We start from the raw sequence: 108332 nt of genomic DNA on the forward strand, positions 1-108332 counted from the left end.
ATGATCGAGGCCGACGAGGAATTGCGCGTCACTTCCTTGACGAAGGAGCGGTCGATCTTGATCTTGTCGAACGGGAAGCGCTGCAGATATTGCAGCGATGAATAGCCGGTGCCGAAATCGTCGAGCGCGATGTGAATGCCGAGCGCGCGGAGATGGTTCAGCGCCGCGAGCGCGGCGTCATCGTCCGCCATCAGGACGGCTTCCGTGATCTCCAGCTCCAGCCGGCGCGGATCGAGTCCGGTCTCGGCAAGGACAGCGGCGACTTTCACCGACAGCGTTTCCGACCGGAACTGGATCGGCGAAACGTTGACGGCGATTCGGACATGGGCTGGCCAGGCGGCGGCTTCGGCACAGGCGGTGCGCAACACCCACTGCCCGATCTCCTCGATCAGGCCGGTCTCCTCGGCGACCGGCACGAAATCGGCGGGCGAGATCATGCCGCGCACCGGATGCCGCCAGCGCAATAGCGCCTCGCAGCCGGTGACGCAATCGCCGCGCAGATCGACCTGCGGCTGATAGTGCAGTTCGAACCCGCCCTGCACCAGCGCCTCGCGCAAGTCTGCCTCCAGTTCGCGGCGATGATTGGCCTGCTGCTCCATCTCCGGATCGAAGAAGCGATAGGTCCTGCGGCCGGCGGCCTTCGCCGCATACATCGCGAGATCGGCGTTCTTCAGGAGATCGAAAAGGTCCGAGCCGTCGCGCGGGGCAATCGCGATGCCGATGCTCGCATCGCTGGAAAGCTGATGGCCATGGCAGTCGAACGGGGTACGCAGCGCCTGATAGATCCGCGCGACCAGCGCGTGAACGTCCTCGGCGCTCTCGATGCCGTGCTGAAGGATAGCGAATTCATCCCCGCCCAGGCGGGCGATGAAATCCTCAGCGCCGACCGACTGGCGCAACCGCTCCGCCACGCCCTTCAGGAACTCGTCCCCGATCAGATGTCCCAGCGTGTCGTTGATGCGTTTGAACTCGTCGATGTCGATATAGAGGATCGCGAATTCCTGGCCCTCGGTTTCCAGCAGCAGTCCCTCCGCATGGCGCTGGAACAGGGTGCGGTTCGGCAGATTGGTCAGCGCGTCGTAATGGGCGAGATGTTCGATCCTGGCCTGGTCGCGCCGCCCTTCGGTGACGTCTTCCAGCGTCGCGGCCCAGCCGCCGTCCGCCGAGCGCTTGAAGATCAGCCGGATCGTCCGCCCATCCGGCGTCGAGGTCACGGTGTCCTGAACGAGACTGCCGTTGGGATCGAGGAAGCGGTCGCAATAGGCGTCGACGTCGCCGAGAAAGGAGCCGCGTTCCTGACGGTGCCGGATCAGGTCGCGCAGATGACAGCCGGGTTTGACGACTTCCGCCGAGAGCCCGAACATATCGATATAGCGCCGGTTGCAGATCACGAGACGGCCCGAGGAATCGAACAGCAACAGCCCTTGCGTCATGTTGTTGATGGCGGTGTCGAGATGCTGGCTCTTCTCCGAAAGCTTGCGCTGCGCGGCGGCATGCTGGCGGCGGAGCTGACGCACGATCAGGAAGACCATGCCGATCACGACGATGACCGCCAGCGCCGCCGCGAAAAATTGCAGCCTGGTCTGCGCCCGCCAGTCGGCCAACGCAGCCTCCGTTCGGGTGGTCGCCACGATCAGGATCGGGAAGTGCATGAGCGACTTGACCGCGCCGACCTTGTCTTCCGCCAGCCTCGCGCTGGTGAAGCGCCCGGATATGTTGCCATCCACGGCCAGCGCACGTTGAAAGGCTTCGCTCCCGGCGACATTGAAGCCGATCACGCTGTCGTCCTTCGGATAGCGGGCAATGATGGTGCCGTTGCGGTGAATCATCGAGATCGCGGTATCGCTGTTGAGTTCCAGCGATCCGACGAAGGCCTCGAAATGCGACGGTTCGACGCCGCGGCTGGCAAATCCGATGATCTCGCCGTTGCGGCCGACAATCTTGCGCGCAAATAGCGTGGTCCAGTTCCTCGTCACCTTGCTGACGACCGGCTCGACGATCACATCGGTGGTCGGTTTTCCCGACGTGAACTCCTTGAAGTACTGACGGTCCGCGATGCTGAGATCGGGGACCGGCCACATCTCGGAGGAATTGATCAGCCATCCCTTGACGTTCCACAGGTTCAGCGCGCCGACATGGGGCAGCGCCGAAAGCTTGCCGCGCAGCATCTCGTGCGCGCTCAAGGTCGACATCCTCTGTTCGAATTCTTCCGACGTATCGACCCCGTCGGCCCGCATGCCGGATACGACGTCCTCATGCACATGCTGGAGATCGTTCAGTTGCTGGTCGAAATGCCGTGACAGCAAGAGCGCGCTGTTGTTGAGTTCGCGCTCGGCGACTTCCAGCGCCCGCTCGCGGTATTGCATGGCGAAATAGCCGGTTCCGAGCATGATCGCGATCACGATCCCCGCGGCACTCAGGATCAGCCACTGGATCGCGCCCAGCCTGATCCGCCACGGCATGCCGCGACCGAACAGCGGCTGGCTCTCCGCGATGACGTCGTCCGATGGATTATTCAGCATTTTCGCTGCCCCCACAGGCGCTCGTTGTAGGGACCACAAGCCAAGGGGGCGTTAGCAAAATGAGTTATCGGGAGGTTAAAGCGGCCGCGGAATCAGGCGGATTCCGCCATCTCGTCTTCCTTGAGACTGCACTCGATCAGCGCCCCGTCGATCGTGAATTTCGAAAACAGCGAGCCCGGCGTCGACGCCAGCAGCGCCGCAAAGAACTGCGAGTCTCCGGGACTGCGCAGGAAAAACCGGATGTGGCTCGCCGACATCGTATCCCTCGACAGCCATACGATGCCCGAGAACAGCGCCACCATCGTCTGGGCGTACTGACCGGCATCGGCGATGCCGAGTTCGTAAACCGGCGACACCACGATAAAGCGCGCGCGGAGGATGGGATCCGGAAATTTGCTCATCATCAGGCGGCTGACCTGGCAGGCCGCATGGATGCGCTCGCCATCGGACAGGCAGTACAGGCTGGGGTGATCGCCTTCCTTGGTCAACCCGTCATAGGCCGCATAGCTTCCCGTCGAAAAGGTCGAAAAGTCCTCGCCGACGCTTTCGGCGTCCTTCTTCCACTGGCCCTTGATCGACCGCCAGGACCTGTCCGGCTCTTTCATCGGCAGAAGGCGCATGACTAACCGGAGGTTAATGCAGAAGTTGATGCCGGCATTTTACGGGCAGCGGCTAAACGTTTGCTTACGCTGGCGCCCCGCGCGCAAATAATTTGTGCGACCCGCGAAACGACTACCTCGGCGATCGTTTTGCTGCCGTGTTTCCCTACGGTATCGAACTCCGGCGGGAGCCATGAGGCTCTGGTCCGGAAGTCGAAACAGATTGCCAAGGTGCTCACCTGGACGCCGACGACCCCGTCTGCAGCCTACACCCTTCGAGACGCCCGCTCTGCGGGGCCTCAGGATGACGGTTTGAGCAGCTATGACGCGGTAGAACGAGTGGCCCTATGCCGCGGCCTCGTAATTGACCTCGGTCTCCGCGATCTTGGTCAGGGTTTCGTCTGTCTTTTTCTCTTCGGCGAGCGTCTGATCGATCAGCTTCACGGCTTGCGGATTGTTGAGCTTTTGTGCCCAGGCTTTCAGGGTGCCGTAACGAGAAATCTCGTAATGCTCGACCGATTGGGCGGCGGCCAACAGACCGGCATCGAGCGCGGGCGTGTCGGCATACTGCTCCATGATGTCTTTGCCTTCGTCGATGATGCCCTCGATCGCTTCGCACTTCTTGCCGCGCGCCGGCTTGCCGAGAAGCTCGAATATCTCTTCCAGCCTTTCGACATGCGCCTCGGTCTCTTCGTGGTGCTTTTCGAAGGCGGCCCGCAGATTGTCCGAGGTGGCAGCCTTCGCCATTTTCGGCAGCGCCCTCAGGATCTGCTTCTCGGCGTAGTATATGTCCTTCAGCGTATCCAGGAACAATTCATTTAGGTCCTTGTCAGGCATGGCTTCCTCCATTGATGGGTGCGCCAACAACATGAGACCGAATGAAATGGTTCCTAAAGCGCTCGTCGGATGCGCTACCCGTCCCCCGCCGCAAGATCGATGAGGGCAATTCCGAGGTCGGGCCTCTTCTTGCGTCGAAGCGCTGCCGGCGCTTCGGTCAAGATCACTTCGAGCGTCGGCCTGACGGTTGCTGCCAGCAGATGGCCGCCGCGCGTCGAGCCATCGGCAAGGCCGAGCACGACGTGAACGTGCAGGCTGGGCTTGCCGTCGTCGCCGGCGGCAACATCGCCGATCGCGCTGAGGACTTCGCACTGTTCGTCGACCGCGATCTTCCGGTAGTTCTTTGCGGCGACGTCGAACCAGCCGACCGTCGCCCGTTCGAAGGCGCCGATCGCGGTCAGCGAGGCCGCGAAGACCCCGGATTCGGCTGCGAACCGGGTGAGCGCGGCAAACGCCTCCTCGCCGGTGTCCAGAATGACGACGTGAACCTGCGCCTTGTCGTCGGCGCCGATACGCTTGCTCTTCATGGCGACCTCGCAAATGGCGGTCAGGCTGCGCTGCCGGCTTTTTTCAGCCGATCACGCGGCACTTCGAGTTCCGACTGTTCAAAGCCGTGCGTTACCAGAATTGCGATTTTCTTTCCGTCGAGATCCATCGGGTGCTCCCTGGGAGTGAGCCGTCCCGGTCAATCGGCACTACAGGGCATCGTTCCCGTCGATCCGAATCCGGCGCCTCTGGCCCGAGAAGCGAGCCGGCGCGGGAACTCGCTATTCCCCGAAAAGTTCGCTCGACTGGCGCTGATCCAATCAAGCCAGACGCCGAAGCTTTGACCGGAAGCGCGTCGCGATCGCCTGACTAGATTCTAGATTGACCGACGAACCAGCTCGTACACGGATTGTAATTTCAACTCTTCGGAGCTGCGTGATCAGGCTCGCTATTGCGGTTGTGCCCCAGCAATCGATCGTAATTGTTACGAACTGTCTCATAGCACTCGCAGGCGCTTTCCCGTAGCGCTTCGACGTTTGTGATCTCGATCTTGCCTCGCCGGTATCGGATCATTCCTGCAGCTTGCAGCGTATGCGCCACCGGGGAAACGGTGGTTCGCCGGACACCCAGCATCTCCGCGAGAAACTCCTGCGTGAAAGGGAGCGTATCGTTTCCTGAGAGGTCGCGCGCACGCAGCAGCCAACGGCACAGCCGCGCCGTCGAATCGTGGAGGATGTTGCAGGCGGCGGACTGCTGCGCCTGGCCATAAACCGTCTGCTCGTGACTGATAATCATCGAAAGCATGCCCGGGCGGTCGAGCGCCACGCGCTTGAATGCGTCGGGCTCACACACTACTCCATGTCCGCCGATTTGAACGATCGCGCGATTCAGGGCCAGCTTGCCGTCCAAAGCCGCCGAAGCGCCGACGACACCATCGCGGCCAACCATGGCGGCTTCAACGGTTTCTCCGCCCTCAAGCAGCACCACGAGCGAAATCACCGCATCGAATGGAAAGTAGACCCCGCTAATCTTCTCCCCGGCTTCATGCAGGATCTTGGTGTGCTCCAGCACGACAGGCCTGAGGTGGGGCCGCAATGCCTCGACATCCGGCGGGGCGAAACACGACAGCAGCAGATTACTCGAAAACGACTGCATGAGAACTCCCGGATTGGCGGGAGCACTTGCGTCTCTCAGTCACGCGGCCGCCGGAGGGTTACCGCTGATTTTAAACGCTATCCTTTTCTCGGGAACGGCGTCTGTCCGGCACCCGACATTGCAAGTCGCTCCATGCTGAACCGCAAGGGCCAATCCGATCGTTGCACGCTGGAGAAGGGCCCGACGCAGTCGGCGCGCGGGGGATCATTGAGGATTGTCGTCTCCGGGATCGCCCAGCTCATGACCGCGAGCATTGATGGATTCAGTGCGCGAAAAATGCCCGGCTACCCCGACTGTGAAACCATGGTGCGTTTTGCTGATTGAGCGCCTTGGCAAAACTGGAACTGAAACCTCACATCCGTTTGAAGCGAACCGATCACGATATCGGAACGGTCATAGGCGCCCCCGGTTGGCCCACTGTTGGTACAACGGAGGCAACTCATGAACTTGAAGCTCCTCGCCGCAGCGGCGGTTCTTTCAAGTGCGGTCGCAGCGCCGGCACTGGCGCAGGATGCTCACGGACGGTCGGATGCCATCCGTAAACCGCAGACTCAGGACCGGATCTATCATCGTCACGGCGGATTCTGGCCAGGTGAAATAGCCGCCGGCGTGGTTGGCGGCGCGATCGGCACGGCCGGCGCGATTGCGACGGCGCCGTTCCGAAACGACGTCTACGCCTACAATTATGGCTACGGGCCGCGCTACTACAATAGCGGCTTCGTCTGTCAGCCCGGAACGACATTCATCGGTGCGGACGGCCGGCGCCATATCTGTCAGTAGCTGACAACGGGCATTGGAGAAGAGTCGGTCCAACACCGCCTCTTCTCTTGTTTAGCGATTGCCTGAAGGCTTCTTCCCAGGCGGATCGCCGCCGCGGTCGACCCGGCTCACGCGCTGGGCCCGCTCCTTGTCTTTGGGTTGCTCCTGTCCCCGTTGATCACGGACGATGCCCTGATCATCGCTGCCATCGGATGATCCAGGATCAGCCGGTTCGGGCGCTGTCGCCTGCCGATGTTGCTCCTTACCTTCCCGGACCAGCAGGTCGTCGCCGAGCATTTGCCCGATGATCTGTTTGGTCTGAGCCTCGACCTTCTCATGAAACTTGCTCATGGCGGGCCTCCTTCCATCGAAGAACGATGTCAGGCTGCAATGTTTCCATGTGTTTCCAGGCAGGATTTTGCCCGCCCCGGCCAATGCTCTCCGGCACTGAGGCCGGTTCCGCACAAATGTAAAATCGTGTCGCAGAGCAAAACTAAACGGGACCCCGCCGCATGTTTATCTGGCTACCCGATGAGCCAATGACCCTTGTGGATATCGAACTTCACCAGACCTTCGTCGCGCATCTTCAGAAGCAGCGATTGGCAGGCTTCCTCATTGGGGAGATTGGCACGCCGCATGAGTTGGTAGGCCTTGAGCGGCTTCTCGCGAAGCGCATTCAGGATGTTCTCGCGATCTTTCAGCATGACTGGTCCTGTAGTAATCCAAAATTGACGTTGATCATGAACTGCTCAGGCAGCCATGACGAGTTTGATCTGGCCGTCTTCAAGATTTCCAGCCGCGAGCGCATCGCGCGCCATCTTTTCGATAACAGGCCAATTTGCGAGAAGAAATTTTTGCGCCAGCGCCTTCGTCGGCAACTCGGTTTGCAGAATGCAGCGCTGCCGCGCAGTTCCGTTCGCGATCTGAAAAGACACCGCTTGCGGCCCCTCGATGATCTCTTGTTCGGTGGGCTTGGCAGCTATCCGCATCCGTTATTCCTTTTTGAGCGTCCGATTAGGTCAGGCTATCGGGATCGATAGTAGCCACCGCGCCTAGTGTGTTTCTTGGCTATTGCGAATGAGCGGCTAGCTAGGACTGATCGTCCTCCGCCTCCGGGGCGCGTTTCGGCTTGTGATCCGCGATTGGCTGCGTATTGCGCACTGCCTCGGTCAGCATCAGGCGCAACTCATCCTTTGTCATCGGTGGTTGCCGCGTGGTTGACGATTTCCATTGTGCCATTGAGTTCATATGGGGTGCCCGAGCGAGAATTAAACCCTCGTGACTCGCTGAATCCGCGGACAATGCGGCCAGGACCGGGCGACCCAGTATTCCAGTGATTGAACCGATAGGCCGCGGCGTACTGGATCCCCCGCATGCGCAGAGGATGACACCAGAGGACCGACGCAGGATTTCAAAACAAAAACGGCGGGTACTACCCCGCCGCCTTGAAACCGATGATCGCCAAATGAACCTACAGCAGCCCCATATCCAGCATGCCCGGCAGTTGCGCGAGCGGCAGCGCGGCGGCGCCGACCAGGGTCGCGACCAGCGCGGCAAGCCGACGATTGCTATGGCGCTTGCCACGCATCTGGCTGGCGATCCATTCCAGCACCTTGGTGTCGATGTTGGCGGCCTTCACCGGCGCCCAGCTCTCGATCGGCGTATCCGGCGACAGCGCCACCGTGCGCGGCGGCACCGGCAGGCCGGACTCGGAAGCGGCATGGTGGGCGACCGCCTTGGCCAGCAAATCGTCGAAACGTCCGTCGTCGGTGCGTTCCGCAGCCGCATCGCTGATTTCGAACAACGCTTCGATTTCGGCGCGGCTCACCGGCTCATGCTCAACGGCGCTCACGGTGAGGATGCGTGCGCACCAGGCGGCGTCATCGGCATCGAGCGCGCGGGAGAAATGGATACGGCCCTTGGTCGTCGGGCCCTCGCCGGTGATCACACCGTCGCGCACGATGGTGAGCGCATCAGCGGCGGTCTTGCGGCAGGATGGTTGGAGCGATATTTCAGCAGTCGGGGCAGACATAGTTGCACTTCTCAATTTCAATTCCAGTTAGCATTTCCATACGGGCCATGAACGAGCGGTTAACGATTCGAAACCCGCATTTCGAGATTTTTACATGGTTGCCAATTGGTCGCTGTGAGGTCGGTCACGGTTCAGATCAATGCATTCCCGGGTGCAAAGCGGCCGGCGTGATGCGGGCCATAAAAGGCAATATCGGGGCAGCGACGGCAAGAAAGTGGAACGGTTGTGAAAACAAAAGGATGGCTCCCAAATCTGGCTTCCGCCATCGAATGCAGGCCCGCCGGTTCTTTTCGTCGCAGAGGCGCGGACCAAGAGAAGATGCTAGGAGTTCCGGGCTCGCGGAGAAGGATCTCACCTTTTTCGCTAACCGGTTCACTTAACCGCTTCAGACTCCTATAATGTTAAAGGCAAATTTCCCTGTAACTTGAACAACATGAGGTAAAACCATGGCACTTCCGATAGGCGCTGTCGCCCCCGATTTCGAAGCCGAAACCACTGAGGGAAAAATTAAATTCCACGACTGGATCGGAAATAGCTGGGCGATGCTGTTCTCGCACCCCAAGGATTTCACCCCGGTCTGCACCACCGAGCTCGGCTTGCTCGCCAAGCTGAAACCGGAATTCGACAAGCGCGGCGTCAAGCTGATTGGCCTGAGCGTCGATCCTGTCGAGCGCCATTCCAAATGGTCGGAGGACATCAAGGAGACGCAGGGTGCTGCGCCGAACTATCCGATGATCGGCGATACCGACTACAACGTCTCCAAGCTTTACGAGATGCTGCCGGCTTCGACCTCGGGCGATCCCCTCACCCGCACGCCTGCGGACAACCAGACCGTCCGCAACGCGATCGTGATCGGCCCCGACAAGAAGATCAAGCTGACGATCGTCTATCCGATGACCACCGGCCGCAACTTCCAGGAGATCCTGCGCGCGATCGACTCGCTGCAGCTGACCGCAAAGCATCGCGTCGCCACGCCGGCCGACTGGAAACAGGGCGAAGACGTCATCATCGCGGGCTCGGTGTCTGACGACGAGGCGAAGACGATCTATCCGGCCGGCTGGAAGGCGCCGAAGCCCTATATCCGGATCGTGCCGCAGCCGAAGTGACCCGCAGCGGTCATCCCGGAATGGTTCGAAGGACCATATCCGGGATCTCGAGATTCTCTGGTGCGCAATTGCGCACCAGAGTCTGGTGCTAACGCACCATCCCGGAATGACAAACTAAGTTTTCGGCACCGGCTTCCGGTTTCGCGGGCGGCGTGATGCACCGCCGTGACTGCCTCGTCAGGCGGCGCGGACGCGGTCGAGGAATTTTTCGACCTCGGCCTTCAGGTGCAGGCTTTCGCTCGACAGATTCTGCGCAGAGGCAAACATCCGGCTCGAGGTCTCGCCGGTCTCGTCGGCGCCCTGTGCGGCGTTGCGGATGTTGGCGGCAACATCGGCCGTGCCGCTCGCCGCCGCGCGCACGCTCTGCGCGATGTTCTGGGTCGCGCCACGCTGCTGCTCGACCGCCGCCGAGATCGAGGTGGCGATATCGCTGATGCGCTCGATGGTCTGACCGATCGCCTTGATCGCGCTGACCGACTCTTCGGTCGCAAGCTGCATGCTGCCGATCTGGCTGGAAATCTCTTCCGTCGCCTTCGCGGTCTGGCCGGCGAGGCTCTTGACCTCCTGCGCCACCACGGCAAAGCCGCGGCCGGCATCGCCTGCCCGCGCTGCCTCGATGGTCGCGTTGAGCGCCAAGAGGTTGGTCTGCTCGGCGATCGAGGTGATCAGCTTCACCACGTCGCCGATCCGGGCGCCGGCTTCCGACAATTCGTTGATGCGCTGGTCGGTGGCGGCGGCCTGCTTGACGGCGTCGGCCGCGATGCCGTTCGATTCCTGGACGCGGCGGGTGATTTCGGCGATCGAGCTGGAGAGCTCGTCGGAGGCGGCCGCCGCGGTGCGGACATGCTCGGAGGCGGTCTCAGAAGCGCCGGCCGACTTACCGGACAGGCTTGCGGTAGTCCGCGCGGTGTCGGTGAGCTGCCGCGCGACACGCTCGAACTCGCCGGAGGAGTTCAGCACCTTATCGAGGATGCCGCCGATGCTGGTCTTGAACTCGTCGACGAAGCCGCGCAATTCCGACTTGCGCTGCTCGGCAGCGGCCGCGGCAGCCGCGGTCTGCTCGTCGCGCAAGCGTCGCCGTTCGACCGAATTGTTCTTGAACACCGCAAGCGTACGCGCAATCTCGCCGATCTCATCCGTCCGGTCGTCGCAGTCGATTTCGACGTCGGCGTTGCCGTTGGCGATGGCGGTAAGCGAGGCCGTGACCGACGTCAGCGGCTTGGTCACCTGGCGCACGATCAGCATCGTCAGCATCATCACCAGAAGGGCGGCAATGCCGGCTGCGATCGCCATGTTCTGAATGGCATGCGACAGCATGCTCTCGTAGTGAGCCATGGGAATGCCGACATACAGCAGCCCGATCACCTTGCCGGCCGGATTCAGGATCGGGTAGTAGGCCGTCATGAATGTCTTTCCGAACAGCGTCGCCGGGCCCCGATAGGCCTCTCCGCGCCGCACCACCGCCTGTCCGGGGTGATCGGCCGCGAGCTGGGTGCCGACGGCGCGGTCGCCGTTCTCCTTCTTCACATTGGTGGTGCGGCGGACGTACTGGTTGCTGGCGTCGTCATAGACGAAAAGCGTCGCGTTGCCGCCGGCATAGCCCACCGCGCGATCGACGATCGCGTGGTCCTTGAACTCGGGCATCTTCGGAATTTCGGCCCGGGCGACCGCCCCATCCTTGAGTGTGATCTTGGCGTCGCTGTAGGTCTCGGCAAATGCCAGACCCAGCGTGCGCAGGTTGACCTCGATGTCCCGCAGCGCCCGGTCGCCGAATTCGGAGGTCAGCGACCAATGGGCCGCCCCGACCACCAGCGCGGTATTCACCGCGATCAGGAGGATCGCACAGATGACAGCCTTGGTACCGAGGCGCAGCTTGAGCGCCGGCAGGAACTTTCCAGTGGATTGCGTGGTCATGACGAGAAATTCCCCCAAAATCGCACCCAATCTGACCCGTTTTGCTTACGATCGCCTTAATGGGCACAACCCAGGGAAAATACTGATATGCTTCATGAAATTTATGCGTGCAGGAAAGGCAAACGCTCTACTTCAAACTGAGCGGCGGTTGACCACCAGCACGGCCGCCGCGCAGGCGGCCATGCCGGCGATCGAGACCGCGTCCAGCCGCTCGCCGAACAGCACGTAGGCCATCAGCGACGTCACCGCGGGCACCAGATAGAACAGGCTCGCTACCGACGTCGCGGCCGAGCGCCGGATCAGCCAATAGAGCAGCCCGATCGATCCGATCGACAGCACGACCGCAAGCCAGGCCAGCGCCAGGATGAACTCGGTGGTCCAATGCACCACATTGGTCTCGAACAGCCATGCGCCGAGACCGAACAAGATCGTCACCGCGACGTATTGCACGAGATTGCCGGACCGCCAATCGATCGCGCTGCAGTAGCGGCGCTGGTAAAGTGTGCCGAGCGTGATGCTGATTAGCGAGACAGCCGAGGCGAGCCACCCCCAACCCGCCTCTCCGCTCATCGGCCTGTCGTGCAGGATCAGCACGACGCCGGCGAGCCCGAGCAGCAACCCGCTCCATTGCAGCGGCGTGACGCGCTCGCCGAGCCAGCGGCTCGCAAGCGTCGAGGTGAGGATCGGCTGCAAGCCCGGAATCAAAGCCGAGAGCCCCGCCGGGATCGAGTGCGCAATCGCGATCGCCGTGCCGCCGAGATAGATGCCGTGCACCAGAATGCCGGCGACGGCGCTGTGTGCGATGCCGATGCGATCCGGCCAGCGCGGCCGCGCGACTACGACGATGATCGCCATCAGTCCCACCACGAACGCCATTCGGATCGCGAGATAGGTCAGCGGCTCGGCACTGTTCAAGACATATTTAGTGCCGATGAAGCCCGTGCTCCAGAGCACGACGAAGATCGCGGGCGCCGCGCGCGCGGCAATTTTTTCGAAGTCGCCAGTCATTTGCCGCCCGTGTTGCCCTATCGCATGTTGTGCGGCAAGGTTGGTCACGCGGGACCGCCGGCGCGACTTCAGATATCGAAGAAGGAATTGTAAAGCGCAGCGACCTTATCGCGGCATAGCCACGTTCTAGGGGCTTGCGAAATTGGTAAGGGGGCGATCACCACTCTTCCGGACAGGGATCGACGATCCTCCAGAGCTCGCGGCCGTTCCTGATCTTCTTCATCTCGGTGGTGAGCCCGCCGTTGCGGCGGATCCAGTCCTTCACCGTTTCCGGATAATAGGACATCAGGTCCGACGTCCCTTCAGCACTCGTGACCTTGATGCCGAAAGTGAAGGCCTTGTCGTAATAGGCCTGGTGGAAACCAACGCTCGCCTTCGGCGTGACGCAGATCTTGTTCATCGGCACGATGCCGAATACCAGCGTGCAGGCCGAGTTGCAGATGCCGTCGATGATGACCCGCTCCTTGCGGTCGCGGATGCGCTTGTACTTGGCCTTGTACTCCTCGACATAACCGCCGTGGTCGCGCGTGATATGCAAGTCGGCGCGCGCCGGGCTCGCGACCAGGACCGAGAGGGACAGCAAGGCAAGAGACGTGATGCGCATGGGTCGATCGGGAACCGGATAGCCTTTATTAGACGCGGATTGGTCGGCCCTTGAAGTCGGACCGGACAGAACTCTGGCCGGACTGTGTTGGGAATTCGTTAAGCATCCCTTGAGGCCAAAAATGGGCGCGTTAGGATGGCTTTCCGCAGCATTTCTGCCCGATTCTCCTAGAATGGGACGTTGGATCCGCCAAAATGGGAGGGGTTACGGGCTTCGATCGAATCATAGCTTGGGCTTCTATCTTCTTGTTTTAACGCGCTTTCTTCGCACGAATTTCTGCCCGTTCAGATCGAATCACGACAGTTTCAGTGGGACCTCCGGAGAATCGAAATGACCAAAGCAAAGTTTATCGTTGCCGCCGCCCTCCTCTCCACCGCGGCCCTCGCCCCAAACTTGGCGGACGCCCGCCATAATCGGCACCTGCACAATTGGGGCCTGCCTTACGCCATCAGCTTCCTGCACAATTACGGGCCCGGCCCGCAGCCCGGCACCTTCGCCTATTATGACGGTCCCTCCACCATCCTCTGCCGCCAGGGCGCGGCCGCCTATATCGGCCAGGACCGCCGGCGGCATCCCTGCAACTAACCTCCGCTACTGGCTCTGTCAGGCCAAGTCTGATACGAGCCACCGCAGGCGCTCGTAGCTCAGCTGGATAGAGCATCGGATTTCGATTCCGAGGGTCGGGAGTTCGAATCTCTCCGAGCGCGCCATTTCGGGTACAGAACTGGGCACGCCAAAGCCAGCCGTTTTTGCGCTTGGGGCGGCGACGAGCGTACGCAGAAGTACGCTTTTCGATCCCATGATGCGCAGCTCCTTCTGATCGACTTCGACGCGCTGGGCGAGCACGCGGAGATGATCACGACGATAGCCGCCGTTCTCGGTCCGCATGCGCTTGCGCGCTGTCCTGGCAAACGTCTTAAGGGTCTGCGGCGTGATGGTGGGGCCCGCGCGATCAATCGCGTTCTCGGCCCGCTCTGCGTCAAGGCGGGCCTGGTCGCGCGTGGCCTTGAGCTCGGCGACACGGTCCTTCAGTTGGGGATCAGAAAGATCGGCGACACCATTCTCGATGGCGTCATAAAGCCGCCTGAGTTTGGCATCTGCCTCGGCCGCCCGTTTGCGTAAGTCGGCGACATGCGACTTTCGGCGTTCGGCGCGCTCGGTGCGGCGATCGAGCACGTGTGACAAAAGTCGCTCAAGACGGCTCGGCTGTAACAGACGCTGTTCGATGTACTCCGCAACGAGATTGTCCAGCTTTTCCATGGGAACAGTGCGGCCTTTGCAGCCGGTCTCGCCCTGGGCCTTGGTGCAACAGGTGTAGTAGCGATAACGGCCGCTCTTGCCCGTGCGCAGCGTCATCGCTCCACCGCAAGCAGCACAGAAGCAGATTGGGGCGCGCCGAAGATACGCGAGCGGCTGGCCCGGCTTTATCCGGATGTCCACACCCCGGCGACCCGATGCCGGCGCTCCCCAGCGGCCCAGGCCCGCGCCCGACGCCCACGCCAGCCTGCTGAAGCTGCCACCCCCTCAAATTATTTTATGTGCCGCGACCCCGGCGCCGGGTTTGCGCCCTCTTGTCTGGGTGAATGCGCCATAGCGGCGCGTCACGAACCGGAGCACAGAACCATGTGGTATAGGAAGAACGTTGGCGGGTGGGAGCGCGCGGCCAGGGTGATCGGCGGGGGCTTGATGCTCATCTGCGGCGTGGTTGCGCTGCACGCTTCGCCGCTCGGGCTGCTGCTCAGCGGCGCGGGTGTCGTGACGCTGGTCACCGGCGTGTTCGGCTATTGCCCTGCCTGCGCCATCGCCGGGCGCGAGCCACTGAAAGGGTGACTGCCTTGGCGCGCGTATCAGACGATCTCTTGCTCGCGGCACGGTCGGGTGACCGGCACGCGCTGACACAGCTATTGGTGGCGCTGCAGCCGGACATTCGACGCTACGCCCGGCGCCTTTGCTACCGCACCTCGGTTATCGAAGATGTGGTGCAAGAAGCACTCATCGTCGTGTACCGGCGCGTGGGCACGATCCGCAGTCCAGCCGCACTCGCCGGCTGGCTGCTGACCGTCATCGCGCGCCTTTGCATGCTGCCGGCGCTGATGCTGATGCGCGGAGTCGAGGAGCTGGCCAGCCTGGAAGAGTCACGCGAGCTCGCAAAGGTCCCGCCGGACGAGTTGCGCATAGACTTGGTCAATGCGATCGAGTCGCTTTCGCCGTCCCATCGCGAAGTGCTGCTGCTGCGAGATCTCGAAGATCTGACGATTTGGGAAATCGCCGGGCGGCTCGGCGTGACGCGCGAAGCGGCCAAAAGCCGCCTGCGCCGCGCCCGCACACTGGTGCGCGAATACCTGCTCGGCACAAAGGACAGCGGACGAGAGAGCACATGAATTACTTTCGTGGAGTCGGCATGTTCGGGAGCGCCTTCCTGGGCGCACACCTGATGCGCGGCGCAGTTGCGGCGGCGCTACTCGCTTGGGCCATCGTCCACCAGACCGCGCACCCTTGGCTATCCTTGGGCGCGGGCGTTGCCGCCCTCGTCGCGCTACGCGGATGCCCGATGTGCTGGACAGTGGGTCTGGTCGAGACGCTTTCGCAAGGCCGTCGCGATTCAACCGCTGAACGCGCTGACCGGACATGGCTGCATTAACATTGCGACAGGACGGGAAGGAGGTGCCGTGCGGAAAACGATCGCGGTATTGGGCTCTGCCCTCTTCTTTGCGGTTGCGCCCAGCTCGGTGGCGGGGCTCGTTCCCTGGTGGATTACGCGTTGGGAGTTTCGGCCGCCCTTCTTCGATCTCGACGCGACGCGCGCCGTCGGGATCCTGTTGATCGTCGCCGGTCTACCCGGGCTTGTCGACTCGTTTGCACGCTTTGCGCTGCAAGGATTGGGCACGCCGGCGCCGATCGCACCGACGCAGAACCTCGTGGTGACGGGTCTCTATCGCTATGTGCGCAATCCTATTTGCTAAGCTATTCTTGTCGGGTCGTGGGAGCACGCAATGTCGAAAGCAATTGCCGTCTTGGGCTCCGCTCTGTTCTTCGTCATTGCGCCGTTGGTGCTGGCAGGCTTCGTGCCCTGGTGGGTCACGCAGTGGGAATTTCGGCCAGCTTTTTTCGGCGTCGATCTAACCCGCATCCTCGGCGGTATATTGATCATCGTCGGAGTGCCCGGACTTGTGGATTCATTTGCCCGTTTTGCGCTGGAGGGGCTCGGGACGCCCGCCCCGATCGCGCCGACACAAAAGCTCGTAGTGACTGGCCTTTATCGCTACGTGCGAAATCCGATCTACATCGCGGTCGTCGCAGTCATTTTTGGTCAGGCCCTTTTGTTTGGTGACTGGCGTCTCCTCTGGTACGGCGCGCTACTCTGGCTTTTTTTTCATGTCTTTGTGGTGATGTACGAAGAACCGACGCTCAAGCAAACATTCGGCACGGAGTACGAGAGCTTTCGGACTAATGTGCCGCGCTGGATTCCGCGGTTGACGCCATGGCGAGCCGCATAAAGGAATCGCTGCAAACGGCTCGATGCCGGCTGCAACAAACAGTGCGAGACGGCGAAGCGTAGCAAGCGCGCCTAGCGGCTTCGCCCCGGAGGGCCCACTACCTTAGCCGCCAGGTCGAAATAACGCATGGGCCGGGGCAACTGCTCCGCACGCCGTGTCTTTCCGATCCCGGCCGTCTGCGCCTGCGCATTATGAGGACCGAATCTGGCCTATAGGAGAAGAATCCTGATCGTGGCAAATAGGGCTGCTTATTGGGGTACTTCCGCCATCGCCGTGGGCGCGGGCCCGTGATCGCAGATGCGGCACACCGTGACTGCGTGTGGAGGCCGCAATCGCGGTGATGAAGCGTAGCGCTTAATCGTAGGCCTTCGCTTTTTCAGCTAGGGCGGCGTGTCGTAGGCTCCCACATCATAGCGCGATCGCGAAGGAGTAGTGCCCATCTTCATCGACCGTGGCGCGCCACTCCGATACACGCTATCGCCGCCAACTTCGGCCGGGCCTTCGATTGACTTTGTCAAGTTGTCGAGTTGAGTGCACTGTCACCACCACCGACGCCGATCAACCGCTTGTCCCGCGCAGGACGATGCCGACAACGGCGCCGACGAACAGCAAGGCGCATGCGGTCGATTGGATGAAGAACCCGGGCAGACGCTTCTCCACAGCTTTGATGTAGCCAATGAAGTACAATACACGTCCGCCAATCCAGACGAGTCCGAGCATCGCGGCCGCGATGTCGTTCAGATAAATCGCGCAAAGCCACAGCGGCAACAGGAAGGTCGGCATCCATTCGAGCGTGTTCATGTGCACGCGAAACACGCGCTCGAAGTCGGCATTACCGGTCGTTGCCGGAAGCTTCACGTTGAACTTTCCATGTGCCGCCGCGACGCGCGTGGCCAGGAAGAAATGGAACGCCACAGTGAGCAACGAGACGATCGCAGCGTAGTATGGCATAGCAAATCCTATGCTGAAGCTCCGCCCGGCGACCGCTCGCCGTCGTCGGGCCGGTTCACGGTCCCCGCTCCGAGCCGGTTGACATGCGGCCGTCAGGCCTTGCGGGCCAACAGGTCGGCATACCGCTTGAGGTACAGCGGCCAACCCTGATCGCCGGCAACTCCGTCGCGCTCGCTTTCCCAGCCTTCGCCGTGGCGCTCCAGATTCCGGTGCTCGATCTCGACGCGGGTGCGGTCAGCCGTCTCGGCGGTGAAGCGCACTTCCCACTCGCTGGTCCTGTCCGGATCGGTCTCGATCTGCCATTGCGGGCTGATGTCCCAGCTCAGGAGCACCCGGTCGGGCGGCTCGTAGGCCAGCACGCGCGCCCAGCGGCACTCGCTGCCGTCGACGCCACGATCATAGAGGTAGCCGCCGACCCGAGGCTCGAACACCGTCTCGGCAATCGGGACAGCGAGCATGTTGTGCTCGGGCGGTTTGAAACTGCCGAAGTCCTCGGTGAAGACCTTGAATGCGCGCTCGATCGGCGCCTCGACCACGACGGACTGTTTCACGGACGCAACTGATATATGCGCGTTCATTGTGACTCCTCTGGTGGTTGCTCGACGGCGACCTTGTAGGCCGCCAGCGTTTTGCTCCAAAACCGGTCGAGCCAAGCACGCATCTGGCCAAGCCCGTGTGGATCGATGTGGTAGACGTTGCTCGCACCCTTCGGCTCGGAACGAACCAGGCGCGATTCGCGCAGTACCTTGAGGTGCTGGGAAACAGCCGACTGCGAGACCGAAACCTGCCGGGTAATCTCCGCGACTGAGCGTGGGTGCTCTGCGATTAGCTCGAATATCGCGCGGCGGGTCGGGTCGCCAAGGGAGGCTAACTGGGCATTATCAACAGTCATAGCTTATGATTAGTATAAACTGATGATATTGTCAATCGGAGCCGCTCGCAGCGTGCCGGGGCGCGACGCGCTGGAGCAAACCGCCTCTTGGCGCGGCGGCGTCGGCTAAGGACTGGTTTCGCAGCCGTGCATCGACTTGCGCTGGATCAGGTCCCAACGGTTGCCACAGAGATCCTCGAAAACCGCGACGACTCCATAGGCATCATGCCGTGGCTCCTCAACGAACCGCACGCCGGCTGCGATCATGCGCGCATGATCGCGATCGAAATCATCCGTCTCCAGGAACAAGAAGACTCGCCCTCCGGTCTGGTCACCAATGCGCGCCAGTTGGGCCGGACCGTCAGCCCGCGCCAATAGCAGGCCGGAGCCGGGACCGCCCGGTGGGCGCACGACCACCCAACGCTTGCCGCCGCCGAGCGGCGTGTCCTCACACAGCTCGAAATCCAGGGCGCCGGTGAAGAAGGCGATCGCCTCGTCATAGTCCGCGACCACGAGGCTGACGAGGGAAAGATGCCGATTCATCGCTCATACCAAGCGAGTTCATCGACCGTGGCGCGCCACTTCGAGCCTGACGGGGCACGCCAAGCCCCGCCTGCCCGAACCTCGAAGCCAAGCAACATTCCACGATCAGGAACAGATCCAGATGATCGCAACCGCGATCGGAATACCCAAACCAAGTGCGCCGAAAATCGCCGGGACGAAATCGGACAGCAGGCGTACGCCAGATGATGACATGACGTTGCTCCTTGGAGCCCCGCGAGCCTCTGCTCGCCCCCAAGATGAACGGTCAATCGCGCCCTCGAACTACGGTCGGTGGCGACTCCTTATGGGCGGCAATGTTGGGGCGTTATGGTTAACAAGGGGTTAATTCGGATAAGCGCGCGCGAGTGCTGCTCATCTCGTTCGATCGAAGTTCCGAAAAGCGCGTCGTGCCGTCATCATCAGCCTCGCGCCTCCCGGTTCGGCCCGCCCGCCTTCAGGAGTGGCGCCCATTCGACGCCACTCCCTTCAGCGGCGCAGGCGCCGATCAGAACGAGCAGCCATAGGCCGTGAGCGATGCCTTCGTCGCGTCCAGGGTCTGCTTGCAGGTCGCTTCCATGGTCGCTTTCGTCGACGGATTCTTGGCCATGTCGACCCATGCCTTGCGCGTCTGGTCGATCTGCGTCTTGTACATCGCGCGCTGTGCCTCGGGGACCTTGGAGACGACGCAGGCGTCATACTTGGTCAGGAAGTCGTCGCAGGAGGCGATGCCCGTGCTCTGCGCATGAGCGGTAGTGACGCCCGCGAGCAAGGCGACGCCCGCCGCGAGTGATAGCACCTGTCGATGGTTCGCGCGCGAACCTGCCGCGGCCTTGGATGTTGCTTGACGCATGATTTTTATTCCTCTGTAACAACTGAACAATCTGGATCGCCGGCAAACGCCCGCCGTCGCCCAGATCTCCCCGATCGACTCGCAAAGCATCGCGCGCCGACAACCGGTCGGCGGTGCGGACGTTGAGCAATCAAGCGTTGAGCAGTTCGAGGCGAGACCGGGCACCACCGTGCCGGCACGAATAATTGTTCCGTCAATTTGGCGAGATTATGGGTGACGACACCGTGACGTTGTGATGACCGCTTGTCGGCGATGGACGGGCGCCATCATGTTGCCGTGCGATGCCGTTGCGCCGAAGGCGAGCTCACGCGGCTGAGGTATCGATCGAGCGGCGTATCACCTTCCGTACCTCGGCATTGGATAGAAACAGATCGTGGTTGATGATGCCCCAGCCTGAATCGGACGCATCGATGACGCGCACGCCGAGCTGCTCGATAGTGGCCTTCTCGGCGGCGCCGACCCGCGTCATCCCGCCTGCCAATCGTCCCGACAACGCAAGTGCGCGATCATTCGTCGAGGCGACGACGGTGATCTTGCGGGTGAGCGGTCCGATATTCTGGGTCGCCGAAGAGAACACATCCATATCGATGTCCGGTGAGGCGAACACCACGGCCCCGATCTTGCCGGCAACGCTGTCGCCATATCGCGCATAGAGCTGGCGCAGCCCTTCGAGGGTCAGCATGGTGCCCATGCTGTGCGCGACGATGTGAACGCGGCCGACGCTCGGGGCAGTCGCGAGGGAATGCAGCACGCGCTCGAAGGCATCGCGGGAGTACATCGCACTGTCGCGGTCATAGGCGTAATCGAACAGTCCCGCCTTGGACGGCCAGGAGAACACCATCGTCTGGCCGCGGAATCTGATGCCGTCGGCGAGGTGCGCGGCATCGAGCGCCGCCGTCTCGAACGTCTGCTTGAAACCGTGCACGTAAATCAGCACGTCCGAGCCGCCGCTGGCTTGCCCGAGAAGATCACCGACCTCTCCCGATACTGGCTCGACCGTATCGAGACGCCAATCGCCAAGTCCCGCTGCGGCGAGCGAGAAACGATTCTCGTCGGGCGGCACCAGTTTCGCCCGTGCCACGATCATCTTCGAAGCCCGCTCCGGCCCGAACCACGGTTTCGCACGCCCGCCGCTCACCGGCTTGCGCGTGGTTGCGATGAGCAATGTCGGCTCCACCGAGAGCGACGAAGCGTCGTAACGCGCACCCGTCGCGCCGAGGCTGGCGCATCCGCCGAGCGCAAGCGCGCTGGCCGAAGACACAATTCCGCGCAGGAACGCGCGGCGCGACCTAAGAGTCTCGTTTTGCTGCAAATGTCGGATGATCACGTAGGACCTTTGGGAACATTGCCCCGTAGCACCGCCCCGCACGTCTCCTGAATTAGGATGGCGAGAAAAGGGCGGGCCGATCGCTGACACGGTTTGTTTTAGATGGTTCCGGTTCCGTCGCAATTCTGTGATCGCGAGCCGGCGCGACGAAACCATTCTGCTCCGCCGCGAAGCGCTCCGGAAACAAAGTGCCGCTAGGGTCCCACGATCAAACCAGGGGTTAGATCATGTTGGTATCGGTCCTGAACCTCATCTACCGCGAATTTCTCAAGCGCGCCCTTCTCGGCATGGCAATACAGGGAGGAAGGCTATGACCGAGGTCGTGGCGGCATTCCTCATCTTCGTCAGCATAGGCATATTCCTGGCCCACGCATTTGACGCCTATCGCCTGCGTTAGATCTGCGCCTAACCCCCACTGATGCAATTGCTTGCGAGATCAGGCGACGTTCTCAAGGACGCAAAGGGCGCGCTCGTCCACGGGCCCATCCTTTGCGGCGATAACCACGTCGCGGTCGGGGGAATTTTCCGAATAGTTCCGCCGGCGGCCGAAATTCGTGGCGAGGACATCCTTGGGATTTGCCGCGATCCATTGCGACAGATGGTCTCGTGGATGCCGGATTGAATCCGATCAGGATGCGCGCCGGTCCGCTGCCGACATTCTCGATCGAATGGGCCCACAGCTTGCGGAATGTTGCCGACGTCGCCCTTCTGCGATCGCTCGGTCCGGCAGCCTCGCCATGGACAGCGCCAATGCAGCGTCCGCAGCGCGCGTGCAACACGGATGTCAGTGCCCGGCTGCCCCCTCCAGACCGTCGCAGGCTCAGTTGAATGGCTATTAAATCAACGGGTTAGACAGACGCTCGGGGATGATGCTAGAGAACACAGGCGCCCAGCGGGATTTTCGATTCCGAGGGTCGGGAGTTGTGGTTCTCGCAGCGGCGCTGGTTCAGCTTACGGCTATTCGGACATTTCATATGAGAAAGATCATCCTGACGCTGGCGATCCTGTATCCGGCGGCGGCGCTGGCTCAGGGAACGAGTACCCCGGCCGCCCCGGCCAATCCTCCCACCATCGGCGGCAAACCGCTGGTTGTGGTCGGGTCGAAGAATCCGACAGCGGGCAAGAAAGAAAAACCTTTGTCGGTCGCCCAAAAGTTGCAGGCCTGCCAGGACATCGACGATGCGACCAAGGAACGCCTGAATTGCTACGACGCCATTTATGCGCCACAGCCCAAACCAAAGGCGCCGGCGGCGAAGGGCGTCAATGACTGCCGCTTCGTCAAGGAGGAAGACGAACGGTTGACCTGCTATAATGGTTTTGCGGACAAGATTCCGAAGCTACCGCGCTAAATCAGGCGGGGCGCTTACCAGGTGTTCCAGCTCGGGCCACCGAAGAAGCCAAACTGTGACTGCTGCGCGACCCGCACTTGCGGCGGCTGCGCGAATTGCATCGGCGGCGCCTGACGGCTTCTTGCCACCTTGCGCTTGCGCTGGATCGGCGGCTCCGGCTTCTTCGCCTCCGCCGGGACGTATTGGGCAAACGCCTGAGCGGCGGTGTCGGCCGAGGCAGGGGCTGCGGCAGGCGCGGACGGCGCAACCGCTTGGGCGGTCACGGACGGCGGCGGAACAATGATCGGAAGGTTGGTGTCAAAGACCACCCGCTCCGGCAGCTTCTGGTCGGAACGAATGCGCACCACAGTTTTGTCGACCGAAGAAACGGCCTGGCTGGCCACGACCGCCTGTTCTGGGACAAACGCATCGATCGCCAACAACAGCGCGAGCAGCACTCCGCCGACAAACAGGAAATAACGCGCCACGGGCATTGGTCTTGCTCCCCCGCGCGAACGCGCGGTTTAATCGCCCAACGGGCCATATAGCGTTTAGTTCCTGCTCAACTTGCAAGGTTCAAAGGCGCAGGTCACATTTTGGAGATGAAACGTGAGTTCGGCCGCACAGGGTTAAACGCGGTTGGCTGTCACCAGTGAACATTTTGCCTTATTCGCGTTGACGTTGACGAACCCGACCAGCACTCGTGCGTATCGCTTCCGGCTCTTCATGTTCACGGTATCGGGAATGATCCGCCTGCGTGCGGTCAGATGGCTGCCGTCCCGGCGGATGAAATTGCAGGCGATCTCGATATCCCTCACCGCGTAGTCATTGGTATTGCGAAGCGTGAACGTCACCAGCGCTTTCGAGCCGAGCCCGCCCCTTCGCCATGACTGCGAGACGATTTTCAGGCCGTCGAGCGGCGAATTGGCAGGGGCAATCGTCTCTGGCAGCACGATGTCGAAAGGTACCGTCTGGTTGGGATTGGTAGAAACTGCTGACGGACCCGGACTCGGCGAGGTCGCCTGAGTCGCGGCCGGATCATCCGTGCGGGATATGCCTTGCGTGACGCCGGCAACTTCAGACGGCGTCGCTGCCGAATGGCTTTCGGCATCGCTCGCTTGCGGGAGCATCAACCATATGGCGCATCCAACGATAGCGATGGCCGGCAGCACGGCAAGCCGCGCTTCGAATTTTCCGAACGACCACCCGGCGATTCTCATACCCTCGCCCTCACCCGGCAGCGTCGGCAATTGCCGTGCCGCGCAAGAAAAAAGCCATACGGGCGTTTTCCCGTACGGCTTCTCTCACGACCGCCGCTGTACGGATCCCGCCGCCGTCAACAATCATCCAGGGCAGCAATGGTTTCATGCCACCTCGACAATATTGCGGCGGCGGTGCAAGGCTTGCAGGATAAGGCTTGCAGGATAGAGTTGTGCATTGGCTGGCGGCTTCATTGCCGTCGCGGCGCAACCGACCTTCAGCGCCGCAACAACAATGCCGCAACAACAATAATGGGAGACCGATCGAGATGCCGACCGTTACCTGGGACCATGTGCATTTGCGCAGCCCCGATCCCGAAGCGACTGCCGCCTGGCTGGAAGACATTCTGGGCGGCGAGATCGTCCGCGCCCCGGGGCGGATCGACGTCAAACTCGGCGGCGCCAACGTGTTCATCGCACCGGTTACCGCCGGCGACGGCGTCAGTGCGCCGCCCGTGACGCCTTATCAGGGGCTCGACCATTTCGGCCTGACGGTGAAAGACATCGACGCGGTCGCCGCCGAGATCAAGGCAAAGGGCGTCGAGTTCACGAAGGAACCGACCACCATACGTCCGGGCGTTCGCATCTGCTTCATCCGTGGCCCGCAGGGCATCTCAATCGAACTGCTCGAACGCGACAAGAAATATGCCTGACGCGCCGGTGAGCATGTCTTTCTGAAATTGTCGTCACCCGGCGCCGGGTCTCGCCTTCGGCGAGCCCGATGACAGGCTCCAGCGGGTGACCCAGTATTCCAGGGGCACCAAACAAAACCGAGAGGCCGCAGCGTACTGGATACTCCGCCTTCGCGGAATATGACAGTCGTGGGTCGGGCCAGTGCTCGCGCGTTACGTCATGCTGCCCGGCATGAAGCAGCGAATGCTCAATCCCTGATAGCCGTGGATCGGCCAGACCATGGCTCGCCCTACCCGGTTCGGCTCGGTGATGACGGCATCTTCAGGCACGTCGTGCCACTCGCCGTCGATGCGAACGCGGTAGTGCCCGCCTTTTGATTCCCAATCCACGTCGCTGACGGCGCTGCCGTCTGCGTCGGAACAACACGGTCCCTTTCCGCTCCTTAGACTGTCGAACCACTGCTTCAGCGGTGAGTTGGCATAACGGCCGTCAGGATCGCGGGCTTCGCCCGGAGCCGAGGCCAGCGGCAACATCAGCAACACGCTGCCGATGATCAGCGGCTCTCTCCAGCGGCCCACACGATGGCGGGCCGTAGTTTCACGGGAGTTTTTCTCTGTGCGTCGGCGCGCAACGTGGCCGCCGGAATTGATCCAGTTGGTCACCTGTTTCTCTGCTCCTGCACCCACCGGCCGGTGCCGGAGAGCACTATGCATTTCACGGGCCAACTTGATTCGGTTCACCGCCCGTCACCCTCACGTCACGCCGGGACGGTACGCTCCGTGTTTGCTTCCTGTACGGGAATCGGCAGGCAACCTGACGCGTTGACGCTATGGGCCACGCTTTGGCATAAATGATAACCAGCTTCCGTGGGCGCGGACGCCGGCATCTGGGACGCCATGAAGAACGGGCTCTATTCGATCCACGTCACCCTGCTGGATGGGCGCACCGGCAAGGGCAGCGGCGTTATTCTGTTCCGGGACGGCCAGATTCTCGGCGGCGACGCCTATCTGTTTTATACCGGCAGCTACACCGTGAAGGGCGACACCTTCAAGGGCGAGGTCCTGGTTCAGCGTCACACCACCCCGCGCGACAACGATAATCCGCTGTTCGGCGGCCCCGCCCCGGTCGGCATCGGCGTATCCGGAACCTTCACCGACACCCGCGGCAGCATGAATGGAACCGCGCTCGTCGGCAAAGCGAGCCAAATCTTCGGCGCCACATTGCACAAATTGGCTGATATCAACTAGCGGCCGGGCGCGCCCCTATTCCGCCGCCTGCTCCAGCGGCGCCGTGCGCGGCAGGATCATTTGAATGCGCGTGCCGCCGCCCGGCTCGGAATCAAGGTCGAGCCGGCCGCCGAGGCGGGTCGTCACGATGCTGTAGACGATGTGCAGGCCGAGCCCGGTGCCGCCCTGATCGCGCCGCGTGGTGAAGAACGGATCGAAGGCGCGGCGGCGGACATCGAGGCTCATGCCGATGCCGTTGTCTGAAAAGATGATCTCGACATTGTCCTTGCCGGACTCCCGCACCTGGATATCGACCGTGCCCGGCTTGCCGTCCGGGAAGGCATGCGCCACCGAATTGAGGAACAGGTTGGTAAGCACCTGTCCGTACGGCCCGGGATAGCTGTTCATCATCAGGTTGGGCTGGCACTCGACATTGAGCGTCAGATTGTGCTTGCGCAGGCCCGGCCGCAACGACATCACCACCTGCTCGGTGAGATCGCCGAGGTCGAAGGTGCGCTGGTCCGAGTAATTGCGATCAGCGGCGACCTGCTTGAACGACTGGATCAGCTCGGCGGCGCGGTTGAGATTGGCGACGAGCTGCGAAGACGCCGAGCGGCTTGTATCGAGAAAATCGTTCAGGCTGGAGCGGCGCAACTCGCCGCGGGCGACCTCCGCTGCAAAGTTCGACGTCTTTCGCTCCAACGCGGACGCCACCGTCAGGCTGATGCCGACGGGATTGTTGACCTCGTGGGCTACGCCGGCCACCAGCCGTCCCAACGCGGCGAGCTTTTCCGCCTCGATCAGCGAATTCTGCGTCTCGCGCAGGTTCCGTAGCGCTCCCTCCGCCGCATCCTTGGCCTTGCGCATCTCGGATTCGACGCGCTTGCGCTCCCCGATGTCGAGCGCAACCGTCACGATGTTCTCGATCTCGCCGGCCGCATCCAGGATCGGCAGCTTGTTGACCAGCCATTGCCGCATATGGCCGGACGCGTCCTTGTACTCTTCCTCGTAGAAGCCGAGTTCCTTGCCGACCGCCAGCACCCGCTTGTCGGGCTCGTCGGTCTTTTCCGCGCCGTAGCGCGACATCAACTCGGCGGTGGTGCGGCCGATCGCATATCCCGGCTCGACCCCGAAAATTCCGGCCATATAGCGGTTCATCAGGACGTAGCGGAGCTGCTTATCCTTGACGTTGATGACCGCAGGCACGGTGTCGATCACCATTTGCAGCAGGCGGCGGCCTTCGGCGATCGCATCCTCGGCCCGCTTCTGGTCGGTGATGTCGCGCACCGTTCCTTCGTAGCGGACGACAATGCCGGCCTCGTTGTGCACGGCGCTCGCGCTGTCGGACAGCCACAGCACCGAGCCGTTGCGCGTGCGAACCTGGTACTCGTATTCGCGCACCATGCCGTCGCGCTGCATGAGCCGCTCGTATTCCGCCCGCGCCTCGGGGTGGACGTAAACGGTATCCGCGATGTCGCCGATGCCGTTGATCAGACCCTGCGGCGTGGCATAGCCCATCATCCGCGCCAGCGCCGGGTTGGCGTTCAGCAGCGCGCCGCCGGGCGTCGTGACGTAAATTCCGTCGACCGAGGACTCGAACAGCTTACGGTAACTTTCCTCCGCAAGCCGCTGTTCGGCGAGCGCACGCACCGCCGCCTCGCGTGCGGTGTCGGCATCGACCAGCGTTTGCCGGAATACTTCGGCCGCGCGGGCGATGTCGCCGATCTCGTTGTCCACGTCAGTCGCCGGGATCGAGGCGTTCTTCTCGCCGCCGGCTACCGCGCGGATCGAGCCTGCGATCGCGGCAAGCGGACGCACGGTGCGCCGAACCACCAGCAGCGACGCAAACAGTCCGATCAGGACGCCGGCAGTGCCGAGAACGATGCTCTGCCATTTCGCCTCCGTCAGGGTCCTCGCAAATTCACGCGAGAGGACGCGCCCCCGCCGCTCGCTGACGTCGCGCAACAATTCGGTGACGCGCTGGATCAGGCGACCCTCCGCACCGAGCACTTCCCTGTCTATGTCGGATATCTGCCGTTCGCGGATCGATATGTTGACAATCGCCAGCGCATAATCGTCGACGATCGCGCGCAGCTTTGAGTCCGCGATCGTCATCGAGCGCATGCTTTCCGCAGCCTGTTCGGCTGCCGAAGGGTTATGCGCAAGCAACGCCGAAGCGATCCGGCTCTGGGTCTGAGCCAGGGCCATCGCAAGGTTGGGATCGGATGCCTCGGCGATCGCCGTATCGAATTGCTCGCGCAAGGGCGGCAACGCGACGATCATCTCGGCGCGGCGGTTGATCAGGGCGGAAATCCGCTCGATGCCGGTGCGGTAGGTTGCCAGGCGCTCGGTGACGCCGTCAATCATGTCCTGCTGCTCCGGCGCGAGCTCAAGCCGCGTCTTCTTCAGGATCTCGCCGAGCGCGTTGGCGGCTTCGCCAACCTGAAGCGACTGGTTGCCGCGATCGGTGACGAAATCCCGCGCCGCCAGCCGCAATTCGTTCATGCGGCGATCGATATCCTCGGCCAGATCGCCGACGCTCTGTAGCCGCTGCAACTCGGCAAAGGTCGAATCGATGTGGCGGATGGCGATGACGCTGGCGGTCGAGGTGATGATGATCACCGCCAGCACCAGCATGAAACTGCCGAATGTCAGTTGGCCGATCGAAAGCGAGAACGATCGCGGCGGCGAATTCGGCGGCGTTTCAGCGGTCATGTGGGTCGGGGCCGGGCTCCAATCGGGCGCAATATACGATGTATTTCGGGCCGTAGGGAACATGCCGGAATCGGCCGGATTAGCCATCCGGACCCAAAAGAGGCGGGCCAGCCAAGGCGAATGGCTGTTAACCTTTCCCGATGGGGATGGCCGGCAGGACCGCCCGCGGATACCGAGGCGATTTGGGACCGTCAGCCGACCGAGCCGACCTCGAACACCTCGCCGTCATAGCCGGCCTCGGGGGGAATGCGGAGCTGCCGGCCGCCATTGTTCCGGGTCATCACGGGTGTCACGGTGACGACCGATTTGCCTCTGGAGTCGTCGAGCGCAGCCTTCACGCTGGCCTGCTTGCCGAGCTTGATCAGGTTGCGGGTGGTCGGGAACGGCAGCTTGAAGCGCCCGCTCTCACCGCCCTCCAGCGCCTCGCGCGGCGATACCCAGATCGAGTCGATGGATTCCCGGCCGTCATGGGCGCCGACCTGTTCCGGCGGCGCGGCGGCAAGGAAGAACCAGGTGTCGAACCGCTTGGGCATGCCCTCCGGCGTGATCCAGTGCGCGTAAGGAACGAGTTCGTCGAGCGCCAGCACCATGCGGTTGTCGGCCAGCACCTGGAGGAAACTGATCTTGCTGTCGCACAGGTCGGCGCGATGCGCGGCCTCGATCTCGCTGGCGCGCTTGGCATCCACCAGCGCCGTCGCCCCCTTCGGCCGCACCAGCAGGATGCCGCTTTCCTCAAACGTTTCGCGGATCGCGGCGATGCGGAAACTCAGCGTTGCTTCGTCGAGCCCCTCGCCTCCCGAATAGAGTTCGGGCCGCGCGATGATCTCCTTGTCACCCTTGTCGACACTGCCGCCGGGAAACACCAGCGCGCCGGAATTGAAATCGATCTCATAATGGCGAACCATCATGAAGACCTCGATTTCCTTGGCGTCTGCGCTGTCGCGCAGCAGCAGGATCGTGGATGCAGGACGCGGGGCGACGGCTTCGGCCATATGACTAGCCCGCCGCGCTGGACTGCGGTTGCAGATTGGCGCGGCGGTCGACGCGCGCCACCCGCGACAACAGATAATCGACTTCGGCCTTTGCCGTCGCCGTAATCGTCGCACCGGGCTTGCGTTGCGCGCTGGAGGAGATGATGCCACGCTTCTGCAGCACGTATTTGCGCACCGACAGGCCCGCGCCTGGCTGCTGCTCGTAGCGGATCAGCGGCAGGTGCGCATCGAACAGATCGTGAGCGGCGTCGCGCTTGCCGGCTTTCGACAGCTTCACGACGTCGATCAACAGTTCCGGAAAAGCGTAGCCGGTCATGGCGCCGTCGGCGCCGCGCTCCATTTCGAAGTCGAGGAACAGTCCGCCATTGCCGACCAGGATCGACAGCGGCCGCAGCGAGCCGTCCTTCTGGAAATTACGCAGCGTCGTGATCTTCTCCAGGCCCGGCCAGTCCTCGTGCTTGAGCATCACGCAGGACGGCGAATCCATCACGATCTTGCGGATCACGGCGGGCGTGAAGACGACGTTGAGCGTCAGCGGATAGTCCTGCAGTACCCAGGGAATGTCGTCGCCGATCGCTTCCTGCGCCTGCTTGAAATAGCCCGTGATCTGATCGTCGGTGCGCAGATGCGGCGGCGGCGCGATCATCACGCCGGCTGCTCCCGCATCCATCGACGCCTTCGCCAGCGAACGCATCGAAGCGAAGCCCGGCGCCGAGACGCCGACGATGATCTGCATGTTCTTGGCGCGCTTGACGAAGCGAACCGCCACCTGCTCGGCCTCAGCAGCATCGAGCTTCGGTGCCTCGCCCAAGATGCCGAGCACGGTGACGCCGTCGCAGCCGACTTCGGCGTAGAAGTCGGTCAGGCGATCGATCGATTTCTCGTCGATGCGGCCGTCGTCGTGGAACGGCGTCGGCGCGATTGCGAACGTGCCTGCGGCCTGGGCGGTGAGCTTCATGATTACCTTCTTTGGCAGGGGCTGGACGGAATATTTCTGATCATGGATAGCACCACCGACCTGCCCCTCAAAGCGCCAGATTAAGCCTCGGAATGAGCCTGCCCGGGATCGAGCCCGATGGAACAAGCCCGTCATCGATCGCCCCCATGCAGCGGTAAAATTCGGCCGCATCGGGGTCGGCTTCGATGATGAGTGCGGTGGCGCCAGCCGCGCGGGCGATGGTTTTGGCCCAATCGAGCAGCTTTCGACCTGTTCCGGTCCGCAGCATGGTCGGCTCGATGAACAGCTTTTCGAGCTGCGCCGTATCGCCACTGCATTTCACTTCGGCAAGCCCTACGAGGCGGCCGTCGAGCTCGGCGACCTGCACCTGGGACGCCAGGATGCTCGTCGGCGTCAGCGTAAGCTCCTTGCGGCAGGCCGCCATGAAGGCGTCGTCATACCCCCAGACCGCCTTTGAGCGCAGGCACAGCTCGGTGAGAGCTGCACCTTCCTCCGGACGCGCGGGCCGCAACGCTAGCATGGCACCTCCATCACACCGAAATCAGAACCGTCGCGCGCCCATCTTGATCTGCTCTTCGGAGAAAAAGATCTCCTTGGCGTGGGTCACGATGTCCTCGGCCTTCCAGCCCGTGAACGGCGGCTTCCAGCCTTCCATTTCCATCATCCGCATCTCCCGCACCCCGCGCGGGCCGGAGACGCCGAGCACCTTGCCGGTCTGGTCGCCCGACAAATCGCTGACCATGTATAGCACGGCCGGCGCGATGCCGTCCGGGCCGAGCGCGGCGCCAGGGTTCTCTCTATAGCGCGGCAGATCTGCGGTCATGCGGGTCAACGCGCCCGGCGCCAGGGTCCAGACCCGGATGTTGTACTTGCGGCCCTCGATCGCCAGCACGTTTGACAGTCCCCAGATACCGCCCTTGGCGGCGCCATAGTTGGTCTGGCCGAAATTGCCGATCAGGCCCGAGGTTGAGGAGGTATTGACGATGACGCCGCCGCCATTCTCGCGCATCCATTTGAACACCGGCTGGGTGCAGCAGAAGGTGCCTTTGAGGTGCACCCTGATCACCTTGTCCCAATTGGCCTCCTTGGCCTTGGCGAAGGTTTCGTCGAGCAGGATGCCGGCATTGTTCACCAGGATATCGGCGCGGCCGAAATTCTTGATGGCGTCGTCGAACACCGATTGCCCGCCGGCCATGGTCGAGATGTCGGCGCCATTAGCGACGGCGCGGCCGCCCTCTTCCTTGATGGCGTTGACGACCTTCTGCGCCATGGAGACGTCGGCGCCGGAGCCGTCGCGGGGACCGCCGAGGTCGTTGACCACGACGGCCGCCCCCTCGCGCGCGAACAGTTTGGCATAGGCCTCACCGAGCCCGCCGCCTGCACCGGTGATGATGGCAACTTTGCCGTCGAGCAATCCCATGGTGTTTCTCCCGCCTTGTTTTCCGTTCTCGTGTCCCGGACGCGATGCAGCGTGAAAGGCTGCGTCGCAGAGCCGGGACCCATCGTGGCTCCGTCATGGGCCCCGGCTCAGCAGCGCATCACTACGTGCTGCGCTGCGTCCGGGGAACGAGATCTAACCCAGCACCGTCTTGCCGCTCTTGATCACCGTGACGCCGCGCGACTTCACCTTGGCTTCGAACGAGACGATGTTGCCGTCCTTCCACATCTCCATCGTTACGGTCTCGCCGGGATAGACCGGCGAGGAAAAGCGGGCAACGTGCTGCTTGAAGGCCGATGGATCGTAATCGGCGTAGGTCTGCAGCACGCCGCGGCAGGTGATGCCGTAGGTGCACATGCCGTGCAGGATCGGCCGCGGAAAGCCAGCCTTCTTCGCAAACTCGGGATCTGAGTGCAGCGGATTGCGGTCGCCGCAGAGCCGGTAGACCAGCGCCTGGTCCGGGCGCGTCGTGATATCGACGATCTTGTCGGGCGCGCGGTTCGGAACCTTGTGCGGCTCGGGCTGGCCTTCGGATGGGCCGCCAAAACCGCCGTCGCCGCGGGCGAAACGCGAAGCGACGAGCGTGGCCAGCTTGTCGCCGTTCTCGTCCTTCAACACGGTCTGGTGCCGGATGACGGCGCCCTTGTCCTTGCCCTTGTCGAAGACGTCGAGCACGGTCGAGTCGGCCGTGATCTTGGCCGCGCTCGGCAGCGGCTTGTGGAAGGTGATGTCGCGCTCGCCGTCGACCACCATGACACGGTTGAGGTTCATTTCGCCGGGGCTTGAGCCCCAGGCCGCCACCGAGGCGAAGGTCGGCACGACCTTCAGGGGACGCGGAGTTAAAGTGCCCTCGTTGACGAAGGCGAGTTCGCTCTCGTCCATCGGATCGGCGCCCATGCCGATGCCATAAGCGTAGAGCATCACCTCGCGATCGGTATAGGCGTATTTCTGGCCGAGATTTTTCAGGGCCATGAGCTGTTCGTAGTTGATCGGCATTTCGTTTTCTCCCCGAACCTCCTTTGCCGGCGCCCGTTACAGCGCCCTCTCCCCTTGCGGGAGAGGGCTACACCGGCGTCGAACACAAACTCGCTTGGGAGAGGGGTTGCCTCGGCAAATACATCTCTCTCGTGGAGAGACACCCCTCTTCCGGCAGCTTCGCTGCCACCTTCCCCCGCAAGGGGGGAAGGTACTTTCTAGGGCTAGGCCGCGGTGAAGAACGGCAGTGGGGCGCCGTCGGTTGGCTTCCACACCAGCTTCACCTTCTGGCCGATCTTCAGGCTCGTTAGATCGCAGTCGACGATGTTGGTCTGCAGCGACGGTCCTTCCTTCAGCGTCACATAAGCGATCGCATATGGACCAGTCGGCGACTTCCGCATCAGGCTGTAGGTGTAGACCGTCGCCTCGCCGGAAGCTTCCTCCCACACCGTCTTGTCCGAAAAACAGAACGGGCAGATCGAGCGTGGGAAGTAGTGCGCCTCGCCGCAAGCCGTGCAGCGCTTGATCATGAACTTGCCGGCCTTGGCGGCTTCCCAGAACGGGGCAGTTTCGGGATTGGTCACCGGGGCCGGATATTTCTTTGCTTCAGCCATCACACGCGCTCCAGAATGCAGGTTGAGGCGGCGTGACGCACGCCGAGAAGACCGCCGGTGCCATGGGCGATCGCGAGGTCGCAATTCTTGACCTGCACCTTCGGGTGCGCTTCGCCGCGCAACTGGCGGACGGCCTCGAGGATTTTCGTCATGCCGCCGCGGTTGACCGGGTGATTGCTGCAGAGGCCGCCGCCGTCGGTGTTGAACGGCAGCTTGCCAACGCCCGAAATGAGATTGCCGTCGGCGACGAACTTGCCGCCCTCGCCTTTCTTGCAGAAGCCGAGGTCTTCGAGCTGCATCAGCACCGTGATGGTGAAGCTGTCGTAGATCGAGGCGTACTTGATGTCCTTTGGCGTCACGCCCGCTTCCTCGAAGGCGCGCGGGCCGGACCAGACGCCGGCGGAATACGTAAGATCGAGATCCTTGCCGCCGCGCGGACCCTTCATCGCCTCGCCATGGCCGATCAGCCGCACCAGCGGCTTCTTCAGGCTCTTGGCGATCTCCGGCGTGGTCACGATCATCGCGCCGCCGCCATCGGTGACGACGCAGCAGTCCATGCGGTGCAGCGGGTCCGAAATCATCGGCGAGTTGATGACGTCCTCGACGGTGACGACTTCCTTCAGCATGGCGTGCGGGTTGTACTGGGCGTGATGAGATGCCGCGACCTTGATCCAGGCGAGCTGCTCACTGGTGGTGCCGTAGTCGTGCATGTGGCGCATGGCACACATGCCATAGGCATTGTGGGTGGTGGCGCCATAGGCCGCCTCGAAATCAGCCTCCGCGCCCGCTGCGCGCGGCGGCATCGGGCCCGTGCGCGGCTTGCCCGCGAGCGTAACCAGCGCGATCGAGCATTTGCCCGCCGCGATTGCTTCGGCCGCATGGCCGAGATGGATCAAATAGGAACAGCCGCCGGTCTCGGTGGAATCGACGTGGCGCACCTTCAATCCGAGGTAATCGACCATCGGCCAGGCGCCGCCGGGAGCGTCACCGGCGCAGAAATAGCCATCGATATCGGCTTTGGTGAGCCCGGCATCCTCGATCGCGCCCTTGGCGACCTCGGCGTGCAACTGTGCCGTTGATTTATCGGGTGCGTGCCGGGTGGGATGCTCGTAGATCCCGGCAATGTAGGCTTTGCCTTTGATGGTCAAATCGTTCTCCGTTGGCGTTTCTTCTTTCCGAAAGTTTTTCTGGCCTGTCGCCGCCCCCTTGGCAAGCGCGGAAATATTCCGCCGGGCGAGAGCGTAGCGACTAGACTCAAGTCGGGATGATTATCGGCGACAATCTTATCAGGCCGGAACGCGCGCCCGCCGTTCGGCTCCACGTTTCACAGCGCCGCGTTCTCGCGGCGCGGCGCCCTCATTGATGAGAGGGCGCAGGGAATGCCGGGTGACGGCAGCGGGCTTGTGGATGGTTTTGGATGCGTGCCGCACGGCGGCGCCCGCTGGTTTGCCGACGGGCCAATCAGCAAGCGTCAGCCGGTATTCCTGACCGCATCGACCAGCATCGCGTAGAGCTGGCGCTTGGTGAATTCCTTGGGCTGCGTTGCCGCCGGCTTGCGCTGGGACACGACCTTGTCGGCCGGGCGGGCACAGGCCGACTGCGCTACCTTTCGCTTCGGCACCGACACGATCCTGGGGTTCGCGGTTGGCGGCTTGCGACCGCGCTTCTGGCCCATGCGCTGCAACTTGGCGCTCACGGCATTACGGCTCAGGCCTAGCCGACTTGCGATCTGACCGGCGCTGTGGCCATCGGCCCAGAGCTTTTTGAGCAGTGCTACGTCTTTCGCATCCCAACCCATGGAGATGATTATACATCGACTGCGAGCGACAGGCTAGTCGTTGCTCACGTTGCTTGAGCGAGGAGATGGTCTCGTCGTTAATGCCGCGTCGTTGAGGACCGATACCCCTACTCGGCTTTCCACTTCACTGCCATCTGCCGCGCGGAGACGACCCACTCCTTGATTGCCCAGCAGGCAATCAGTTGTAGCGATCGCGCACGCCGGACCAATTACCGGCGGTCAAATCAGGCTGAGCCTCTCGAAAATCCGCCGACGATCCCGCTGTCCACGGAAACTCTCCGCCTCGATCCGGGAATACCAGTTGGAGACATTCGAAGCTGTCATTTCCATAAAACCATCTGCACCATCCGAGGTGAGATTGATACTGCGCGCGCGACACTGGCAGAAGCACGGCCGCGGCATTGTCGAAGATCTGACCGGTTGGCTCACCAACCGGAAAACGTCGCCCGGCTTCGAGTTCGCGATAGATGTGCCAGAACGTATCCTGGGCGTTCTCCTTCGACATCGAGAACAACAACACCTCTGGAAACCTGAACTTCAGCCAGAAGCCGGTTGTGTAGGAGAAACCAGGCCCTTTATCGTCTGGCATGACGTGCATGCCAAACCAGCCATGTTCGCGAATCCGCCGAACGAAGTTCTGCTCGTGTTGGTCAAGCCGTTCAGGGTCGGCATCAACGGCAGTGAACATGCATGCACATCGGGTGTGATAGGCGTACGGTGGGTTACGCTTCGCTAACCCACCGTACGCAGCCACATCTACATACCTCATCCTGAGGAGACTGCGAAGCGGTCGTCTCGAAGGATTGCCGCAGGTGGGATCGGGGCCGCATGGTTCGAGACGCTCGAAGACGCGCTCCTCACCATGAGGGTTTAGGCTTTGCAAGGCGGGCACGGCGCTTTGCGCCTTTGCCCACCCCACCCGGCTCTCGTGCACCGGACGCAGCGCAGCGCGCTAGCGGTGCGCTGCTGAGCCGGGGCCTATGCGGTGAGATGGGTCCCGGCTCTGCGGCGCAACGCACCGGACGATGCTTCGCATCGCCGGGAGCGTTGCGCCGCGTCCGGGACACGGGGCTTACTCCGCCGCCAACTGCCGCGGCGCGGGGGGCGGGCTGGCGAGATCGGCGGTGAGTTGGGCGTGGCGGGCTTTGGCGTCGTGCACCGCCTTCTCCTTGATCGGGCCGTAGCCGCGGATGCGGTCGGGCAGCGCGAGAATTTCGACCGCGGTGTCGTGGGTGACCGGCGACAACAGGCCGAGCACGGTTTCGACATCCCTCTCGTAAGCCACGATCAGGTCGCGCTCGAGCTTGCGGTCGGCGCTGTAGCCGAAAATGTCGAGCGGCGTGCCGCGCAGGAAGCGCAGCCTTGCCAATGTTCGGAACACCGGCATCATCCACGCGCCGAAGGCGCGCTTCTTCGGCCGCCCCAGCGCATCGAGGCCACCGCCGAGGATCGGCGGCGCCAGATTGAAATTGAACTTGAACTCGCCTTCGAACTGGTCGCGGAGCTGCTTTTCGAAGCGGCCATCGGTGAACAGCCGCGCGACTTCGTACTCGTCCTTGTAGGCGAGCAGCTTGGCGTAGTTGATCGCGACCGCCCGCGGCAAGGCCTCGCCATAGCCGCCGTCGATTGCCGCATCACGGACTCGCTTCACGAGAGCCCGATAACGCTCGGCGAGCGCGGTATTTTGGTAGTCGGCGAGGTGCGCGCTGCGATGGACGATGATCTCGTCCAGCGTCATCACCTCCAGCGTCTTCGCCACCACTGGCTCGTCCTGGCCCTTCATCATGGCGTCGAGCCGCGCCGGATCGGCCGCGGCGAGACGGCCGAGCTGGAAGGCCTGCGTGTTCATCTTGATCGAAACGCCGTTGACCTCGATCGCCTGCAGAATCGCCTTTGCCGACAGCGGCAGCAGGCCCTTCTGATAGGCATAGCCCAGCATCATGATGTTGGTGGCGATGGAGTCGCCAAGCAGCGCTTCGGCAGGCTTGGTGAAATCGTAGAACCACGAATCCTTGCGCAGCTCGGTCTCCAGCACGTGGTTGACCTTGCGGCTCTGGAAATTGAAATCGCGGTTGAGGATGAAGTCGGCAGTCGGGATCACGTGGGTATTGATGACGCCAACGGTACGGCTGGCTTCACAAAGCGTGATGGTATCCTTGGCAGCGGCGACCACCTCGTCGGCGGCCATCACGAGATCGGCGGTACCGGTGACGATCCGCGAACAGGTGACGTCGGCGGTGTGTTCGGAAAGCCGGACGTGGCTCAGCACCGCGCCGCCCTTCTGCGCCAGGCCGGACATGTCGAGGATCATGCTGGCCTTGCCCTCGATATGGGCGGCCATGCCGAGCAGCGCACCGATGGTCAAGACGCCGGTGCCGCCGACGCCGCCGACCGCGATGTTGTAGGGCCGTTCCAACGACGGGAGTGAGGCCGGCTCCGGCAAATCGTCGATATCACCAAGGCTGGCCGGGGCGCGGCGGCGCGGCTTGCCGCCGTCGATGGTGACGAAGGACGGGCAAAAGCCCTTCAGACAGGAGTAATCCTTGTTGCAGGTCGACTGGTTGATGGTGCGCTTGCGGCCCATCTCGGTTTCCAGCGGCTCCACCGAGATGCAGTTCGACTGCACCGAGCAATCGCCGCAGCCTTCGCACACGGCCGGATTGATCATGACGCGGCGCGCCGGGTCTTCCATCAGGCCGCGCTTGCGGCGGCGGCGCTTTTCGGCGGCGCAGGTCTGCACGAACACGATGGCCGAAGTTCCCTTCAGCGTGCGACAGATCTTCATGACGTCCTGAAGCTCGTCGCGATGCGCGGTCTTGACGCCGGGCGCTATCTCGGACGCCGGATAGGCGTCGGGATTTTCCGAGACGAGGTAGATGTTGCGGATGCCTTCCGAATGAAGCTGGAAGGTGATCTGCTGCGGCGACAATTCGCCGTCGACATGCTGGCCGCCGGTCATCGCGGTCGCGTCGTTATAAAGGATCTTGTAGGTGATATTGGCGCCCGAGGCGATCGCCTGGCGGATCGCAAGGCTGCCGGAGTGGAAGTAGGTGCCGTCGCCGAGATTGGCGAACACGTGCTCTTCCTTGGTGAAGGGTGCGACGCCGACCCACGGCACGCCCTCGCCTCCCATATGGGTGTAGGTCTCGGTGTTGCGGTCCATCCACAGCGCCATGAAGTGGCAGCCGATGCCGGCGAAGGCCCGGCTGCCTTCCGGCACCTTGGTCGAGGTGTTGTGCGGGCAGCCCGAGCAGAAATACGGCGTGCGGGTGATGGGTGCCACCGCCTGCATCTGGGTCGCCTGTCGGCCATTGAACCAGTCGGCCTTGGCGCGCAGCATCGCGGCGATTTCGGGGTTGAGATTAAGTCGAAGCAGGCGTTCGGTCAGCGAGCTCGCAAGAGACGCAACGCTGAGCTCAGCGGCGAAGGTGAGAAACCGTTTGTCGTGGTCGTCCATCTTGCCGACGATGCGCGGACGGACGTCGTCGCGCCAGTTGAACAGCTCCTGCTTGACCTGGTTCTCGACGATCTCGCGGCGCTCCTCGACGATGAAGATTTCCTCGAGGCCGATAGCGAAATTGCGCACGCCTTCCGGCTCCAGCGGCCAGGGCATGCCGATCTTGTAAAGCCGCAAGCCGATCTTGGCGGCGACCTCCTCGGTGATCCCGAGCTCGCGCAGCGCCTGACGGATGTCCTCGTAGCTCTTGCCGGATGCCATGATGCCATAGCGGGCATTCGGCGAATCCATGGTGATGCGGTTGATCTTGTTGGCGCGCGCAAACGCGATCGCGGCATAGCCCTTGTAGTCCTGCAGGCGCAGGTCCTGCGCATAGCGGTCGTCGGGCCAGCGCAGGTTGAGGCCGCCCGGCGGCATCTCGAAATCGGTCGGGATCGCGAACGGCGTCATCTCGTCGGTGAGGTCGATCTCGGCGGTGGTTTCCACCGTCTCGGTGATCACCTTCATGCCGACCCAGCAGCCGGAGTAGCGCGACATCGCGATACCCAACAGACCCATCTCGATCATTTCATGGATGCTGGAGGGATAGAGGTACGGCATCAGCGCGGAGATGAAGGCGTGGTCGGACTGATGCGGGACGGTAGAGGATTTGGCGCCGTGATCGTCGCCGGCGAGACACAGCACGCCGCCATGTTTAGCCGAGCCGGCCGTGTTGCCGTGGCGGAACACGTCGCCGCAGCGGTCGACGCCGGGGCCTTTGCCGTACCAGATGCCGACCACGCCGTCGTACGTGGCACCGGGCGAGAGATTGAGCTGCTGCGAGCCCCAGATCGCGGTGGCCGCGAGATCCTCGTTCACGCCGGGCTGGAACTTGATGTTGTACTGTTCGAGATGTTTGCGGGCTGCGAAGAGCTGCTGGTCATAACCGCCCAAGGGGGAGCCGCGGTAACCGGAGATGAAGCCCGCGGTGTTGAGCCCTGCGGCGCGGTCGCGGCGAATTTGCGCCATCGGCAGGCGGACCAGCGCCTGGATGCCGGTCAGGAAGATGTGGCCGGACCCTTGCGTGTACTTCTGATCGAGACTGATCGGACCCTGGTTAATTCCCATTGCAGCCCTCTTTGGCGGTAAGCCTTGATCGTGACGACGCTTTTTTAGCTAAGCATCTGAATTCGTTAGAACCAGTCTATGTCGGTTTTTCCGGGCCGCGCACCACAAATCTCGGCAAGAAAGCCGCGCCCTCAAACTTCGCAATATCGTGCCGGGAAAATCGACGCGGCATTTCGGTTTGTGTCGTCCGGAAGCCTCGGCGCGAAACGGCATGGCGCCCCCGCTGTGCGCACTTTCGCGCCATAACGCTCCAGAAGGTCAATCGGTGCAGGGACGACCATGCCGGCGATTCTCGCGGCGCTGCTTTTGTGCACTGCGTTCATAGCCGGCGAAGGTCATGAACGCCGGCGAACTGATGTCGGAGGTCGTGATCAACTCGACCTCGCAGATGAGCGATGCGGATGTCAGGGCAATCGCGGTTTACCTGCCCGGCAACGCCAATTTGCAATCGGCCGATCCCTCGTTCGAGGGAATCACCGGTTCCAACATTACGGGGTTGCAACATTGGCGCGGAACATCCGCGCACGCCAGCCATTGTCTCCACGCTTACTTGGGATGCCTAACGGAGGAACCCATTCATGGCACACCAACCCGATCCGAACGATCCTTACCGCGCCGGCCTGAGCGATGAAGAAGTCCGCCGTCAGGCCCGCTTCAACAGTCTCGACAATGAGCTGCAGCCCGATCCCGCGCTGTCCGAAGGTCCGCCGAGTGGCGCCAAGGTTGCGATGTTCGCCGTTGCCATCGCGCTCGTACTCGGCGCGCTGTTCTATGGCCTGAACAACACCACCGTGCAGCAGGCCGGTACCTCGTCGACCAACACCGCGCAGCAGACGCAGCCGGCCAACCCGTCGGCGCCTCCGGGCATGCGTGACGTAACGCCGCGCAGCAACACCGATCCTGGCACGACCACCGGCGCCGCGACCAATCGCCCGACGCCGCTATCGCAGGAACCGACCGGCACCGAGGTCGATCGCTCCAAGCAGTAGCCGTTGATCAATCCCAAACGACGTACAGCGGGCAAAATGGCCCGCTGTTTTTTTTGCGTTGTCCAGGCTCAGAACCGATTGATCAAAGCCAGAGGATAACGATCGCGCGATGCACACTGGCCAACCCTGGCCTCGCCCCTCGCGGGCGAGGTCTATCGGCTCTTGAAACGTGCCTCGCCCTCCCTCCACTACGGAGACAAACGTGGCGCAGAATATCTACGACAATCCCGATTTCTTCGCCGGCTACAGCCGATTACCTCGCCAGGTGCAGGGGCTGGACGGCGCGCCGGAATGGCCGGCTGTCCGGGCTATGCTGCCTGCGCTAACCGGCAAGCGCGTGGCCGATCTGGGTTGCGGCTTCGGCTGGGCCTCGCGCTGGATGCGCGCGCAAGGCGCGGTCTCGGTGCTGGGCCTCGATCTGTCGCAGAACATGATCGCACGCGCCAAGGTCGATACCTCGGACCCGGCCATTGAATATCTGCTCGCCGATCTCGAGACATTGGAGTTGCCCGAAGCGGCTTTCGACCTCATCCACAGCGCCCTGACCTTCCACTATGTCGAGGATTTCCGGCGCCTCGCGCGCATGATCCACAAGGCGCTGGTCGGCGGCGGAGATCTGGTCTTCACGATAGAGCATCCGATCTTCATGGCTGCGGCGCATCCGCATTGGATCGCCGATGAAGACGGCCGCAAGACCTGGCCGGTCAACGGCTACTCGGTCGAGGGCGAGCGCCGCGCGGACTGGTTCGCCAAGGGCGTGCTGAAGTATCACCGGACCCTCGGCACGACGCTCAACACGCTGATTGATACGGGCTTCGAGTTGCGCCGGGTCGAGGAATTCGCCCCGACGCACGAACAGATCGAGCGCTTGCCCGAACTGGCCGAAGAGCTGGAGCGGCCGATGATGCTCCTGGTCTCAGCGCGAAAGACAGAAACGCGTTGAGAGTCGAGCCGCCCGCGCCGCATGACACGGGCGGCTCGCGATTGACCACCGCCTTAAAGATCGATGGCCGCTATCCGGGAGAAGCAGCAGTCATCTGACGCCTTCGGCCATTGGGACCTAGCTGAACATCTTGTTGATCTCGCCGCCGGGATAGCCGTTGGCGAATTCGCCGAAGGTGCCCTTCTCCGCCATCTCCTTTGACGCCTTCATGAAGCCGGCCCAGGCCATCCGCGCCAGCGAAGCGCCGACGCTGATGCGGCGCACGCCGAGATCGGAGGCCGCCTGCAGCGATGGGCCGGCCGCGCCGACCAGGAGATTGACCGGCTTTGGATGCACCGCTTTCACGACCGCCGAAATCTCTTCCGGCGTCGCGATGCCGGGCGCATAGAGGCAATCGGCGCCGGCTTCGGCATAGGCGGTGAGCCGGTCGATCACGAGCTTCAAATCCTTCTGCCCGCGCAGGAACGCCTCGCAGCGGCCGGTGAGCAGCACGCCGCTATTGTCGGCATCGATCGCCTGGCGCGCCGCTTTGATGCGATCGACGGCGAGCGCGCGATCGAACAGCGGCTTTGCGTTGTCGCCGGTAAAATCCTCGATCGACAGGCCGGCCACGCCGGTCTTAACCGCCCGCGCGACATTGGCGCCGACCTTGTCCGGCTCGTGCGCAAAGCCGTCCTCGAAATCGGCGTTGACCGGAATATCGACCGCCGCGCAGATCGCTGTGAGATGGGCGCAGACGTCGTCGACGGTGACGTGGTTGTCGGCCTTGCCCAGCGTCCAGGCAAAGCCGGCGCTGGTGGACGCCAGCGCCTTGAAGCCGAGATGCTGCAACGCCTTCGCGCTGCCGACGTCAAACGGATTGGGGATGATGAAGCATCCGCTCTCGTGCAACTTCCTGAATGCGGCGCGTTTGTCAGCAGATGTCAGCATGGGTCGCTCCCCTCGGTTTGTTGGCGCCGCCTACATAGTAACGCTGCATCTTCTCCGCCAGACGTCTCACGCCACGACCTTGCGCAGAAACGTCCGCTCCTCCGCGAGGATGAACTTGTTCTCCTCGGCGAAATCAAAATTGGCCTTGCCTTCGCTGTCCGCGCGCAGCCGTGCGCGGTAGCTTTCGTAAGACGCAAGGCTGTCGAACGAGATCAGCGCGAATGCGATGTTGTTGGTGCCCTCGTGCGGCATCCAGTAGCCGATCAGGTCGCCGCCGCATTTCGGAATGATGGTGAGCCAGTTTTTGGAGTATTCTTCGAACAAGGCGCGCTTGAACGGGTCGAGTTGATAGCGGATGAAGACGGTGACGGTCATGATGCTCTCCAATGTTTCCCCGTCATTGCGAGCCACCCGGTCGGCGCAAAGCGCCGCCGGATGACAGGCTCCGCGAAGCAATCCATAGCTCCACAAGCGGAGGAATGGATTGCTTCCGCCTTCGCTAAAGCTACGGCGGACAAGTCGTCGCTGCGCTCCCTTGCGCAAACGCTTCGCGTTTGTCGCAGGCAATGACGTTCGAGGCGAGACTACCCGCTTGCCCTACCGCGATGCTTCGGCTATCATCGAACTATGAAAGCAGGTCCTGATATCGCCATGGTCGCCTCCCTGGTCGGCGATCCCGCCCGCGCCAACATGCTGACCGCGCTGATGGACGGCCGCGCGCTGACCGCGAGCGAGCTGGCGCACCAGGCCGGCATCACGCCGCAGACCGCCAGTTCGCATCTTTCCAAGCTCGAGACCGGCGGCCTGATCGAGCCGGAGAAGCAGGGCCGTCATCGCTATTACCGTCTCACCGGCCCCGATGTTGCGGGCGTGCTCGAAGGGCTGGCGGGCCTTGCCGAACGCGCCGGGCACACGCGCGTGCGCACCGGGCCGAAGGAGCCGGCGCTGCGCCGCGCCCGGATCTGCTACGATCATCTGGCCGGCGATCTCGGCGTGCAGATGCTCGACAGCATGCGAAAGCAAAAGCTGGTCCGGCAAACCAAACAGGCGATCGAACTCACCGGCGAGGGCAAGCGCTTCATCGCCGAGGCGCTGCAGATCGACGCAGATATGCTCGCCCATCCGCGGCGGCCCGTGTGCAAGGCCTGTCTCGACTGGAGCGAACGGCGGCACCATCTCGCCGGCACGCTGGGCGCTGCAGTAATGAACCGCTTCACCGAATTGAACTGGGCGGCGCGCGATCCCGCGCCCGGCAGCCGCGTCGTGAACTTCACCCGCACCGGCGAAAAGCGGTTCGCAGCGCTGTTTGGGAGCAGCGAAGCTCATTCGTGATGGCTCTTGCGCGCCTTCTCACCATGAGGGTTAATCAACTCGCGCTCTCGCCAAAACGTGAAATGCAAAGTCTTTACACCGCGCGACATCGGCACCAATACGCTCCTGTCTTGGGAACAGGAGTTCTGGGATGCGAGGGATGTGCGTCGGCGCGTTAGCAGCCGCATTGGCCGCGATGCCGTTGTTGTCTGCGGCCGCGGCGGAAACCGAACGACCGGCCACGCGCGAACCCTACGGCATTGCGCTCGAAGGTTTTGCCTATCCCTACCCGGTCCATCTGCTGCCGCTGGTCAACGACGGCGAGCCGGTGCGGATGGCCTATATGGACATAGCTCCCGCGCAGCCGAATGGACGCAGCGTGGTGCTGCTGCACGGCCGCAATTTTCCATCGAGCTACTGGGCGCCGGTCATCAAGACCTTGAGCGATGCGGGGTACCGCGTGGTGGTGCCGGACCAGATCGGCTTTGGAAAATCATCGAAGCCGCAAGGCGATTTGCATTTCGATACGCTGGCGCGCAACACGATCGCGCTGCTCGATCATCTGCAAATCGCCAAGGCCGACATCGTGGCGCATTCGCTCGGCAGCATGCTCGGGGTGCGGATCGCACGCGCCTACCCTGACCGGATCGCGCATCTGGTGCTGACCGCTCCGATCGGACTGGAGGATTACCGGCTCTACGTCCCGCCGACGCCGACCGAAAAGATTTTGGAGAACGAAGATAAACTCACAGCGGACGGCTATCGCAAGCAGCTCGAGACCAATTACGCGCTAAAGCTGCCGCCCGAACAAATCACGCCGTTCATCGATGCGCGTTTCAACATCAAGGGCAGCGCCGAATATTCGCGCTGGCTGCGCGCGTTCGTCAGTTCCGCACAGATGATCTATCGCGAGCCTGTCGTGCACGAGATCCCGCTGATCACGCAGCCGACGCTGTTCGTGATGGCGCCGACGATTACAACGCGCCGGGAAGAGCCAGCGCGCCGGAAGCGCTGCGCGCGAAAATGGGGCAGAACGCCGAGCTGGCCAAAGCGCTCGCCGCCAAGATGGCCCGCGGCAGAGCCGAGGTGATTCCGAACACCGGACACCTGGTCTTTCTGGAAGCGCCGGCGAAATACGGCGAGCTGGTGCTTGGATTTTTGGCCGCCCCATAGCATCAGGGAACATTCATGTTCCATTCAGGTCTCGTGACTAAGTTCCGTTGCGTGCCGCCTTGCGGCCAAGAACGGGAGAAAACATGAAGTACCTTTTCGCAGCAGTTTTGGCCCTGGGCACCATTGCCAGCTTTAGCGCGGCGGAAGCTGCGGGCGGATGCGGCCCCGGCTGGCATCGCGGCCCCTATGGCGGCTGCCAACCCAATCGCCGGGTCGTTGTTCGGCCGGCGGCACCGGTCGTCGTGGTGCGTCCTGCAGCTCCGGCCGTCGTGGTGCGGCCCGGCCGCGTGTGCCCCTACGGCACCGTGTGGCGCTATGGACGCTGCCGCGCTTACTGAGAATTCGCAAGCATGACAAAAGCCCCGCTCGCGCGGGGCTTTTTTTATTACTTCTCCAAACAATCGACGGCGAAGTTTTACCAGTAGCGACGGCGCCAGTAGCGGCGGCGCCAGCGACGGCGGCGATACCAGCCCCAGTGCCGGCGGCGCCAACGGCGGCGGCGCCAGCCCCAGTGCCTTCGGCCCCAACCGCGACGTCGGCCGCGGCCCCATCGTACTTCTTCAGGCGCGAGGCGATCGACCTCGGCGCCGGACGTGACAGCAGGTTGAGCATCCTTGTTGGCGGGCAGCTTCGCGTCATCGGCGAGCGGTGCCGGCATCAGCGGCGCGGCCTCCGCGCTCGCTGCGAGCGCGACACCGCCCGCGGCAAATCCAAAGGCGAGCTTCAGAAAGTGGCGGCGTTCCATCACATCCCTTCCTCCGTTTGCTGTGTGCAAGAAAGAGAGTTTCGATGTGCCGAGATGAACGCGCGGTGAACTGCGTGTTCAGCTTTGCTGCGAACGGAGTCGATCGAGAATTATTTTCACGCGCTGTTTTTTGCAGCGGAACTTTTTGTCGTCTTCGCGGTATTTCTGCGTCGCGCGCATGTGTGACGACGCGTCTTCTCTACGGCGGACACGTCGTCTCGCGTCTTACGCCACGCGCTCCTCGGCAAGCACCAGCACCTCGCGCGTCCGCGTCACGTCCGGCCAGTCGCGGTTGAAGTCTGCGACCAGGCGTTTCATCTCCGGTCCCTCGATCGCGCGATCGAGCGCAGCCTGGTCCGTGAACTGGTACATCGCCTCGTGCAGCGATGGATCGGTCGCACTCCAGTAGCGCCACGCCTTCACCGCGCCGAACGATTTCATCGCATCCGGCAGATGCTCGCGCGAGTACCAGGCGTCGAAGGCCTGACGCCTGGTGGGATCGGACACAGTGGCGCGGACGACGAAAAAGGCTGCGGGCATTTCATTCTCCCTGCTTCGGCTCTACGAAACCTCTTCAACACGCAACTGTCACATGCTCCGTGATATCAAGGCTGCGCGCAATGCGTTATCCGAGGTGCCACCCATGCCCGTCCGCCATCGCTCCGCCCTCCTCTCAGCGCTCTGGCTGTTGACCGCAATCCCTCCCGCCGCGGCCGAGGACATCCCGCTGCCGCGCGAGCCACAGATTGGCCCGCGGCCGTTCTATCTCGTCGACAAGATGAAAGACGGGCCGCTGAAGCAACAACTCAGCCAGTGCACCGGGCCGTTCCGCAAGACCGATTTTTCCATCGGCCACCGCGGCGCCGCGCTGGAATTTCCCGAGCATACCAGGGAGTCCTATATTGCCGCCGCCCGGATGGGCGCCGGCATCATCGAATGCGACGTGACGTTTACGAAAGACCGCCAACTCGTGTGCCGCCATTCGCAGTGCGACCTGCACACCACCACCAACATTCTGGCCGTGCCGGAGCTTGCCGCAAAATGCACGCAAGCCTTCAGCCCGGCAGATTCCGCGACGGGCAAGAAAGCCTCCGCAAAGTGCTGCACGTCAGACATCACGCTCGCCGAATTCCGGCGGCTGCGCGCGAAGATGGACGGCTTCAATCCCGACGCGAAGACGCCTGAGGAATATCAGAACGGCACGCCGCGCTGGCGCACCGACCTCTACGCCAATTCCGGCACACTGATGACGCATGACGAGAGCATCGCGCTGATCAAAAGTCTCGGCGCCAAGTTCACGCCTGAACTCAAGGCGCCCGAGGTGGCGATGCCGTTCGACGGCGATTACACGCAGGAGAAATACGCATCGCAGATGCTGGACGCTTACAAAAAGGCCGGCATTCCGCCGAGCGATGTCTTCGCGCAAAGCTTTAATCTCGCCGACGTGCTCTATTGGGTGAAGACCGAACCGGAATTCGCGAAACAGGCGGTCTATCTCGAAGAGCGCTACGAAAAGCAGGGTCTCGATCCCAACAAGCCGGAGACGTGGAAACCGTCGATGGCGGAATTGAAGTCGCAAGGCGTCGCGATCCTCGGCCCACCGATCTGGACCATGCTGACGCTGAACGACAGACGAGAAATCGTCCCGTCCGAATACGCCAAGGCTGCGAAGGCCGCCGGCCTCGACCTGATCGGCTGGTCGCTGGAACGCGACGGCCCGCTCAACGAGGGCGGCGGCTTCTATCACAAGTCGATCAGGAGCGCGATCGACCACGACGGCGATGCGCTGACGGTGCTGGATATTTTGGTCAAGCAGGTCGGCATCCGCGGCATGTTCTCGGATTGGCCCGCGACGACGACGTTTTATGCGAGCTGCACGGGGATGAAGTGAGAGGCTTGTAGGGTAGAGCGGAGCGAAACCCATGGCGTCTAATTGGCCACTGCTTGCAATGCTGTGAGGGACGCACCAGCGGCAGGGTTCCCTCCCCCCTTGCGGGGGAGGGTTAGGGAGAGGGGTGCCGCACGACGTGCTCTCTCGATGTGGGCGTCACAACGGGCGACCGAGATTGAATTGAGGAGGCGGTGCGCACATCGACTCATCTCGCCCGCGGCTTACCCCTCTCCCCAACCCTCCCCCGCAAGGGGGAGGGAGCCTGACCGATGTGCTCACCTCACACAGGCCCGTAGGCTAACTACCCCTACTTACGCTACGCCGGCTCCAGGCCGAGGGCCTGCGCGGTCTCGATCCAGGTCGGCAATTCGCGCTGATATAGAGCATTGCTTTCCTTGAAGCCGATTGCCGGCTCGAGCACGAACGTCGCGAGAACTTCCTTCACTTTCGGATCGTTGTTGGCGGCCACGCAGAGTTCCGAAAGCCGATCGACGATCGGCTGCGGCGTCGCCTTCGGCAATGCCCAGCCTGTGAAGCCGCTGATGGTGAAGAACTTCGATGTCGCGCCTTGTTCGGGAAGGGTCTTGACGTTCGGGATCGCGGCGACCTTCTTCGAATGCACCGCGAACACCACGCCGTGGTTGCCTTGCAGGACGGGTTGAGCGGCCGTGTAGCTGCCCATCGCGACGTCAAGCGTGCCGTCCATCAGGCCCGTCCACATCGGCGCTTCGCCCCGGTAGTGGATCGGTTCTATTTTGAGGCCGTACTGCTTGTTGAGTTCGTTGATCGTCATGTGCGGGGCGGAGCCCGCGCTATAGGTGCCGAAATTCACCTGGCCCTTCTTGCGCGCGAACGCGACGAAATCGTCCAGCGTTTTGACGCCGGATGCCAGGCTCGCGACCAGCAGCAGCCCGGCACCCGGAATGATGCTGACGAGCGTCAGGTCTCTGTCCATGTCGTAGCCGGGGTTCTTCATCATCACCCGATTCATCACATAGGTGGTCGAAATCGAGCACAGGATGGTGTGGCCATCGGGCGCGGCGCGTGCAACTTCGGCCGCGCCGATCGAGCCGGAAGCGCCCGCCTTGTTTTCGATGACGACGTTCTGCCCCACCTGCCTGGAGATGAAATCGCCGAAGGCGCGCGCGAGCAGATCCGTCTGCCCGCCCGCCGGGTAGCTGCAGACCATGCGGATATTCCGCGACGGCCACGCGGCTTGCGCGGAGGCGCCACGCGACAGCAAGGGCATCGCGGCAGCGGCGGTACCAGCAGCGATGAAATGACGGCGGCTGAATTTTAAGGGCATCTTTTTTCCTCCTTGATTTTTCAAGGAGGGTATCCCATCGCCCGGCTTCTGCCATAACAGAAAGCCGGGACAGATTAGCGCAGTTAACAAAATCCGGATCTTTCGCCACAACTCGCGGGCGTGTTAGCTCGATGATAGCATCTGCAACTGCAATTTTCCGAGAGCTGGAAAATGTGGTGCGGTGATGCTCGGTTGAGGCAACTTGAGCGTTCAGGATGCCGGCCGCAGCATCGGCGTCACCACTGGCGAAGAGCCGCTTTGGATTCTGCCGGTGATCTTGAAGCCGTGGCGTTCATAGAGCGAAATGTTACGCGGGTTCGAGCTTTCGAGGTAGGCCGCGATGCCCTCCTCGTCGCATCGTCGAAGCGCGTGTTTCATCAGCAACGAGCCAAGCCCCTGCCCGATCCATCTCGGATCGGCGGCGATAAGAGGCAGATACCAATGCGGCTCATGCGGATGATGTTCGGCCATTCCTTTCATGATGGCCCCGATATCCCCTGATATCTCCGGGCGCAGGGACTCCTCCATGATTGCGTTCATTTCTGCTTCGTCCGGCTCGACGCCTGGTGGTAGCCATAGAGCGGCAGCGCGAGCCCCTTCGGTGATGTAGGCTGTGCCATGCTCGAAAGCACCGCCGCCGAAAGCATTGACCATCCGCGGCATTATTCCGAGGTATACGGACGGATCGGGCCAAGCAAAACGCGCCATCGGGTCAGCCGCAAAGCCGAGCACAATGGTGCTGATCGCGCTTGCCCGATTGTTCGCGTCTGCGGATATGACTTCCGGCACCGCCGACATCGTGTCGCTCCCTCGGTCACTCACCGTCCATCCAAGGGTCAATCGTACTTTACCTTGGGGAAAAAGTCCCCACGCCCCTCGGGGGTCATGTCGAGCAGACCCCACAAGGGGTCGACCAGATCCCCGGCGCGATGATGTTGATTGGGCTCGGTTGGTGCGAAGCTCATCTCCGATCCCCAGAAGTGACGGATTGCTCCGCCGCTTTTCTTGAACACGTTGAAGATCGTTTCGTCCCAGTTCTCGCCGTCCGGAACGCGATGCTGTGCACGCACGCCCTTGGGAAACTTCGACGTGTCACCAAAATAATCCGCGTCGTAGCTATTGCCCGCCGTAGACACCAGCGGCAGATGGTCCCAGCCGCGCTCGTGAGCCCACGCGGCAAGACGTGCGATTGGGGATTTCGCAACGATGTAAAGTGCAGCTCGCTGGCCGATGTGCCTTGCCGCGCCGTCGATCCCATCGAGCAGGTGCGTGCAGCCTGGACAGGGCAGCTCCCGCTCGGGTCCATACATGAAGCTGTACAGAATGAGCGTGTCATGCGGACCGAACAGCTCGGACATCCTGACCTTCTCCGGCGCGGCATTCTTGCCGATCCGCTCGAATACATAGTCTTCCGGTACTTTGCCGCCGAGCGGCAAGGCGCGGCGCTTCGCTGCAACAGCTTCAATGTGGGCACGAAGCGCGATCTCTTCGTCCAGAAGCGCGTTTCTGGCAGCACGATACTCGGCGGTTTCGTTCGGGTAGCGGAGATGCTCCATGGCTTCCCTCCGGATTGAAGGTCTGTGAACCCATAAACTCATCCGTGAGTAGCGAGTTCCCTATTGCACCCGCTTGCCGCAACACACCCAACGCGCTGCACAAATTTGACCTTCGAAGTCAGTTATCTTTGCGTCACCCCTGATCAATGAATGGCAGCCGTTGGCGTGGCCACTGGCGAAGGCTCTGCCTTTTCGAGAGTGCTGGTAACGTCCTTCGCTCCTGCGACCGGGCGGCTGATGGGAGGTGGCGGCCCGCCGTCCAGCGCCGGCAGGCTAATGGTCGCCTGCAGCCCCTTCTGCTTGTTGGTCAAGACGATATCGCCGCCGTGGTGGCGGACAATGGTCCGGGCAATGGAAAGGCCGAGACCTACGCCTCCTGTTTCGCGGTTCCGCGAATTCTCCATCCGGAAAAACGGCGTAAAAACCTGCTCTTTGGCACTGTCTGGAATACCTGGGCCATCGTCCGAGACGGTGATTTCGACACTATCGGCTTGCCTTTCCACGCTGACGCGCGCTCGCTCGCCATACCGGATGGCGTTTTCGACGAGGTTGCGGCACGCGCGGCGCAGCGCGTCTGGCCGGCAGCTATAGCTGATCTTCTGTCCTTCAGAAAAAGAGATGTCATAGCCGAGTTCAGCGAGATCATCGCAGAGACTTTCCACGAGAGCCGAGAGGTCCACGGTCCGCGTGCTTTCTGCGGTTGCGTCTTCGCGAGCGAATGCGAGAGTCGCCTCCGTCATCGTCTGGATCTCGGAAATGGTGGAGAGCATTTTCTCGCGAACGTCTCCGTCGGGCACGAATTCTGCTCGCAAGCGGAGCGAGGTCAAAGGTGTACGCAGATCATGACCGATGGCGGCCAGCATTCTGGTGCGGTCGTCGACGAAACGATGCAGGCGCGCTTGCATGCGATTGAATGCCTCGGCGGTGCGCCGGATATCGTCGGGGCCGGTTTCCGGCAGCGGCACGATCTCCTGGCCACGGCCGAGGGCCTCGGCCGCTACGGCGAGGCGGCGCAATGGTTGCGCGATGCCGCGTGCGGCGAATACGGCAATGATCGACAACGACAACGCGGAGAGGCCGAGTGCCAAGGTGGATTTGGAGGTCCAGAAGCCATCTTGCGCGGGCTTGGCAAATGCAGTGTTCAGCCATGCTCCGTTAGCCAACTGAACGGCCAATCCCATGCCGGTGGCATCATCGAGATAAAGAAATTTCGCTGGTCGGGACAGCGGCCAAGCTTCCGGCCTTAGGTCGACCCATTGCGAGGAGGCGCCACTGCTGCTGGCAGTGTTTCGGGCGAAATCCGGTCTCACCTCGGCGGGCACGCTGTGGCCGGCAAAGGACATGCGCGGCAATGGCTGCGCCAGGCGCTCCCATGCCTCCTCTCGCCACGCGGAGGCATCCTTCAGTCCGTTGGTCGATATCCAATATCTCGCTGAACTGGTGTTGCTGGCATTAAGGATATCGGTCTGCAGCGACGGAGGCGTCGCCTCCAAAACCCGGGCGAGCGAGGCGCTCCGGCTGAATATCTCGCCCTTGGCGGCCTTCCGAATCGCCTGCCCGTGCTCATCCCAGGAAATGAAGAACACGATGGCTTGCGACAGCATGAGCGACAGCAGCGTGAAACAGATGAAGCGGGCCGCAAGGCTGCGCGTCCACAAGCTCATCATGGTTGCTCGACCTCTGCGACGAGGCTGTATCCACCGCCCCAGTGAGTCTTGATCAAGGCTGGTACTTTCGGGTCGGCCTCGATTTTCTTCCGCAAGCGACTGACCTGATTGTCGATGCTCCGGTCGAACGGATCGGCATCTCGGCCGACCGTCAGGTCGAGGAGCTGATTGCGGCTGAGTACCAGGCCGGGATGGTCGAGAAATGCACACAACAGGCGGAACTCCGCCGTGCTGAGCGGCACAGCAACGCCGTCGTCTCCCGTCAACTCGCGCCGGTTGACGTCAAAGGTCCATCGATCAAAACGTACAACCTTGGTCGCAAGCCGGCCCTTCTGCGGCGGCAGGCTTTGGACTCGCCGAAGCACTGCTTTGATGCGGGCGAGAAGTTCGCGGGGATTGAATGGCTTGCTCACATAGTCATCGGCACCTACTTCCAGGCCGACGATTCGATCGGTCTCCTCAGCCATCGCAGTCAACAGGATAACGGGAAGGTCCGTGGTGCTGCGCAGATGGCGGCAGAGAGACAATCCGTCCTCGCCTGGCATCATGATGTCAAGAACCACCAGGTCCGGAGCATTTCGTTCGAGCAAACGGCGGAATGCAACGGCGTTCTCCGCAAGACTGATGCGGTAGCCATGCTGCATCAAGTATTTGCCGACCAGATCGCGAATATCGCGATGATCATCCACGACGGCGATGTGAGGTGCCGAGTCCATCTAGTTTGCTCCGTCCCGGATCATACTGAAGTCCTGCACCCACCCCATCGAAAAACTGTAACAGAATGTATCGGCCGCGTATGATCGATCGAAATCAAATGCTTGTGGCTGGCTTCACTGACAGCGCCGCGGCATCGGGATCGCAGGATCCCGATGCCGGCCGATCCGAGCGGGAACCGGCCTCAGGTGCATGATTCCCCGATCTGGCTGAAGCAATCTAGGCACAAGCTGTCGCAGAACGTTGTCCTGGTGAGCCATCTTTGTCGCAATTTGTCGCAAACCCGTATGCCTGTTCAGACTTGATACAACTTAAGAAACCGCATTGAGAGCAAGGTCATTCAAGAGCGGATGACAGGAGCGGCCATCACCGATGGCCGCAACTGTCGCGAACTATCCAATGCAGCATTCCTGAGACAGATCGCGACAATTTCCGGCGGTCGTCGGCAAAGTTCTGCGACATCCGGACCCCATCGTGCGCACGCTCAACCAAGCAGGAGCGTTACATGTACGATGCGATGCACGCCGTTTTCCGAGGGGCCGTACCGGAAATCTCGAAAGGCTCATCGGCGGAGAGCGATGAAGACCACACTACACCGAAGGGACTGCTTCTTCGTAGAGCCGCAGTGCGGATAGGTTGGCTGCTCGTTTTCGTGTTGCGGAATACCTCGGCCTCCACCACCCCACCTGATTTGATGTACTGCGGAGATCGTATGGCTGTTTCGCGCCTCGTGACGGAGGACGACTGTTTGACGTCCGAGCAGAATCCTAAGTTCGTGTGCAGAGTGCCCGACTCTACTTCTTACGGGCCACGTCTCCGTATCAGTCACGAAAGCTCATCCTCTGGTCCGATCGGCCTGACTGCCGTCGCATGCAAACAAGATAACGTCTTGCCCGAGCCGGTTTGAAGTCGCGATGCGCCGCATCGTCGCTTCGCCGATACGGCGCCGCTGCTGGGCAGACGCAACGGCCCAGAACCTCCGGAAGCTCGCAAAGCTGATCCCGATCCCTGCGCTCCAGCCCGCTTAGACGCAATCAAGCACCGTGCGCCGGTCGCATTGTCCGATCCCAAATTGCCGGGTTCGCGGACTTCTTCAACACAATCAGCGCAAAGCGGACCTTCGGCGTGTATCGGGTGTCGGAGAAAGGCCAGAGGACTAAACCGCTCGCGCGGTAGGGCGCTGCAGCAGGCAGGGCAGCCAACAGGATAGCGCAACAGGGCGTCCTGTCTTGAGATGAGGGGTTCGCAACCTTCACCCAAGACAGGAGCATTCCCATGACCGACGAGGCAATGAGCCCGTTGCGCCGGCGCATGATCGAAGACATGACGATCCGCAAGTTCGCGCCGAAGACCCAATATGACTACGTGCAAAGGGTCAAGAACTTCGCAGCATTTCTTGGGCGATCACCCGATACGGCCTCCTCTTTCACCAGCATCTCGAGGCGCGCGGTTTTGCAGGCCTCGGGCGAAACGATCGGCGGTGTTTTCATCGGAGTCACCTCCTGCGCGATGTCGCTTTCACTGCATGAAGCCTTCGGCGAGGACCTTCCCGGTCGCCAGGCTCGCGGTCCCCACACCCCAGATCTGCCGCTCATTGACCCAGCCATATTCTTTGGACGCGGTGGAGAGGCGGACGTTTGCGAAGATGTCGAGCACCGGCTCGCCGGGTCGCGGCGCCGCTTGGCCGTCGCCAGACAACGCGATCCGGTGGCCGTCCTCGGTCTCGATGATCAAGTGCAGGTCGAGCTCCATGCGACCATCAGCGCGGACCCGCACATAGTCGACGCCGTGCGCACGGCCCGCGAGGCGTCCCTCGTACCGCCCAGCGACCGCAAGGTCGAATTGGGCTCCGTGTAGCGGAATCGCTTCCTGACCGGAAAGGATGGCGTTCAAGCTCACGCCGTAGTCGGTGACTCCCGTGAGATCGAGTTCCATGTCGTAAATCTTCTCGCCCCTCATCGCAGTATTTCCAGTCATCTTGCTTCTCCTGCTGTAAGGCTTCCTTGTGAGAACTTCGAGAGGGCCAAAACTGAGCATCGATTTATTCTTTTTGCTCTGCGACTTTTGTCAATGAGGTACACCGGTGTTCCTCATTGTGCTTTTGCCGACCGCCGTTGAAAATGACCGGGGCGCTTGCTGATTGAATTGCGTCGGCAATCGAATGGATTAAGAAATCCGCCAAGCACCGATGAATTTCAGTGGTTGCGCCGGTCTCACACACCGGGCTGGGCCGGCTGACGTTGCCGTCTTCCGGATCACGACGCGAGGGCATTCAAAAAAGGATAGCCGGGGAGCTGAGGCAAAATGAAAGACAGATTTGACGTGCATCTGCGTGTCACCCCTACGCTTTTCATCGGCAAATGGACAGTCAGGATCCTTTTCTTGTTGGAGGGGCGGCCCTACCACCATGGGGAGCTGCGGCGCCGCTTGGGAGCCATCTCACAGCGGATGCTGACCCATACGCTTCGCAACCTTGAAACGACCGGGCTTATCTCCAGAGAGGTCACGCGATCAAGATCCCCAAGAGTCAAGTACTCGCTGACCAAGTTGGGCAGAAGCTTCATGGTTCCGCTAAACAGTGTCTGCCGTTGGATTGATCGCAATCGCACGGGCTTAAGCGCGACAATCGATCTTTCAAAGTAGCCGCGCGCGCCCGTCTCTACCGATGCCCACATTAGACGCCGGATGTCCGCAAGGGGTCATAACGCGACCTCACCAAATCGGCGCTATTGGCGCAAAGCGGACGTTCGCCGAAAACACGAGGTGCGATCAGTGCCAACAATGGACTCGCGCACCGCAGCAAATGGCAATTGTTCGACACAGCCTTGCCACCAACTCCCGTTGGCGCGTCGATCAGCCTTACGGATCGATGAGCACTCCAGGGTTGAGCATGCCTTGCGGATCGAGCTCTCTTTTTGCGGCCCGAAGCGCGGCCGCGAAAAGCTCCGGGCGCTGACGATCGTACCAGGGACGATGATCACGGCCAACGGCGTGATGATGCGTGATCGTCCCGCCCGCCTCGATCAGCGCATCGCTGGCCGCATTCTTGATCGCCTGCCACTGTTCCAGAAGCGCACCATGGCGGCCGAGTGCATGGAAAGAAAAATATGGCGCGGGCCCGTCAGGATAGACATGGGTGAAGCGGCATGTGACCTCGCCTTTTACGCCAGTCGTCGCGAGAATCGCACGCTCCGTTGCCGCCTTCACTTTGTCGTGGAAGCTGTCGAACCGATCCCAGGTGATAGCGGTCTCGAAGGTGTCGTTGATGATGCCGGCCGGGGTCAGAAACTCGCGCGCATAGGGCATACGAATGAATGCGTTGCGCCAGATTCCTGCCGCGCCTTCGAGATGTGCATCGCCGGCCTTTGCCGCCTCCGGTATCCCGCCGTGGTCGGCGCAGCATTCGAGCGCGCGTGCCATCCAGGCATCCGGCGAATGGTCGCCCGATTCAAAACCGAGCACCATAATCGCGACGCTGCCGTCGGCAGCCCCGGTGTTGAATGCCTCTTGCGCGTCAAGGATGCGGCAGTTCGACGGATAGAGACCGGCCTGTGCGATCGCGCGCAGCGCGCGCGCCGCACCGAAGAACGAGTCGAAACGAACCGATGCGCCAGAACGGAATTTCGGGCGTGGCTGCAATCGCATCCAGGCGCGCGAAATCACCCCGAGCGTTCCTTCGGAGCCTATGAACATGCGGTCGGGGCTCGGCCCAGCACCCGATCCCGGCAAGCGACGTGTTTCCATTATGCCGCGCGGCGTCACGACGCGCAGGCTTTCGACAAAGTCGTCGATATGCGTGTAGAGACTGGCGAAATGACCGCCCGACCGCGTCGCGATCCAGCCGCCAAGGGTTGAATACTCGAAACTCTGCGGAAAATGACGCAACGTGACGCCATATGGCTTAAGCTGGTTCTCCAGAGATGGACCAAAGGCACCACCCTCGATCAGTGCGGCGCGCGATATCTGATCCACCTCGACCACCTTGCCGAGATTGCGTAAGTCCAGCGTGACGGCCGCCTTGTAGCTGATACCGTCAACGCGCGGTTCGACACCGCCGCAGACGCTCGACCCGCCTCCGAACGGCGTAAGCGAGGCACTGACACCACCGGCCCAGTCCATGACAGCGGCAATCTCTGCTTCGTTTCTTGGATAGGCGACCACGTCGGGCGCGCAATCGTAATCGCCGAGCATGGCTCGCACGTAGTCTGGATAGGATTTGCCGTAGGCGTGCGCGACGCGGTCGTATCGGTCGCTCGTGCAAAAAGCGGCAAGTGAGGCCGGTGGCACCACGCGCGGCGCGCGCAATGCCAGGTCCTCGAGGCGCGGGACAACTTTTGTCTCAAACGCATCGCGTGCAAATTTTTCGCGGTAACGGCCGAGCACAAAGGCCTGCTCCTCAGCAGTCATGCCTTCGTCTTCGCGGCCCCAACCGTAATGTTTTAGCCTTGCACCGCTCACGACCGCCTCCCTGCTTTTTCCATCTGAGCCGCCGCACCGGCTCTTAATCTTTTGAACGCGTAAAGGGCACAAAGCGCACCGGGGCAACGGCCCGCGTCGTCGTCTTGTCGGGAGCCACTTTCTCGACGACCGTAAGTTGCTGACTGGCATAGGCGGATCCCACCGGCATCACGAGCCGGCCACCCACTTTAAGCTGCTCGATCAGCGGCGGCGGCACTTCGCCAAGTGCCGCGGTGACGACGATGCCATCAAATGGACCGCATTCGGGCCAGCCAGCATAGCCATCGCCATGCCTGACGCCCACATTGTCATATGCGAGCTCTTTGAGTGTTCTCGCGGCGGCCTCGGCCAATGACGGGACGATCTCGATGGTGCAGACCTTGCGCGCCAGATGCGCAAGGACGGCGGCCTGATAGCCCGACCCCGTACCGACCTCGAGCACGACATGATCCGGCGTGACCCCGGCCAACTCTGTCATCAAGGCCACGATGAACGGCTGCGATATGGTCTGGCCGTGGCCGATCGAAGCCGGCCTGTCCGCGTATGCGATGGCGCAGGACCGCTCAGGGATGAACAGATGGCGTTTCGTTCGCCCCATGGCCTCGAGAACTCTCTCGGAGAGGCCCTGTTGTCCCAAAACACTGGCGTGGGAACGACGAGCGTAGGCTCTGATAGATTCAACCATGGCCGCGCGTTCGCGGTCGCATTGCACTTCCTGTGCCGCCGCCTCCTGTGCGACGACAACCATGGACAGAACGAGCAGCAGCAAGATCTTCATGATCATGCGGCCATCCAAAATCGAAGGCTCCGTCCGCTATCTAGGATCGAAGCCCCGTGGAACAAGTTGTCTTGTCCCTGGGCAGAGTGAACTTACTCTGCCCGAGTTCCAACTGTCGTTTGTCCCCATCTGGCGGCGGGAGGACAAGCCTTCGGCCAGCGCGGCGAAAACTACTGTTGTCCGGACTGCAACTGCACCGGCGCTCGCGCTTGCACTCTGGTTTGCGTCGGCGGAGGCGTCGACACGGGCTTACGCGAAGAGCCGGCAATTGGCGGTGGCGGATTGGCTGATGTCGTCGCTGGTGCTTTGGGCCGCGGCTGTTGCGCGGAGGCGTTCGCGATCACCTGCGCCATTTGATCCTGGTTTGCCTTGAGCTGCTGGGCGGTGTTGGCATTTTCGCGGACCAATTCTTCCTGGCCAGCCTTGAGCTGCTCGATCTCCTGCTGCACGTTGGCGAGATCACGCGCCATCGTTTGAAGCAACTGTGTCACCTCGGGAGAGACCGGGGCGGCCGCTGCGTCTTGCGGTGCGGTCTGAGCCGGAGGTGGCAATTGCGAAACTGAAGCATCCGCCGCAGCTACCTGAACCATAGGCTCGCTCTGCTGGGCGGCGAGCCTCGGTGTTTCCGATGGCAACGACGAAGCCGGAGCCAGTTGCGGTACCCACGGGGCGATCATCAGCCTCGCCGCCTCGCCATAAGATTGCGAAGCGAAAGCAGCGATACAGATGCCCGCGGTCAACAGCAGGCCGACCAAGCCGCGCAGCGCCGGCCTGCCCCGCGACGACTGAGGAAGCCTGTTAACGGGCTTTTTCTCCAGCCTGGCAATCTGTTCATTGACAAGCGCGAGCTGTTCATCCGCGCGCGCAATCTTTTCATAAGCATGCGCGAGCCGTTCATCGGCGCGCGCCACCAGTTCGATGTCTTGCGTGGACAGTCCCGGATTAACGTCGCGTGGATCGGTTTGCCTGGTATTTACCGCGGTATCCATGAGCGCCTCCTGCCCGGTTTGCGATCACCTGAATGGACGGTAGTCGGATTTTAGACACTTCCCACCGCCGTTTTGACCAAAGCAAGGCTGGAGGATGGAAAGTATAGGACCGATTTTGGGCATTAGACCTTCAGGCACCGCCCGGGTGCTTGGACGATGGACCTGTTGAAGTCGCATCGCGGCGGTCTACCACCTTGAGGCGATATGGCTCTCTTATGACGGCTCAGTTGGCCTTGCTGCCCAGGAAAGCCGGGATATCCAGAACCTTTTCCTCGATCGGAGTGCGTGCGGGAGAGGCGCGACCGTAGGGATCGAGGCGCTGCGATGCCGCATGCCGCGCCTGTTCGGCGATCGGCGGCCGTGCTTCGAGGTGGCGCGGCGGCGGGATCAGCGACGGCGGGCTGGCGAATTGCGGCGACGATACGCCACGCTCGGCGATGCGACGCCGGTCGTTGCTCAGCCTGCCAGCGAGGTCCGTGAGCAGGCCTTCCGCGGCTTTCGTCTGGCCGGTCGCGTCGAGATTGTCGATGCCGGTGGCCACGACCGAAACGCGGACGATGCCTTCCAGGGTGGCATCGAAGGTCGCGCCGACGATGATGTTGGCGTCCGGATCGGCCTCGTCGCGAATGCGCGTGGCGGCTTCGTCCACCTCGAACAGCGTCAGATCCCTGCCGCCGGTGATGGAAACGATCAGGCCGCTGGCGCGCTTGATCGAGGGATTCTCGATCAACGGGTTGGAAATCGCGGCTACCGCAGCGTTGAGCACGCGCTTGTCACCGGAAGCCTCGCCCCTGCCCATCATCGCCTTGCCCTTCTCGCGCATGACCGAGAGGACGTCGGCGAAATCGAGATTGATCAGGCCTTCCTTGACGATGAGGTCGCTGATGCAGGCCACGCCCGAATAAAGCACCTGGTCGGCCATCGCGAAGGCATCGGCAAAGGAGGTCTTCTCGTTGGCCACCCGGAACAGGTTCTGATTCGGGATGATCAGAAGGGTATCCACCGCCTTCAAGAGTTCCGCGATGCCAGCTTCGGCATAGCGCATGCGGCGCTGGCCCTCGAACTGGAACGGCTTGGTGACGACGCCGATGGTGAGAATGCCGAGCTCACGCGCGGTCCTGGCGATGACCGGCGCGGCTCCGGTGCCGGTACCGCCGCCCATGCCGGCGGTGATGAACACCATGTGCGCGCCGGTCAGATGATCGCGGATCTCGTCGATGGCCTCTTCCGCCGCCGCGCGTCCGATATCGGGCTGGGCACCGGCGCCAAGGCCTCCGGTTACCTGCGTACCCATCTGGATGACGCGCCTGGCCTTCGAACTGGTAAGCGCCTGGGCGTCGGTATTGGCGACGATGAATTCGACGCCTTCAAGCCCGGCGTCGATCATGTTGTTGACGGCATTGCCGCCGGCACCGCCCACCCCGAACACGATAATGCGCGCCCTCAGCTCGCGAATATCGGTGCCACCCATTTTTGCCCCACGGTTGCTCCGCCAAACCGCGGAATAGGAAGAGATTTGTTACCCACGACCAGCCTTGCGGTCTGCTTCCACCAAGCTCGCAGCCAGATGCCCCAGCCGGCGCGCAGAATGTCCGTGATTCTCGTTCGGACTGCTAGTTCGGAGAGCGGTCCGAAGCGCTGCCACCTCCCCCTCAAGCCGCGCCGTCGCCTCCCTGGCGGCTTTGGTCTCGGCAGTCGCCTGCAACAGCTCAGCGATCAGGTGATCGGCGCGCTGGCGTTCGTACTCGAAATCTGCGCGATGATAGGCTGCCCTGGCCTCCAACTGCGCGACCTCGGCCTGCAGCGTTGCAACGAGTGCCCTCAACTGAGCGGCCTCGCCCGCCCGGTGACCACCCGGTGGATGTGGCGTATGCCTGATTTCAGCGAGATCAACGCTCACCAGGGCCTTCCCATCCTCGGAAAGCGAGCGCGGCAATCGGAGCCGCCTGGCAAGCGAACGGGCGGCCGCTGCCGAGATGTTCAGGCGCGCGCCCAGGGCTGCATAGGTCAGAATCTCAACGGACATCGGCTGTTCTCCTCGAACGAACCGCACTGGAATCGTCTGATGATGACCGGATAGTCCCCCTAAGTTAGAGGCCTTATGGTTAACAAACGGTTAAAGGACGGCCAGGTGCCGACTTGAGCGTGCCGCGGCCGCCACCTTGCTCGGCCGGGTGGTGAATCCCACCGGGATTGGGGTGATGCAAGCTGTGCGAGATCAACGGGTTGCGGTATATTCCGGCCATCGCGGCTGAGGCGCGATAGCGATGGATGACGAACAGCTTGCTGACCTGCACCGATTCCTGGCCGACTACCACCGAAGACTCGCCAAGGAGGCGGTCCTCGACGTCGTGCAACAATATCACTCCGACCTTGCGCAACGGCTCGCCGACGAGGCCTCGCTGATCCCAAGACGAACGGCGATCGCGCAACGGCTGCGTGAGGGTGAGCAGCGCATAAGGGACGACAAGGAGTGAACAACGGCAGTTCCGTAGGACCTCCCCTGACGGTTTCGCGAACGGCAGAGCAAGGCTATCATTTGCGCGGCATCACCATGCGATGGGGGCGGATGATCCGAAGGAGGCCGTCATGAACCAGCCGCAGCCCATCAAGGACGCCAGTCACCTTTACGAAGTCGAGCGTCGCGCCGAGCACGCCGCGCGCCCCGGCTTCCGCATCATGGAGTTGCAGCTCTCTGCAACCCAGAAAGTGCCGTGGCACACCCACACCAATGTCTCCGATACTTTTTACGTTCTGGAAGGCCAGATGAGGCTGTTCCTGCAGGATCCGAAAGAGGAAGTGAACTTGAGCCCCGGCGAAGTCTATGTCGTCAGGCCCACGCGACCGCATCTGGTGACCAACGGGAGTACGAAGTCGCTCACCTTCCTGGTTCTGCAGGGAGTCGGCGAATACGATTTTGTTCCGCGCCTGCCGGGTTAGGTTCGTAGCGGAACTTGGCAGCGGATACACATTGACGCGACCACCAGTGCGCGGACCGCAGCCGCCACACTTTGCTCAAAGACCGGATCGAACATCCCGGGTAAAACAATAAGCGGGCTGGGCCGTTCTGTATGGATCAAATCCATCAAACCAGAGGAGACAGCCATGGCAACACAGGTGAAGCCGGTTCCCAAGGGATTTCACACCGTCACGCCTTATCTCGTCGTCGATGGGGCGGAGAAGGTCATTCGCTTCATGAAAGATGCCTTCGGAGCCGAACCGGTATTCGAGCCGATGATGCGGCCCGACGGCAAGATCATGCATGCGGAGTTCAAGATCGGAGATTCCATCGTGATGATTTCCGACTCCTCGGAGCGTGCACAAGCAACATCCACCATGCTGTATCTGTACGTACCCAACGTCGATGCAGTTTATCAGAAGGCGCTTAAGGCCGGCGCGACATCGTTGATGGAGCCGGCGGATCAATTTTATGGCGACCGCAGCGGCAGCGTGAAGGACGCGGCCGGCAATAGCTGGCACATCGGCACCCACATCGAGGACGTATCGCCGACTGAACTCAAGAAGCGCGCGACGGAGTTCATGAAGCAGCAGCACAAGGCGGCTTAGGCGAAGCTCGTGAGCTTCGTTAGCGGATTAGCGCTCGCGTAACTCGCGAATGTGCTGGCCCGCAGTCGCGGCGCGTTAGGCGAAAGCGGCTCCGGCCCCGCGGGCAGCACTATTGGCCGGGCAGTTGAGTCTGGGAGGAGAGGCAAGAAGCACTGCGGCAGGCGGCAGCGCCTCTAATTCGGCTGGATCGCTGCGCCGGCATGCTAGACAATAGAGCCCTATGTCCAGGTGGCTCAAAAACCTTCTGTTCGGGATTTGGGGTCTTCTGCTCGTCCCGCTGATCGCGCCTGCCCTCAAAAAATGGTTGGAGGAAAACATCTTCTCCGACCCTGAGGGTATGGCCACGGCGGCCTTTCGTGACGCGACGGCCACGCCCGTTTTCAGTAACTTCCTGGCACTGGGCCAACAGCCTTGGTTCAAACTTGCGCTGGTCTTCCTGACCGGGATTATCGTTGGCGTCTCACTCGAATGGCTGAACCGGAGGTCGGACGGGAAGAAAGCCTCCGAGCTGCGAAGCCTCGGCTGGAAGTTTCGCAGTCTTTCAGAGAGTATCAAGACTCGGACCGCGTCCTCGAGATGGCCGGACAGTGTGCCCGATCTCAAGCCTGCACTGCAGTCTGTACTAAGCTCAGCCAGGAAATTCGAGCTGTGGGTCCCGAACGAGCACGTGTACCAGTTGCCGGATGCGTCATTCCTTTGCGAATACCTCAGATGCGTCGGCAGGCTTTTGGAGGATGGCGATTTTAGCGAAGCCAGAAGGGAAGCGCTCTCCTGGAAGCCATTTCTCGACAACGGGGCGCTGTCCTGAGTTGTCGAACTGATTCAATCAGCCCGGATGCCAGGCCAACAACAATCAATCACGATGGGACGCGCTGGCGGTGCTGGACTTCTCGTGACCGCTGACCTCTCACAACGGCAAATTGTCGTGCTTCTTTGCCGGCATCTCGACCTTCTTGTCCTTCAGCATCGCCAACGCCCTTGCGATCCGCTTCCTGGTCGAATGCGGCATGATGACGTCGTCGATGTAGCCGCGTTCGGCGGCGATGAAGGGGGACAGGAAGCGGTCCTCGTATTCCTTGGTGCGCTTGGCGATCGCCTCGGGATCGTTCATGTCGGCGCGGAAGATGATTTCGACGGCGCCCTTGGCGCCCATCACGGCGATCTGCGCGGTCGGCCAGGCGTAGTTCATGTCGGCGCCGATTTCCTTGGACGCCATCACGTCGAACGCGCCGCCATAGGCTTTGCGGGTGATGACGGTGACGAGCGGCACCGTGCATTGCGAGTACGCAAACAGCAGTTTCGCGCCGTGCTTGATCAGCCCGCCATATTCCTGCGCGGTGCCCGGCAGGAAGCCGGGTACGTCGACAAACGTCACGATCGGGATGTTGAAGGCATCGCAGAAGCGGACGAAGCGCGCGGCTTTGCGCGAGGCGTCGCTGTCGAGCACGCCGGCCAGCACCATCGGCTGGTTGGCGACGAAGCCGACCGTGCGGCCGGCGATGCGGCCGAAGCCGGTGACGATGTTTTTAGCGAACGCTTCCGAGATTTCGAAAAAATCGCCCTCGTCCACGACCTTGAGGATCAACTCCTTCATGTCGTAGGGCTTGTTCGGATTGTCGGGGATCAGCGTATCCAGCGACATGTCCACGCGGCCGATGTCGTCAAAGCTCGGCCACTCCGGCACGCCGTCGGTGTTGTTGGACGGCAGGAAATCGATCAGCCGGCGCATCTGCAACAGCGTCTCGACGTCGTTCTCGAACGCGCCGTCGGCGATCGAGGAGCGCGTCGCGTGCACCGAGGCGCCGCCGAGTTCTTCCGCCGTCACCACCTCGTTGGTGACGGTCTTCACCACGTCAGGGCCGGTGACGAACATATAGCTGGTGTTCTTCACCATGAAGATGAAGTCGGTCATCGCCGGCGAATAGACGTCGCCGCCGGCGCAGGGGCCCATGATCACGGAGATCTGCGGGATCACGCCCGAGGCAATGACGTTGCGGCGGAACACATAGGAATAGCCTGCGAGTGCCGCCACGCCTTCCTGGATGCGCGCGCCGCCGGCGTCATAGAGGCCGATGATCGGCGCCCTCGCCTTCATCGCCATGTCCTGGAGCTTGGTGATCTTCAGCGCGTGGGTCTCGGACAGCGAGCCGCCGAACACGGTAAAATCCTTGGCGAACACAAAGGTCTTGCGGCCGTTGACGGTGCCCCAGCCGGTGACCACGCCGTCGCCCGGCACTTTCGTCTTCTCCATGCCGAATTCGGTGGAGCGGTGCTCGACGAACATGTCGAATTCCTCGAACGAGCCCTTGTCGAGCAGAAGCTCGATGCGCTCCCGCGCGGTCAATTTTCCGCGAGCGTGCTGCGCCTCGATGCGCTTTTCGCCGCCGCCGAGCTTGGCGCCGGCGCGCCGTTCTTCGAGGGTGTCCAGGATATCCTTCATGCTGCTTCCGCCCGCCTTTTGAGTAACGATTTGAAGGCCTTCTAGCACGGCCTTTTCGGAAGCGGAAACACCCCGGCCTCTGGTACCGCCGGCCCACGCCCCCTATATGCGCATCCTGACTATGGGGACCGGAATGACCGATACCGCAAGCGCCGACACCTCGGGCGCCGTTACAGGGGGTGTGCGAACGGTGCTGCGGCTGGAGGGATTAGCGCTTTTTATCGGTATGACGCTGCTTTACTATATCTGGGACGGATCGTGGTGGGTTTACGCCCTGCTGTTCTTCGTGCCGGACCTCAGCTTTGCCGCCTATCTGGGAGGACCGCGAACCGGGGCCTTCATCTACAACGCCGCGCACAGCTACCTCGCGCCGATGGCGATCATGACCACCGGATTTGCCACCGCCGCACCGCTCACGCTCTCGATTGCCATGATCTGGCTGGCCCATATCGGCTTCGACCGCGCGCTCGGCTACGGGCTGAAATACACTACCGGTTTTAGCTTCAGCCATCTGGGGCGGATCGGGAAGTCTCCGAACTGACATTGACTGCATTTGGATCACGCTAAGGCAGCCGCCTGCCCGGCAGGTCCTTGCCGTTCTGATGCAGTGTCAACGACGGCGCCGCGCCGCCTTCGGGCCGCGCGAAGGCGATCTGGGCATCGACCACGCGATAGAAAAATTCCGTCTCGCTCTCGGCGTAAACCTCGAACTCGGGCTGCGCCGTCGCCTGCACGAACAGCCGCGCGCCTTCCGCACGCACCGTCAGGATGAAGTTCGGTGACACCTCGTAACGTCCGGCATAGGTTGCAAGCACGGCCGGATCGACCGGCACCTCACGGCGAATTTTTGCAAGCGGATATGCTGTATTGATGAGATGCGTGCCGAGCGCGATATTCGGGTTATAATCAGCCGCATTGGAGAGCACGATGCAGTTGCGCCGGGTCTTGGTCGAATAACCGAAGAAGGCTGCATAGCCGCCGGTGCCGCCACTCTTCAAAATCAATTCATCGTCGAAGCGCGACGAAACGAACCAACCCAGCGCCACGTCACTCTCCTCCATCATTGGCCTACGCTTGGAAAGCGTCATCTTCAGCGCAGCGGCAACCGGCCCATCGGGATTCATGCACATCCGCACGAACTTCATCAGATCGTTCGCCGTCGAACGGAACGCGCCGGCACCGGCGAGCACTGAAAAATCCCAGTTCGCGACGGGTGTCAGCGCGGCGCTGTGGCCACGCGCCAGCCGTTGCTGCATCGAGCTCGACAGCGTGATGCGCGTATCTTCCATGCCGAGCGGCGCGCAAATCCGCGAGATCACCAACTCCTCGTAGCTCTTGCCGGCGCGCCGTTCGAGGATGTGGCCCAGCAGGCCGAAACCGAGATTGGCGTATTCGTAGTGGCTGCCGGGCTTGTGTGCGAGCTTGTGGTTCGAGAGAAAGTCGTAGAGCCGCTCGAAGGTGTAGTCGATATAGGGATTGCTCCAATCCTTCGGCGCGAAATTCGACGGCATCCGCGGCAGGCCCGACGTATAGGTCGCAAGGTCCATCAGTGTGATCGGCGCCCCCTCGAAATCGGGCATCCTGACGCTGGCAGGCAGATATTTCGCCGCAGGGTCATCAGGTGAGAGCTCGCCGCGCACCACCATGTCGGCAAACACCAGCGCCGTGAACACCTTGGTGATCGAGCCGATCTCGAACACCGTGTCGCCATCGAGCGGCCGATTGTCGGGGGAGCCGGATTGACCATACGCCGTGATGCTGTGCCGGTCCCCGTCGAGGAAAGCGGCAACGAGGCCCATCGTCTCACGCCCGACATCCACCCTCTCCTTGAGGATGGCGGCAACATCCTGCCCCGGTGTCATCTGGGCCCAACCCCAATCCGGCCAAAGCGAAAACGCCAAGCCTCCTAACAGCACCGAGCGACGATGCGGCATGCACGATCCCCCTGGTAGCCATGGCACGCTAGTACAACTTGCTCCCGCGCACCAGTCGATCGGGCGCGGCCGCCAATGCATTGTCCGGATATCGGAGAGGCATCGCTGCAATCTCGGGCACGGAACCTCGCCGCACGCTGTGCCGGTGGAGGAACCGTGAACCCTTTGGGGGCGTTGATTGCCAAACCGAAGGAGGCCATCAAGATGTCTGGATACAATTTTGCGCGAACGGCGTTAGTGGCCACATCGTTATGCCTGACCGGCAGTGCGCTGGCCGCACCCGCCTCGCCCTTCGCCGCCATGGCGGGTACGTGGTCGGGCGGCGGCGTGCTCAGCACCAGTGACGGGCAAAGCGAGCAATTGCGCTGCCGCGCGTCGTACGATGTCCTAGGAAGCGGCGATCAGCTTCAACTCAACCTGAGGTGCGCGAGCCAGAGTTACAATTTCGATCTCGCAAGCGAAGTCGAATACCGTGGCGGCGCGATTTCGGGCTCATGGAGCGAAGCGAGCCGCAACGCTTCCGGGACGCTTACCGGGCGCGCCGCCGGCGATCGTGTCGAGGCTGCCGCACGAGGCGACAACTTTTCGGCCCATCTGTCGCTGACGACCCGTGGCGGCAAGCAGACAGTGTCGATCCAGCCGCAGGGCACCAACGTCACGGCGGTCTCGCTGGCGCTGAACCGGCGTTAGCTGCGGGTTAAATCGCGACGATATCGGCAAGGCATTGCTGCACGACCGTCATGCGCGCGGCGATGTGGCTTTGCTCCTTGCAGTCCATGTTCATGGCGAACACCGTCTGCTGGCTGCCCTTCTCGGCCCAGCCGACCATCCAGCCCAAGGATGGCTTGCCCGCTTCCGCGCCCAGCAGGCCGCTCTTGGCGCGGATGGTGGCGTCGCCGACCTTCGTCACGGGGAGGATATCGCGCGTCAATTCCTGGCTGCGCTTGGAGACCGGCAGCACGCCGCGCCGCAGCCGGTCGACGAAATCGATCTGCTGCACCGGGTCGATGCGCAGATTGCCGGTCAGCCAGAACTGGTCGATGCCGCCGCCGATGTCGCGGTTGCCATAGTCGAACAGGTCGACATATTTCTGCATGCGCTCCTGCCCGATGCGGCGCGCGACCTCCTGATACACCGGCACCACGGAAGCCGCGATCGCCGAACGCAGCGTATGATCCTTATTCCAGGGCTCGATGCTGCGCGTCACGCCATCCCACTTGAAGACGTCCTTGTCGGGGTCCTCGACAACGCCAGTCTCGAGCGCGATGACCGAGTTTGGAATCTTGAAGGTCGAGGCCGGTAGCCTGCCCTCGCCCGAGCGCACCTTGTCGCTGGCGATGATGAGGTAGTCGTCTACCTTGTAGCCAACAAAGGTGCCGGTCGTGCCGAGATCGAAAAACCGCTTGGAAAGATCGTCGCGAAACTCGCTGCGCTGGTAGGAGACATTGGCAAGGGTGCGCGCGGGCAAAACAGTGGTCGCGGCAAGGAGGCCGAGCGCATGACGACGATTGATCACGAGGATATCCGAGCTGGTTGAGGAATGCCGACGATGCGGATGGCATCGTGGAAAAACTATGACAGGCGGGCCTTTAGTTGCCCTGTGTTCCCGGCGCAAGCCGACATCCGCTCGCGCGAAAAAAACGCAGTCACCGTATTCGCCCCGACAGCCGCAGCACGAAGATCAGCACTTCGGCAACTGCCTTGTAGAGCTCCGGCGGAATCTCGTCGCCGATCTCGACATGGGACAGAGCGCCCGCCAGCACCTCGTTCTCTTCGATCGGGATATCGTGTTCCCGGGCCAGCTCGATGATCTTCGCACCGATGACGCCCTTGCCCTTCGCCACGACCCGCGGCGCGCCGGTCTTGTCATAGTGCAGCGCGACTGCAAGCTTGCTCCTGGTCTCGACGCTCATAGCGCGCGATCCAGAAAATGACCGGCACGGGCGGCGGGCGCGGCCTGCGGCGGCGCGCCGTCGCGGATCACGATATCGCCGGACTGCAATTCGGCCCGGCTGAGCGCCTCGCTCAATTGCGATGTCCCGGCGCGCAGTTGCTCTGCGGTTGCGGGCCGCTCCGCCCAGATCCGCACTGAAGTCTTGTCGCCGGTCAGCGATATCAGCGCGTGAACCGGACCGGCCGGCTCGACATCGAGGGAAAATCGCGCACGCCACACCCGCTTGACCGCCTCGACGGCCTCGCTGCCGCCATCGCGGGAAATCTCGAACTGCGCCATCGCGGTGCCCTGCGGCGTCACGAAGGGAATTTCGAAATTCCAGCGTGGCGCCGTGATGTCGGCTTTTGGCCCCGCATCGATGCGATCAGGCAAGGAGGCGACCTGCAGCAGCGTCTGTCGCGCGATAGCGGCATCGGTATCATCGAGCAGATGATGCGCGATCACCTCGAGCGGCGCCTGCGGCGCGATGGTGGGAGAGGCGATCGGCTGTGCGGCCGGCAGTCCGCCCAGGATGGGCGGAGGCGGCGGCGTGTTGGTATGGAAGGTGACGTCGCCGCCCCGAACGTCTTTCGGCGTGGCTGTGGCACTCCTGATTGGAACGCCGAGTTCCTGCAGCGCTTCCTGCAGCAGCTTCAGCGTAGCGCCGGCATCAGGCGGGGCGGCCAGCGGGCTTCGGGCGGCATGGACCGGCAGCGCGTGATTTTCGGCTGCAAGCAATCGCGCCTGCGGCAGCAGGATTTCCGGCACATCGAGGTTGGGCGACAAGGACGGCGCAAGGCTCGCGGCGGCCTGTGGCGGCGCAGCTTGTTGCGCCCCGACCGGTGTCGCCGGCGAGGCGGTCGTCGAATTGACGCCGAGCGCCGACTGCAGTGTCTGACGCAGCACGATCAGCGCGGCCTTGAGATCGGGCACGCCACTTGGGGGGACTGAGCCCGACGCCAAGGAGGCTTCGAGGAATATTCCGGACTTCTGGAACGCCGTCTTGATATCGGCGCCATCAAGGTTCTGATCGAGACTGGTCTGTTGCGCCAGCACCTGCGCGATCGCCGCTTGCAATTTCGGCGGCAGATTGCTGGACGAAATCGCCGCGCCCAGATTGGCAAACAGCGGCGCCAGGCTGTCCTGTTCGGTCGCCGCGGCTTGGGCGGCGGCGGAGACGGCAGCGCGCTCCAGCGGCGTCAGCACGTTCTTCGCCGACACGATGGCCGGCCGATTGACGGCGGCATCGGCCAGCGCATCGGGCGACAAAGTGACGGCGTCGGCGGATGCCCCGGCGGCATCACTGCCCTGCCCGACCACGGCCAGGCGGATGCCGTCCTTGGTCTGCGACACCGCCAGCTGCAGGTTCTGGCCTTGCTGCAGCGGAATTTCCGTGGCCACGTCGATCGAGAGGCTGGCGATCGCAATCCTCACGAGATCGGCGGACAGCACTTTCAGCACCTGAGCGTTGACCACGCTGCCGGGCTGCAGCACCAGTTCGGGCGCCACGCCGCCAGCTTCTTGGGCTGATAGCACCGGGAGAACGGGATTGATGGAAATCGCCATAGTGAGAGGTCTCGGCCAAGCCCGAAGCCTACCCCGGCGCCGTAAACCTCTCCTTAACCGGCAGCAGGCGCTCAGGCCTTCAGGGCGTCCAGAATGGTCACCGCGGCCCGGAAATCGACCAGCCGGGCGGCCCGGCGAGCCGCCACCTCCTCGTCGACGCCCCATTTCTCGGCGTTCCAGTCCTCATCGACATGGGCGGCCGCCCAAACCTGGTCGGAATCGAGGGGCCCGCGCAGCAACGCCAGCGCCAGTAGCGCGGAGCCTGTCAACGTCGTCACCACATGCAGCGCCGCCACGGCCCAGGGGTCGGCCGGAAACACACTACGGGCGGCCTTGATCGCCTGCTCCGGCTGGGTCACATGCACGATCCCCTCGGACAGGATGAAATGAGCCCCGAGCTCGTTCGCGGCCCATGACAGCACCGGGTCCCAATGCGCCGCTTCCCGGGCGACCAGCGCCTCGGGATGGCCGGCACGATAGAACAGCAAGTCGGAGCCGAGGTATTTTGCGACATCGTCGGCGACGGCATCGACGCGATCGGCGACCTCGGCGACAGAATTGGCGAAGCGCGTCAGCGGCATGGTTAGGGGATCGATAGTCTCGCCCTGCGCATTCCATTCGGCGGCGATGTGCTCGGCAATGCTGCTAGCCGGCGCTATGACCTGGCGGCCGGAAGGCGTGCGGATCGGCTTGCCATCCAGCGTCACGGCAAACCCGCCATCGGCCGGCGCGACGCCAACCTCCTTGTAGATGCGCTTGCGCTGGGGCGCGCGCGTGGCGCGGCGCACTGCTTCCGTCGGATCGAGCGGAGACTGTCCGGCAACTTCATCGAATAGTTCACGCATGCGGTGTCCAAAGGTCGGGTGATTATCCAAGCCTGACAATACGATGCCGGTGGATGCAAATAAAGGCGATGAGGAAGTTAGGCCAGCAAGCTGCGATGCTGGTTCTGCCGGCTGAAGTCGGGTTCCGCTCGCCGGAATCGCCCGTTCGCCTAGTCAGCTCACTTCCGATAGATCACCTCTCCCGCCCGGATCGTGTAGGCGACCTTGGCGAGATTGGTGACGTCGGCGAGTGGATCGCCGTCAAGCACCACGAGATCGGCGTCGAAATCCTTCTCGACCCGCCCCTTCTTCGCCGCCTTGAAATATTGCGCGGGATTGATCGTCAGCGACGCCAGGATCTGGCGCTCCGACAGCGCGCGATGCATCAGCTCGTATTCGAGCGTGGTGTCGTAATAGGTGGTGAAGCCGACATCGGTGCCGAACAGGACGGGACCGCCATTGTCGGAGAACGCCTTGACTTGAGCGACGGTCGTCGCGATGAGGCGCGCAGCGATATCGGGCGCAACGGGAAGCTTTGCAAACAGCGAGAGCGTCGGAACCAGGGCAATGCGCTGCTGCTTGAATCGCGCGAGTTGCTCGGGCGAATAGACCGGCTCGCCGGGCACCGTGTGCGCCATGATGTCGACGCCAGCAGTGATGACGGCGTCGACGCCCGCCATGTTTTGCGGATGGGCAAACACCGGCTTGCCCGCAGCATGCGCCACGTCGACTGCCGCTTTGGCAATCGCTGGGTCCATGTTCACGACCGGCTTTCCGGTGCCCTTGAAGGAGCCGGTGAACAGTTTCACACCGTCAAGACCAAAGCCCATATAGGTGCGCGTCAATTGCGCGGCCTCTTCCGGCGTGGAAGCTTCCGGCAGCTTGATTTCGGCGGGCAGATAGGCCGGATGGCCGTCTTTGGGAAAGATGCTGCCTGCCGTATAAATATCCGGGCCCGGTATCTCGCCGGAATTGACCCGGCGGCGCAGCGCCAGCGTATCTCTTCCGTCTGAGCCGATATCCCAGACCGTCGTAAAGCCCCAGCGCGTCAGCATCGCCTGCATGTGCTCGGCCAGCGGTGCGGCAGGAGCTGAGCCGGCGTTCTTCCACACCTCTTCCGTGAAATGGACGTGGCTGTTCCAGAAACCGGCAACCACAGTCTTGCCGGTGCAATCGATGACGCGCGCATCGGAGGGAATTTGCACCTCCCTGCGGGTTCCGACCGCGGCGATGGCGCCATTGGCGATGAGAATGACGGCGTCGGCAAGCGGCGCAGCGTCGGGCGAAGCGTAGACACTGCCGCCGACGAGAGCGAGCATCTGCGCACGGGCGGAACCAGGTACGCTGGACGCTCCTATCACAGCGAAAAAGCAAAACGCGAGTCGGACCAGATTTCCGTTCATGCGCAATCCCCCTGCACCTGACGGCCTGACGTTAGGACCGTCCGGATCGCACAATATCAAATCAGCGTGTTCTTGCGTTTGACAGCTATTGCGCCGGCCAGTGCGTTGCGTGCCCGCTACTCCTCCGGTGCGTTCTCGATCGGATCGAACCGGTCGTGCTCCAGCCCGAGCAGATTCCAGGATTGCAGCATGTGCGGCGGCAGCGGCGCGCTGACATCGATCACGCCGCCGCGCGGATGTGGGATAACGAGCCGCCGCGCCAGCAGATGCAGGCGGTTCTGCAGGCCGCCCGGCAGGTCCCAATTCTCCTTATTGAAATATTTGGGGTCGCCGACGATGGCGTGATCGATATGCGCCATGTGGGCGCGCAACTGGTGGGTTCGCCCGGTGACCGGCTTCAGCGACACCCAGGCGAGCTTCTGCGCCGAGGTCTCTACCACGGCGTAATACGTCACCGCGTGGCTTGCGCCCTCGTCGCCATGTTTTGCGACCCGCATGATGCTGTCCTCCTCGCTCTCCTCCTTGGCGAGATAGGTCGAGATGCGGCCCTGCTTCGGCTTCGGCACGCCCGCCACCAGCGCCCAGTAAATCTTGCGCGCGGAGCGGTGGCGGAACGAGCCGGTCAGTGCGGTGGCAGCGAAGCGCGTCTTGGCGACCAGAAGACAGCCGGACGTTTCCCTGTCGAGCCGATGCACCAGCCGCGGCTTCTGCCCCTTGGCATCGCGCATCACCTCCAGCATCTGGTCGACATTGCGCGTGATGCCGGAGCCGCCTTGCACCGCCAGCCCCGCTGGCTTGTTCAACACCACGACGTCGGCGTCTTCGTAAAGCGTCATCTCCTTCAGGGCCTGCAGCGTCTTGGTCGCGGCTTCAGAGAGCGGACCCGTTCCCTTCGGCGCATCGAGTCGCAGCGGCGGAATACGAACGCTCTGGCCTTCTTCGAGCCGGTCCTTGCTGTCGGCGCGCTTGCCGTTGACGCGCAACTCGCCCTTCCGGACGATGCGCTGGATGTGGGAGAACGACAGGCCGGGAAAGCGCGCCTCGAGGAAGCGGTCGACGCGCATGTTGTTTTCGTCGGCGGTGACGACGACGGTTTGAACCTTGGTCGGCAGCGGCACTTCGGCCTTGGTCTTTTCGGGCTCTGCCACCACGAAAGCCGGCTTCTCCCGGCGCGGCTCGGCAAACCGCGCAGGCTTGCCACCAGGACGGTCGCCCTGCGGCCGGTCGCCAGGATTCTTGCTGCGGAACGGCGTGGCTCCCTTGGGACGGGAGCCTGGCGTGCGCGACTTGGCTAGCGGTTTTCGGTCGCGGCGGCTCATCTGGTTTCGCTCCAAGGGGTAGACCGTTGCCTAGCGCAAATGCAGCGAATCGTCACGGTGAATTCGGTGCCAATCCCGCTCCGGATCGGCCAAAATAGGCCAATTTCGACGATGCGCGGGAAGCCCGGATGGCCCTATCAAGATTGGCTTTGGTCGTTGTGGCCGCAATGTTCGCGAACGCGGCCGAAGCGCAGCGGAGCCCGATGCCGGAGCATATCGCGCAGGCACTGTTGGAACTCGGCCGCGTCATCGATCCGCCCAGGACCTTCGCGCTGTATGCGCCGCTACAGCAAAAAGAGCCATATCAAGGCGTCAAGGTCGAGCGGGACGTCAAATACGGTTCGGCCGATCGCAATCTGCTCGATATCTTCATGCCGGACACGGCTCCATCTCCGCGGCCGGTGCTGATCTATGTACATGCCGGCGCGTATGTAGGCGGCAACAAGCGCACGACGCCGACCAGCCCATTCTATGACAACATCATGCTGTGGGCGGTAAGGAACGGCTTTGTCGGAGTGAACGTCGCGTATCGCCTCGCACCGCAAGCACCCTGGCCGGCGGGCGCCGAGGATCTGGCCACCGCGGTGCAGTGGATTGCAGACAAGATCGACGAGCGCGGCGGCAATAGCGCGCGTATCTTTCTGATGGGGCACTCCGCGGGCGCGGTTCACGTCGCGACCTATGTCTCGCATCCCGAGCTTCACAGGATCAAAGGCGGCGGCCTCGCGGGGGCGATCATGATCTCGGGCATTTATGACCTGACCGCGATGCCGCTCGCCGATACCCAGCGGGCCTATTTTGGTGACGATGCCGCGCGCTATGCCGAACGATCCTCATCGAGAGGTCTGGCAACGACCGACATTCCGCTGATGATGGTTGCCGCCGAACTGGATCCGGAAGGGTTCGTGGTGCAGCTCGATATCGGGAAGCGAGCCACCTGCAAACGAGCCAGCGGATGCGCACGCGCTATCCTGTTGCCGCAGCACAGTCACATGTCGGAGGTGTATTCGATCAACACTGCCGACACACGCCTGACCGATCAGATCCTGGATTTCGTGAAGACAGGGAAATAGCGACAAAGCTCAGGGCGCAATACGGCTCGCGCCCGGAACGCCGCACGGCGAAGCTGCCGCCCACGAATATTTGACTCCAGATTTTATAGCATGTACTATAAAAAATGTAGTACGATGGAGCTGTTCCGATGTCAGCAACGTCCGATGTTGCCCGTCCAACCGGCGCCCGCGGCTTTTGGCTTGGCTTTGCCGCCTACCTGCTTCCCTCGTTTCCGATCGCCTATGTCTGGCACCTCGTCCTGTTCGAGCAGAAGTACCACGCGCTCCAGATCTATCGCGACGAGCCGGTAATCGCGTTCGGACTGGGTTCGATGATCATCCAGGGCGCGATGTTCTCGTGGTTGTTCCCGCGCGTATTTGCACAACGTAGCGGCTCGTTTCTGAAGGACGGGCTCTTGTACGGACTTGGCGCTGGCCTGCTGTCATGGTCATTCACCACGCTCGCGGTCGCAGCCAAGAATGTGATGGTTTCCGTGCCGGACTATGTGCTGCTCGAAACCGCGTTCACGATCCTGCAATTCGCAGTCGTGGGGCCGTTGATCGCCCTCGCCTACTGTCATGATGCGGAGGAACCAAGCTCGACGGCATGAGCAATCTTCACTATCCGCAATTCTGCGCACTCGCCCGCGCGGCGGAGATCATCGGCGAGCGTTGGACTCTCCTGATCATCCGCGAGCTTCTGCTTGGGCCGAAGCGATTTGGCGATCTCCTGGATCATCTTGACGGCATGAGCCCCACCTTGCTGACAACGCGCCTCACCGCCCTGATCGAGTGCAACGTCGTACGGCGAACCGCCTTGCCGCCGCCGGCCAATGCGCAGGTATACGAATTGACCGAGATCGGTCGGGAAGTTCAGCCCGCGATCCGGGAGTTGATCCGCTGGGGCGGCCGCTTCCTGTTCCCACCGGTGCCCGGCGACACGTTCGAGCCGGATTGGGTGCTGCTTGGCCTCGACGCCATTGCAAAGCGTTCACCCGTGCCGGAAATCAGGATCGGCCTTACGGTCACCCATGGCAAGAAATCGGCAGGCTTCACCGTCGCGGGCGGCGGCTTCGGGACGGCTATTGAGAGGGGCATCACCGATTGCAAGGGGACGCTGGAAGCTCCGTTCGACGCGGTGCTCCAGATTGTCGGGACGAGCGTGTCCCTTCAGGACGCGATCGATGCGAAGCGCGCCAGCGTGAGCGGCTCGATCACCCTCGTCCGCAAGCTTCCCCTTCTGTTCGACCTTGCGGAACGCCGGCGCATAGCGCCCGCTGCAAACTGACGGAGGGGCCGGTGGCCTGGACGAAATCACCGCAGTCGCTGATCGACCTGTTCGACCAGTCGGTTCCGCCAGGCGCAAATATCTCGCGCCGCAAGATGTTCGGCTACCCGGCGGCCTTCGCCAACGGAAATCTGTTTATCGGGCTGCACCAGAACGATTTCGTCATGCGGCTCTCGGAGAAAGATCGCGCCCGGTTCACCGCCGAATTTGGCGAACGGACCTTCGAGCCCATGAAGGGCCGGCCGATGCGCGAATATGTGCGATTGCCCGAGGAGCTACTGGCCGACGCGGAGAAGCGCGCATTCTGGATCGATCTTTCGCTGCACTATGCCGAGGCAATCGCGCCGAAGGCGACGTCTCCAAAGAAAAAGCAATTGCCCCGATCGATGAAAAGGAGCCGAGCATGAAGAAGTTCGTTCTGCTGCATTACGGATTTGAAAAGCCCACTCCGGAAATCATGGCCGCCTGGGGCAAATGGTTCGAGGCTACCAAGCCGCATACCGTGGACATGGGCGGCTTCGGCAATGGTCGCGAAATCTCGAAGGGCGGAACGAAGGACCTTCCGCTCGGACCCGACTCCATCACAGGCTTCACAATCGTCAACGCGGCGACGCTCGACGACGCCGAGAAGATGGCGCAAGGTAACCCCTTCATTTCGAGCATTCGAGTCTACGAAGTAAGGTCGGGCTGACGCGGAAGATCACCGGCGCTATTTGCACTGCGCGGCGTTTCTCACCGCGGTCAGGTCGGCCCCGGAATTGTTGGACGGACGCTTCTTGGCGGCTTCCTCCACCGCTGCGCAGGCCGCTGCGTCGCCGTTCTGGAAGCGGGCGATGGCGAGATTGGTCCAGGCGTCGCCGAAATCCGGCGCATCCTTGACCGCCTGCTCCAGCACGAGCTGCGCGTCGCGCGGGCGCTTCGCGATCAGCAACATGCGGCCATAGTCGGCCCTGAGCGCCTTCACCGGATTGGGCTGTTTGAGCGCGATCCTGAACAGTTCATCGGCGGCATCGAGATCATTGAAGCGAAATTGCGCGACCACCGCGAGGCCGTGATAGACGGCGCTCTGCTCCGGTGAAATGAGAAACGCCTGGTTAAACCGCAGCGCGGCCTCACGTATCTTGCCGGTATTTACAGCCCTCCAACCACGCAGGGTTATTTCGTCAAAGGCTTTTTCGCGAGAGCCTGTCGCGCCGATGATGGCGCTTACGAATTTCTCGTCGGCGGTCTTCTCCTCCGAACTCTTGACTGCAAATCCGAAGAACGGCTGCTCGTTGGTCGGCGCTGTATAGCTTCGCTTCGTCACCTGCACGCCCGGCGCCACCTCGGCGCTGTCAGCCGCGGCAGCAAGCGGCGACGCCAGCATCACCACACATGCGACGGCCCGAATAGCCTGCCTCAGATAATTCTCGAAACTGTTCATTCGCGCTGGCCCCGTTCCTTACGCAGCTTGGCCCAGTAATCCAGCCGCTTGCGAATCTCGCGCTCGAAGCCGCGATCGGGCGGATCGTAAAACGTCTGCCGCCCCAGCGCTTCCGGAAAGTAGTCCTGTCCGGAGAAGGCGTCCGGCGCGTCGTGATCGTATTCGTAGCCGGAGCCATAGCCTTCCGACTTCATCAATTTTGTCGGCGAATTGAGAATATGCTTTGGCGGCAGCAGCGAGCCGCCCTCTTTCGCCGTGCGCGTCGCCGCGCCGAAGGCCTTGTAGGCGGCATTCGATTTCGGCGCAGTGGCGAGATAGATCACGGCCTGCGCGATCGCGAGCTCGCCCTCGGGAGACCCAAGAAAATCGAAGGCGTCCTTGGCAGCATTGCAGATCACCAGCGCCTGCGGATCGGCAAGGCCGATATCCTCCACCGCCATGCGCACGACGCGCCGCGCCAGGAATAGCGGGTCCTCGCCCGCGTCCAGCATGCGCGCGAGGTAATACAGCGCGGCGTCGGGGTCGGAGCCGCGCACGGACTTATGCAGGGCCGAGATCAGGTTGTAATGGCCATCGGCCGACTTGTCGTAGATCGGCGCGCGGCGCTGCAGGATCTCCTGCAACTGCGCAGCATTGAAGACTTCGTCCCTGCGCGCGGCGCGCCATACCTCTTCGACGAGTGTCAGCGCGGCACGGCCGTCACCGTCGGCCATCCGCACCAGCACGGCGCGCGCCTCGGCATCGAGCGGCAATTTTCGTCCCTCGACCCTCTCGGCATGCGCAAAGAGTTTTTCGATCGCGGCAGCATCGAGCGAATGAAACACCAGCACACGCGCGCGCGACAGCAGCGCGGCGTTGAGCTCGAATGACGGATTTTCCGTGGTGGCGCCGACCAGCACCACGGTGCCGTCTTCCATGACAGGCAGAAAGGAATCCTGCTGCGCGCGGTTGAAGCGATGCACCTCGTCGACGAACAACAGCGTGCCCTTGCCCATTTCGCGACGGGCGCGCGCGGCGTCGAATACTTTCTTCAAATCGGCGACGCCGGAAAATACCGCCGAAATCTGCTCGAAATGCAGTTCGGTGGCGTCCGCCAACAGCCGCGCCACCGTGGTCTTGCCGGTGCCCGGCGGTCCCCAGAACACCAGCGAGCCCAGCGTACGCGTCTCCAGCATGCGCGTCAGCGCGCCGTCGGGACCGAGAATGTGATCCTGCCCGACGACATCGGCGAGCGAGCGCGGGCGCAGCCGGTCGGGAAGCGGACGCGGCGCATCCTCCTCCATCCCTGCCGCAGCAAAGAGATTGCTCGCCTCGCGGGGTTTCTTCGGACTCATCCGCCGAGCGTCACGTTGATCTGCTGGCCGCCGCGCACCACGACGATGCGCCAGAGCCTGGATGAGGTTTTCGAAGCCTTGTCGAGGTCGCTGGTCTTGCTGATTTTCTGATTGTTGACCGCAAGGATGATGTCGCCTTTCTGGAAGCCGACGCTTGCCGCGGTGCCGCTGTCGGCGAGATCGATCACCACGACGCCCTCGGCCTGGGAATCCAGATGCAGTTCGTCGGCAACCGCCGGCGAAATATTGGCGACCTTGGCGCCCTGGAACGGCGATCGCGCGGTGAGCACGATTTCATCGCGGTTGGTGTCGGGGGCGGTCTCCAGCGGCACCGTGACCTTGACGGTCTTTCCGCCACGCTGCACGTCGATCTGTGCGGCGCCGCCGAGTTGCCTTGTGGCGAAGCGGTAGTCGAACGCGTTGGGTTCGTCGATTGGCTGCCCTTCGATGGCGACGATCAGGTCAGACGGCTTCAGACCGGCGCGTGCGGCCGGACTGTTTGGTGTGACATTGGCGACCAGGGCGCCGTTCGGCAGTTTCAGCCCCAACGTCTCGGCGATTTCAGGCGTCACCGCCTGCAGCTTCGCACCCAACCACGGCCGCTTGACGGCCTTGCCGCCGCTCTTGGCGGAGGCCACGACCACGCGCACCATGTTTGTGGGGATCGCAAAGCCAATGCCCTGCGAGCCGCCGGAGCGCGAGAAGATGGCGGTGTTGATGCCGACCAGCTTGCCGGTCATATCGACCAGCGCGCCGCCGGAATTGCCGGGATTGATCGCCGCATCGGTCTGGATGAAGAACTGGTAATCGGTGATGCCGACCTTGGTGCGGGCCAGCGCCGAGACGATGCCGTGGGTCACGGTCTGGCCGACGCCGAACGGGTTGCCGATCGCGAGCACGACATCGCCGACCAGCAATTCATCGGAATTGGCAAAGTCCAGCGTCGCAAATTTCTCTCGTCCGTCCTTCACGCGCAGCACGGCCAGATCCGTGCGGCTGTCCTTGAGCACGATCTCGGCCTCGAACTCGCGCTTGTCGGCGAGCGAAATCTTGACCTGATCGGCGCCCTCGATAACGTGGTTGTTGGTGACCACGAGCCCCGAGGCGTCGACCATCACGCCCGATCCCAGCGAGCGCTGCATCTGCTCGGGCTGCATCCCCGGGACACCGAAGAAGCGGCGGAAGATCGGGTCATCCAGCAGCGGGTTACGATTCTGTACGGTCTTGGCAGCATAGACGTTCACCACTGCCGGCTGCGCGCGCTGCACGATCGGCGCGTACGACAGCCGCAACTCGGCGCCCGAGGTTGGCACGCGCCGATCCTGCGCCAGCGCCGGCGTTGCAACGACTGCGGAAACCAGCAGCAAGGCGAAAGAGCGGATCGTCAACGTCATGCAAGAATCCCAAAATTGATGGCCTCAGATATAGATGCGAGGCGGCAACGAGAGAAGATAAGGCGGTACACATACTGCCGGTCAGGCCGCGCGATCGGGCACTTTCGCGGCGTCGGAGGCCGGCGCACAGGATAGCCTTTCCTGATGGCCCTCGCCCCATGCCCTGAGCGTCTCGATCACCGGCCGCAGGCTCTCGCCGATCTCCGACAGCGTGTATTCGACCCGCGGCGGCACCTCGGCGTAGACCTTGCGGATCACGAGCTTGTCGTCCTCGAGCGCGCGAAGCTGCTTGGTCAGCATGCGCTGGGTAATCCCCGGCATCCGCCGCCGCAACTCCCCAAAACGCTGGGTGCCGGCCTGCAGGTGAAACAGGATCACGCCTTTCCACTTGCCATCGATCAGATCGAGCGTCGCTTCAACCGCGCAGCCCGGCCGACGGGCAAAATTCCGCCGTTTCATGAGTTTTTCCTGGGGTTTCCCCAATAGTATCCAAACAGGGACTAGTTCCCCAAATTTACAGTACTTGCCAAGCGGATGCTAGAGCGACAGTTAGGCGATCAATCTGTCAAACACGGAGGAGGCACGGACATGAAGGCCGTCGGATACAAAAAATCGCTCCCCATCGAAGATGCGAATGCGCTGATTGATTTTGAGGCCGCCAAGCCGGAACCGACGGGCCGCGACATCCGCGTCGCCGTCAAGGCGATCTCGGCCAACCCGGTCGATTACAAGGTCCGCAAGCGCGCCGCCCCGCCCGAGGGCGAAACGAAAATCCTGGGCTACGACGCTGCCGGTGTCGTCGATGCTGTCGGCCCGGACGTGACGCTGTTCAAGGCAGGTGACGAAGTGTTTTACGCCGGCTCGATCCTGCGCCAGGGCACGAATGCGGAATTTCACCTGGTCGACGAGCGGATCGTCGGCAAGAAGCCGAAATCTTTGTCGTTCGCGCAGGCCGCGGCACTGCCGCTGACCTCGATCACCGCTTGGGAATTGTTGTTCGACCGGCTCGGCGCCGTGCCGGGCAAGAGCCTCGATCCGCGCACGTTGCTGATCACCGGCGGCGCCGGCGGCGTCGGCTCGATCCTGACCCAGCTCGCACGCAGGCTCACTGGGCTGACAGTGGTCGCGACCGCCACGCGGCCGGAATCGCAAAAATGGTGCCTTGAGCTCGGCGCGCATGCGGTGATCGATCATTCCCAGCCGATGAAGGAGCAGATCGAAAAGTTGAAGGTGCCGCCGGTCGCGCTGGTCGCGAGCCTCACCTTCACCGACCAGCACTACAAGGCGATCGCGGATTTCATCGCGCCGCAAGGCAAGTTCGGCCTGATCGACGATCCCCCGGAATTCACCGTCTCCGCCTTCAAGGGCAAGGCGGTCTCGATCCACTGGGAATCAATGTTCACGCGCTCGTCATTCCAGACGCCTGACATGATCGCCCAGCACCACCTCCTGAACGACGTCTCCGACCTCCTGGACAAGGGCGTGCTGCGCACCACACTCGACCAGACCTTTGGAACGATAAACGCCGCCAATCTGAAACGGGCCCATGCGCTTTTGGAAAGCGGCAAGTCGCGCGGCAAGATCGTGCTGGAGGGGTGGTAGCGGCCCAACAACGGGGTTGATCCGGAGGTCGATTCAAGGGAGCCTGTTCCATCGATCCGGGATGGCTGTCGCCGAAAAACCCCGGCGCGAATTGCCGGGGAACACGGAAGACAGGAGACCTGTTCGACATGATACGAATGTTTCTGGCGGCCACGCTGGCGTCGTCCTGCGTGGTGGGTTGCGCGTCGATCGCAACGGCACAAGGCAGTTACCCCGAAAAATCGCTGCAGTTGATTGTGCCCTATCCGGCGGGCGGAGCTGGCGACGTCGTCGGGCGCATCATTGCCGGCGAACTCGAGACGCGTCTGGGCAAGCCCGTGATCGTGCTCAATCGCCCCGGCGGCGGCACGACGATCGCCGCCAAGGAGGTCGCCAACGCGGCAGCGGACGGTTACACCCTGCTCACCAGTTCGAATTCGACCTTCACGTTGCAGCACGCCGTGAAGGAGAACGTGCCGTACGACAGCGCGAGGGATTTCGAGCCGATCGCCCAGACCGGTACCCTGACCATGGTGCTGGTCACCCATCGTGACAGCCCGATCAAGGACGTTGCGGCGCTTGTCGCGGCGGCGAAGGCCAATCCCGACAAGCTGTCGCTGGCGTCCTTCGGCGTGGCCACCATTTCGCATTTCGCCGGCGAGCTGTTCAAATCGAGCGCCGGCATCAAGATGGTGCACCTGCCCTACAAGGGTAGCGCGCCGGCGATGAACGACCTGATAGGCAAGCACATCGAGTACCACGTGGACACCGTGATCGCGATCAGGCCGCAGCTCGAAGCCGGCACGGTTCGCCCGCTGGCAGTGTTCTCCGCCAAGCGCTCGCCGTTCCTTCCCGACGTTCCGACGCTCGCCGAGCTCGGTTATCCCAATATCGACCTCGTCTCCTGGGGTACCGTGGTCGCGCCCAAGGGAATCCCTCCGGCCATACGCGACCGCCTGGCCTCGGTGCTGGAAGAGGCAATCGCAAGTCCTTCGGTGATCGAGCGCTTTACGAAGGTCGGGTACGAAGCCGGCTTCAAGCGCTATCCGGACTGGCCGGGTTTCATCGCCAAGGAAACGGCCGAGATGAAGGAACTGGCCCGCAAGGGCGGCATCAAGGAAGAGTAAGCTTGACATGACCGAGCCGTGCGATCTGCCCGCGGTAACGGCCCGGGCGCTGATCGGCGAGCGCAAGCTTTCGCCGGTCGAACTCATGGACTGTTGCATCCGCCGCATCGAAGAAATCGATCCGGCCGTCAATGCGATCATCGCGCGCTCGTTCGATACGGCGCGCGCGGCAGCGCGGGAAAGCGAAGCTGCCGTGATGCGCGGCGATGCGCTCGGGCCGCTGCACGGGCTCCCGCTCGGGGTCAAGGATCTGATCGACGCCAAGGGACTGCCGACGAGCTTTGGCAGCGTGCTGTTCGCGGACAATGTCGCGGCCGAGGATGAGGCGATCGTCGCGATGCTCAAGCGCGCCGGCGCCATTGTCGTCGGCAAGACCAACGTCCCCGAATGGGGCGCAGGCGGCAACACCCGCAATGCGCTTCATGGCGCCACCGGCAATCCCTTCGATCCCGAGCGCTCCGCCGCCGGCTCGTCCGGCGGATCGGCGGTAGCGCTTGCAACCGGCATGGTACCGCTGGCGACTGGTTCGGACACCGGCGGCTCGGTCAGGAACCCCGCCGCCTTTTGCGGTGTCGTCGGATTCCGCCCCTCCCCCGGGTTGATCGCCAGCAACAGCCGCAACATGGCCTGGCTGCAGATCTCGCAACTCGGGCCGATGGCGAGAAACGTATCGGACGCGTGCCTGATGCTTTCCTGCATGCTGGATCGCGACGCGCGCGATCCGTTGTCGGCCATCCTTCACGCCGGCGGAACGCCCGTGCGCGAGACCTATCGCGATCCGCCACGGACCGATCTCGCAAGCTTGCGCATCGCGGCAACCTGCGATTTCGGGTTTGCGCCGACGGAACGCGTCATCGTCGAGACGTTCAAAACGAAGCTCGCGACATTCGGATCGGCATTCCGCCGCGTCGCATGGACCCATCCGGATTGCAGCCATGCCGACGAGGTGTTCCGGATCTTGCGCGCCGTCGCGTTTCTGGGCCGGCACCGAGAGCTTGCCGAGAAGTATCCGGACAAAGTGGGTCCCAACATTCGCGACAACGTGGCCGAGGGGCTCGGCTATTCTGCCGTCGACGTGGCACGTGCGCTTTCGCTGCAGACCGCGCTTTATCGGAGCTGGCAGAAATTTTTTGGCGAGCACGATTTTATCATCGCGCCGACAGTCACGATCAGCCCGCGGCCCTGGTCCGAGCTTTACCCGGCCACCATCGACGGCACACCGACGAAAAGCTATTTTCACTGGCTGGCGCTGGCCTATGCCGTGACCAATGCCGGACACCCGGCGGTGGCGATACCGGCCGGACGCGACGGCGCCGGATTGCCGTTCGGCATCCAGATCATCGGTCCGCGAGGCGGCGACGTCGCGACGCTTTCAGTGGCCCGCGAGATCGAGGCGCTGCTTGAGGCCAATCCGGAGACGGCCCGTCCCGTACCCGACCTCGCCTGGCTGCGCCGACAGCCTCCGATTTCGAGCCGGCCAGGTTTTCTGGATTTCGATTGATCCGGCTCCGTTTCGAAGCCGTCGCCTGAACATTCGTTCATCAAAGTTAAATCTGACTCCAGAGCGGTCTGAAAGCCGGCACTTGGGCAACGAACTTCACTCGAATGTGTTTAGCGAGTGTCTGTTTTGCGAAAGAGCGAACTTCGCTCGAATGTAAAGTATTGGACGTCTGAATTACGGAAAGGAGTAGTCCATGAGAAAAGCACCTTTGGCTTTAGCCGCAGCGGCGGTCTTGGGCTTGACCGCGGTAACGGCCCCCTCGCCGGCGGAGGCCCACTGGCGCGGAGGAGGATTTTTCCCGGCCGTGGCTGGCGGATTGATCGCGGGCGCGGTGATCGGCGGACTGGCTTCGAACGCCTACGCCTATGGTCCCGGATATTACGGCGGGTACCCGGCCTATTACGGCGGTTATGCGCCGGCCTACTATGGTGGCTATTACGACGAGCCTTACTATCCCGTCGTTCGCTATCGTCGCGTGGTTCGCCCGGCGTTCGCCTACTATGGCGGTCCGCGATTCTATGGCCCGCGGTTTTACCACCGCCGTTACTGGCATCACTGGTGATCTGGAAATGAAAAGGGCCGCCAGACATGGCGGCCCTTTTGCATGGAGCGACGAGAACACCTCAGTCGATCTCATGCACCACCGTGCGCGTGGCGGGGTCGACCAGCATCACGCGATTGTTCGAGTAGACATAGCGATACTTCGTCACTGACGGGCCCCAATCCGAAGGCACTGCCTCGAGTTCGACCTCGGTCGGCACCTTGGCGCCCACCACGATCCTTTCTCGTGTTTCCACCGGCCGGATCTTGTGCTCGGTCACGTAGCTCTTGATCTTCGTGCGATACTCCGGCTCGATCCGAATTGTTGCGCCCGCAGTTCCGGTCGTCGTGTCGGGAGTGATGACCGTGGTTTGAGCGTTGGCCATGGTCGCAATCAGCGACCCTGCCGCCGCCAAAATAAGCAGCTTCTTCATCGGGTCCTCCTCAAGCCGCGTCAGCGCGGCATCAGGAAAAACGGTTTCCGAGCGTCCTTGTTCCGCCGGAACGACCGCCTTCACATCGTTGCTGCCTACACCGGCGCGACGCCTTCGACGAAAACCAGACGGCGATCCAGCGCGGTCTGCCGCACTCTCAATGCCTTGGCATATTCCGGCGAGCCGTACCATTCGCGCAAACGCTCCATCGTCGGAAATTCGACGATGATGATGGTTTTCGGTGGCGGGCCGCCTTCGATCAAAGTTGCGGCGCCGCCACGCACGAGATAGCGGCCGCCATACTGTGCAATCGCCTTGGCCGCCATGCTGCGATAGCTCTCGAAGTCAGTAGCATCGCGCATCTCGACTTCGGAAATAGCGTAGGCTGACATCATCCACCTCGCGCATGGTGTTTGCGCATCACCGGATTTCGACGATCTCCGCTTCGCCTCCGGCGATGACGACGACGTCGCCGACACCCTTGCCGAACAGCGCGCGCGCCAGCGGCGAGCCATGCGAGATCGTGCCGTGTGCGGGCTCGGCCTCGTCTTCGCCGACGATCCGGAACGTCTGTTGCCGGTCGTCCTCGCGCACGATGGTGACGGTGTGGCCGAAGCGCACGACGGAATTGTCTGATGGCTCGGGGGCCACCCTTGCCGTGGCGCGGCGAGCATTCCAATAGCGGAAGTCACGGCGGGCGCTGGCCAGCGCCGCGCGATCGCCGGCGGATTGCGCCGCAGCCTGGGCCGCGGCCAACGCCTGCTCGATCCGGCGGAGACCTTCAGCCGTCACGTCGTTCGGAAGTTCGGAGATTGGCCGGTCAGGCAGATCTTCGACGTCCTCGGTGTCCTTGACGAACGCCCTACTCATAGATGTCAAACGTTTGGCGGCCCGAGACGGTTCCTATGAAAGCCGTGCCGGGAAGAGAGCAGTTCCTTAGCTCTTGGCTCCAGTCAAGACCGCGACATCTCGCTTACCGTCAAAGAGCCCCTCGAGTTCCTGGGCGAACCTATCGACAGCGGCATACTCGGTCGTGAACCGAATAGTAGCCAAATTCTGGAGATCAGCATCAGGCGTTGTCCAGACCTCCGAGGAAAGATCGACGTGCACGAGCAGCGTTCCACGGCTGTCGTATGGCTTAACAGCAATCCTGAGATGGCATTGCTCCAAACTTGCTGGATTCTCCTTGCTCCAGAAGCCACCTTCGATGAGCGCTGGAGTGGTCGCCGTCAGCGGAAAAGATCTGAGGGCGGCAACGAAAGTTCGTATCACGTCGTCTGGATTAAACCACGCTGCCCCCCGAGCCGAGAATTCACCTGATTTCACTGTCGCGATGATCTTGCCAGTCCCATCATCATCGGCCTCATAAGCGATCCGCAATTCCGATGCATTCATTCAGCGAACTCCAATAACGCCTCTGCGATAGTTGCACCGCATTGCATCGGTTCGGAAAAGCGTACACGCTTGGACGGCAAATAAAAAAGCGGCGCTTTTGGCGCCGCTTTTGAAAACTGCGATTTGGAGGAGTTACGCCGCTTCGGCGGACTTCTCCTCCACCGGACCAGAATCCTGGCCCTTGGCGTCGACGTCGCGGTCGACGAATTCGATCACGGCCATCGGGGCGTTGTCGCCGTAGCGGAAGCCGGCCTTGATGATGCGGGTATAGCCGCCTTGGCGGTCCTTGTAGCGAGGCGCCAGCGTGTCGAACAGCTTCTTGACCTGGTCGACGTCGCGCATTTCGGAGATCGCCTGGCGGCGCATGGCCAGCCCGCCCTTCTTGCCGAGGGTAACGAGCTTCTCGACGATCGGGCGCAGTTCCTTGGCCTTCGGCAGCGTGGTGACGATCTGCTCGTGCTTGATCAGCGCGGCGCACATGTTGGCGAACATCGCGCGGCGATGCTCGGCGGTGCGGTTGAGCTTACGATGAACCTTGCCGTGACGCATTGGTGTATTCCTTGATTTGTCTTCGTCGCGACGGTTCGTCGGACTTGTTGCTCAGGTGGGCTGCCTGCGTTCGCCCCAGTGTGGCGAGTAGCGAATTTTCTATTCGCTATTCGCCACTCCCTATTCGCTCAGTAGTGATCCTCGAAGCGCTTGGCGAGCTCGTCGATGTTCTCCGGCGGCCAGCCCGGCACTTCCATGCCGAGATGCAGACCCATCTGGGCCAGCACTTCCTTGATCTCGTTCAGCGACTTGCGGCCGAAGTTCGGGGTGCGGAGCATTTCCGCTTCCGATTTCTGCACGAGGTCGCCGATATAGACGATGTTGTCGTTCTTCAGGCAGTTTGCCGAACGCACCGACAGCTCGAGCTCGTCGACCTTCTTGAGGAACGCCGGGTTGAAGGCGAGATCGGGGATGATCTCCTGCGCGACTTCCTTGCGCGGCTCTTCGAAGTTCACGAACACGTTGAGCTGATCCTGCAGGATGCGCGCGGCATAGGCCACCGCGTCCTCCGGCGAGATCGCGCCGTTGGTCTCGATCGTCATGGTCAGCTTGTCGTAGTCGAGGATCTGGCCCTCGCGGGTGTTCTCGACCTTGTAGGAGACCTTGCGCACGGGCGAGAACAGGCTGTCGACCGGGATCAGGCCGATCGGCGCATCCTCGGGCCGGTTGCGCTCGGCAGCGACGTAGCCCTTGCCGGCGGCGACCGTGAACTCCATGCGGATCTCAGCGCCCTCGTCCAGCGTGCAGATCTGCAGCTCGGGATTGAGCACCACGATGTCGCCGACTGTCTGGATGTCACCGGCGGTGACGACGCCCGGACCCGACTTCTTCACGACCATGCGCTTGGGGCCTTCGCCCTGCATCTTGATCGAGATGTCCTTGATGTTGAGCACGATGTCGGTGACGTCCTCGCGAACGCCCGCGATCGAGGAGAACTCGTGCAGCACGCCGTCGATGTGCACCGACTGCACGGCGGCGCCCTGCAGCGACGACAACAGGATGCGGCGCAGCGCGTTACCGAGTGTCTGGCCGAAACCGCGCTCGAGCGGCTCGGCGACGACGGTCGCAAACCGGGTCGCATCGCCGCCCGGCGTTACCTGCAGCTTGTTCGGTCGAATAAGTTCTTGCCAATTTTTCTGGATCGTCACTTTATCACCCCTTCGGGTCAATAGACCGGCCAGTCGATCTGCCTGCAGATCACTGGCGTTGGAGATCGCGGATCAGTCCGCGGAAAATTCCAAAAGCAATCGCGAGCGGCACAACCGCCCGCGACCAGATATCAAACGCGCCGGCGCTTGCGCGGACGGCAACCATTGTGCGGGATCGTCGTCACGTCGCGGATAGACGTGACGGTGAAGCCCGCGGCCTGCAGCGCGCGAAGCGCCGATTCGCGGCCCGAACCGGGGCCGGCAACTTCCACTTCCAGCGTGCGCATGCCGTGTTCCTGCGCCTTCTTGGAAACGTCTTCGGCCGCGACCTGCGCGGCATAGGGGGTCGACTTGCGCGATCCCTTGAAACCCATCGTGCCGGCCGAGGACCAGGCAATGGTATTGCCTTGCGCGTCGGTGATGGTGATGGTCGTGTTGTTGAAGGACGAATTCACGTGCGCGATGCCGGAGGCGATGTTCTTGCGTTCGCGACGGCGGACGCGGGTGGCTTCCTTGCCCATTACCTTAAAACCTTCCTGTGATCTCAAACGCCGCCGTACTGCCAGCGGCTACACCTAAAAACGCGAGTGGCGAATGGCGAGTAGCGAATAGATTTCTATTCGCCATTCCCTATTCGCAATTCGCCGAATTACTTCTTCTTGCCGGCGATCGACTTGGCCGGGCCCTTGCGCGTGCGCGCGTTGGTGTGGGTGCGCTGACCGCGCACCGGAAGACCGCGGCGATGACGCAGGCCGCGATAGCAGCCGAGATCCATCAGGCGCTTGATGTTGATGCCGGTCTCGCGGCGAAGGTCGCCTTCGACGAGATAGTCGCGGTCGATGACTTCGCGGATCTGCAGGACTTCCTGGTCGCTCAACTGGCTGACGCGACGATCAGCCGGGATCTTGACCTTCTCCATGATCTCGGACGCGTTCTTCTGGCCGATGCCATGGATGTACTGGAGCGCGATCAGAACGCGCTTGTTGGTCGGGATATTCACGCCGGCAATACGGGCCACGGACTTCTCTCCTGTCGCCGATCCCTCATGGATCGGGCTATGTTCTTGCTAACTCGGGCAGGTGTCCGCAAACGCGAACACGACGCCCTCCCCTCATCTCTTTCGGGGCCCGGCATCGTCATAAAACTATCCGACTTGGATGCGGGGCTTATTAAAGGATTCAACTCGGTTTCGTCAACCGCCTCTATCGCTTAGCTCGCTTTTTCGTGACCTTTTTGGCAGCCTTGCGGACGGTCTTTTGGGCCCCCGCGCCCCCTCGCCCTCTGGCCGCCGAAACGGCCTTCCGAGCAGTCTTCTTGTTGCCAGCCGCTTTGGCTCCCCTGGAGGCCGATTTGGCGGCCTTACGCGCCGTTTTGACGGCCTTCTTGGCGGTTTTGGCGGCCTTTTTGGCCGCTGGCCTGGCGGTCTTCCGTGCCTTGGCCTTCCGGGCCGGCGCCACCTTGGGTTCCAGCGCGCCGACAGCGGAGAGGATCCGGTTAACCTCCCGGGTTACCTGCTCGATGGTCATCATCCCGTCGACGGTCGCGAGCTTCCGCCGCTCGGAATAGTAGTGAATCAGCGGCTCGGTCTGCGACCGGTAGGCAGCGAGCCGTTTGGTCAGCACTTCCGGCGTGTCGTCAACACGCACCTCCTCGCCGCGCGCCAGCATCTCGGCGACGCGGGTTTCGACGCGCTGTAGCAGCGCGCTCTCATTGACGCGCAGTTCGACCACCGCGTCGAGCTTGAGATGCTTTTTCTTTAAGAGCTCATCCAGCGCCTCGGCCTGCGGTACGGTACGCGGGAACCCATCGAGGACGAAGCCTTTGGCCGCGTCCGGCTGATCGATTCTGTCAGAAATGATTCCGACTACGACGTCATCAGGCACAAGCTGGCCGTTTGCCATGAGGTCCTTGGCCTTCAACCCGACCGGCGTCTCGGCGGCCACAGCCGCGCGCAGCATCTCGCCGGTCGAGAGCTGCACAATCCCATAGCGCTGCACCAGCCGCTGTGCCTGGGTACCCTTCCCCGACCCCGGCGGTCCCAAAAGGATCAATCTCATGACTGCTCGCCCCCGGCTTGGTGAGCGAAACACCGCACACCTTGTATTGAATTTCAGAGCGCTCCGCTGGTCAGCGGCGGCGGCCCCTCAGCTTGGATTTCCGGATCAGCCCCTCATACTGATGGGCCAACAGATAACCCTGCACCTGCGCCACCGTATCCATGGTCACGCTGACGACGATCAGAAGCGAGGTGCCGCCGAAATAGAACGGCACCGAGGCGTAGGAAATCAGGATTTCGGGAATCAGACACACGATCGCCAGATAGATCGCACCAAGCACCGTGATCCGCGACAGCACATAGTCGATATATTCCGCGGTGCGCTCGCCCGGGCGGATGCCGGGAATGAAACCGCCGTGCTTCTTTAGATTGTCTGCCGTCTCGGTCGGATTGAACACGATCGCGGTGTAGAAGAAGGCGAAGAACACGATCAGCGCCAGATAGAGGAACAGGAACAGCGGACGGCCGTGGCTGAGCTGGGTGTTGAGCCACTGGAACCATTCCGGCCCCTTGCCGGCGTTGAAGTTCGCAACCGTCGCCGGCAGCAGCAACAGCGACGAGGCGAAGATCGGCGGAATGACGCCCGAGGTGTTGAGCTTGAGCGGCAGATGCGAGGACTGCCCCTCGAACATCTTGTTGCCCACCTGGCGCTTCGGATACTGGATCAGAAGCCTGCGCTGCGCGCGCTCCATGAACACGATGAAGGCGATCACGGCGACCGCCATCACGATCACGATCAGGATCAAGCCGGTCGAGAGCGCTCCCTGGCGTCCCAGTTCGAGCATGTTGGCGAGCGCCGAGGGCAACTCGGCAACGATGCCGGCCAGAATGATCAGCGAAATGCCGTTACCGATGCCGCGCGAGGTAATTTGCTCGCCGAGCCACATCAGAAACATGGTGCCGCCGGTCAGCGTGATCGTGGTGGAAATCAGGAAGAACATCCCGGGCTCGCTGACCACGTTGCCGGCGCCCTGAAGTCCGATCGCGATGCCGTAGGCCTGAAACGTGGCGAGGATCACCGTGAGGTAGCGGGTATACTGGTTCAGGGTCTTGCGGCCCGCCTCGCCTTCCTTCTTCAAGGCTTCGAGCTTGGGCGATACCGTCGTCAGAAGCTGAATGATGATCGATGCCGAGATGTACGGCATGATGTTCAGCGCGAAGATCGCCATGCGGTTGATGCCGCCGCCGGCGAACATGTTGAACATGCCGAGAATGCCGCCGGCCTGCGACTTGAACACCTGCTCCCAGGCCGCGGGATCGATGCCGGGCAGCGGGATATAGGTACCGAGCCGATAAACAAGCAGCGCACCCAGCGTAAACCAGATGCGCTTCTTCAGTTCGTCGGCTTTGGCCAAAGCGCCGAAATTGAGGTTTGCCGCAAGTTGTTCTGCTGCTGAGACCATGTTCAGGCTTTCTCCCGCCGCCTCCCAGGCCGACGCCCCTTCCCGGGCAATCGGTAGACGCCGGACATTATTTGGTGCGCGGCTTCGATAAGTCCACCGGTCTATGCCCGCGATCAGGCGGGCATGACGCAGATGTTACGCCGCCTCGCCTTCCTTCTTGGCCGGGGCCAGGATCTTCACCGTGCCGCCGGCCTTCTCGACCGCCGCAACCGCGGACTTCGAGGCGCCGTGCACCTCGATCGCGAGCTTGGCCTTGAGTTCGCCGCGGCCGAGCAGCCGCAGGCCGTCCTTGGCACGGCGAATCACGCCGGCCTTCACCAGCGACTCGACGGTCACGGTTTCCTTGGTGTCGACCAGCTTGGCGTCGATCGCCTCTTGCAGCCGGTCGAGATTGATCTCGGCAAAGTCGAGCCGGAAGATGTTGTTGAAGCCGCGCTTCGGCAGGCGGCGATGCAGCGGCATCTGGCCGCCCTCGAAGCCCTTGATGCGCACGCCCGAACGCGCGGTCTGGCCCTTGCCGCCGCGGCCCGAAGTCTTGCCCTTGCCGGAACCGATGCCACGGCCGACGCGCATGCGCTTCTTGCGCGAGCCGGCGTTGTCGGCGATATCGCTGAGCTTCATCGCCCTGTCTCCTTACTTACTTCTCGCCGACGATGCGGACGAGATGTTGAACCTTGCTGATCATGCCGCGAACTTCAGGGGTGTCCTGCAGCTCGGCAACCCGGCCGATCTTGTTGAGCTTGAGGCCGATCAGCGTCGAACGCTGCGAGTGGTGGCGGCGGATCGCGCTGCCGGTCTGCTCGACCTTGATCGTCTTTGCGGCCTTGGCCATCGTCTTAACTCCAAAGAGCGCTTGAAATTCGCGCCGGTTATTCAGCCACCACTTCGGCGTCGCCGCCGACGCGGCGCGATTGCAGCGTGGACACCTTGATGTTGCGGCGCGCCGCAACCGAACGCGGCGAATCCTGATGCTTCAGCGCGTCGAAGGTCGCGCGAACCATGTTGTAGGGATTCGACGAGCCGATCGACTTCGCCACCACGTCCTGGATGCCGAGCGTCTCGAACACCGCGCGCATCGGGCCGCCGGCGATGATGCCGGTACCGGCCGGAGCGGCGCGCAGGTAGACGCGGCCGGCGCCGTGACGGCCGGCGATGTCGTGATGCAGCGTGCGGCCTTCGCGCAGCGCCACGCGCGTCAGATTGCGCTTGGCCGACTCGGTCGCCTTGCGGATCGCCTCGGGCACTTCGCGCGCCTTGCCGTGGCCGAAACCGACCCGGCCCTTCTGGTCGCCGATTACGACCAGCGCCGCAAAGCCGAAGCGCTTGCCGCCCTTGACGACCTTCGCCACGCGATTGATGTGGACGAGCTTGTCGACGAACTCGCTGTCGCGCTCCTCGCGATCCCTGCTCCGTTCGCGTCCGCCGCGTTCGCGTTCACCTGCCATGGTGTTTTCCAATCTTTAGGGGAAGAAAGCCCCTGTCCTCGTAATTATCCAAAACCGTTTCGTTAGAAGCTCAGTCCGCTCTCGCGGGCGGCGTCCGCGAGCGCTTTGACGCGCCCGTGGTAGAGATAGCTGCCGCGATCGAACACCACTTCCTTGACGCCGTTCTTCACGGCGCGTTCCGCCAGCAGCTTGCCGACGGCTTTGGCCGCATCGATGTTGGCGCCGGTGTTGCCGGCCTCGCGCATGGCCTTTTCCAGCGACGAGGCGGAAGCCAGCGTCTCGCCCTTCAGGTCGTCGATGACCTGGGCGTAGATGTGCTTCGACGAACGGAACACCGACAGACGCGGGCGTCCATTGGCGGACCGGCGCAGCGAGTTGCGCACTCGCTGCTTGCGCCGGGCATTCGTGACCTTGAGTGACATGACCGGCTCCGTTACTTCTTCTTGCCTTCCTTGCGGAAGATGAATTCATTGGCGTACTTCACGCCCTTGCCCTTGTAAGGCTCCGGCGGACGGTAGGCGCGGATCTCGGCGGCGACCTGCCCGACGCGCTGGGAATCGGTGCCCGAAATCGTGATCTCGGTCGGCTTCGGCACCGCGATGGTGATGCCTTCCGGGATCGCATAGACCACGTCGTGGCTGTAGCCGAGCGCGAGTTGCAGGTTCTTGCCCTGCATCGCGGCGCGATAGCCGACGCCGGTGATCTCGAGCTTCTTCTCAAAGCCCTTGGTGACGCCCTCGACCAGGTTCGCCACCTGCGCGCGCGCGGTGCCATACATGGCCTGCGCGCGATTGGTCTTGAACTTCGGCGCGACCTTGACCTCGCCCTTCTCGAACTTCACCTCGACGTCGTCATGCACGACGAACTGAAGCTGGCCCTTCGGCCCCTTCACCTTGACGGTCTGTCCCTCGACGGTCGCCGTCACACCGGACGGGATCGCCACAGGCCGTTTGCCAACACGTGACATGGCTAAAAATCCTTCCTCAGAACACCGTGAAGAGAACTTCGCCGCCCACATTCGCGTCTCGCGCGGCGTGGTCGGCCATGATTCCCTTCGGCGTCGACAACACCGAAATGCCGAGACCGTTGTTCACGCGCGGCAGGTTCTTCACCGAGGCGTAAACCCGGCGGCCCGGCTTCGAGACCCGCTCGATCTCGCGAATGACGGGCTCGCCGTCGAAATACTTCAACTCGATCTCGAGTTCGCTGCGGCCCGAAGCATGCTCCACGCTGGCATAGCCGCGGATATAGCCCTCGGCCTTCAGCACTTCGAGCACGCTGGCGCGCATCTTCGAGCCCGGGGTCGAGACCTTGGACTTCGAACGCATCTGCGCGTTGCGGATGCGGGTGATGAGATCGGAGATCGGATCGTGCGTTGACATCGTGACGACCCTCCTTACCAGCTCGACTTCACGAGCCCGGGAACCAGGCCCTTGGAGCCGAGTTCACGCAGCGCGATGCGGGAAAGTTTGTTCTTGCGGTAGTTCGAGCGCGGACGGCCGGTCAGTTCGCAGCGGTTGCGAATCCGCGTGGTCGACGAGTTGCGCGGCATCTGGGCGAGCTTCAGCGTCGCCGCAAACCGCTCTTCCATCGGCTTGGTCTTGTCGGCGATGATCGCCTTCAGCTTCGCACGCTGCGGGGCGGCGTTCTTGGCCATCCGCTTGCGCCGGTTGTTCTTCTCGATCGAACTCTTCTTTGCCATGCTTGGCTCCTGGGTTTCCGCGTTTGAGAGGCTTAGCTGCGTCTCACTGCCGGAACGGGAAATTGAATGCGGTCAACAAGGCGCGCGCCTCGTCGTCGGTCTTCGCCGTGGTGCAGACCGTGATGTCCATGCCGCGGGCTTCCGAAACCTTGTCGAAATCGATTTCGGGGAAAATGATGTGCTCCTTGAGGCCGAGCGAGTAGTTGCCGCGGCCATCGAAGCTCTTCGGATTGAGGCCACGGAAGTCGCGCACGCGCGGCAACGCCACGTTCACCAGGCGATCGATGAACTCGTACATCCGCGCTTTGCGCAGCGTGACCTTGCAGCCGATCGGCTGGTTCTCGCGCAGCTTGAAGGTCGCGATCGCGATCCGCGAATAGGTCACGATCGCCTTCTGGCCGGCGATCTGCGTCAGTTCGCCAGCCGCGGTTTCGGCCTTTTTGCGGTCGTTGACGGCGTCGCCGACGCCCATGTTGAGCACGACCTTGTCCAGCCGCGGCACCTGCATGACGTTGGCATAGCCGAACTGTTCGGTCAGCTTGCCGCGAATGCTCTTGTCATACTCCGCGCGCAGGCGCGGCACGTAAGCCGTATCAGCCATCGATCTCTGCTCCCGAGCTCTTGGCAACGCGTACCTTCTTGCCATCGGCCTGAATCTTGAATCCTATGCGGGTCGGCTTTCCGTCCTTGCCGACATAGGCGATGTTGGACAGGTGGATCGGCGACTCCTTGGAGATGATGCCGCCTTCCTGGTTCTGGGTCTGCTTCTGGTGACGCTTCACCATGTTGACGCCGCGCACCAACGCCTTGTTCTCGGCGGGGCGGACCTCGAATACTTCGCCGGTGCGACCCTTGTCGCGACCGGTCAGCACCATGACCTTGTCACCTTTCCGGATCTTGGCAGCCATCACAGCACCTCCGGCGCAAGCGAAATGATTTTCATGTGGTTCTTGGCGCGAAGCTCGCGCGGCACCGGCCCGAAGATACGGGTGCCGACCGGCTCCGACTGGTTGTTGATCAAGACGGCGGCGTTGCGGTCGAAGCGGATAACCGAACCGTCGGCGCGGCGGATGTCCTTGCGGACGCGCACCACGACGGCCTTCATCACGTCGCCCTTCTTCACCTTGCCGCGCGGAATCGCTTCCTTGATCGACACGACGATAACGTCGCCCACGGTGGCATAGCGGCGCTTGGAGCCCCCCAGCACCTTGATGCACATGACACGGCGTGCGCCTGAATTGTCGGCCACGTCGAGGTTGGTCTGCATCTGAATCATTGATGCACCTCGTCCTCTTTCTGATGCGCTCGAATTAGCGCCTAAAATTTTCCCGATTACTCATCCGGCCAGGCCGAACGAATCTCAGGCGGTTTTCTTCTGTTCGCCCCGGACCACGGTCCAGCGCTTCAACTTCGAGATCGGCTTGCTCTCCTCGATCCACACCATGTCGCCCGGCTTGAACTCGCTGTTCTCGTCGTGCGCGTGGTAGTTCTTGGAGCGGCGGATCGTCTTCTTGTAGATCGGATGGGTGAAGCGGCGATCGACGCGCACCACCACCGTCTTGGCTTGCTTGTCGCTCACGACCACGCCCTGAAGGGTACGTTTCGGCATAATACGGCCTCTTACTTCTTCTTCGCGCGAACCTGCGCGGCGATGGTCTTGATGCGGGCGATATCGCGGCGGGCTTCGCGCAGCCGCGAGGTGTTTTCCAACTGCCCGGTGGCGCGCTGGAAACGCAGGTTGAAGCGTTCCTTCTTCAGATTGAGGACGGCATCCTCCCTCTGGTCGTCGCTCATCGCGCGGATGTCTTCAACTTTCATCGGGGCCATGAGTGTTACTCCGCAATGCGCGCGACGAAGCGCGTCTTGATCGGCAGCTTGGCGGCGGCGAGCGTGAGCGCTTCCTTCGCGGTCTGCACGTTGACGCCGTCGATCTCGAAAATCACCCGGCCGGGCTTGACCCGCGCCACCCACAATTCCGGCGTGCCCTTGCCGGAACCCATGCGGACTTCGGCGGGCTTCTTCGACACTGGCACGTCCGGGAACACGCGGATCCAGACGCGGCCGGCGCGCTTCATGTGGCGGGTCAGCGCGCGGCGCGCGGCTTCGATCTGGCGGGCAGTGACGCGCTCGGGCGCCATCGCCTTCAGGCCGAACTGGCCGAACGACAACGTCGCACCCGAAGTCGCAACGCCGTGGATACGGCCCTTATGCGCCTTCCGGAACTTCGTTTTCTTTGGTTGCATCATGGCTTTGAGCCCTCAAACCTTCCTAATGTCTCACGCTGCGGCGGTGTCGCGGCGCGGACGCGCGGTATCGCCTTCGGCCATCTTCTTGTCCTGGGCCATCGGATCGTGCTCGAGGATCTCGCCCTTGAAGATCCAGACCTTGACGCCGCAGGTGCCGAACGTGGTGAACGCCGTCGCCACGCCGTAATCGACGTCGGCGCGCAGCGTGTGCAGCGGCACGCGGCCCTCGCGATACCACTCCATGCGCGCGATTTCGGCGCCGCCGAGACGGCCCGAGCAGTTGATGCGGATGCCTTCGGCGCCAAGGCGCATCGCCGACTGCACCGCCCGCTTCATGGCGCGGCGGAAAGCGACGCGGCGCTCGAGCTGCTGGGCGATCGATTCGGCAACCAGGGTGGCATCGAGTTCGGGCTTGCGGATTTCGACGATGTTGATCACGACGTCGGAAGCCGTGATGTCGGCAACCCGCTTGCGCAGCTTGTCGATGTCGGCGCCCTTCTTGCCGATCACGACGCCCGGACGCGCCGAGTGGATCGTCACGCGGCACTTCTTGTGCGGACGCTCGATCACGATGCGGGCGACAGCCGCCTGCTTGAGCTCCTTGTGCAGGATCTCGCGGATCTTGACGTCTTCATGCAAGAGCTTGCCGTACTCGTTCTTGCCGGCGAACCAGCGCGAATCCCACGTGCGGTTGATGCCGAGACGCAGTCCGATTGGATTGATCTTTTGACCCATCGTTTTCTCCCGCGCCGCTTTAAGCGCTTGCCTCGGCCTCGACCTGACGAACCACGATGGTCAGGTGCGAGAACGGTTTATAGATACGGCCCGAACGGCCACGGCCGCGGGGCGAAAAACGCTTCATGACGATGCCGTTGCCGACATGGGCCTCGGCGACGACGAGATCGTCGACTTCGAGGTCATGGTTGTTCTCGGCGTTCGCGATCGCCGATTCCAGGCACTTCTTGACGTCGACCGCGATCCGCTTGCGCGAGAACTGCAGGTCGGCGAGCGCAGCAGACGCCTTCCGGCCGCGGATCAACTGCGCGACAAGATTGAGCTTCTGCGGGCTGACGCGCAGCATCCGGGCGACTGCCTTGGCCTCGTTGTCCGCGAGGCTACGTTCGCGCTTTGGTTTGCTCATCGTCTATTCCTCAAGCCTTCTTGGCTTTCTTGTCGCCAGAGTGGCCATGGAAGGTACGGGTCGGCGAGAACTCGCCGAACTTGTGACCCACCATTTCCTCGTTGACCGAGACCGGCACGTGCTTCTGGCCGTTGTAGACGCCGAACACCAGGCCGACGAACTGCGGCAGGATGGTCGAGCGGCGGCTCCAGATCTTGATGACGTCGTGACGGCCGGACGCGCGCGCAGCATCTGCCTTCTTGAGCAGAGAGGCTTCGACGAACGGGCCTTTCCAGACTGAACGAACCATGTCCGGCGTTCCTTACTTCTTCCGCTTGTGGCGGCTTAGGAGGATGAATCGATTGGTCGACTTATTCGAACGGGTCTTCTTGCCCTTGGTCGGCTTGCCCCACGGGGTAACCGGGTGGCGGCCGCCCGAGGTGCGGCCTTCGCCGCCGCCGTGCGGATGGTCGATCGGGTTCATGACGACGCCGCGGTTATGCGGACGCCAGCCCAGCCAGCGGGTGCGGCCGGCCTTGCCGATCGAAATGTTCATGTGATCGGGGTTCGACACCGCACCGATGGTGCCGCGGCAGCGGCCGTGCACCAGGCGCTGTTCGCCCGAGTTCAGGCGCAGAATGACGTATTCCTGGTCGCGGCCGACGATCTGGGCGTAGGTGCCGGCGGAACGGGCGATCTGGCCGCCCTTCCCGATCTTCATCTCGATGTTGTGGACGATGGTGCCGACCGGCATGTTGCCGAGCGGCATGACGTTGCCGGGCTTCACGTCGACATAGTTGCCGGCAACCACCGTGTCGCCCACGGCCAGCCGCTGCGGCGCCAGGATGTAGGCCTGCTCGCCGTCCTGATACTTGATCAGCGCGATGAACGCGGTGCGGTTCGGATCATATTCCAGCCGCTCGACGATGGCGGGCACGTCGACCTTGTTCCGCTTGAAGTCCACCAGGCGGTAGGCCTTCTTGTGGCCGCCGCCGCGGAAGCGCACGGTGATGCGGCCGGTGTTGTTGCGGCCGCCATTGCCGAGCTTGCCCTCGGTCAGCGCCTTCACCGGCTTGCCCTTGTAGAGCGCCGAACGGTCGACCATCACCAGTTGGCGCTGGCCCGGCGTCGTCGGATTGTATGTTTTCAATGCCATCGCTGTGTCGCCTTATAGTCCGGTGGTGACGTCGATGCGGTGGCCCTCTTCGAGGGTCACGACAGCCCGCTTGACGTCCGACTGCGAACCGAAATTGCCGCGGAACACCTTGGTCTTGCCCTTGCGGACCAGGGTGTTCACGCTCTTCACCTTGACGTCGAACAGCTTCTCGACGGCTTCCTTGATTTGCGGCTTGGTCGCCTTGCTGGCGACCTTGAACACGACCTTGTTGTGCTCGGACGCTACCGTCGCCTTTTCGGTGACGACGGGGGCTACGATCACGTCGTAATGGCGCGGATCGATATTCTTCATTTGAAGCGCGCCTCCAGCGCATCGACTGCCGCCTTCGTCAGCACGAGCTTCTGACGGCGCAGAATGTCGTAGACGTTGATGCCCTGGATCGGCAGCACGTCGATGTTCGGAATGTTGCGGGCCGCGGTCGCGAAACCGTTGTTGAGCTCGGCGCCGTCGATGATCAGCGCGTTGGTGAGCCCAAGGCCGTTGAAATGGCCGACCAGCGCCTTGGTCTTGGCTGCCTTGACCTGCGCGCTGTCGATCACGATCAGGCCGCCATCCTTGGCCTTCGCCGAGAGCGCATGCTTGAGCGCCAGCGCCCGCACCTTCTTCGGCAGGTCGGTCGCGTGGGAGCGAACCACCGGACCGAACGCACGGCCACCGCCGCGGAACTGCGGCACGCGGGCCGAGCCGTGACGGGCGCCGCCGGTGCCCTTCTGCTTGTACATCTTCTTGCCGGTGCGCCAGATTTCGGCGCGCCCCTTCGCCTTGTGCGTGCCGGCCTGGCGCTTGTTGAGCTGCCATTGCACGCAACGCTGGATGATGTCGGCGCGCGGCTCGAGACCGAAGATCGCGTCCGAGAGCTGGACCGATCCGGCTTCCTTACCTTCAAGCGTCGTGACTTTCAGTTCCATCTCACGCGCCCTCCTGCTCGGCCGGCGCAGCAGCAGCCTGCTCACCGCCAGCAACCCTAAACTTGCCGGGCTTCGGAGCTTCCTTCGGCAACGGCTTCTTCACGGCGTCGCGCACCGAGATCCAGCCGCCCTTGGAGCCGGGAACGGCACCCTCGACCAGGATCAGACCGCGCTCGACGTCGGTCTGCACCACACGCAAATTAAGCGTGGTGATGCGGTCGACACCCATGTGACCGGGCATCTTCTTGTTCTTGAAGGTTTTGCCGGGATCCTGACGTCCGCCGGTCGAACCGATCGAACGGTGCGAAACCGACACACCGTGGGTGGCGCGCAGGCCGCCGAAATTCCAGCGCTTCATGCCGCCGGCAAAGCCCTTACCAACCGAGGTGCCGGTGACGTCGACGAACTGGCCGACCACGAAATGGTCCGCCTGGATCTCGGCGCCAACCGGAATCAGCGCATCTTCCGAGACGCGAAATTCGGCGACTTTCCGCTTGGGCTCGACCTTGGCCGCGGCAAACTGGCCGCGCTCCGCCTTCGGCAGATACACGGTCTTGCGGGTACCCGCACCGAGCTGCAGCGCGACGTAACCGTTCTTTTCGGTCGTGCGGTGGCCCAGCACCTGGCAATTGCCCAGCTTCAGCACGGTCACAGGGATGTGTTCGCCGGCCTCCGTAAAGACCCGCGTCATCCCGACCTTTTGTGCGATCACTCCGGAGCGCATCGGCGTGCTTCCTGTTCTTTCTGTCCGCTAAAGTCGGACGAGCTAAAAAATCTCAGAGCTTGATCTCGACGTCGACACCGGCGGCCAGATCGAGCTTCATCAAAGCGTCGACGGTCTGCGGGGTCGGGTCGACAATATCGAGAAGGCGCTTGTGGGTGCGCATCTCGAATTGCTCGCGGCTCTTCTTGTCGACGTGTGGCGAACGGTTGACGGTGAACTTCTCGATGCGGGTGGGCAGCGGAATGGGTCCGCGAACCTGGGCACCGGTACGTTTCGCCGTGTTCACGATCTCGCGGGTCGACGTATCGAGGATTCGATGGTCGAACGCCTTGAGACGGATGCGAATATTTTGGCCGTTCATTGCCGTTTGTCTTTTCTTTGTCGCGTAGGGCGAGTGGTGAGCGGCGAATAGCGAATGGAACTGGTCCACTCGCTACTCGCCATTCCCTATTCGCTTATTCGATGATGGCGGCGACGACGCCGGCGCCGACGGTGCGGCCGCCTTCGCGGATCGCGAAGCGCAGCTTTTCTTCCATCGCGATCGGCACGATCAGGTGCACTTCCATCGCGATGTTGTCGCCCGGCATCACCATCTCGGTGCCTTCGGGCAGGTGCACGACGCCGGTCACGTCGGTGGTGCGGAAGTAGAACTGGGGCCGGTAGTTGGTGAAGAACGGGGTGTGACGACCGCCCTCTTCCTTGGTCAGGATGTAGGCCTCAGCCTTGAACTTGGTGTGCGGCTTGACCGAACCCGGCTTCGCCAGCACCTGGCCACGCTCGACTTCCTCGCGCTTGGTGCCGCGGAGCAGCGCGCCGATGTTGTCGCCGGCCTGGCCCTGATCGAGCAGCTTGCGGAACATTTCGACGCCCGTGACGATGGTCTTCTGGGTGTCGCGCAGGCCTACGATTTCGATTTCCTCGCCGACCTTGATGATGCCGCGCTCGACACGGCCGGTGACGACGGTGCCGCGGCCCGAGATCGAGAACACGTCTTCCACCGGCATCAGGAACGGCTGGTCGACCGGACGCTCCGGCTGCGGAATGTATTCGTCGACATTGCGCATCAGCTCGAGGATGGCGTCGTGGCCGAGCTTCTTGTCCTTGTCTTCGAGGGCGGCGAGCGCCGAGCCCTTGATGATCGGGATCTTGTCGCCCGGGAATTCATACTTCGAGAGCAGTTCGCGAACTTCGAGCTCGACGAGCTCGAGCAGCTCCGGATCGTCGACCATGTCGCACTTGTTCAGGAACACGACGAGCGCGGGGACGCCGACCTGACGGGCGAGCAGGATGTGCTCGCGGGTCTGCGGCATCGGGCCGTCGGCGGCCGACACGACCAGGATGGCGCCGTCCATCTGCGCCGCGCCGGTGATCATGTTCTTCACATAGTCGGCGTGGCCGGGGCAGTCGACGTGGGCATAGTGGCGGTTCTTCGTCTCATACTCGACGTGAGCGGTCGAGATGGTGATGCCGCGCGCCTTCTCTTCCGGCGCCTTGTCGATCTGGTCGTACGCCGTGAACGTCGCACCGCCGGTTTCAGCCAGCACCTTGGTGATCGCTGCGGTCAGCGATGTCTTGCCATGGTCGACGTGACCGATGGTTCCGATGTTGCAGTGCGGTTTAGTACGTTCAAACTTTGCTTTGGCCATTTGACTCTCCGTTCAGTCGTTAGCTTGCAACCAACGACAATCAGGCAAACTTCTTCTGGACTTCTGCCGACACGTTCGCCGGCGCTTCAGCGTAGTGATCGAATTGCATCGTGAAGGTCGCACGCCCCTGGCTCATCGAGCGCAGGTTATTCACGTACCCGAACATGTTCATGAGCGGCACCATCGCGTTGATGACGTTGGCGTTGCCCCGCATGTCCTGGCCCTGGATCTGGCCGCGCCGGGAATTCAGGTCGCCGATGACCGAACCGGTATAGTCTTCCGGGGTCACCACTTCGACCTTCATGATCGGCTCGAGCAGAACAGACTTGCCCTTCTGCAGCGCTTCGCGGAATGCCGCGCGCGATGCGATTTCGAAGGCCAGCGCCGACGAGTCGACGTCGTGGTACTTGCCGTCGACGAGTTGAACCTTGACGTCGACCACCGGGAAGCCGGCGACCACGCCCGAGCCCATCACGCTGTTGAGGCCCTTTTCGACGCCGGGGATGTATTCCTTCGGCACAGCGCCGCCGACGATCTTGGACTCGAACTCGTAGCCCTTGCCGGGCTCGTTCGGCTCCACGATGATCGACACTTCGGCGAACTGACCGGTACCGCCGGTCTGCTTCTTGTGCGTGTACTTGACTTCAGCGCGCTTGGTGACGCGCTCGCGGAACGCCACCTGCGGCGCGCCGATGTTGGCATCGACCTTGTAGGTGCGCTTGAGGATGTCGACCTTGATGTCGAGATGGAGTTCGCCCATGCCCTTCAAAATGGTCTGGCCGGACTCCTGGTCGGTCGACACGCGGAACGACGGATCTTCGGCAGCGAGCTTCGCCAACGCGACGCCGAGCTTTTCCTGGTCGGCCTTCGACTTCGGCTCGATCGCGATTTCGATCACCGGCTCCGGGAATTCCATCTTTTCCAGAATCACCGGCTTGTCGGGATCGCACAGCGTGTCACCGGTGCGCGCTTCCTTCAGGCCAGCCAGCGCGACGATGTCGCCGGCATAGGCTTCCTTGATGTCTTCGCGGTTGTTCGCATGCATCAACAGCATACGGCCGATACGCTCTTTCTTCTCGCGGGTCGAATTGATGACCCCGGTGCCCGACTGCAGGATGCCCGAATAGATGCGGCAGAAGGTGATGGTGCCGACGAACGGGTCGTCCATGATCTTGAACGCGAGCAGAGCCAGCGGCTCCTTGTCGTCGGCCTTGCGCACCACTTCGTTGCCGTCATCGTCGGTACCCTTGATCGCAGGCACGTCGATCGGCGACGGCAGGTAGTCGACGACGGCGTCGAGCAGCGGCTGCACGCCCTTGTTCTTGAACGCCGAGCCGCACAGCACCGGATAGAACGCGCCGGTCAGCACCGCCTTGCGGATCAGGCGCTTCAGCGTCGCCTCGTCCGGCTCCTTGCCGTCGAGGTAAGCGGCCATGGCGTCGTCGTCGAGCTCGACGGCGGCTTCCACCATCTTCTCGCGGTATTCCTTGGCCTGGTCGACGAGGTCGGCCGGGATGTCGACATAGTCGAACTTCGCGCCGAGCGATTCATCGTTCCAGATGATGCCCTGCATCTTCACGAGATCAACGAGACCCTTGAAGTTATTCTCGGCGCCGATCGGGAGCTGGATCGCGATCGGCTTGGCGCCGAGGCGGTCGACGATGTCGGCCAGACACTTGAAGAAGTCGGCGCCGGTCTTGTCCATCTTGTTGGCGAAGACGATGCGCGGAACCTTGTACTTGTCGCCCTGGCGCCACACGGTTTCGGTCTGCGGTTCGACGCCCTGGTTGGAATCGAGCACGCATACCGCGCCGTCGAGCACGCGCAGCGAACGCTCGACTTCAATGGTGAAGTCGACGTGGCCGGGGGTGTCGATGATGTTCAGCCGCTTGCCGTTCCAGAACGCGGTGGTCGCAGCCGAGGTGATCGTGATGCCACGCTCCTGCTCCTGCTCCATCCAGTCCATCGTCGCGGCACCTTCGTGCACTTCGCCGATCTTGTGGCTCTTGCCGGTGTAATAGAGGATGCGCTCGGTGGTCGTGGTCTTGCCGGCGTCGATATGCGCCATGATACCGAAGTTACGGTAGTCCTCGATGGCATGTTGGCGGGGCATGGGCTGTTCCTTAAATCCGGTCTTCGCCGTTACCAGCGATAATGCGAGAAGGCGCGGTTGGCTTCCGCCATCCGGTGCACGTCTTCACGCTTCTTGACGGCGTTTCCCCGGTTGTTCGACGCGTCGAGCAACTCGGCCGAGAGCCGCTCCGTCATCGTCTTTTCGTTGCGCTCGCGTGCGGCCGTGATCAGCCAGCGAATGCCCAGCGCCTGGCGGCGGACCGAACGCACTTCGACCGGCACCTGGTAGGTGGCGCCACCGACGCGGCGCGACCGTACTTCGATGGTCGGCATGACGTTTTCCAGCGCCTGCTCGAACACCGTGAGCGGCCCCTGCTTGGTCTTGGCCTCGATCATGGCGAGCGCGCCATACACGATGTTTTCGGCGGCGGACTTCTTGCCGTCGTACATGATCGAGTTCATGAACTTCGTAATGATGATGTTCCCGAACTTCGGATCCGGGTTGACTTCACGCTTTTCGGCAGAATGGCGACGAGACATCGTGTCAGTTCCCGCTTATTTCGGACGCTTCGCGCCGTACTTCGAACGACGCTGCTTACGGTTCTTGACGCCCTGGGTATCGAGGACGCCGCGGAGGATGTGGTAGCGCACGCCGGGCAAGTCCTTGACGCGGCCGCCGCGGATCATGACCACCGAGTGCTCCTGAAGGTTATGGCCTTCACCCGGGATGTAACCGATCACTTCGAAGCCGTTGGTCAGGCGCACCTTGGCGACCTTACGAAGCGCCGAGTTCGGCTTCTTCGGGGTCGTGGTGTAGACGCGCGTGCAAACGCCGCGCTTCTGCGGCGACTGCTGCAGCGCCGGCACCTTCTTGCGCGACTTCTGTACCGTACGCGGATTTGCGATCAGTTGGTTGATCGTCGGCATGTCAGCCTTCACCCTTTAGTTCACGCGAAAACCTGGAATGGCTTTCGTAAATTCTTCTCGGAACTAGCCGTTCCGTTCGGCCCGCCTCACGCGAAAAAAATCCGCGCAAAGCGAAATCGCGCCAACCACCCATCGCTGGGCGGAAAGCGCTTCGACGCCACAGAGGATCGCGAATTAAGGCCGATCAGCGTTCGCTGTCCGGCCCGCTACCGAGATCATGCACCCGAGTTCACTCTCAAGAGGACGTGCTCAAGAGAACTAAAATCGTCCTGGCATTGCCTAGCTATATGATCGACAGCGTTTGAGCGGCATTCGTCGAGGTTGGTGCCCGTCCAGTACCTTTAGGAATTTCCCATAAGGATTTGAAAGGGTGATCCGTTCCGACGCTGGCGTAGCTCACCGCCTGTCGTTAAGTGGGCGTCTTCTATAAGCGGCGGATAGCTAAGTCAAGCAAAACGAGAACGCTGGAAACGCCTATGGCGTCTGCGGATTCGGCGTTTGCCGCGAAATCGGAAAAGCCGAAATGGCGATGCCCTGCCCTCTTCGGAGCGGATCGAGTCGCATATTTTACCCGGGTAAATACAGCCCGAAACATGATTCCCTGGTTCCAGTTTTCCCCGGCCCGGGCCTCTCTTTGCCATTCCGAGCGCAAAACGTGCGCAACAAGGCCGGAATTCTTCGTGAAGCACACCGATATCGCGATCATCGGCGGCGGCTTCGCCGGTTCGACCGCGGCCGCCATGCTCGGGCGCGTGGGGCATCAGATCTGTCCATTCGACTTCCGCGTTCGGAAAAATCAGCAGCGACGAGCAGTTCGGCCGCTTCTACCAGACCGGAGTCGCCGATTCGGTGCTGCGCTCGGCCACCACGGCGAGAACTGGATCACGCGATTCGGCCACCGAGCGCCAATACGGTATGATGTGTGACGCGCTAATCGGCGCGGTCCGCGCCGAAGGCGGGCTAATCCTGAAGAACGATATCGTCACCCGGGCGAACCAGACCCGCCACCAGCACAGCGGCGTAGACGCCGGCTCTCCCGTCGTGATTCTTTGCTACATACCGCAAAATCTCGGGATTCTCTTCGAGCGACTCCGGATCAATGCTGATCATGCGACAACGGATATCGCGTTCCAGAATGTGGACCGTCAGTTTCGGACCGATCCGCAGTCGCCGGCCGACGAATGCGTCTTCGGCAAAGCTTTCACCGGAATTGAGATCGACATAGAGGTTTTCGCGAAAGCGACGCTTGTCGAGCGTCAAGCCCACCTCGCGGCCAATTCCGTCGATCGTCTGGGTTGCAAGCAACGAAAGCGGGCGACAGTCCGTTAGGGCGCGGTCCGAGCGTATGATGGTCAGGTCGGAAGCGTTGAGCTGATCACCTCCGATCAGACCCAACAGCGCCGGATCGGACGCCGACAGAGTTTTTCCGTTCGGCGCTTCGATCTCAAGCGCCAGATCTTCGCTAGATGGAAACAGCGGTGTCAGGCCAGGACCGCGGGTTTCTGCATCGGTCAGGTTGCCCGGTACAAGCGTCAGCTCGGGACGGCGAAACCTCGGGCGAAATCGTAGCATTTCCTTCCTGCTTCGTGCGGTGAGGAATGGAAAGGCCTTGGGCGCGCCCCCATGATGGACAGCGTAGAGCCGGTCGCCGAGCACGCCGGCAAAGCTGACATAAGCCTCGGGTAGGGATTCTCCCGGCATGCTCTTTACCGGGTAACGCCAAACGCTTTCAAGTCGCCCAACAACCTCATTACAATTCTCGTCTGACATTTCCTGATCGCGGCAGTCTGGACTACTCATCGTCATCATCATCATCGTCGTCTTCGTTGTCGACGTCGGCCTGAGCGGCGGCGTTATACGGCGTGTGGCCCTGGTCGTCCCAGAGCTTGCGATAGACGCCGTTGGCCGCGAGCAACTGCGCATGCGAGCCGCGCTCAATTACCTTGCCGCCTGAAATCACGATGATCTCGTCCATCTCGACCACCGACGTCAGCCGGTGGGTCGACCAGATCATGGTGCGTCCTTCCGCCACCTTCATCAGCGTGCGGTTGATCGCGGCTTCCGTGGTTTGGTCGAGTGCCGAGGTCGCTTCATCGAGCAGCAGCAGCGAGGGATTGCGGATGATGGCGCGCGCGATCGCGA

At 62.3% G+C, this 108332-nt stretch carries 131 protein-coding genes, 1 tRNA gene and 3 pseudogenes (2 of these 135 running past the window's edge); 37 read left to right on the forward strand and 98 right to left on the reverse strand.

Annotation, left to right across the window (positions count from 1 at the left end; translation table 11 throughout):
• From V1290_RS04625 to V1290_RS04650, 6 genes and pseudogenes are all read right to left on the reverse strand, one after another.
• Nucleotides 1-2462, reverse strand: the 5' portion of a protein-coding gene (locus V1290_RS04625) for a bifunctional diguanylate cyclase/phosphodiesterase (RefSeq protein WP_442895046.1). The gene continues 199 nt to the left of window position 1, outside the view; 2462 of the gene's 2661 nt are visible here — the first part of the coding sequence; it begins with the start codon at nt 2460-2462; its stop codon lies beyond the left edge, outside the window.
• Nucleotides 2463-2614: 152 nt separating this feature from the next.
• Nucleotides 2615-3142, reverse strand: coding sequence for a hypothetical protein (locus tag V1290_RS04630; RefSeq protein WP_334363254.1), 528 nt, complete (start codon nt 3140-3142; stop codon nt 2615-2617).
• 324 nt (nt 3143-3466) lie between these two features.
• On the reverse strand, nt 3467-3958 hold the full coding sequence (locus V1290_RS04635; protein ID WP_334363256.1) for a YciE/YciF ferroxidase family protein: 492 nt from the start codon (nt 3956-3958) through the stop codon (nt 3467-3469).
• Between the two features lie 74 nt (nt 3959-4032).
• The gene (locus V1290_RS04640; protein WP_334363257.1) at nt 4033-4485 is read right to left on the reverse strand and encodes a PPC domain-containing DNA-binding protein; all 453 of its coding nucleotides are present in this window, start codon (nt 4483-4485) and stop codon (nt 4033-4035) included.
• Between the two features lie 29 nt (nt 4486-4514).
• Nucleotides 4515-4613 (reverse strand): annotated as a pseudogene (locus tag V1290_RS04645) (protease); the annotation flags it as partial.
• Between the two features lie 248 nt (nt 4614-4861).
• On the reverse strand, nt 4862-5599 hold the full coding sequence (locus tag V1290_RS04650) for a Crp/Fnr family transcriptional regulator (RefSeq protein WP_334363258.1): 738 nt from the start codon (nt 5597-5599) through the stop codon (nt 4862-4864).
• 132 nt (nt 5600-5731) lie between these two features.
• Between V1290_RS04650 and V1290_RS04655 the strand changes: the two genes are divergently transcribed.
• Together V1290_RS04655 and V1290_RS04660 are read left to right on the forward strand one after the other, a co-directional pair.
• On the forward strand, nt 5732-5923 hold the full coding sequence (locus V1290_RS04655; protein WP_334363259.1) for a hypothetical protein: 192 nt from the start codon (nt 5732-5734) through the stop codon (nt 5921-5923).
• A gap of 117 nt (nt 5924-6040) precedes the next feature.
• Nucleotides 6041-6379 carry a hypothetical protein gene (locus V1290_RS04660; RefSeq protein ID WP_334363260.1) on the forward strand — a complete coding sequence of 113 codons (339 nt, stop codon included), beginning with the start codon at nt 6041-6043 and terminating at the stop codon, nt 6377-6379.
• 51 nt (nt 6380-6430) lie between these two features.
• Here the strand turns inward: V1290_RS04660 and V1290_RS04665 are convergent, their stop codons facing one another.
• On the reverse strand, nt 6431-6709 hold the full coding sequence (locus tag V1290_RS04665) for a hypothetical protein (protein ID WP_334363261.1): 279 nt from the start codon (nt 6707-6709) through the stop codon (nt 6431-6433).
• A 161-nt stretch (nt 6710-6870) separates the two neighbouring features.
• On the opposite strand from V1290_RS04665, the gene V1290_RS04670 reads away from it, so the two are divergent.
• Nucleotides 6871-7398 carry a hypothetical protein gene (locus tag V1290_RS04670; protein ID WP_334363262.1) on the forward strand — a complete coding sequence of 176 codons (528 nt, stop codon included), beginning with the start codon at nt 6871-6873 and terminating at the stop codon, nt 7396-7398.
• A 431-nt stretch (nt 7399-7829) separates the two neighbouring features.
• On the opposite strand, the gene V1290_RS04675 is transcribed toward V1290_RS04670, so the two are convergent.
• On the reverse strand, nt 7830-8390 hold the full coding sequence (locus V1290_RS04675) for a hypothetical protein (RefSeq protein ID WP_334363263.1): 561 nt from the start codon (nt 8388-8390) through the stop codon (nt 7830-7832).
• Nucleotides 8391-8836: 446 nt separating this feature from the next.
• Between V1290_RS04675 and V1290_RS04680 the strand changes: the two genes are divergently transcribed.
• Nucleotides 8837-9496 carry a peroxiredoxin gene (locus V1290_RS04680; RefSeq protein WP_334363265.1) on the forward strand — a complete coding sequence of 220 codons (660 nt, stop codon included), beginning with the start codon at nt 8837-8839 and terminating at the stop codon, nt 9494-9496.
• A 177-nt stretch (nt 9497-9673) separates the two neighbouring features.
• Here V1290_RS04680 and V1290_RS04685 read toward each other — a convergent pair whose 3' ends face one another.
• From V1290_RS04685 to V1290_RS04695, 3 genes are all read right to left on the reverse strand, one after another.
• Complete coding sequence (locus V1290_RS04685; protein WP_334363266.1) at nt 9674-11410, reverse strand: methyl-accepting chemotaxis protein; 1737 nt, start codon at nt 11408-11410, stop codon at nt 9674-9676.
• A 132-nt stretch (nt 11411-11542) separates the two neighbouring features.
• The gene (locus V1290_RS04690; RefSeq protein WP_334363267.1) at nt 11543-12418 is read right to left on the reverse strand and encodes a DMT family transporter; all 876 of its coding nucleotides are present in this window, start codon (nt 12416-12418) and stop codon (nt 11543-11545) included.
• Between the two features lie 157 nt (nt 12419-12575).
• Entirely contained in the window at nt 12576-13022 is a 447-nt protein-coding gene (locus V1290_RS04695) for a hypothetical protein (RefSeq protein WP_334363268.1), read from the reverse strand.
• Between the two features lie 330 nt (nt 13023-13352).
• Here V1290_RS04695 and V1290_RS04700 point away from each other — a divergent pair, with 330 nt between their 5' ends.
• The 3 genes from V1290_RS04700 to V1290_RS04710 all read left to right on the forward strand — a co-directional run bounded on the left by V1290_RS04700 (nt 13353) and on the right by V1290_RS04710 (nt 14144).
• Nucleotides 13353-13607: a hypothetical protein gene (locus tag V1290_RS04700; RefSeq protein WP_334363269.1), complete on the forward strand. Its 255-nt coding sequence runs from the start codon at nt 13353-13355 to the stop codon at nt 13605-13607.
• A 48-nt stretch (nt 13608-13655) separates the two neighbouring features.
• Nucleotides 13656-13732, forward strand: a tRNA-Arg gene (locus V1290_RS04705).
• A gap of 142 nt (nt 13733-13874) precedes the next feature.
• A complete protein-coding gene (locus V1290_RS04710; RefSeq protein ID WP_334363270.1) occupies nt 13875-14144 on the forward strand; it encodes a hypothetical protein in 270 nt (89 codons plus the stop codon).
• A 162-nt stretch (nt 14145-14306) separates the two neighbouring features.
• Here the strand turns inward: V1290_RS04710 and V1290_RS04715 are convergent.
• Nucleotides 14307-14378 (reverse strand): annotated as a pseudogene (locus tag V1290_RS04715) (hypothetical protein); the annotation flags it as partial.
• A gap of 267 nt (nt 14379-14645) precedes the next feature.
• Between V1290_RS04715 and V1290_RS04720 the strand changes: the two are divergent.
• Genes V1290_RS04720 through V1290_RS04740 form a run of 5 tightly spaced genes read left to right on the forward strand, consistent with a single transcriptional unit; the run spans nt 14646 to nt 16519 of the window.
• Nucleotides 14646-14852 carry a YgaP family membrane protein gene (locus V1290_RS04720; protein ID WP_334363271.1) on the forward strand — a complete coding sequence of 69 codons (207 nt, stop codon included), beginning with the start codon at nt 14646-14648 and terminating at the stop codon, nt 14850-14852.
• A gap of 5 nt (nt 14853-14857) precedes the next feature.
• A complete protein-coding gene (locus tag V1290_RS04725; protein ID WP_334363272.1) occupies nt 14858-15403 on the forward strand; it encodes an RNA polymerase sigma factor in 546 nt (181 codons plus the stop codon).
• Complete coding sequence (locus V1290_RS04730) at nt 15400-15663, forward strand: hypothetical protein (protein WP_334363273.1); 264 nt, start codon at nt 15400-15402, stop codon at nt 15661-15663. Before V1290_RS04725 ends, V1290_RS04730 begins: the two co-directional genes overlap by 4 nt.
• A gap of 28 nt (nt 15664-15691) precedes the next feature.
• Nucleotides 15692-15985, forward strand: coding sequence for a hypothetical protein (locus V1290_RS04735; RefSeq protein WP_334363274.1), 294 nt, complete (start codon nt 15692-15694; stop codon nt 15983-15985).
• A 30-nt stretch (nt 15986-16015) separates the two neighbouring features.
• Nucleotides 16016-16519 carry a methyltransferase family protein gene (locus tag V1290_RS04740; protein WP_334363275.1) on the forward strand — a complete coding sequence of 168 codons (504 nt, stop codon included), beginning with the start codon at nt 16016-16018 and terminating at the stop codon, nt 16517-16519.
• A gap of 558 nt (nt 16520-17077) precedes the next feature.
• Here V1290_RS04740 and V1290_RS04745 read toward each other — a convergent pair.
• From V1290_RS04745 to V1290_RS04770, 6 genes are all read right to left on the reverse strand, one after another.
• Nucleotides 17078-17470, reverse strand: a complete 393-nt coding sequence (locus V1290_RS04745; protein ID WP_334363276.1) for an MAPEG family protein — start codon at nt 17468-17470, stop codon at nt 17078-17080.
• A 92-nt stretch (nt 17471-17562) separates the two neighbouring features.
• Entirely contained in the window at nt 17563-18048 is a 486-nt protein-coding gene (locus V1290_RS04750) for an SRPBCC family protein (RefSeq protein WP_334363277.1), read from the reverse strand.
• The gene (locus tag V1290_RS04755; protein WP_065746034.1) at nt 18045-18362 is read right to left on the reverse strand and encodes an ArsR/SmtB family transcription factor; all 318 of its coding nucleotides are present in this window, start codon (nt 18360-18362) and stop codon (nt 18045-18047) included. Before V1290_RS04755 ends, V1290_RS04750 begins: the two co-directional genes overlap by 4 nt.
• Nucleotides 18363-18467: 105 nt before the next feature.
• Nucleotides 18468-18884, reverse strand: a complete 417-nt coding sequence (locus V1290_RS04760) for a VOC family protein (RefSeq protein WP_334363279.1) — start codon at nt 18882-18884, stop codon at nt 18468-18470.
• A 505-nt stretch (nt 18885-19389) separates the two neighbouring features.
• Nucleotides 19390-19734 (reverse strand): hypothetical protein, encoded by a 345-nt coding sequence (locus V1290_RS04765; protein WP_028345464.1) that lies wholly within the window; start codon nt 19732-19734, stop codon nt 19390-19392.
• A 304-nt stretch (nt 19735-20038) separates the two neighbouring features.
• Nucleotides 20039-21055 (reverse strand): alpha/beta hydrolase, encoded by a 1017-nt coding sequence (locus tag V1290_RS04770; RefSeq protein WP_334368935.1) that lies wholly within the window; start codon nt 21053-21055, stop codon nt 20039-20041.
• Between the two features lie 980 nt (nt 21056-22035).
• Here V1290_RS04770 and V1290_RS04775 point away from each other — a divergent pair.
• Nucleotides 22036-22410, forward strand: coding sequence for a hypothetical protein (locus tag V1290_RS04775; protein WP_057843655.1), 375 nt, complete (start codon nt 22036-22038; stop codon nt 22408-22410).
• Between the two features lie 14 nt (nt 22411-22424).
• On the opposite strand, the gene V1290_RS04780 is transcribed toward V1290_RS04775, so the two are convergent.
• The 3 genes from V1290_RS04780 to V1290_RS04790 form a co-directional block, all read right to left on the reverse strand.
• Nucleotides 22425-22883: a hypothetical protein gene (locus V1290_RS04780; protein ID WP_334363281.1), complete on the reverse strand. Its 459-nt coding sequence runs from the start codon at nt 22881-22883 to the stop codon at nt 22425-22427.
• A gap of 135 nt (nt 22884-23018) precedes the next feature.
• Nucleotides 23019-23609, reverse strand: a complete 591-nt coding sequence (locus tag V1290_RS04785) for a hypothetical protein (protein WP_334363282.1) — start codon at nt 23607-23609, stop codon at nt 23019-23021.
• Between the two features lie 10 nt (nt 23610-23619).
• A complete protein-coding gene (locus tag V1290_RS04790) occupies nt 23620-23757 on the reverse strand; it encodes a hypothetical protein (protein WP_334363284.1) in 138 nt (45 codons plus the stop codon).
• A gap of 160 nt (nt 23758-23917) precedes the next feature.
• Here V1290_RS04790 and V1290_RS04795 point away from each other — a divergent pair, with 160 nt between their 5' ends.
• Nucleotides 23918-24301 carry a VOC family protein gene (locus V1290_RS04795; protein WP_334363285.1) on the forward strand — a complete coding sequence of 128 codons (384 nt, stop codon included), beginning with the start codon at nt 23918-23920 and terminating at the stop codon, nt 24299-24301.
• A 192-nt stretch (nt 24302-24493) separates the two neighbouring features.
• Here V1290_RS04795 and V1290_RS04800 read toward each other — a convergent pair whose 3' ends face one another.
• Nucleotides 24494-24943: a hypothetical protein gene (locus tag V1290_RS04800; protein WP_334363286.1), complete on the reverse strand. Its 450-nt coding sequence runs from the start codon at nt 24941-24943 to the stop codon at nt 24494-24496.
• Between the two features lie 234 nt (nt 24944-25177).
• Here V1290_RS04800 and V1290_RS04805 point away from each other — a divergent pair, with 234 nt between their 5' ends.
• On the forward strand, nt 25178-25528 hold the full coding sequence (locus V1290_RS04805; protein ID WP_057843675.1) for a GrlR family regulatory protein: 351 nt from the start codon (nt 25178-25180) through the stop codon (nt 25526-25528).
• Nucleotides 25529-25543: 15 nt separating this feature from the next.
• Here the strand turns inward: V1290_RS04805 and V1290_RS04810 are convergent, their stop codons facing one another.
• The 11 genes from V1290_RS04810 to V1290_RS04860 all read right to left on the reverse strand — a co-directional run bounded on the left by V1290_RS04810 (nt 25544) and on the right by V1290_RS04860 (nt 39561).
• On the reverse strand, nt 25544-28222 hold the full coding sequence (locus V1290_RS04810) for a PAS domain S-box protein (protein ID WP_334363287.1): 2679 nt from the start codon (nt 28220-28222) through the stop codon (nt 25544-25546).
• Between the two features lie 191 nt (nt 28223-28413).
• A complete protein-coding gene (locus V1290_RS04815) occupies nt 28414-29214 on the reverse strand; it encodes an NUDIX hydrolase (RefSeq protein ID WP_334363289.1) in 801 nt (266 codons plus the stop codon).
• A 4-nt stretch (nt 29215-29218) separates the two neighbouring features.
• Nucleotides 29219-30172: a dihydrodipicolinate synthase family protein gene (locus V1290_RS04820; RefSeq protein WP_334363290.1), complete on the reverse strand. Its 954-nt coding sequence runs from the start codon at nt 30170-30172 to the stop codon at nt 29219-29221.
• 67 nt (nt 30173-30239) lie between these two features.
• Entirely contained in the window at nt 30240-30692 is a 453-nt protein-coding gene (locus V1290_RS04825) for a GNAT family N-acetyltransferase (RefSeq protein ID WP_334363292.1), read from the reverse strand.
• A gap of 21 nt (nt 30693-30713) precedes the next feature.
• A complete protein-coding gene (locus V1290_RS04830) occupies nt 30714-31592 on the reverse strand; it encodes an SDR family oxidoreductase (protein WP_334363293.1) in 879 nt (292 codons plus the stop codon).
• Nucleotides 31593-31745: 153 nt separating this feature from the next.
• Nucleotides 31746-32606 carry a MaoC/PaaZ C-terminal domain-containing protein gene (locus tag V1290_RS04835; protein ID WP_334363294.1) on the reverse strand — a complete coding sequence of 287 codons (861 nt, stop codon included), beginning with the start codon at nt 32604-32606 and terminating at the stop codon, nt 31746-31748.
• Between the two features lie 203 nt (nt 32607-32809).
• Complete coding sequence (locus tag V1290_RS04840) at nt 32810-33199, reverse strand: Zn-ribbon domain-containing OB-fold protein (protein WP_334363295.1); 390 nt, start codon at nt 33197-33199, stop codon at nt 32810-32812.
• Nucleotides 33199-34347 carry a thiolase domain-containing protein gene (locus V1290_RS04845; protein ID WP_334363296.1) on the reverse strand — a complete coding sequence of 383 codons (1149 nt, stop codon included), beginning with the start codon at nt 34345-34347 and terminating at the stop codon, nt 33199-33201. The genes V1290_RS04840 and V1290_RS04845 overlap by 1 nt, the downstream gene beginning before the upstream one ends.
• Before the next feature lie 323 nt (nt 34348-34670).
• Entirely contained in the window at nt 34671-34997 is a 327-nt protein-coding gene (locus V1290_RS04850) for a GcrA family cell cycle regulator (RefSeq protein WP_334363297.1), read from the reverse strand.
• Nucleotides 34998-35175: 178 nt separating this feature from the next.
• Nucleotides 35176-35685, reverse strand: coding sequence for a DUF4262 domain-containing protein (locus V1290_RS04855; RefSeq protein ID WP_334363298.1), 510 nt, complete (start codon nt 35683-35685; stop codon nt 35176-35178).
• A 384-nt stretch (nt 35686-36069) separates the two neighbouring features.
• On the reverse strand, nt 36070-39561 hold the full coding sequence (locus V1290_RS04860) for an indolepyruvate ferredoxin oxidoreductase family protein (RefSeq protein WP_334363300.1): 3492 nt from the start codon (nt 39559-39561) through the stop codon (nt 36070-36072).
• 578 nt (nt 39562-40139) lie between these two features.
• Between V1290_RS04860 and V1290_RS04865 the strand changes: the two genes are divergently transcribed.
• Together V1290_RS04865 and V1290_RS04870 are read left to right on the forward strand one after the other, a co-directional pair.
• Nucleotides 40140-40550 (forward strand): hypothetical protein, encoded by a 411-nt coding sequence (locus V1290_RS04865; protein WP_334363301.1) that lies wholly within the window; start codon nt 40140-40142, stop codon nt 40548-40550.
• A gap of 202 nt (nt 40551-40752) precedes the next feature.
• Complete coding sequence (locus tag V1290_RS04870) at nt 40753-41493, forward strand: class I SAM-dependent methyltransferase (RefSeq protein ID WP_334363302.1); 741 nt, start codon at nt 40753-40755, stop codon at nt 41491-41493.
• A 117-nt stretch (nt 41494-41610) separates the two neighbouring features.
• Here V1290_RS04870 and V1290_RS04875 read toward each other — a convergent pair whose 3' ends face one another.
• Together V1290_RS04875 and V1290_RS04880 are read right to left on the reverse strand one after the other, a co-directional pair.
• Complete coding sequence (locus tag V1290_RS04875) at nt 41611-42423, reverse strand: isocitrate lyase/PEP mutase family protein (protein WP_334363303.1); 813 nt, start codon at nt 42421-42423, stop codon at nt 41611-41613.
• A gap of 66 nt (nt 42424-42489) precedes the next feature.
• Nucleotides 42490-42798 carry an NIPSNAP family protein gene (locus V1290_RS04880; protein ID WP_334363304.1) on the reverse strand — a complete coding sequence of 103 codons (309 nt, stop codon included), beginning with the start codon at nt 42796-42798 and terminating at the stop codon, nt 42490-42492.
• A gap of 252 nt (nt 42799-43050) precedes the next feature.
• Between V1290_RS04880 and V1290_RS04885 the strand changes: the two genes are divergently transcribed.
• From V1290_RS04885 to V1290_RS04895, 3 genes and pseudogenes are all read left to right on the forward strand, one after another.
• Nucleotides 43051-43755 (forward strand): ArsR/SmtB family transcription factor, encoded by a 705-nt coding sequence (locus tag V1290_RS04885; RefSeq protein ID WP_334363305.1) that lies wholly within the window; start codon nt 43051-43053, stop codon nt 43753-43755.
• Nucleotides 43756-43885: 130 nt separating this feature from the next.
• Nucleotides 43886-44907, forward strand: a pseudogene (locus tag V1290_RS04890) (alpha/beta fold hydrolase).
• A gap of 83 nt (nt 44908-44990) precedes the next feature.
• On the forward strand, nt 44991-45245 hold the full coding sequence (locus V1290_RS04895; protein ID WP_334363306.1) for a GCG_CRPN prefix-to-repeats domain-containing protein: 255 nt from the start codon (nt 44991-44993) through the stop codon (nt 45243-45245).
• Nucleotides 45246-45322: 77 nt separating this feature from the next.
• Here the strand turns inward: V1290_RS04895 and V1290_RS04900 are convergent, their stop codons facing one another.
• Nucleotides 45323-45652, reverse strand: a complete 330-nt coding sequence (locus tag V1290_RS04900; RefSeq protein WP_334363307.1) for a twin-arginine translocation signal domain-containing protein — start codon at nt 45650-45652, stop codon at nt 45323-45325.
• Nucleotides 45653-45877: 225 nt separating this feature from the next.
• Nucleotides 45878-46192 (reverse strand): hypothetical protein, encoded by a 315-nt coding sequence (locus V1290_RS04905; protein ID WP_334363308.1) that lies wholly within the window; start codon nt 46190-46192, stop codon nt 45878-45880.
• A gap of 103 nt (nt 46193-46295) precedes the next feature.
• On the opposite strand from V1290_RS04905, the gene V1290_RS04910 reads away from it, so the two are divergent.
• Nucleotides 46296-47543: a glycerophosphodiester phosphodiesterase family protein gene (locus tag V1290_RS04910; RefSeq protein ID WP_334363309.1), complete on the forward strand. Its 1248-nt coding sequence runs from the start codon at nt 46296-46298 to the stop codon at nt 47541-47543.
• Between the two features lie 316 nt (nt 47544-47859).
• Here the strand turns inward: V1290_RS04910 and V1290_RS04915 are convergent, their stop codons facing one another.
• The 6 genes from V1290_RS04915 to V1290_RS04940 all read right to left on the reverse strand — a co-directional run bounded on the left by V1290_RS04915 (nt 47860) and on the right by V1290_RS04940 (nt 54763).
• Nucleotides 47860-48849 carry a Bug family tripartite tricarboxylate transporter substrate binding protein gene (locus tag V1290_RS04915; RefSeq protein ID WP_334363310.1) on the reverse strand — a complete coding sequence of 330 codons (990 nt, stop codon included), beginning with the start codon at nt 48847-48849 and terminating at the stop codon, nt 47860-47862.
• Between the two features lie 210 nt (nt 48850-49059).
• A complete protein-coding gene (locus V1290_RS04920) occupies nt 49060-49647 on the reverse strand; it encodes a GNAT family N-acetyltransferase (protein ID WP_334363311.1) in 588 nt (195 codons plus the stop codon).
• Nucleotides 49648-49685: 38 nt separating this feature from the next.
• Nucleotides 49686-50405: a DUF899 family protein gene (locus V1290_RS04925; RefSeq protein WP_334363312.1), complete on the reverse strand. Its 720-nt coding sequence runs from the start codon at nt 50403-50405 to the stop codon at nt 49686-49688.
• 143 nt (nt 50406-50548) lie between these two features.
• A complete protein-coding gene (locus V1290_RS04930; RefSeq protein ID WP_334368936.1) occupies nt 50549-51748 on the reverse strand; it encodes a sensor histidine kinase in 1200 nt (399 codons plus the stop codon).
• A gap of 320 nt (nt 51749-52068) precedes the next feature.
• Nucleotides 52069-52788, reverse strand: a complete 720-nt coding sequence (locus tag V1290_RS04935; RefSeq protein ID WP_334363313.1) for a response regulator — start codon at nt 52786-52788, stop codon at nt 52069-52071.
• A 1516-nt stretch (nt 52789-54304) separates the two neighbouring features.
• Nucleotides 54305-54763: a DUF3237 family protein gene (locus V1290_RS04940; protein ID WP_334363314.1), complete on the reverse strand. Its 459-nt coding sequence runs from the start codon at nt 54761-54763 to the stop codon at nt 54305-54307.
• Between the two features lie 327 nt (nt 54764-55090).
• Between V1290_RS04940 and V1290_RS36430 the strand changes: the two genes are divergently transcribed.
• Nucleotides 55091-55429, forward strand: coding sequence for a winged helix-turn-helix transcriptional regulator (locus V1290_RS36430; protein ID WP_442894967.1), 339 nt, complete (start codon nt 55091-55093; stop codon nt 55427-55429).
• Nucleotides 55430-55645: 216 nt separating this feature from the next.
• Here V1290_RS36430 and V1290_RS04945 read toward each other — a convergent pair whose 3' ends face one another.
• The 5 genes from V1290_RS04945 to V1290_RS04965 form a co-directional block, all read right to left on the reverse strand.
• Nucleotides 55646-57193, reverse strand: a complete 1548-nt coding sequence (locus V1290_RS04945) for an FAD-binding oxidoreductase (RefSeq protein WP_334368937.1) — start codon at nt 57191-57193, stop codon at nt 55646-55648.
• Between the two features lie 94 nt (nt 57194-57287).
• A complete protein-coding gene (locus V1290_RS04950; RefSeq protein ID WP_334363315.1) occupies nt 57288-58028 on the reverse strand; it encodes a protein-L-isoaspartate(D-aspartate) O-methyltransferase in 741 nt (246 codons plus the stop codon).
• Nucleotides 58029-58192: 164 nt separating this feature from the next.
• Nucleotides 58193-59011, reverse strand: a complete 819-nt coding sequence (locus V1290_RS04955) for a hypothetical protein (RefSeq protein ID WP_334363316.1) — start codon at nt 59009-59011, stop codon at nt 58193-58195.
• Nucleotides 59012-59234: 223 nt separating this feature from the next.
• Complete coding sequence (ftsZ, locus tag V1290_RS04960) at nt 59235-60482, reverse strand: cell division protein FtsZ (RefSeq protein WP_334363317.1); 1248 nt, start codon at nt 60480-60482, stop codon at nt 59235-59237.
• Nucleotides 60483-60530: 48 nt separating this feature from the next.
• The gene (locus tag V1290_RS04965) at nt 60531-61037 is read right to left on the reverse strand and encodes a hypothetical protein (protein WP_334363319.1); all 507 of its coding nucleotides are present in this window, start codon (nt 61035-61037) and stop codon (nt 60531-60533) included.
• A gap of 241 nt (nt 61038-61278) precedes the next feature.
• On the opposite strand from V1290_RS04965, the gene V1290_RS04970 reads away from it, so the two are divergent.
• From V1290_RS04970 to V1290_RS04985, 4 genes are all read left to right on the forward strand, one after another.
• The gene (locus V1290_RS04970; RefSeq protein WP_334363320.1) at nt 61279-61488 is read left to right on the forward strand and encodes a hypothetical protein; all 210 of its coding nucleotides are present in this window, start codon (nt 61279-61281) and stop codon (nt 61486-61488) included.
• Between the two features lie 112 nt (nt 61489-61600).
• On the forward strand, nt 61601-61951 hold the full coding sequence (locus V1290_RS04975; RefSeq protein ID WP_334363321.1) for a cupin domain-containing protein: 351 nt from the start codon (nt 61601-61603) through the stop codon (nt 61949-61951).
• A gap of 165 nt (nt 61952-62116) precedes the next feature.
• Nucleotides 62117-62578: a VOC family protein gene (locus tag V1290_RS04980; protein WP_334363322.1), complete on the forward strand. Its 462-nt coding sequence runs from the start codon at nt 62117-62119 to the stop codon at nt 62576-62578.
• A 220-nt stretch (nt 62579-62798) separates the two neighbouring features.
• Entirely contained in the window at nt 62799-63386 is a 588-nt protein-coding gene (locus V1290_RS04985) for a hypothetical protein (protein WP_334363324.1), read from the forward strand.
• Nucleotides 63387-63485: 99 nt separating this feature from the next.
• Here the strand turns inward: V1290_RS04985 and V1290_RS04990 are convergent, their stop codons facing one another.
• Nucleotides 63486-65018, reverse strand: coding sequence for an acyl-CoA carboxylase subunit beta (locus V1290_RS04990; protein WP_213286307.1), 1533 nt, complete (start codon nt 65016-65018; stop codon nt 63486-63488).
• A 133-nt stretch (nt 65019-65151) separates the two neighbouring features.
• Here V1290_RS04990 and V1290_RS04995 point away from each other — a divergent pair, with 133 nt between their 5' ends.
• On the forward strand, nt 65152-65559 hold the full coding sequence (locus V1290_RS04995) for a DUF4260 domain-containing protein (RefSeq protein WP_334363325.1): 408 nt from the start codon (nt 65152-65154) through the stop codon (nt 65557-65559).
• A 22-nt stretch (nt 65560-65581) separates the two neighbouring features.
• On the opposite strand, the gene V1290_RS05000 is transcribed toward V1290_RS04995, so the two are convergent.
• Complete coding sequence (locus tag V1290_RS05000) at nt 65582-66952, reverse strand: serine hydrolase (RefSeq protein WP_334363326.1); 1371 nt, start codon at nt 66950-66952, stop codon at nt 65582-65584.
• A gap of 204 nt (nt 66953-67156) precedes the next feature.
• On the opposite strand from V1290_RS05000, the gene V1290_RS05005 reads away from it, so the two are divergent.
• Nucleotides 67157-67642: a hypothetical protein gene (locus V1290_RS05005; protein ID WP_334363327.1), complete on the forward strand. Its 486-nt coding sequence runs from the start codon at nt 67157-67159 to the stop codon at nt 67640-67642.
• Between the two features lie 7 nt (nt 67643-67649).
• On the opposite strand, the gene V1290_RS05010 is transcribed toward V1290_RS05005, so the two are convergent.
• The 6 genes from V1290_RS05010 to V1290_RS05035 all read right to left on the reverse strand — a co-directional run bounded on the left by V1290_RS05010 (nt 67650) and on the right by V1290_RS05035 (nt 73997).
• Complete coding sequence (locus V1290_RS05010) at nt 67650-68468, reverse strand: penicillin-binding transpeptidase domain-containing protein (RefSeq protein ID WP_334363328.1); 819 nt, start codon at nt 68466-68468, stop codon at nt 67650-67652.
• 130 nt (nt 68469-68598) lie between these two features.
• The gene (locus tag V1290_RS05015) at nt 68599-68865 is read right to left on the reverse strand and encodes an EscU/YscU/HrcU family type III secretion system export apparatus switch protein (protein ID WP_028349018.1); all 267 of its coding nucleotides are present in this window, start codon (nt 68863-68865) and stop codon (nt 68599-68601) included.
• Nucleotides 68862-70451 (reverse strand): flagellar hook-length control protein FliK, encoded by a 1590-nt coding sequence (gene fliK / locus V1290_RS05020; protein WP_334363332.1) that lies wholly within the window; start codon nt 70449-70451, stop codon nt 68862-68864. The genes V1290_RS05015 and fliK overlap by 4 nt, the downstream gene beginning before the upstream one ends.
• Nucleotides 70452-70522: 71 nt before the next feature.
• Complete coding sequence (locus tag V1290_RS05025) at nt 70523-71296, reverse strand: ATP12 family chaperone protein (protein ID WP_334363333.1); 774 nt, start codon at nt 71294-71296, stop codon at nt 70523-70525.
• Between the two features lie 158 nt (nt 71297-71454).
• Complete coding sequence (locus tag V1290_RS05030) at nt 71455-72594, reverse strand: amidohydrolase family protein (protein WP_334363334.1); 1140 nt, start codon at nt 72592-72594, stop codon at nt 71455-71457.
• A gap of 200 nt (nt 72595-72794) precedes the next feature.
• Complete coding sequence (locus V1290_RS05035) at nt 72795-73997, reverse strand: RluA family pseudouridine synthase (RefSeq protein WP_334363335.1); 1203 nt, start codon at nt 73995-73997, stop codon at nt 72795-72797.
• Between the two features lie 128 nt (nt 73998-74125).
• Between V1290_RS05035 and V1290_RS05040 the strand changes: the two genes are divergently transcribed.
• The 5 genes from V1290_RS05040 (at nt 74126) to V1290_RS05060 (ending at nt 77028) form a co-directional block, all read left to right on the forward strand.
• Nucleotides 74126-75070 carry an alpha/beta hydrolase gene (locus V1290_RS05040; RefSeq protein ID WP_334363336.1) on the forward strand — a complete coding sequence of 315 codons (945 nt, stop codon included), beginning with the start codon at nt 74126-74128 and terminating at the stop codon, nt 75068-75070.
• A gap of 128 nt (nt 75071-75198) precedes the next feature.
• A complete protein-coding gene (locus V1290_RS05045; protein ID WP_334363337.1) occupies nt 75199-75660 on the forward strand; it encodes a hypothetical protein in 462 nt (153 codons plus the stop codon).
• A complete protein-coding gene (locus tag V1290_RS05050; protein ID WP_334363338.1) occupies nt 75657-76337 on the forward strand; it encodes a winged helix-turn-helix transcriptional regulator in 681 nt (226 codons plus the stop codon). The genes V1290_RS05045 and V1290_RS05050 overlap by 4 nt, the downstream gene beginning before the upstream one ends.
• A gap of 11 nt (nt 76338-76348) precedes the next feature.
• On the forward strand, nt 76349-76744 hold the full coding sequence (locus tag V1290_RS05055) for a TfoX/Sxy family protein (RefSeq protein WP_334363339.1): 396 nt from the start codon (nt 76349-76351) through the stop codon (nt 76742-76744).
• Nucleotides 76741-77028, forward strand: coding sequence for a hypothetical protein (locus V1290_RS05060; protein ID WP_028349025.1), 288 nt, complete (start codon nt 76741-76743; stop codon nt 77026-77028). Before V1290_RS05055 ends, V1290_RS05060 begins: the two co-directional genes overlap by 4 nt.
• 18 nt (nt 77029-77046) lie before the next feature.
• Here the strand turns inward: V1290_RS05060 and V1290_RS05065 are convergent, their stop codons facing one another.
• The 4 genes from V1290_RS05065 to V1290_RS05080 form a co-directional block, all read right to left on the reverse strand.
• Nucleotides 77047-77760, reverse strand: coding sequence for a tetratricopeptide repeat protein (locus V1290_RS05065; protein WP_334363340.1), 714 nt, complete (start codon nt 77758-77760; stop codon nt 77047-77049).
• Nucleotides 77757-79094, reverse strand: coding sequence for a replication-associated recombination protein A (locus V1290_RS05070; protein WP_334363341.1), 1338 nt, complete (start codon nt 79092-79094; stop codon nt 77757-77759). Before V1290_RS05070 ends, V1290_RS05065 begins: the two co-directional genes overlap by 4 nt.
• Nucleotides 79091-80488, reverse strand: coding sequence for a DegQ family serine endoprotease (locus V1290_RS05075; protein ID WP_334363342.1), 1398 nt, complete (start codon nt 80486-80488; stop codon nt 79091-79093). Before V1290_RS05075 ends, V1290_RS05070 begins: the two co-directional genes overlap by 4 nt.
• Nucleotides 80489-80569: 81 nt before the next feature.
• Nucleotides 80570-80947, reverse strand: coding sequence for a winged helix-turn-helix transcriptional regulator (locus V1290_RS05080; protein WP_334363343.1), 378 nt, complete (start codon nt 80945-80947; stop codon nt 80570-80572).
• A 129-nt stretch (nt 80948-81076) separates the two neighbouring features.
• On the opposite strand from V1290_RS05080, the gene V1290_RS05085 reads away from it, so the two are divergent.
• From V1290_RS05085 to V1290_RS05100, 4 genes are all read left to right on the forward strand, one after another.
• Nucleotides 81077-82090 (forward strand): zinc-binding alcohol dehydrogenase family protein, encoded by a 1014-nt coding sequence (locus V1290_RS05085; RefSeq protein ID WP_334363344.1) that lies wholly within the window; start codon nt 81077-81079, stop codon nt 82088-82090.
• Nucleotides 82091-82218: 128 nt separating this feature from the next.
• Nucleotides 82219-83196, forward strand: a complete 978-nt coding sequence (locus V1290_RS05090; RefSeq protein WP_334363345.1) for a Bug family tripartite tricarboxylate transporter substrate binding protein — start codon at nt 82219-82221, stop codon at nt 83194-83196.
• Between the two features lie 7 nt (nt 83197-83203).
• Complete coding sequence (locus V1290_RS05095) at nt 83204-84697, forward strand: amidase (RefSeq protein ID WP_334363346.1); 1494 nt, start codon at nt 83204-83206, stop codon at nt 84695-84697.
• A 193-nt stretch (nt 84698-84890) separates the two neighbouring features.
• The gene (locus V1290_RS05100) at nt 84891-85259 is read left to right on the forward strand and encodes a hypothetical protein (RefSeq protein ID WP_334363347.1); all 369 of its coding nucleotides are present in this window, start codon (nt 84891-84893) and stop codon (nt 85257-85259) included.
• 61 nt (nt 85260-85320) lie between these two features.
• Here V1290_RS05100 and V1290_RS05105 read toward each other — a convergent pair whose 3' ends face one another.
• The 38 genes from V1290_RS05105 to V1290_RS05290 all read right to left on the reverse strand — a co-directional run.
• Nucleotides 85321-85671, reverse strand: coding sequence for a DUF1236 domain-containing protein (locus V1290_RS05105; protein WP_334363348.1), 351 nt, complete (start codon nt 85669-85671; stop codon nt 85321-85323).
• A 95-nt stretch (nt 85672-85766) separates the two neighbouring features.
• Nucleotides 85767-86063, reverse strand: coding sequence for a DUF1330 domain-containing protein (locus tag V1290_RS05110; protein ID WP_334363349.1), 297 nt, complete (start codon nt 86061-86063; stop codon nt 85767-85769).
• A 28-nt stretch (nt 86064-86091) separates the two neighbouring features.
• Nucleotides 86092-86541 carry a transcription elongation factor GreA gene (gene greA, locus V1290_RS05115; protein WP_334363351.1) on the reverse strand — a complete coding sequence of 150 codons (450 nt, stop codon included), beginning with the start codon at nt 86539-86541 and terminating at the stop codon, nt 86092-86094.
• Between the two features lie 66 nt (nt 86542-86607).
• Nucleotides 86608-87066: a hypothetical protein gene (locus tag V1290_RS05120; RefSeq protein ID WP_334363352.1), complete on the reverse strand. Its 459-nt coding sequence runs from the start codon at nt 87064-87066 to the stop codon at nt 86608-86610.
• Nucleotides 87067-87198: 132 nt separating this feature from the next.
• On the reverse strand, nt 87199-87615 hold the full coding sequence (gene rplQ, locus V1290_RS05125; RefSeq protein WP_028349036.1) for a 50S ribosomal protein L17: 417 nt from the start codon (nt 87613-87615) through the stop codon (nt 87199-87201).
• 128 nt (nt 87616-87743) lie between these two features.
• On the reverse strand, nt 87744-88784 hold the full coding sequence (locus V1290_RS05130) for a DNA-directed RNA polymerase subunit alpha (protein ID WP_176722005.1): 1041 nt from the start codon (nt 88782-88784) through the stop codon (nt 87744-87746).
• A 110-nt stretch (nt 88785-88894) separates the two neighbouring features.
• On the reverse strand, nt 88895-89284 hold the full coding sequence (gene rpsK, locus V1290_RS05135; RefSeq protein WP_006021048.1) for a 30S ribosomal protein S11: 390 nt from the start codon (nt 89282-89284) through the stop codon (nt 88895-88897).
• A gap of 128 nt (nt 89285-89412) precedes the next feature.
• Complete coding sequence (rpsM, locus tag V1290_RS05140; protein WP_028349038.1) at nt 89413-89781, reverse strand: 30S ribosomal protein S13; 369 nt, start codon at nt 89779-89781, stop codon at nt 89413-89415.
• A gap of 184 nt (nt 89782-89965) precedes the next feature.
• Entirely contained in the window at nt 89966-90820 is an 855-nt protein-coding gene (locus V1290_RS05145; protein WP_334363354.1) for an adenylate kinase, read from the reverse strand.
• A 70-nt stretch (nt 90821-90890) separates the two neighbouring features.
• Nucleotides 90891-92222 (reverse strand): preprotein translocase subunit SecY, encoded by a 1332-nt coding sequence (secY, locus tag V1290_RS05150; protein WP_334363355.1) that lies wholly within the window; start codon nt 92220-92222, stop codon nt 90891-90893.
• A 135-nt stretch (nt 92223-92357) separates the two neighbouring features.
• Entirely contained in the window at nt 92358-92843 is a 486-nt protein-coding gene (gene rplO, locus V1290_RS05155) for a 50S ribosomal protein L15 (RefSeq protein ID WP_028349041.1), read from the reverse strand.
• 16 nt (nt 92844-92859) lie between these two features.
• Nucleotides 92860-93054: a 50S ribosomal protein L30 gene (gene rpmD, locus V1290_RS05160; protein ID WP_028349042.1), complete on the reverse strand. Its 195-nt coding sequence runs from the start codon at nt 93052-93054 to the stop codon at nt 92860-92862.
• A gap of 37 nt (nt 93055-93091) precedes the next feature.
• The gene (gene rpsE, locus V1290_RS05165; protein WP_028349043.1) at nt 93092-93667 is read right to left on the reverse strand and encodes a 30S ribosomal protein S5; all 576 of its coding nucleotides are present in this window, start codon (nt 93665-93667) and stop codon (nt 93092-93094) included.
• A 62-nt stretch (nt 93668-93729) separates the two neighbouring features.
• Entirely contained in the window at nt 93730-94089 is a 360-nt protein-coding gene (rplR, locus tag V1290_RS05170) for a 50S ribosomal protein L18 (protein WP_057843589.1), read from the reverse strand.
• 11 nt (nt 94090-94100) lie between these two features.
• Nucleotides 94101-94634 carry a 50S ribosomal protein L6 gene (rplF, locus tag V1290_RS05175; protein ID WP_028349045.1) on the reverse strand — a complete coding sequence of 178 codons (534 nt, stop codon included), beginning with the start codon at nt 94632-94634 and terminating at the stop codon, nt 94101-94103.
• A gap of 16 nt (nt 94635-94650) precedes the next feature.
• Complete coding sequence (rpsH, locus tag V1290_RS05180) at nt 94651-95049, reverse strand: 30S ribosomal protein S8 (RefSeq protein ID WP_028349046.1); 399 nt, start codon at nt 95047-95049, stop codon at nt 94651-94653.
• 14 nt (nt 95050-95063) lie between these two features.
• A complete protein-coding gene (gene rpsN / locus V1290_RS05185; protein ID WP_028349047.1) occupies nt 95064-95369 on the reverse strand; it encodes a 30S ribosomal protein S14 in 306 nt (101 codons plus the stop codon).
• Between the two features lie 43 nt (nt 95370-95412).
• Nucleotides 95413-95970, reverse strand: coding sequence for a 50S ribosomal protein L5 (gene rplE / locus V1290_RS05190; RefSeq protein WP_057843585.1), 558 nt, complete (start codon nt 95968-95970; stop codon nt 95413-95415).
• A complete protein-coding gene (gene rplX / locus V1290_RS05195) occupies nt 95963-96277 on the reverse strand; it encodes a 50S ribosomal protein L24 (protein ID WP_334363358.1) in 315 nt (104 codons plus the stop codon). Before rplX ends, rplE begins: the two co-directional genes overlap by 8 nt.
• Nucleotides 96277-96645 carry a 50S ribosomal protein L14 gene (gene rplN, locus V1290_RS05200; RefSeq protein WP_011473865.1) on the reverse strand — a complete coding sequence of 123 codons (369 nt, stop codon included), beginning with the start codon at nt 96643-96645 and terminating at the stop codon, nt 96277-96279. Before rplN ends, rplX begins: the two co-directional genes overlap by 1 nt.
• Nucleotides 96646-96729: 84 nt before the next feature.
• A complete protein-coding gene (rpsQ, locus tag V1290_RS05205; RefSeq protein ID WP_057843583.1) occupies nt 96730-96978 on the reverse strand; it encodes a 30S ribosomal protein S17 in 249 nt (82 codons plus the stop codon).
• 11 nt (nt 96979-96989) lie between these two features.
• The gene (gene rpmC, locus V1290_RS05210; RefSeq protein ID WP_028349051.1) at nt 96990-97196 is read right to left on the reverse strand and encodes a 50S ribosomal protein L29; all 207 of its coding nucleotides are present in this window, start codon (nt 97194-97196) and stop codon (nt 96990-96992) included.
• Nucleotides 97197-97201: 5 nt separating this feature from the next.
• Entirely contained in the window at nt 97202-97615 is a 414-nt protein-coding gene (gene rplP / locus V1290_RS05215) for a 50S ribosomal protein L16 (protein ID WP_057843582.1), read from the reverse strand.
• 30 nt (nt 97616-97645) lie between these two features.
• The gene (gene rpsC, locus V1290_RS05220) at nt 97646-98350 is read right to left on the reverse strand and encodes a 30S ribosomal protein S3 (protein ID WP_057843581.1); all 705 of its coding nucleotides are present in this window, start codon (nt 98348-98350) and stop codon (nt 97646-97648) included.
• A gap of 19 nt (nt 98351-98369) precedes the next feature.
• The gene (gene rplV / locus V1290_RS05225) at nt 98370-98756 is read right to left on the reverse strand and encodes a 50S ribosomal protein L22 (RefSeq protein ID WP_028349054.1); all 387 of its coding nucleotides are present in this window, start codon (nt 98754-98756) and stop codon (nt 98370-98372) included.
• Between the two features lie 10 nt (nt 98757-98766).
• Nucleotides 98767-99045: a 30S ribosomal protein S19 gene (rpsS, locus tag V1290_RS05230; RefSeq protein ID WP_025588653.1), complete on the reverse strand. Its 279-nt coding sequence runs from the start codon at nt 99043-99045 to the stop codon at nt 98767-98769.
• Nucleotides 99046-99057: 12 nt separating this feature from the next.
• Nucleotides 99058-99891 carry a 50S ribosomal protein L2 gene (rplB, locus tag V1290_RS05235; RefSeq protein WP_334363359.1) on the reverse strand — a complete coding sequence of 278 codons (834 nt, stop codon included), beginning with the start codon at nt 99889-99891 and terminating at the stop codon, nt 99058-99060.
• Nucleotides 99892-99903: 12 nt separating this feature from the next.
• Nucleotides 99904-100203, reverse strand: a complete 300-nt coding sequence (locus V1290_RS05240) for a 50S ribosomal protein L23 (RefSeq protein ID WP_028349056.1) — start codon at nt 100201-100203, stop codon at nt 99904-99906.
• A complete protein-coding gene (gene rplD, locus V1290_RS05245) occupies nt 100200-100820 on the reverse strand; it encodes a 50S ribosomal protein L4 (RefSeq protein WP_334363360.1) in 621 nt (206 codons plus the stop codon). Before rplD ends, V1290_RS05240 begins: the two co-directional genes overlap by 4 nt.
• A gap of 1 nt (nt 100821) precedes the next feature.
• Nucleotides 100822-101544 (reverse strand): 50S ribosomal protein L3, encoded by a 723-nt coding sequence (gene rplC, locus V1290_RS05250; RefSeq protein ID WP_057843579.1) that lies wholly within the window; start codon nt 101542-101544, stop codon nt 100822-100824.
• 52 nt (nt 101545-101596) lie between these two features.
• Nucleotides 101597-101905 (reverse strand): 30S ribosomal protein S10, encoded by a 309-nt coding sequence (gene rpsJ, locus V1290_RS05255; RefSeq protein ID WP_002712302.1) that lies wholly within the window; start codon nt 101903-101905, stop codon nt 101597-101599.
• 94 nt (nt 101906-101999) lie between these two features.
• A complete protein-coding gene (gene tuf / locus V1290_RS05260; RefSeq protein WP_161855313.1) occupies nt 102000-103190 on the reverse strand; it encodes an elongation factor Tu in 1191 nt (396 codons plus the stop codon).
• Between the two features lie 40 nt (nt 103191-103230).
• Nucleotides 103231-105303: an elongation factor G gene (fusA, locus tag V1290_RS05265; protein WP_334363362.1), complete on the reverse strand. Its 2073-nt coding sequence runs from the start codon at nt 105301-105303 to the stop codon at nt 103231-103233.
• A 29-nt stretch (nt 105304-105332) separates the two neighbouring features.
• A complete protein-coding gene (rpsG, locus tag V1290_RS05270; protein ID WP_028349061.1) occupies nt 105333-105803 on the reverse strand; it encodes a 30S ribosomal protein S7 in 471 nt (156 codons plus the stop codon).
• A gap of 15 nt (nt 105804-105818) precedes the next feature.
• Entirely contained in the window at nt 105819-106190 is a 372-nt protein-coding gene (gene rpsL / locus V1290_RS05275; RefSeq protein ID WP_027536823.1) for a 30S ribosomal protein S12, read from the reverse strand.
• 424 nt (nt 106191-106614) lie between these two features.
• On the reverse strand, nt 106615-106932 hold the full coding sequence (locus V1290_RS05280; RefSeq protein ID WP_334363363.1) for a hypothetical protein: 318 nt from the start codon (nt 106930-106932) through the stop codon (nt 106615-106617).
• 218 nt (nt 106933-107150) lie between these two features.
• Complete coding sequence (locus V1290_RS05285) at nt 107151-108005, reverse strand: MOSC domain-containing protein (protein ID WP_334363364.1); 855 nt, start codon at nt 108003-108005, stop codon at nt 107151-107153.
• Nucleotides 107983-108332, reverse strand: the final stretch of a protein-coding gene (locus V1290_RS05290) for an ABC transporter ATP-binding protein (protein WP_334363365.1). Its footprint extends 1675 nt past the window's final position; only the last 350 of its 2025 coding nucleotides appear in the window; the start codon falls outside the window, past its right edge; the stop codon is at nt 107983-107985. The genes V1290_RS05285 and V1290_RS05290 overlap by 23 nt, the downstream gene beginning before the upstream one ends.

The sequence above is a fragment of the Bradyrhizobium sp. AZCC 1578 genome, assembly GCF_036924675.1.
GTDB lineage: Bacteria > Pseudomonadota > Alphaproteobacteria > Rhizobiales > Xanthobacteraceae > Bradyrhizobium.

Bases quoted from the DNA above. Each gene is read 5' to 3' on its own strand.
- ftsZ (WP_334363317.1), bottom strand. From the start codon at position 60,482: ATGGGTGGCACCGATATTCGCGAGCTGAGGGCGCGCATTATCGTGTTC.
- V1290_RS04810 (WP_334363287.1), bottom strand. From the start codon at position 28,222: ATGACCGCTGAAACGCCGCCGAATTCGCCGCCGCGATCGTTCTCGCTT.
- V1290_RS04795 (WP_334363285.1), top strand. From the start codon at position 23,918: ATGCCGACCGTTACCTGGGACCATGTGCATTTGCGCAGCCCCGATCCC.
- V1290_RS04815 (WP_334363289.1), bottom strand. From the start codon at position 29,214: ATGGCCGAAGCCGTCGCCCCGCGTCCTGCATCCACGATCCTGCTGCTG.
- V1290_RS05080 (WP_334363343.1), bottom strand. From the start codon at position 80,947: ATGAAACGGCGGAATTTTGCCCGTCGGCCGGGCTGCGCGGTTGAAGCG.
- V1290_RS04790 (WP_334363284.1), bottom strand. From the start codon at position 23,757: ATGAAACCATTGCTGCCCTGGATGATTGTTGACGGCGGCGGGATCCGT.
- rplE (WP_057843585.1), bottom strand. From the start codon at position 95,970: ATGGCTGATACGGCTTACGTGCCGCGCCTGCGCGCGGAGTATGACAAG.
- V1290_RS04650 (WP_334363258.1), bottom strand. From the start codon at position 5,599: ATGCAGTCGTTTTCGAGTAATCTGCTGCTGTCGTGTTTCGCCCCGCCG.
- rplD (WP_334363360.1), bottom strand. From the start codon at position 100,820: ATGGAACTGAAAGTCACGACGCTTGAAGGTAAGGAAGCCGGATCGGTC.
- V1290_RS04975 (WP_334363321.1), top strand. From the start codon at position 61,601: ATGAACCAGCCGCAGCCCATCAAGGACGCCAGTCACCTTTACGAAGTC.
- rpsC (WP_057843581.1), bottom strand. From the start codon at position 98,350: ATGGGTCAAAAGATCAATCCAATCGGACTGCGTCTCGGCATCAACCGC.
- V1290_RS04680 (WP_334363265.1), top strand. From the start codon at position 8,837: ATGGCACTTCCGATAGGCGCTGTCGCCCCCGATTTCGAAGCCGAAACC.
- rplB (WP_334363359.1), bottom strand. From the start codon at position 99,891: ATGGCATTGAAAACATACAATCCGACGACGCCGGGCCAGCGCCAACTG.
- V1290_RS05120 (WP_334363352.1), bottom strand. From the start codon at position 87,066: ATGAATGCATCGGAATTGCGGATCGCTTATGAGGCCGATGATGATGGG.
- V1290_RS04630 (WP_334363254.1), bottom strand. From the start codon at position 3,142: ATGCGCCTTCTGCCGATGAAAGAGCCGGACAGGTCCTGGCGGTCGATC.
- V1290_RS04750 (WP_334363277.1), bottom strand. From the start codon at position 18,048: ATGAACGCGCATATATCAGTTGCGTCCGTGAAACAGTCCGTCGTGGTC.
- rpsQ (WP_057843583.1), bottom strand. From the start codon at position 96,978: ATGCCGAAACGTACCCTTCAGGGCGTGGTCGTGAGCGACAAGCAAGCC.
- V1290_RS04980 (WP_334363322.1), top strand. From the start codon at position 62,117: ATGGCAACACAGGTGAAGCCGGTTCCCAAGGGATTTCACACCGTCACG.
- V1290_RS04970 (WP_334363320.1), top strand. From the start codon at position 61,279: ATGGATGACGAACAGCTTGCTGACCTGCACCGATTCCTGGCCGACTAC.
- rplV (WP_028349054.1), bottom strand. From the start codon at position 98,756: ATGAGCAAACCAAAGCGCGAACGTAGCCTCGCGGACAACGAGGCCAAG.
- V1290_RS04720 (WP_334363271.1), top strand. From the start codon at position 14,646: ATGTGGTATAGGAAGAACGTTGGCGGGTGGGAGCGCGCGGCCAGGGTG.
- V1290_RS04775 (WP_057843655.1), top strand. From the start codon at position 22,036: ATGAGAAAGATCATCCTGACGCTGGCGATCCTGTATCCGGCGGCGGCG.
- V1290_RS04760 (WP_334363279.1), bottom strand. From the start codon at position 18,884: ATGAATCGGCATCTTTCCCTCGTCAGCCTCGTGGTCGCGGACTATGAC.
- V1290_RS04820 (WP_334363290.1), bottom strand. From the start codon at position 30,172: ATGAAGCTCACCGCCCAGGCCGCAGGCACGTTCGCAATCGCGCCGACG.
- V1290_RS04665 (WP_334363261.1), bottom strand. From the start codon at position 6,709: ATGAGCAAGTTTCATGAGAAGGTCGAGGCTCAGACCAAACAGATCATC.
- V1290_RS04985 (WP_334363324.1), top strand. From the start codon at position 62,799: ATGTCCAGGTGGCTCAAAAACCTTCTGTTCGGGATTTGGGGTCTTCTG.
- V1290_RS04935 (WP_334363313.1), bottom strand. From the start codon at position 52,788: ATGGACTCGGCACCTCACATCGCCGTCGTGGATGATCATCGCGATATT.
- V1290_RS04865 (WP_334363301.1), top strand. From the start codon at position 40,140: ATGGCACACCAACCCGATCCGAACGATCCTTACCGCGCCGGCCTGAGC.
- V1290_RS05030 (WP_334363334.1), bottom strand. From the start codon at position 72,594: ATGCTCGCTCTCGTCGGCGGCAGTGTCTACGCTTCGCCCGACGCTGCG.
- rplF (WP_028349045.1), bottom strand. From the start codon at position 94,634: ATGTCACGTGTTGGCAAACGGCCTGTGGCGATCCCGTCCGGTGTGACG.
- V1290_RS04965 (WP_334363319.1), bottom strand. From the start codon at position 61,037: ATGTCCGTTGAGATTCTGACCTATGCAGCCCTGGGCGCGCGCCTGAAC.
- V1290_RS04885 (WP_334363305.1), top strand. From the start codon at position 43,051: ATGAAAGCAGGTCCTGATATCGCCATGGTCGCCTCCCTGGTCGGCGAT.
- V1290_RS04745 (WP_334363276.1), bottom strand. From the start codon at position 17,470: ATGCCATACTACGCTGCGATCGTCTCGTTGCTCACTGTGGCGTTCCAT.
- V1290_RS05065 (WP_334363340.1), bottom strand. From the start codon at position 77,760: ATGAACAGTTTCGAGAATTATCTGAGGCAGGCTATTCGGGCCGTCGCA.
- V1290_RS05285 (WP_334363364.1), bottom strand. From the start codon at position 108,005: ATGATGATGATGACGATGAGTAGTCCAGACTGCCGCGATCAGGAAATG.
- V1290_RS04730 (WP_334363273.1), top strand. From the start codon at position 15,400: ATGAATTACTTTCGTGGAGTCGGCATGTTCGGGAGCGCCTTCCTGGGC.
- V1290_RS04780 (WP_334363281.1), bottom strand. From the start codon at position 22,883: ATGCCCGTGGCGCGTTATTTCCTGTTTGTCGGCGGAGTGCTGCTCGCG.
- V1290_RS04695 (WP_334363268.1), bottom strand. From the start codon at position 13,022: ATGCGCATCACGTCTCTTGCCTTGCTGTCCCTCTCGGTCCTGGTCGCG.
- V1290_RS05000 (WP_334363326.1), bottom strand. From the start codon at position 66,952: ATGCCGCATCGTCGCTCGGTGCTGTTAGGAGGCTTGGCGTTTTCGCTT.
- tuf (WP_161855313.1), bottom strand. From the start codon at position 103,190: ATGGCCAAAGCAAAGTTTGAACGTACTAAACCGCACTGCAACATCGGA.
- V1290_RS04660 (WP_334363260.1), top strand. From the start codon at position 6,041: ATGAACTTGAAGCTCCTCGCCGCAGCGGCGGTTCTTTCAAGTGCGGTC.
- rplQ (WP_028349036.1), bottom strand. From the start codon at position 87,615: ATGCGTCACGGCAAGGTTCATCGTAAGCTCAACCGCACCGCCGAGCAT.
- V1290_RS04955 (WP_334363316.1), bottom strand. From the start codon at position 59,011: ATGGATACCGCGGTAAATACCAGGCAAACCGATCCACGCGACGTTAAT.
- rpsN (WP_028349047.1), bottom strand. From the start codon at position 95,369: ATGGCAAAGAAGAGTTCGATCGAGAAGAACAACCGGCGCAAGCGGATG.
- V1290_RS05035 (WP_334363335.1), bottom strand. From the start codon at position 73,997: ATGAGCCGCCGCGACCGAAAACCGCTAGCCAAGTCGCGCACGCCAGGC.
- V1290_RS04875 (WP_334363303.1), bottom strand. From the start codon at position 42,423: ATGCTGACATCTGCTGACAAACGCGCCGCATTCAGGAAGTTGCACGAG.
- rpmC (WP_028349051.1), bottom strand. From the start codon at position 97,196: ATGGCCCCGATGAAAGTTGAAGACATCCGCGCGATGAGCGACGACCAG.
- V1290_RS04900 (WP_334363307.1), bottom strand. From the start codon at position 45,652: ATGGAACGCCGCCACTTTCTGAAGCTCGCCTTTGGATTTGCCGCGGGC.
- V1290_RS04990 (WP_213286307.1), bottom strand. From the start codon at position 65,018: ATGAAGGATATCCTGGACACCCTCGAAGAACGGCGCGCCGGCGCCAAG.
- V1290_RS04640 (WP_334363257.1), bottom strand. From the start codon at position 4,485: ATGAAGAGCAAGCGTATCGGCGCCGACGACAAGGCGCAGGTTCACGTC.
- rpsL (WP_027536823.1), bottom strand. From the start codon at position 106,190: ATGCCGACGATCAACCAACTGATCGCAAATCCGCGTACGGTACAGAAG.
- rplC (WP_057843579.1), bottom strand. From the start codon at position 101,544: ATGCGCTCCGGAGTGATCGCACAAAAGGTCGGGATGACGCGGGTCTTT.
- V1290_RS05015 (WP_028349018.1), bottom strand. From the start codon at position 68,865: ATGAGCGTCGAGACCAGGAGCAAGCTTGCAGTCGCGCTGCACTATGAC.
- V1290_RS04685 (WP_334363266.1), bottom strand. From the start codon at position 11,410: ATGACCACGCAATCCACTGGAAAGTTCCTGCCGGCGCTCAAGCTGCGC.
- V1290_RS04950 (WP_334363315.1), bottom strand. From the start codon at position 58,028: ATGATCATGAAGATCTTGCTGCTGCTCGTTCTGTCCATGGTTGTCGTC.
- rpsS (WP_025588653.1), bottom strand. From the start codon at position 99,045: ATGGTTCGTTCAGTCTGGAAAGGCCCGTTCGTCGAAGCCTCTCTGCTC.
- V1290_RS04925 (WP_334363312.1), bottom strand. From the start codon at position 50,405: ATGGAGCATCTCCGCTACCCGAACGAAACCGCCGAGTATCGTGCTGCC.
- V1290_RS05280 (WP_334363363.1), bottom strand. From the start codon at position 106,932: ATGGCGGCCGCGGTCGAACCGGCGAAGCCGCCGCCGATGATCGCGATA.
- V1290_RS05240 (WP_028349056.1), bottom strand. From the start codon at position 100,203: ATGAAGAATATCGATCCGCGCCATTACGACGTGATCGTAGCCCCCGTC.
- rpsG (WP_028349061.1), bottom strand. From the start codon at position 105,803: ATGTCTCGTCGCCATTCTGCCGAAAAGCGTGAAGTCAACCCGGATCCG.
- V1290_RS04910 (WP_334363309.1), top strand. From the start codon at position 46,296: ATGCCCGTCCGCCATCGCTCCGCCCTCCTCTCAGCGCTCTGGCTGTTG.
- V1290_RS04835 (WP_334363294.1), bottom strand. From the start codon at position 32,606: ATGCCGATCAACTACGAACAGCTCATGGCCCTGAAAAATCTCGGCCAG.
- V1290_RS04655 (WP_334363259.1), top strand. From the start codon at position 5,732: ATGCTGAACCGCAAGGGCCAATCCGATCGTTGCACGCTGGAGAAGGGC.
- V1290_RS04940 (WP_334363314.1), bottom strand. From the start codon at position 54,763: ATGACTGGAAATACTGCGATGAGGGGCGAGAAGATTTACGACATGGAA.
- V1290_RS05060 (WP_028349025.1), top strand. From the start codon at position 76,741: ATGAAGAAGTTCGTTCTGCTGCATTACGGATTTGAAAAGCCCACTCCG.
- secY (WP_334363355.1), bottom strand. From the start codon at position 92,222: ATGGTCTCAGCAGCAGAACAACTTGCGGCAAACCTCAATTTCGGCGCT.
- V1290_RS05005 (WP_334363327.1), top strand. From the start codon at position 67,157: ATGTCTGGATACAATTTTGCGCGAACGGCGTTAGTGGCCACATCGTTA.
- rplN (WP_011473865.1), bottom strand. From the start codon at position 96,645: ATGATTCAGATGCAGACCAACCTCGACGTGGCCGACAATTCAGGCGCA.
- V1290_RS05105 (WP_334363348.1), bottom strand. From the start codon at position 85,671: ATGAAGAAGCTGCTTATTTTGGCGGCGGCAGGGTCGCTGATTGCGACC.
- V1290_RS04945 (WP_334368937.1), bottom strand. From the start codon at position 57,193: ATGACTGCTGAGGAGCAGGCCTTTGTGCTCGGCCGTTACCGCGAAAAA.
- V1290_RS05090 (WP_334363345.1), top strand. From the start codon at position 82,219: ATGATACGAATGTTTCTGGCGGCCACGCTGGCGTCGTCCTGCGTGGTG.
- V1290_RS04710 (WP_334363270.1), top strand. From the start codon at position 13,875: ATGATCACGACGATAGCCGCCGTTCTCGGTCCGCATGCGCTTGCGCGC.
- V1290_RS04740 (WP_334363275.1), top strand. From the start codon at position 16,016: ATGTCGAAAGCAATTGCCGTCTTGGGCTCCGCTCTGTTCTTCGTCATT.
- V1290_RS04840 (WP_334363295.1), bottom strand. From the start codon at position 33,199: ATGGCTGAAGCAAAGAAATATCCGGCCCCGGTGACCAATCCCGAAACT.
- rplX (WP_334363358.1), bottom strand. From the start codon at position 96,277: ATGGCTGCCAAGATCCGGAAAGGTGACAAGGTCATGGTGCTGACCGGT.
- V1290_RS05045 (WP_334363337.1), top strand. From the start codon at position 75,199: ATGTCAGCAACGTCCGATGTTGCCCGTCCAACCGGCGCCCGCGGCTTT.
- V1290_RS04805 (WP_057843675.1), top strand. From the start codon at position 25,178: ATGAAGAACGGGCTCTATTCGATCCACGTCACCCTGCTGGATGGGCGC.
- fusA (WP_334363362.1), bottom strand. From the start codon at position 105,303: ATGCCCCGCCAACATGCCATCGAGGACTACCGTAACTTCGGTATCATG.
- V1290_RS05025 (WP_334363333.1), bottom strand. From the start codon at position 71,296: ATGCGTGAACTATTCGATGAAGTTGCCGGACAGTCTCCGCTCGATCCG.
- rpsE (WP_028349043.1), bottom strand. From the start codon at position 93,667: ATGGCAGGTGAACGCGAACGCGGCGGACGCGAACGGAGCAGGGATCGC.
- V1290_RS05095 (WP_334363346.1), top strand. From the start codon at position 83,204: ATGACCGAGCCGTGCGATCTGCCCGCGGTAACGGCCCGGGCGCTGATC.
- V1290_RS05070 (WP_334363341.1), bottom strand. From the start codon at position 79,094: ATGAGTCCGAAGAAACCCCGCGAGGCGAGCAATCTCTTTGCTGCGGCA.
- V1290_RS05100 (WP_334363347.1), top strand. From the start codon at position 84,891: ATGAGAAAAGCACCTTTGGCTTTAGCCGCAGCGGCGGTCTTGGGCTTG.
- fliK (WP_334363332.1), bottom strand. From the start codon at position 70,451: ATGGCGATTTCCATCAATCCCGTTCTCCCGGTGCTATCAGCCCAAGAA.
- V1290_RS05110 (WP_334363349.1), bottom strand. From the start codon at position 86,063: ATGTCAGCCTACGCTATTTCCGAAGTCGAGATGCGCGATGCTACTGAC.
- V1290_RS04995 (WP_334363325.1), top strand. From the start codon at position 65,152: ATGACCGATACCGCAAGCGCCGACACCTCGGGCGCCGTTACAGGGGGT.
- rplP (WP_057843582.1), bottom strand. From the start codon at position 97,615: ATGATGCAACCAAAGAAAACGAAGTTCCGGAAGGCGCATAAGGGCCGT.
- V1290_RS04905 (WP_334363308.1), bottom strand. From the start codon at position 46,192: ATGCCCGCAGCCTTTTTCGTCGTCCGCGCCACTGTGTCCGATCCCACC.
- rpsK (WP_006021048.1), bottom strand. From the start codon at position 89,284: ATGGGCAAGGAAGCCACCCGCGTCCGCCGTCGCGAACGCAAGAACATC.
- V1290_RS04825 (WP_334363292.1), bottom strand. From the start codon at position 30,692: ATGCTAGCGTTGCGGCCCGCGCGTCCGGAGGAAGGTGCAGCTCTCACC.
- rpmD (WP_028349042.1), bottom strand. From the start codon at position 93,054: ATGGCCAAGGCCGCAAAGACGATCAAGGTCGAGCAGACCGGCAGCGCG.
- rplR (WP_057843589.1), bottom strand. From the start codon at position 94,089: ATGTCACTCAAGGTCACGAATGCCCGGCGCAAGCAGCGAGTGCGCAAC.
- greA (WP_334363351.1), bottom strand. From the start codon at position 86,541: ATGAGTAGGGCGTTCGTCAAGGACACCGAGGACGTCGAAGATCTGCCT.
- V1290_RS05145 (WP_334363354.1), bottom strand. From the start codon at position 90,820: ATGAGATTGATCCTTTTGGGACCGCCGGGGTCGGGGAAGGGTACCCAG.
- V1290_RS04670 (WP_334363262.1), top strand. From the start codon at position 6,871: ATGTTTATCTGGCTACCCGATGAGCCAATGACCCTTGTGGATATCGAA.
- V1290_RS04785 (WP_334363282.1), bottom strand. From the start codon at position 23,609: ATGAGAATCGCCGGGTGGTCGTTCGGAAAATTCGAAGCGCGGCTTGCC.
- V1290_RS05075 (WP_334363342.1), bottom strand. From the start codon at position 80,488: ATGACGTTGACGATCCGCTCTTTCGCCTTGCTGCTGGTTTCCGCAGTC.
- V1290_RS04855 (WP_334363298.1), bottom strand. From the start codon at position 35,685: ATGTTCACTGCCGTTGATGCCGACCCTGAACGGCTTGACCAACACGAG.
- V1290_RS04850 (WP_334363297.1), bottom strand. From the start codon at position 34,997: ATGGGTTGGGATGCGAAAGACGTAGCACTGCTCAAAAAGCTCTGGGCC.
- V1290_RS36430 (WP_442894967.1), top strand. From the start codon at position 55,091: ATGAAAGACAGATTTGACGTGCATCTGCGTGTCACCCCTACGCTTTTC.
- V1290_RS04675 (WP_334363263.1), bottom strand. From the start codon at position 8,390: ATGTCTGCCCCGACTGCTGAAATATCGCTCCAACCATCCTGCCGCAAG.
- V1290_RS05085 (WP_334363344.1), top strand. From the start codon at position 81,077: ATGAAGGCCGTCGGATACAAAAAATCGCTCCCCATCGAAGATGCGAAT.
- rplO (WP_028349041.1), bottom strand. From the start codon at position 92,843: ATGAAGCTCAGCGATATCGCCGACAACGCCGGCTCGCGCAAGAAGCGC.
- V1290_RS04915 (WP_334363310.1), bottom strand. From the start codon at position 48,849: ATGCCCTTAAAATTCAGCCGCCGTCATTTCATCGCTGCTGGTACCGCC.
- V1290_RS04880 (WP_334363304.1), bottom strand. From the start codon at position 42,798: ATGACCGTCACCGTCTTCATCCGCTATCAACTCGACCCGTTCAAGCGC.
- V1290_RS04860 (WP_334363300.1), bottom strand. From the start codon at position 39,561: ATGGGAATTAACCAGGGTCCGATCAGTCTCGATCAGAAGTACACGCAA.
- V1290_RS04765 (WP_028345464.1), bottom strand. From the start codon at position 19,734: ATGCGTCAAGCAACATCCAAGGCCGCGGCAGGTTCGCGCGCGAACCAT.
- rpsH (WP_028349046.1), bottom strand. From the start codon at position 95,049: ATGTCAACGCACGATCCGATCTCCGATCTCATCACCCGCATCCGCAAC.
- V1290_RS04635 (WP_334363256.1), bottom strand. From the start codon at position 3,958: ATGCCTGACAAGGACCTAAATGAATTGTTCCTGGATACGCTGAAGGAC.
- V1290_RS04930 (WP_334368936.1), bottom strand. From the start codon at position 51,748: ATGTCCTTTGCCGGCCACAGCGTGCCCGCCGAGGTGAGACCGGATTTC.
- V1290_RS04830 (WP_334363293.1), bottom strand. From the start codon at position 31,592: ATGGGATTGCTCGACGGCAAAGTTGCCATCATCACCGGTGCAGGCGGC.
- V1290_RS05050 (WP_334363338.1), top strand. From the start codon at position 75,657: ATGAGCAATCTTCACTATCCGCAATTCTGCGCACTCGCCCGCGCGGCG.
- V1290_RS04700 (WP_334363269.1), top strand. From the start codon at position 13,353: ATGACCAAAGCAAAGTTTATCGTTGCCGCCGCCCTCCTCTCCACCGCG.
- rpsJ (WP_002712302.1), bottom strand. From the start codon at position 101,905: ATGAACGGCCAAAATATTCGCATCCGTCTCAAGGCGTTCGACCATCGA.
- V1290_RS04755 (WP_065746034.1), bottom strand. From the start codon at position 18,362: ATGACTGTTGATAATGCCCAGTTAGCCTCCCTTGGCGACCCGACCCGC.
- V1290_RS04920 (WP_334363311.1), bottom strand. From the start codon at position 49,647: ATGTCGGCGGTGCCGGAAGTCATATCCGCAGACGCGAACAATCGGGCA.
- V1290_RS04895 (WP_334363306.1), top strand. From the start codon at position 44,991: ATGAAGTACCTTTTCGCAGCAGTTTTGGCCCTGGGCACCATTGCCAGC.
- V1290_RS04690 (WP_334363267.1), bottom strand. From the start codon at position 12,418: ATGACTGGCGACTTCGAAAAAATTGCCGCGCGCGCGGCGCCCGCGATC.
- V1290_RS05040 (WP_334363336.1), top strand. From the start codon at position 74,126: ATGGCCCTATCAAGATTGGCTTTGGTCGTTGTGGCCGCAATGTTCGCG.